At 35.9% G+C, this 115,343-nt stretch carries 113 protein-coding genes (1 of these 113 cut by a window edge); 48 read left to right on the top strand and 65 right to left on the bottom strand.

What is annotated here, in order from left to right; translation table 11 throughout:
- Positions 1–199: 199 nt before the first annotated feature.
- Entirely contained in the window at positions 200–1,927 is a 1,728-nt protein-coding gene (locus ACNSTQ_RS06645; protein WP_418199068.1) for a BCCT family transporter, read from the bottom strand.
- 493 nt (positions 1,928–2,420) lie between these two features.
- On the opposite strand from ACNSTQ_RS06645, the gene ACNSTQ_RS06640 reads away from it, so the two are divergent.
- Positions 2,421–3,077 carry a potassium channel family protein gene (locus tag ACNSTQ_RS06640; RefSeq protein ID WP_418199067.1) on the top strand — a complete coding sequence of 219 codons (657 nt, stop codon included), beginning with the start codon at positions 2,421–2,423 and terminating at the stop codon, positions 3,075–3,077.
- Between the two features lie 74 nt (positions 3,078–3,151).
- Here ACNSTQ_RS06640 and ACNSTQ_RS06635 read toward each other — a convergent pair whose 3' ends face one another.
- Positions 3,152–3,280 (bottom strand): hypothetical protein, encoded by a 129-nt coding sequence (locus ACNSTQ_RS06635; RefSeq protein ID WP_418199066.1) that lies wholly within the window; start codon positions 3,278–3,280, stop codon positions 3,152–3,154.
- A gap of 184 nt (positions 3,281–3,464) precedes the next feature.
- Between ACNSTQ_RS06635 and msrB the strand changes: the two genes are divergently transcribed.
- Both msrB and ACNSTQ_RS06625 read left to right on the top strand, forming a co-directional pair.
- Complete coding sequence (gene msrB, locus ACNSTQ_RS06630; protein ID WP_418199065.1) at positions 3,465–4,424, top strand: peptide-methionine (R)-S-oxide reductase MsrB; 960 nt, start codon at positions 3,465–3,467, stop codon at positions 4,422–4,424.
- Between the two features lie 210 nt (positions 4,425–4,634).
- Complete coding sequence (locus ACNSTQ_RS06625; RefSeq protein WP_418199064.1) at positions 4,635–6,542, top strand: flagellar assembly protein A; 1,908 nt, start codon at positions 4,635–4,637, stop codon at positions 6,540–6,542.
- 100 nt (positions 6,543–6,642) lie between these two features.
- Here the strand turns inward: ACNSTQ_RS06625 and ACNSTQ_RS06620 are convergent, their stop codons facing one another.
- From ACNSTQ_RS06620 to ACNSTQ_RS06605, 4 genes are all read right to left on the bottom strand, one after another.
- Positions 6,643–7,656 (bottom strand): hypothetical protein, encoded by a 1,014-nt coding sequence (locus ACNSTQ_RS06620; RefSeq protein ID WP_418199063.1) that lies wholly within the window; start codon positions 7,654–7,656, stop codon positions 6,643–6,645.
- A complete protein-coding gene (locus ACNSTQ_RS06615) occupies positions 7,646–8,524 on the bottom strand; it encodes an ABC transporter ATP-binding protein (RefSeq protein ID WP_418199062.1) in 879 nt (292 codons plus the stop codon). Before ACNSTQ_RS06615 ends, ACNSTQ_RS06620 begins: the two co-directional genes overlap by 11 nt.
- Entirely contained in the window at positions 8,511–8,909 is a 399-nt protein-coding gene (locus ACNSTQ_RS06610) for a GntR family transcriptional regulator (protein WP_418199061.1), read from the bottom strand. Before ACNSTQ_RS06610 ends, ACNSTQ_RS06615 begins: the two co-directional genes overlap by 14 nt.
- Positions 8,910–9,105: 196 nt before the next feature.
- Complete coding sequence (locus ACNSTQ_RS06605) at positions 9,106–10,320, bottom strand: NupC/NupG family nucleoside CNT transporter (protein ID WP_418199060.1); 1,215 nt, start codon at positions 10,318–10,320, stop codon at positions 9,106–9,108.
- A 212-nt stretch (positions 10,321–10,532) separates the two neighbouring features.
- Between ACNSTQ_RS06605 and fumC the strand changes: the two genes are divergently transcribed.
- The gene (gene fumC / locus ACNSTQ_RS06600; RefSeq protein ID WP_418199059.1) at positions 10,533–11,918 is read left to right on the top strand and encodes a class II fumarate hydratase; all 1,386 of its coding nucleotides are present in this window, start codon (positions 10,533–10,535) and stop codon (positions 11,916–11,918) included.
- Between the two features lie 112 nt (positions 11,919–12,030).
- On the opposite strand, the gene ACNSTQ_RS06595 is transcribed toward fumC, so the two are convergent.
- The gene (locus ACNSTQ_RS06595; protein WP_418199058.1) at positions 12,031–12,225 is read right to left on the bottom strand and encodes a hypothetical protein; all 195 of its coding nucleotides are present in this window, start codon (positions 12,223–12,225) and stop codon (positions 12,031–12,033) included.
- Between the two features lie 144 nt (positions 12,226–12,369).
- Complete coding sequence (locus ACNSTQ_RS06590) at positions 12,370–12,921, bottom strand: phosphatidylglycerophosphatase A (protein WP_418199057.1); 552 nt, start codon at positions 12,919–12,921, stop codon at positions 12,370–12,372.
- A 286-nt stretch (positions 12,922–13,207) separates the two neighbouring features.
- Between ACNSTQ_RS06590 and ACNSTQ_RS06585 the strand changes: the two genes are divergently transcribed.
- From ACNSTQ_RS06585 to mscL, 4 genes are all read left to right on the top strand, one after another.
- Complete coding sequence (locus ACNSTQ_RS06585; RefSeq protein WP_418199056.1) at positions 13,208–13,936, top strand: alpha/beta hydrolase; 729 nt, start codon at positions 13,208–13,210, stop codon at positions 13,934–13,936.
- A gap of 24 nt (positions 13,937–13,960) precedes the next feature.
- Positions 13,961–14,476: a YjcG family protein gene (locus ACNSTQ_RS06580; protein WP_418199055.1), complete on the top strand. Its 516-nt coding sequence runs from the start codon at positions 13,961–13,963 to the stop codon at positions 14,474–14,476.
- 2 nt (positions 14,477–14,478) lie between these two features.
- The gene (locus ACNSTQ_RS06575) at positions 14,479–14,898 is read left to right on the top strand and encodes a GNAT family N-acetyltransferase (RefSeq protein WP_418199054.1); all 420 of its coding nucleotides are present in this window, start codon (positions 14,479–14,481) and stop codon (positions 14,896–14,898) included.
- Positions 14,899–15,115: 217 nt separating this feature from the next.
- Positions 15,116–15,619 carry a large conductance mechanosensitive channel protein MscL gene (gene mscL / locus ACNSTQ_RS06570; protein WP_418199053.1) on the top strand — a complete coding sequence of 168 codons (504 nt, stop codon included), beginning with the start codon at positions 15,116–15,118 and terminating at the stop codon, positions 15,617–15,619.
- Here mscL and ACNSTQ_RS06565 read toward each other — a convergent pair.
- The 4 genes from ACNSTQ_RS06565 to ACNSTQ_RS06550 form a co-directional block, all read right to left on the bottom strand.
- Positions 15,616–15,909, bottom strand: coding sequence for an HNH endonuclease signature motif containing protein (locus ACNSTQ_RS06565; protein ID WP_275117333.1), 294 nt, complete (start codon positions 15,907–15,909; stop codon positions 15,616–15,618). The genes mscL and ACNSTQ_RS06565 overlap by 4 nt on opposite strands.
- A gap of 9 nt (positions 15,910–15,918) precedes the next feature.
- Positions 15,919–16,812, bottom strand: coding sequence for an MBL fold metallo-hydrolase (locus ACNSTQ_RS06560; RefSeq protein ID WP_418199052.1), 894 nt, complete (start codon positions 16,810–16,812; stop codon positions 15,919–15,921).
- A gap of 4 nt (positions 16,813–16,816) precedes the next feature.
- Entirely contained in the window at positions 16,817–16,990 is a 174-nt protein-coding gene (locus ACNSTQ_RS06555) for a hypothetical protein (protein ID WP_418199051.1), read from the bottom strand.
- 81 nt (positions 16,991–17,071) lie between these two features.
- Entirely contained in the window at positions 17,072–17,308 is a 237-nt protein-coding gene (locus ACNSTQ_RS06550; RefSeq protein ID WP_418199050.1) for a hypothetical protein, read from the bottom strand.
- Between the two features lie 220 nt (positions 17,309–17,528).
- Here ACNSTQ_RS06550 and ACNSTQ_RS06545 point away from each other — a divergent pair, with 220 nt between their 5' ends.
- On the top strand, positions 17,529–19,826 hold the full coding sequence (locus tag ACNSTQ_RS06545; protein ID WP_418199049.1) for an ATP-dependent helicase: 2,298 nt from the start codon (positions 17,529–17,531) through the stop codon (positions 19,824–19,826).
- 102 nt (positions 19,827–19,928) lie between these two features.
- On the opposite strand, the gene ACNSTQ_RS06540 is transcribed toward ACNSTQ_RS06545, so the two are convergent.
- The 3 genes from ACNSTQ_RS06540 to ACNSTQ_RS06530 form a co-directional block, all read right to left on the bottom strand.
- Entirely contained in the window at positions 19,929–20,465 is a 537-nt protein-coding gene (locus ACNSTQ_RS06540; RefSeq protein WP_418199048.1) for a hypothetical protein, read from the bottom strand.
- 161 nt (positions 20,466–20,626) lie between these two features.
- Complete coding sequence (locus ACNSTQ_RS06535) at positions 20,627–22,429, bottom strand: glycosyltransferase family 4 protein (RefSeq protein ID WP_418199047.1); 1,803 nt, start codon at positions 22,427–22,429, stop codon at positions 20,627–20,629.
- A gap of 162 nt (positions 22,430–22,591) precedes the next feature.
- Positions 22,592–23,401 (bottom strand): UTP--glucose-1-phosphate uridylyltransferase, encoded by an 810-nt coding sequence (locus ACNSTQ_RS06530; protein ID WP_418199046.1) that lies wholly within the window; start codon positions 23,399–23,401, stop codon positions 22,592–22,594.
- Between the two features lie 202 nt (positions 23,402–23,603).
- Here ACNSTQ_RS06530 and ACNSTQ_RS06525 point away from each other — a divergent pair, with 202 nt between their 5' ends.
- On the top strand, positions 23,604–23,912 hold the full coding sequence (locus tag ACNSTQ_RS06525) for a hypothetical protein (RefSeq protein WP_418199045.1): 309 nt from the start codon (positions 23,604–23,606) through the stop codon (positions 23,910–23,912).
- An 83-nt stretch (positions 23,913–23,995) separates the two neighbouring features.
- Here the strand turns inward: ACNSTQ_RS06525 and ACNSTQ_RS06520 are convergent, their stop codons facing one another.
- The 4 genes from ACNSTQ_RS06520 to ACNSTQ_RS06505 all read right to left on the bottom strand — a co-directional run bounded on the left by ACNSTQ_RS06520 (position 23,996) and on the right by ACNSTQ_RS06505 (position 27,985).
- Complete coding sequence (locus ACNSTQ_RS06520; protein ID WP_418199044.1) at positions 23,996–24,760, bottom strand: CsxC family protein; 765 nt, start codon at positions 24,758–24,760, stop codon at positions 23,996–23,998.
- A gap of 271 nt (positions 24,761–25,031) precedes the next feature.
- The gene (locus tag ACNSTQ_RS06515) at positions 25,032–25,202 is read right to left on the bottom strand and encodes a hypothetical protein (RefSeq protein WP_418199043.1); all 171 of its coding nucleotides are present in this window, start codon (positions 25,200–25,202) and stop codon (positions 25,032–25,034) included.
- Positions 25,203–25,488: 286 nt separating this feature from the next.
- Entirely contained in the window at positions 25,489–25,908 is a 420-nt protein-coding gene (locus ACNSTQ_RS06510; protein WP_418199042.1) for a Mov34/MPN/PAD-1 family protein, read from the bottom strand.
- Entirely contained in the window at positions 25,895–27,985 is a 2,091-nt protein-coding gene (locus ACNSTQ_RS06505; protein ID WP_418199041.1) for a hypothetical protein, read from the bottom strand. Before ACNSTQ_RS06505 ends, ACNSTQ_RS06510 begins: the two co-directional genes overlap by 14 nt.
- A gap of 247 nt (positions 27,986–28,232) precedes the next feature.
- On the opposite strand from ACNSTQ_RS06505, the gene ACNSTQ_RS06500 reads away from it, so the two are divergent.
- Positions 28,233–28,976 carry a hypothetical protein gene (locus ACNSTQ_RS06500; protein WP_418199040.1) on the top strand — a complete coding sequence of 248 codons (744 nt, stop codon included), beginning with the start codon at positions 28,233–28,235 and terminating at the stop codon, positions 28,974–28,976.
- Between the two features lie 177 nt (positions 28,977–29,153).
- Here the strand turns inward: ACNSTQ_RS06500 and ACNSTQ_RS06495 are convergent, their stop codons facing one another.
- The gene (locus ACNSTQ_RS06495) at positions 29,154–29,609 is read right to left on the bottom strand and encodes a hypothetical protein (RefSeq protein ID WP_418199039.1); all 456 of its coding nucleotides are present in this window, start codon (positions 29,607–29,609) and stop codon (positions 29,154–29,156) included.
- A gap of 323 nt (positions 29,610–29,932) precedes the next feature.
- On the opposite strand from ACNSTQ_RS06495, the gene ACNSTQ_RS06490 reads away from it, so the two are divergent.
- The 4 genes from ACNSTQ_RS06490 to ACNSTQ_RS06475 all read left to right on the top strand — a co-directional run bounded on the left by ACNSTQ_RS06490 (position 29,933) and on the right by ACNSTQ_RS06475 (position 33,346).
- The gene (locus ACNSTQ_RS06490) at positions 29,933–30,643 is read left to right on the top strand and encodes a hypothetical protein (RefSeq protein ID WP_418199038.1); all 711 of its coding nucleotides are present in this window, start codon (positions 29,933–29,935) and stop codon (positions 30,641–30,643) included.
- Between the two features lie 196 nt (positions 30,644–30,839).
- Complete coding sequence (locus ACNSTQ_RS06485) at positions 30,840–31,568, top strand: hypothetical protein (RefSeq protein WP_418199037.1); 729 nt, start codon at positions 30,840–30,842, stop codon at positions 31,566–31,568.
- A gap of 239 nt (positions 31,569–31,807) precedes the next feature.
- Positions 31,808–32,296, top strand: coding sequence for a hypothetical protein (locus tag ACNSTQ_RS06480; protein WP_418199036.1), 489 nt, complete (start codon positions 31,808–31,810; stop codon positions 32,294–32,296).
- Positions 32,297–32,374: 78 nt separating this feature from the next.
- Complete coding sequence (locus ACNSTQ_RS06475) at positions 32,375–33,346, top strand: CgeB family protein (RefSeq protein WP_418199035.1); 972 nt, start codon at positions 32,375–32,377, stop codon at positions 33,344–33,346.
- A 97-nt stretch (positions 33,347–33,443) separates the two neighbouring features.
- On the opposite strand, the gene ACNSTQ_RS06470 is transcribed toward ACNSTQ_RS06475, so the two are convergent.
- The 13 genes from ACNSTQ_RS06470 to ACNSTQ_RS06410 all read right to left on the bottom strand — a co-directional run bounded on the left by ACNSTQ_RS06470 (position 33,444) and on the right by ACNSTQ_RS06410 (position 46,946).
- A complete protein-coding gene (locus ACNSTQ_RS06470; RefSeq protein ID WP_418199034.1) occupies positions 33,444–34,511 on the bottom strand; it encodes a YheC/YheD family protein in 1,068 nt (355 codons plus the stop codon).
- 69 nt (positions 34,512–34,580) lie between these two features.
- Positions 34,581–35,864 carry a glycosyltransferase family 2 protein gene (locus tag ACNSTQ_RS06465; protein ID WP_418199033.1) on the bottom strand — a complete coding sequence of 428 codons (1,284 nt, stop codon included), beginning with the start codon at positions 35,862–35,864 and terminating at the stop codon, positions 34,581–34,583.
- A 57-nt stretch (positions 35,865–35,921) separates the two neighbouring features.
- The gene (locus ACNSTQ_RS06460) at positions 35,922–37,046 is read right to left on the bottom strand and encodes a hypothetical protein (RefSeq protein WP_418199032.1); all 1,125 of its coding nucleotides are present in this window, start codon (positions 37,044–37,046) and stop codon (positions 35,922–35,924) included.
- Between the two features lie 20 nt (positions 37,047–37,066).
- Entirely contained in the window at positions 37,067–39,157 is a 2,091-nt protein-coding gene (locus tag ACNSTQ_RS06455) for a glycosyltransferase (protein ID WP_418199031.1), read from the bottom strand.
- A 141-nt stretch (positions 39,158–39,298) separates the two neighbouring features.
- Positions 39,299–40,228: a glycosyltransferase family 2 protein gene (locus tag ACNSTQ_RS06450; RefSeq protein WP_418199030.1), complete on the bottom strand. Its 930-nt coding sequence runs from the start codon at positions 40,226–40,228 to the stop codon at positions 39,299–39,301.
- A 515-nt stretch (positions 40,229–40,743) separates the two neighbouring features.
- On the bottom strand, positions 40,744–41,199 hold the full coding sequence (locus ACNSTQ_RS06445) for a dTDP-4-dehydrorhamnose 3,5-epimerase family protein (protein ID WP_418199029.1): 456 nt from the start codon (positions 41,197–41,199) through the stop codon (positions 40,744–40,746).
- Positions 41,192–42,040, bottom strand: a complete 849-nt coding sequence (gene rfbD, locus ACNSTQ_RS06440; protein ID WP_418199028.1) for a dTDP-4-dehydrorhamnose reductase — start codon at positions 42,038–42,040, stop codon at positions 41,192–41,194. The genes ACNSTQ_RS06445 and rfbD overlap by 8 nt, the downstream gene beginning before the upstream one ends.
- Before the next feature lie 7 nt (positions 42,041–42,047).
- Positions 42,048–43,010, bottom strand: coding sequence for a dTDP-glucose 4,6-dehydratase (gene rfbB, locus ACNSTQ_RS06435; RefSeq protein WP_418199027.1), 963 nt, complete (start codon positions 43,008–43,010; stop codon positions 42,048–42,050).
- Positions 43,007–43,759, bottom strand: a complete 753-nt coding sequence (locus tag ACNSTQ_RS06430; RefSeq protein ID WP_418199026.1) for a sugar phosphate nucleotidyltransferase — start codon at positions 43,757–43,759, stop codon at positions 43,007–43,009. Before ACNSTQ_RS06430 ends, rfbB begins: the two co-directional genes overlap by 4 nt.
- 128 nt (positions 43,760–43,887) lie before the next feature.
- Entirely contained in the window at positions 43,888–44,718 is an 831-nt protein-coding gene (locus tag ACNSTQ_RS06425) for an SP_1767 family glycosyltransferase (protein WP_418199025.1), read from the bottom strand.
- Positions 44,719–44,769: 51 nt separating this feature from the next.
- The gene (locus ACNSTQ_RS06420) at positions 44,770–45,453 is read right to left on the bottom strand and encodes a glycosyltransferase (RefSeq protein ID WP_418199024.1); all 684 of its coding nucleotides are present in this window, start codon (positions 45,451–45,453) and stop codon (positions 44,770–44,772) included.
- Between the two features lie 63 nt (positions 45,454–45,516).
- Entirely contained in the window at positions 45,517–46,209 is a 693-nt protein-coding gene (locus ACNSTQ_RS06415; protein WP_418199023.1) for a galactosyltransferase-related protein, read from the bottom strand.
- A gap of 62 nt (positions 46,210–46,271) precedes the next feature.
- On the bottom strand, positions 46,272–46,946 hold the full coding sequence (locus ACNSTQ_RS06410; RefSeq protein WP_418199022.1) for a glycosyltransferase family 2 protein: 675 nt from the start codon (positions 46,944–46,946) through the stop codon (positions 46,272–46,274).
- A 250-nt stretch (positions 46,947–47,196) separates the two neighbouring features.
- Between ACNSTQ_RS06410 and ACNSTQ_RS06405 the strand changes: the two genes are divergently transcribed.
- The 6 genes from ACNSTQ_RS06405 (at position 47,197) to sat (ending at position 54,425) form a co-directional block, all read left to right on the top strand.
- Positions 47,197–48,477 carry a UDP-glucose dehydrogenase family protein gene (locus tag ACNSTQ_RS06405; RefSeq protein WP_418199021.1) on the top strand — a complete coding sequence of 427 codons (1,281 nt, stop codon included), beginning with the start codon at positions 47,197–47,199 and terminating at the stop codon, positions 48,475–48,477.
- Positions 48,474–49,430, top strand: coding sequence for an NAD-dependent epimerase/dehydratase family protein (locus tag ACNSTQ_RS06400; RefSeq protein WP_418199020.1), 957 nt, complete (start codon positions 48,474–48,476; stop codon positions 49,428–49,430). The genes ACNSTQ_RS06405 and ACNSTQ_RS06400 overlap by 4 nt, the downstream gene beginning before the upstream one ends.
- The gene (locus ACNSTQ_RS06395) at positions 49,430–50,602 is read left to right on the top strand and encodes a glycosyltransferase family 4 protein (RefSeq protein WP_418199019.1); all 1,173 of its coding nucleotides are present in this window, start codon (positions 49,430–49,432) and stop codon (positions 50,600–50,602) included. Before ACNSTQ_RS06400 ends, ACNSTQ_RS06395 begins: the two co-directional genes overlap by 1 nt.
- Positions 50,603–50,854: 252 nt before the next feature.
- On the top strand, positions 50,855–52,624 hold the full coding sequence (locus ACNSTQ_RS06390) for an SLC13 family permease (RefSeq protein ID WP_418199018.1): 1,770 nt from the start codon (positions 50,855–50,857) through the stop codon (positions 52,622–52,624).
- Between the two features lie 35 nt (positions 52,625–52,659).
- Positions 52,660–53,283: an adenylyl-sulfate kinase gene (gene cysC, locus ACNSTQ_RS06385; protein ID WP_418199017.1), complete on the top strand. Its 624-nt coding sequence runs from the start codon at positions 52,660–52,662 to the stop codon at positions 53,281–53,283.
- A gap of 5 nt (positions 53,284–53,288) precedes the next feature.
- On the top strand, positions 53,289–54,425 hold the full coding sequence (gene sat / locus ACNSTQ_RS06380; RefSeq protein WP_418199016.1) for a sulfate adenylyltransferase: 1,137 nt from the start codon (positions 53,289–53,291) through the stop codon (positions 54,423–54,425).
- Between the two features lie 86 nt (positions 54,426–54,511).
- Here sat and ACNSTQ_RS06375 read toward each other — a convergent pair whose 3' ends face one another.
- Positions 54,512–56,407, bottom strand: coding sequence for a hypothetical protein (locus ACNSTQ_RS06375; RefSeq protein ID WP_418199015.1), 1,896 nt, complete (start codon positions 56,405–56,407; stop codon positions 54,512–54,514).
- A 186-nt stretch (positions 56,408–56,593) separates the two neighbouring features.
- Here ACNSTQ_RS06375 and ACNSTQ_RS06370 point away from each other — a divergent pair, with 186 nt between their 5' ends.
- Positions 56,594–56,974: a hypothetical protein gene (locus ACNSTQ_RS06370; RefSeq protein WP_418199014.1), complete on the top strand. Its 381-nt coding sequence runs from the start codon at positions 56,594–56,596 to the stop codon at positions 56,972–56,974.
- Positions 56,975–57,025: 51 nt separating this feature from the next.
- Here ACNSTQ_RS06370 and ACNSTQ_RS06365 read toward each other — a convergent pair whose 3' ends face one another.
- The 7 genes from ACNSTQ_RS06365 to ACNSTQ_RS06335 all read right to left on the bottom strand — a co-directional run bounded on the left by ACNSTQ_RS06365 (position 57,026) and on the right by ACNSTQ_RS06335 (position 65,418).
- Complete coding sequence (locus ACNSTQ_RS06365; RefSeq protein WP_418199013.1) at positions 57,026–58,909, bottom strand: glycosyltransferase family 4 protein; 1,884 nt, start codon at positions 58,907–58,909, stop codon at positions 57,026–57,028.
- Positions 58,906–60,018: a CotS family spore coat protein gene (locus ACNSTQ_RS06360; protein WP_418199012.1), complete on the bottom strand. Its 1,113-nt coding sequence runs from the start codon at positions 60,016–60,018 to the stop codon at positions 58,906–58,908. The genes ACNSTQ_RS06365 and ACNSTQ_RS06360 overlap by 4 nt, the downstream gene beginning before the upstream one ends.
- Positions 60,019–60,197: 179 nt before the next feature.
- Positions 60,198–61,157, bottom strand: coding sequence for a dTDP-glucose 4,6-dehydratase (locus tag ACNSTQ_RS06355; RefSeq protein ID WP_418199011.1), 960 nt, complete (start codon positions 61,155–61,157; stop codon positions 60,198–60,200).
- Positions 61,158–61,265: 108 nt separating this feature from the next.
- Entirely contained in the window at positions 61,266–61,619 is a 354-nt protein-coding gene (locus tag ACNSTQ_RS06350) for a DUF1360 domain-containing protein (RefSeq protein ID WP_418199010.1), read from the bottom strand.
- A 567-nt stretch (positions 61,620–62,186) separates the two neighbouring features.
- Positions 62,187–62,966 (bottom strand): enoyl-ACP reductase FabI, encoded by a 780-nt coding sequence (fabI, locus tag ACNSTQ_RS06345; RefSeq protein ID WP_418199009.1) that lies wholly within the window; start codon positions 62,964–62,966, stop codon positions 62,187–62,189.
- 155 nt (positions 62,967–63,121) lie between these two features.
- A complete protein-coding gene (locus ACNSTQ_RS06340) occupies positions 63,122–63,316 on the bottom strand; it encodes a hypothetical protein (RefSeq protein WP_418199128.1) in 195 nt (64 codons plus the stop codon).
- 32 nt (positions 63,317–63,348) lie between these two features.
- Entirely contained in the window at positions 63,349–65,418 is a 2,070-nt protein-coding gene (locus tag ACNSTQ_RS06335) for a cation:proton antiporter (RefSeq protein ID WP_418199008.1), read from the bottom strand.
- A gap of 175 nt (positions 65,419–65,593) precedes the next feature.
- On the opposite strand from ACNSTQ_RS06335, the gene prpE reads away from it, so the two are divergent.
- Positions 65,594–66,343, top strand: a complete 750-nt coding sequence (gene prpE, locus ACNSTQ_RS06330; protein WP_418199007.1) for a bis(5'-nucleosyl)-tetraphosphatase PrpE — start codon at positions 65,594–65,596, stop codon at positions 66,341–66,343.
- A gap of 18 nt (positions 66,344–66,361) precedes the next feature.
- A complete protein-coding gene (locus ACNSTQ_RS06325) occupies positions 66,362–66,805 on the top strand; it encodes a hypothetical protein (RefSeq protein ID WP_418199006.1) in 444 nt (147 codons plus the stop codon).
- A gap of 276 nt (positions 66,806–67,081) precedes the next feature.
- On the opposite strand, the gene ACNSTQ_RS06320 is transcribed toward ACNSTQ_RS06325, so the two are convergent.
- The 4 genes from ACNSTQ_RS06320 to ACNSTQ_RS06305 are packed head-to-tail and all read right to left on the bottom strand — an operon-like array spanning position 67,082 to position 69,867.
- Positions 67,082–67,972, bottom strand: a complete 891-nt coding sequence (locus ACNSTQ_RS06320; protein ID WP_418199005.1) for an RluA family pseudouridine synthase — start codon at positions 67,970–67,972, stop codon at positions 67,082–67,084.
- Positions 67,973–67,977: 5 nt separating this feature from the next.
- Positions 67,978–68,772, bottom strand: coding sequence for an NAD kinase (locus ACNSTQ_RS06315; RefSeq protein WP_418199004.1), 795 nt, complete (start codon positions 68,770–68,772; stop codon positions 67,978–67,980).
- Between the two features lie 32 nt (positions 68,773–68,804).
- A complete protein-coding gene (locus ACNSTQ_RS06310) occupies positions 68,805–69,434 on the bottom strand; it encodes a GTP pyrophosphokinase (protein ID WP_418199003.1) in 630 nt (209 codons plus the stop codon).
- A 52-nt stretch (positions 69,435–69,486) separates the two neighbouring features.
- The gene (locus ACNSTQ_RS06305) at positions 69,487–69,867 is read right to left on the bottom strand and encodes a hypothetical protein (protein ID WP_418199002.1); all 381 of its coding nucleotides are present in this window, start codon (positions 69,865–69,867) and stop codon (positions 69,487–69,489) included.
- Positions 69,868–70,086: 219 nt separating this feature from the next.
- Between ACNSTQ_RS06305 and ACNSTQ_RS06300 the strand changes: the two genes are divergently transcribed.
- The 5 genes from ACNSTQ_RS06300 to ACNSTQ_RS06280 all read left to right on the top strand — a co-directional run bounded on the left by ACNSTQ_RS06300 (position 70,087) and on the right by ACNSTQ_RS06280 (position 73,854).
- Complete coding sequence (locus ACNSTQ_RS06300) at positions 70,087–70,674, top strand: CYTH domain-containing protein (RefSeq protein WP_418199001.1); 588 nt, start codon at positions 70,087–70,089, stop codon at positions 70,672–70,674.
- Positions 70,675–70,765: 91 nt separating this feature from the next.
- On the top strand, positions 70,766–71,422 hold the full coding sequence (locus ACNSTQ_RS06295) for a lytic transglycosylase domain-containing protein (protein WP_418199000.1): 657 nt from the start codon (positions 70,766–70,768) through the stop codon (positions 71,420–71,422).
- 506 nt (positions 71,423–71,928) lie between these two features.
- A complete protein-coding gene (locus ACNSTQ_RS06290) occupies positions 71,929–72,318 on the top strand; it encodes a globin (protein ID WP_418198999.1) in 390 nt (129 codons plus the stop codon).
- 15 nt (positions 72,319–72,333) lie between these two features.
- Complete coding sequence (locus ACNSTQ_RS06285) at positions 72,334–73,266, top strand: ClpXP adapter SpxH family protein (protein ID WP_418198998.1); 933 nt, start codon at positions 72,334–72,336, stop codon at positions 73,264–73,266.
- Positions 73,267–73,677: 411 nt separating this feature from the next.
- Complete coding sequence (locus ACNSTQ_RS06280) at positions 73,678–73,854, top strand: hypothetical protein (protein ID WP_418198997.1); 177 nt, start codon at positions 73,678–73,680, stop codon at positions 73,852–73,854.
- Positions 73,855–73,879: 25 nt separating this feature from the next.
- Here ACNSTQ_RS06280 and ACNSTQ_RS06275 read toward each other — a convergent pair whose 3' ends face one another.
- The 3 genes from ACNSTQ_RS06275 to ACNSTQ_RS06265 all read right to left on the bottom strand — a co-directional run bounded on the left by ACNSTQ_RS06275 (position 73,880) and on the right by ACNSTQ_RS06265 (position 78,858).
- Positions 73,880–75,619 (bottom strand): ABC transporter ATP-binding protein, encoded by a 1,740-nt coding sequence (locus ACNSTQ_RS06275; protein ID WP_418198996.1) that lies wholly within the window; start codon positions 75,617–75,619, stop codon positions 73,880–73,882.
- A gap of 115 nt (positions 75,620–75,734) precedes the next feature.
- The gene (gene pepF, locus ACNSTQ_RS06270; RefSeq protein ID WP_418198995.1) at positions 75,735–77,549 is read right to left on the bottom strand and encodes an oligoendopeptidase F; all 1,815 of its coding nucleotides are present in this window, start codon (positions 77,547–77,549) and stop codon (positions 75,735–75,737) included.
- Between the two features lie 127 nt (positions 77,550–77,676).
- Positions 77,677–78,858: a competence protein CoiA gene (locus ACNSTQ_RS06265; RefSeq protein ID WP_418198994.1), complete on the bottom strand. Its 1,182-nt coding sequence runs from the start codon at positions 78,856–78,858 to the stop codon at positions 77,677–77,679.
- A gap of 440 nt (positions 78,859–79,298) precedes the next feature.
- On the opposite strand from ACNSTQ_RS06265, the gene ACNSTQ_RS06260 reads away from it, so the two are divergent.
- Complete coding sequence (locus tag ACNSTQ_RS06260; protein WP_418198993.1) at positions 79,299–79,541, top strand: hypothetical protein; 243 nt, start codon at positions 79,299–79,301, stop codon at positions 79,539–79,541.
- A gap of 46 nt (positions 79,542–79,587) precedes the next feature.
- Here ACNSTQ_RS06260 and cls read toward each other — a convergent pair whose 3' ends face one another.
- A complete protein-coding gene (gene cls, locus ACNSTQ_RS06255; RefSeq protein WP_418198992.1) occupies positions 79,588–81,099 on the bottom strand; it encodes a cardiolipin synthase in 1,512 nt (503 codons plus the stop codon).
- A 251-nt stretch (positions 81,100–81,350) separates the two neighbouring features.
- Entirely contained in the window at positions 81,351–82,046 is a 696-nt protein-coding gene (gene mecA, locus ACNSTQ_RS06250) for an adaptor protein MecA (protein WP_418198991.1), read from the bottom strand.
- Positions 82,047–82,416: 370 nt separating this feature from the next.
- Here mecA and ACNSTQ_RS06245 point away from each other — a divergent pair, with 370 nt between their 5' ends.
- Entirely contained in the window at positions 82,417–83,094 is a 678-nt protein-coding gene (locus ACNSTQ_RS06245) for a TerC family protein (protein ID WP_418198990.1), read from the top strand.
- 53 nt (positions 83,095–83,147) lie between these two features.
- On the opposite strand, the gene spxA is transcribed toward ACNSTQ_RS06245, so the two are convergent.
- On the bottom strand, positions 83,148–83,543 hold the full coding sequence (spxA, locus tag ACNSTQ_RS06240) for a transcriptional regulator SpxA (protein ID WP_418198989.1): 396 nt from the start codon (positions 83,541–83,543) through the stop codon (positions 83,148–83,150).
- A gap of 376 nt (positions 83,544–83,919) precedes the next feature.
- On the opposite strand from spxA, the gene ACNSTQ_RS06235 reads away from it, so the two are divergent.
- On the top strand, positions 83,920–85,146 hold the full coding sequence (locus ACNSTQ_RS06235) for an efflux RND transporter periplasmic adaptor subunit (protein WP_418198988.1): 1,227 nt from the start codon (positions 83,920–83,922) through the stop codon (positions 85,144–85,146).
- Positions 85,147–85,154: 8 nt separating this feature from the next.
- Complete coding sequence (locus tag ACNSTQ_RS06230; protein ID WP_418198987.1) at positions 85,155–88,223, top strand: efflux RND transporter permease subunit; 3,069 nt, start codon at positions 85,155–85,157, stop codon at positions 88,221–88,223.
- Between the two features lie 237 nt (positions 88,224–88,460).
- Here ACNSTQ_RS06230 and ACNSTQ_RS06225 read toward each other — a convergent pair whose 3' ends face one another.
- Entirely contained in the window at positions 88,461–88,589 is a 129-nt protein-coding gene (locus ACNSTQ_RS06225; protein WP_418198986.1) for a hypothetical protein, read from the bottom strand.
- A gap of 25 nt (positions 88,590–88,614) precedes the next feature.
- A complete protein-coding gene (locus tag ACNSTQ_RS06220) occupies positions 88,615–89,184 on the bottom strand; it encodes a GNAT family N-acetyltransferase (RefSeq protein ID WP_418198985.1) in 570 nt (189 codons plus the stop codon).
- 303 nt (positions 89,185–89,487) lie between these two features.
- On the opposite strand from ACNSTQ_RS06220, the gene ACNSTQ_RS06215 reads away from it, so the two are divergent.
- Positions 89,488–89,667, top strand: coding sequence for a hypothetical protein (locus ACNSTQ_RS06215; protein WP_418198984.1), 180 nt, complete (start codon positions 89,488–89,490; stop codon positions 89,665–89,667).
- A 328-nt stretch (positions 89,668–89,995) separates the two neighbouring features.
- On the opposite strand, the gene ACNSTQ_RS06210 is transcribed toward ACNSTQ_RS06215, so the two are convergent.
- Positions 89,996–91,207 (bottom strand): putative glycoside hydrolase, encoded by a 1,212-nt coding sequence (locus ACNSTQ_RS06210; protein WP_418198983.1) that lies wholly within the window; start codon positions 91,205–91,207, stop codon positions 89,996–89,998.
- A gap of 58 nt (positions 91,208–91,265) precedes the next feature.
- Positions 91,266–91,496: an excisionase family DNA-binding protein gene (locus ACNSTQ_RS06205; RefSeq protein WP_418198982.1), complete on the bottom strand. Its 231-nt coding sequence runs from the start codon at positions 91,494–91,496 to the stop codon at positions 91,266–91,268.
- Positions 91,497–91,709: 213 nt separating this feature from the next.
- On the opposite strand from ACNSTQ_RS06205, the gene ACNSTQ_RS06200 reads away from it, so the two are divergent.
- Together ACNSTQ_RS06200 and ACNSTQ_RS06195 are read left to right on the top strand one after the other, a co-directional pair.
- Positions 91,710–92,246, top strand: a complete 537-nt coding sequence (locus ACNSTQ_RS06200) for an HD domain-containing protein (protein ID WP_418198981.1) — start codon at positions 91,710–91,712, stop codon at positions 92,244–92,246.
- A gap of 274 nt (positions 92,247–92,520) precedes the next feature.
- Complete coding sequence (locus ACNSTQ_RS06195; RefSeq protein ID WP_418198980.1) at positions 92,521–93,516, top strand: sodium:calcium antiporter; 996 nt, start codon at positions 92,521–92,523, stop codon at positions 93,514–93,516.
- Between the two features lie 336 nt (positions 93,517–93,852).
- Here the strand turns inward: ACNSTQ_RS06195 and ACNSTQ_RS06190 are convergent, their stop codons facing one another.
- On the bottom strand, positions 93,853–94,410 hold the full coding sequence (locus tag ACNSTQ_RS06190; RefSeq protein ID WP_418198979.1) for a peroxiredoxin family protein: 558 nt from the start codon (positions 94,408–94,410) through the stop codon (positions 93,853–93,855).
- Positions 94,411–94,486: 76 nt separating this feature from the next.
- Here ACNSTQ_RS06190 and ACNSTQ_RS06185 point away from each other — a divergent pair, with 76 nt between their 5' ends.
- Complete coding sequence (locus ACNSTQ_RS06185) at positions 94,487–94,654, top strand: hypothetical protein (protein WP_418198978.1); 168 nt, start codon at positions 94,487–94,489, stop codon at positions 94,652–94,654.
- 5 nt (positions 94,655–94,659) lie between these two features.
- Here the strand turns inward: ACNSTQ_RS06185 and ACNSTQ_RS06180 are convergent, their stop codons facing one another.
- Complete coding sequence (locus tag ACNSTQ_RS06180; protein WP_418198977.1) at positions 94,660–95,787, bottom strand: MGDG synthase family glycosyltransferase; 1,128 nt, start codon at positions 95,785–95,787, stop codon at positions 94,660–94,662.
- 206 nt (positions 95,788–95,993) lie between these two features.
- Here ACNSTQ_RS06180 and trpS point away from each other — a divergent pair, with 206 nt between their 5' ends.
- Entirely contained in the window at positions 95,994–96,983 is a 990-nt protein-coding gene (gene trpS / locus ACNSTQ_RS06175) for a tryptophan--tRNA ligase (RefSeq protein WP_418198976.1), read from the top strand.
- 395 nt (positions 96,984–97,378) lie between these two features.
- Here the strand turns inward: trpS and ACNSTQ_RS06170 are convergent, their stop codons facing one another.
- From ACNSTQ_RS06170 to ACNSTQ_RS06160, 3 genes are all read right to left on the bottom strand, one after another.
- On the bottom strand, positions 97,379–98,125 hold the full coding sequence (locus ACNSTQ_RS06170; RefSeq protein ID WP_418198975.1) for a YjbA family protein: 747 nt from the start codon (positions 98,123–98,125) through the stop codon (positions 97,379–97,381).
- A 102-nt stretch (positions 98,126–98,227) separates the two neighbouring features.
- Positions 98,228–98,443 carry a hypothetical protein gene (locus tag ACNSTQ_RS06165; protein WP_418198974.1) on the bottom strand — a complete coding sequence of 72 codons (216 nt, stop codon included), beginning with the start codon at positions 98,441–98,443 and terminating at the stop codon, positions 98,228–98,230.
- A 105-nt stretch (positions 98,444–98,548) separates the two neighbouring features.
- Positions 98,549–99,382: a DUF2268 domain-containing protein gene (locus ACNSTQ_RS06160; protein ID WP_418198973.1), complete on the bottom strand. Its 834-nt coding sequence runs from the start codon at positions 99,380–99,382 to the stop codon at positions 98,549–98,551.
- A gap of 133 nt (positions 99,383–99,515) precedes the next feature.
- Between ACNSTQ_RS06160 and ACNSTQ_RS06155 the strand changes: the two genes are divergently transcribed.
- Entirely contained in the window at positions 99,516–99,791 is a 276-nt protein-coding gene (locus ACNSTQ_RS06155; protein WP_418198972.1) for a hypothetical protein, read from the top strand.
- Positions 99,792–99,810: 19 nt separating this feature from the next.
- Here the strand turns inward: ACNSTQ_RS06155 and ACNSTQ_RS06150 are convergent, their stop codons facing one another.
- Complete coding sequence (locus tag ACNSTQ_RS06150) at positions 99,811–100,695, bottom strand: diacylglycerol/lipid kinase family protein (protein WP_418198971.1); 885 nt, start codon at positions 100,693–100,695, stop codon at positions 99,811–99,813.
- Positions 100,696–101,230: 535 nt separating this feature from the next.
- Here ACNSTQ_RS06150 and ACNSTQ_RS06145 point away from each other — a divergent pair.
- The 3 genes from ACNSTQ_RS06145 to ACNSTQ_RS06135 all read left to right on the top strand — a co-directional run bounded on the left by ACNSTQ_RS06145 (position 101,231) and on the right by ACNSTQ_RS06135 (position 103,228).
- On the top strand, positions 101,231–101,599 hold the full coding sequence (locus ACNSTQ_RS06145) for a DUF2294 domain-containing protein (RefSeq protein ID WP_418198970.1): 369 nt from the start codon (positions 101,231–101,233) through the stop codon (positions 101,597–101,599).
- Between the two features lie 141 nt (positions 101,600–101,740).
- A complete protein-coding gene (locus tag ACNSTQ_RS06140; protein ID WP_418198969.1) occupies positions 101,741–102,751 on the top strand; it encodes a sodium-dependent bicarbonate transport family permease in 1,011 nt (336 codons plus the stop codon).
- Between the two features lie 30 nt (positions 102,752–102,781).
- Positions 102,782–103,228: a hypothetical protein gene (locus tag ACNSTQ_RS06135; protein ID WP_418198968.1), complete on the top strand. Its 447-nt coding sequence runs from the start codon at positions 102,782–102,784 to the stop codon at positions 103,226–103,228.
- A gap of 101 nt (positions 103,229–103,329) precedes the next feature.
- On the opposite strand, the gene ltrA is transcribed toward ACNSTQ_RS06135, so the two are convergent.
- A complete protein-coding gene (ltrA, locus tag ACNSTQ_RS06130; protein WP_418198967.1) occupies positions 103,330–104,580 on the bottom strand; it encodes a group II intron reverse transcriptase/maturase in 1,251 nt (416 codons plus the stop codon).
- 774 nt (positions 104,581–105,354) lie between these two features.
- Positions 105,355–106,425 carry a D-alanyl-D-alanine carboxypeptidase family protein gene (locus tag ACNSTQ_RS06125; RefSeq protein ID WP_418198966.1) on the bottom strand — a complete coding sequence of 357 codons (1,071 nt, stop codon included), beginning with the start codon at positions 106,423–106,425 and terminating at the stop codon, positions 105,355–105,357.
- 566 nt (positions 106,426–106,991) lie between these two features.
- On the opposite strand from ACNSTQ_RS06125, the gene ACNSTQ_RS06120 reads away from it, so the two are divergent.
- Positions 106,992–107,585: a cell wall hydrolase gene (locus ACNSTQ_RS06120; RefSeq protein ID WP_418198965.1), complete on the top strand. Its 594-nt coding sequence runs from the start codon at positions 106,992–106,994 to the stop codon at positions 107,583–107,585.
- Positions 107,586–107,637: 52 nt separating this feature from the next.
- Here ACNSTQ_RS06120 and ACNSTQ_RS06115 read toward each other — a convergent pair whose 3' ends face one another.
- Together ACNSTQ_RS06115 and ACNSTQ_RS06110 are read right to left on the bottom strand one after the other, a co-directional pair.
- Positions 107,638–109,236 carry an aspartate:alanine exchanger family transporter gene (locus tag ACNSTQ_RS06115; RefSeq protein ID WP_418198964.1) on the bottom strand — a complete coding sequence of 533 codons (1,599 nt, stop codon included), beginning with the start codon at positions 109,234–109,236 and terminating at the stop codon, positions 107,638–107,640.
- A 202-nt stretch (positions 109,237–109,438) separates the two neighbouring features.
- Positions 109,439–109,777, bottom strand: a complete 339-nt coding sequence (locus tag ACNSTQ_RS06110) for a DUF3221 domain-containing protein (RefSeq protein ID WP_418198963.1) — start codon at positions 109,775–109,777, stop codon at positions 109,439–109,441.
- Between the two features lie 151 nt (positions 109,778–109,928).
- On the opposite strand from ACNSTQ_RS06110, the gene ACNSTQ_RS06105 reads away from it, so the two are divergent.
- The 5 genes from ACNSTQ_RS06105 to sigY all read left to right on the top strand — a co-directional run.
- Complete coding sequence (locus ACNSTQ_RS06105) at positions 109,929–110,828, top strand: ABC transporter ATP-binding protein (protein ID WP_418198962.1); 900 nt, start codon at positions 109,929–109,931, stop codon at positions 110,826–110,828.
- Complete coding sequence (locus tag ACNSTQ_RS06100; RefSeq protein ID WP_418198961.1) at positions 110,821–111,651, top strand: ABC transporter permease subunit; 831 nt, start codon at positions 110,821–110,823, stop codon at positions 111,649–111,651. The genes ACNSTQ_RS06105 and ACNSTQ_RS06100 overlap by 8 nt, the downstream gene beginning before the upstream one ends.
- A 101-nt stretch (positions 111,652–111,752) precedes the next feature.
- Positions 111,753–112,400 carry a hypothetical protein gene (locus ACNSTQ_RS06095; RefSeq protein WP_418198960.1) on the top strand — a complete coding sequence of 216 codons (648 nt, stop codon included), beginning with the start codon at positions 111,753–111,755 and terminating at the stop codon, positions 112,398–112,400.
- 49 nt (positions 112,401–112,449) lie between these two features.
- Positions 112,450–115,032, top strand: a complete 2,583-nt coding sequence (locus ACNSTQ_RS06090) for a CBS domain-containing protein (protein WP_418198959.1) — start codon at positions 112,450–112,452, stop codon at positions 115,030–115,032.
- 67 nt (positions 115,033–115,099) lie between these two features.
- Positions 115,100–115,343, top strand: partial view of an RNA polymerase sigma factor SigY gene (gene sigY / locus ACNSTQ_RS06085; RefSeq protein WP_418198958.1) — the beginning only. Its footprint extends 287 nt past the window's final position; only the first 244 of its 531 coding nucleotides appear in the window; it begins with the start codon at positions 115,100–115,102; the stop codon falls past the right edge of the window.

Raw genomic sequence — 115,343 nt, 5'->3', positions numbered from 1 at the left:
ATGTAAGCGCATTCTATCCGATTTTATCCCCGGTTTCCTCACCTTTTCTTTAGGTATCTAACTTATTCATATAAAATTCATATTTACATGGTAAAGGTCACCAAAATGCTATAAATAGAACTCAATGACAAACGAACTTAACTAATCATTATAAGTCCAAAAGAAAAAGAGACTAACGGTATGTCAGCCTCTTAGCTCATTATTCTTTCTTAGAATTACCTTCATCTGTTTCAATTTCTTCTAGAATTTCCTCTTTCATTTCTTCATAAAGTTCTTCCTTAAACTCTTCCAATACCTCTTCTTTAATTTCATCTCGAACCTCTTCTAGCATCTCTTCTTTAAATTCTTCGTATATATCCTCTTTCATCTCTTCTCGAACTTCTTCTTTAATAGCTTCAATTTGTTTGGTGCGTTTCTTTTTCGTTATGGCTCGATAATCTTTACTGATCATTAAAAACATCGATACAGCCATGGTCAGCATAATGATGGCAAATGGTAAAGCGGCAATAATGGAAGCTGTTTGTAAGCCTTGTAAGCCTCCGCTTAATAAGAGAACACTTGCAGTTGCTGCAATTAATAAACCCCAGATCAACTTTACATACAATGCAGGCGCTAAGCTTCCTCTTGAAGTCATGGCTCCTAATACATATGAAGCTGAGTCTGCAGAAGTAATAAAGAAAATAATGATTAACAACACAGATAAAACACTCATAACAGCACCTAACGGTAACTCGGCAAGCGTTGCAAATAGCGCTACTTCTACATTATTCATGACGATTTCGGCTATGTTACTTTCAGTCGTTCGTTGGAGGTGCAATGCTGTTCCACCAAATGCAGTAAACCAAATTAACCCAAGAAGCGATGGTACAAATAAGACCCCAAAGACGAATTCACGTATCGTTCGTCCTCTTGAAATTCTAGCAATAAATAACCCCATAAAAGGAGCCCATGAAATATGCCAAGCCCAGAAGAAAATAGTATATGCCCCTAACCATACACTATCAGCAAATGGGGTCATCGTTAAACTCATTGGAATAATATTGGAAATATATCCCCCTAATGTCGTTACAACTCCTTCAGCAATAAAGAGTGTTGGACCAAAGGTGATCATAAATAATAAAAGAATAGCTGCAATCGTTAAGTTCGTAATACTTAATATTCGTATCCCTTTATTTAATCCAGTTCCAGCTGAAAACATAAATAATATAGTAACTACAAGAATAACAACGAGCTGTGTCGTCGTATTATTAGGAATTGGTGTTAAGTATGATAATCCCCCTGTAATTTGCATCGCACTTAATCCAAAGGTCGTTGCCACACCAGTAGAAGTCGCAAGGACTGCTAAAATATCAATACCACGTCCAAACCAACCGTTAATACGGTCACCTAAAATAGGATAAAACGCAGAACTAATAAGAGCTGGTTGATCTTTACGATATTGAACATAAGCTAATGTTAAAGCAACTAAACCAAAGATCGCCCACGGGTGTAACGCCCAATGATACACTGCATAACGCAAACCCATATTAGCTGCTTCCACCGTTTCTGGAGTAACCCCATATGGTGGGTCCATATAATAAAGAACCGGCTCAGCAACTCCCCAGAAAACAAAACCAACACCAATCCCAGCGGAGAAGAGCATTCCTATCCACGTATAGTAGGAATATTCTGGCTTGTCATCCGGCTTTCCTAGTTTCATTTTTCCGAAAGGACTAATTGCTAAAAATAAAACAAATGCAATAAAGATCGCTGTAACAATCATGTAAAACCAACCGAAGTTTTGGATGGTTGTCGCTAATAATTCACTTGCTGTTTCTTCTAACCCGCCAGGCGCAAAGACCCCCCATAATACAAATAAACTTACTAAAATAGCTGATATGACGAAAACACTGCCTGGCTTTTTCGTGTTGTACGTATACTTTTCCATGTTTCCCTTACGAATCAAGCCATACTTGAACGTAAGGTCCCTCCCTTCAATTTCAAAAACTTCATTTTTAATAACTGCTAATAACTTTCCGCAACTATAAATCGTTTTAAGAAGTTAGTAAACCCTAATAATTACCGTAAATGGTTATTTTTATCGGTTTCCCTTACGTTTCCTCACCTTTTTTTCATTTATACAAGATGAACTGCTTTCCCTTCTTCAAACCCTACAAGCACAAAGTAAGGAAAATAAATTATATCACTATATCAACACCGTTTAAAGAAATCGACATTCTTCTATCGAGTTTATAATGTTATAGAATGTCTTATTACAGGTGTTTCGACCTCTTTTTATTTCCCCATATATAAATTTTTTCAAACCACAATAATAAAATTTCGGGAAGGTGACACATACTAGCACTATTAAGGCTTGTACGGATATTATTTTACCTAGCTTAAATAAAACAGAAAAATTAAAGGAAGAGGAAACATCTAAAATGAGAAAACAATTTGCCGTAATTGGTCTCGGGCGATTTGGGAGTAGTGTATGTAAGGAACTTTATAAACTCGGGCACGACGTTTTAGCCATTGATAATAACGAGGAAAAAATCAATAACATGACTGAGCATTCAACTCATAGTGTCATTGCTAGCGGAACAGATGAAAATGCCTTACATTCACTTGGTATCCGGAATTTTGATTACGTTATTGTCGCAATCGGTGACAATATCCAATCTAGTATCCTTTGTACACTGATACTTAAAGAGTTGGGGGTGTCTAATGTTTGGGTGAAGGCTCAGAATTACTATCACCATCGTGTATTAGAGAAGATTGGCGCCGACCGAATCGTTCATCCAGAGCAAGATATGGGTATACGAATTGCCCAACATCTGGTCTCAGAAAAAATAGTCGACTATATTGAATTATCAGATGAATATAGTATCATCGAAGTAATTGCTACAGAGAAAGTTTCGAATAAGTCACTCGATCAATTAAACGTCCGAGCAAAGTTTGGCTGTACTATCCTTGCCATCAAACGAGGTAAAGATATAAATATATCACCTTTTCCTTCAGAAATAATCGAACTAAATGATATATTAATTGTCATCGGTCATAAAAATGATTTGAAAAGATTTGAAGAAGAAGGAATGTAATCTGTCTAAGCATCTTTAGTTAATGACTTGTTCACACTGTATGTAATTTGTAATACGAAAGAGTATTACCGTTTTTAGGACCAATGTTTAATGAGCCGTATAATCATTCTGGGTAGGTAGAAAAGAACTTCTAGAAAGATCTCAAATAAATAATACGACCATCCACTTTCAGATGTTTTCTTTTTCTTTTTATCTTTTGTCATTACCTTCACTCCTTGAATACTATTTATTCTTTATATACGGACAAAGAAACGTTTGGTTTCATCGAATTGGATGGTTGGTTTTCATTGGGTTTATGAACGTAACGCAGGCATTATCTTTGTTTTTCTTTTCATTTTGTTTGTATACTACATACATAAAAAGTTTTCTTTGAGGGAGGTATCACTATTGGTAAATAATACGTTCGAAGTCGCTACATTTGCGGGTGGGTGTTTCTGGTGCATGGTTACACCATTTGACGAATTACCTGGTATAGAAAAGATCGTCTCTGGTTATACAGGCGGGCATAAGGAAAATCCTACATATGAAGAAGTTTGTAGTGAAACAACGGGACATTATGAAGCTGTACAAATCACCTATGATCCGACCATTTTTCCATACGAAAAATTAGTAAGTATTTTTTGGCAACAAATTGACCCTACTGACCCAGGCGGACAATTTCATGATCGAGGTCATTCTTATAAAACGGTGATTTTTTACCATACCGATGAACAAAAAAAGATCGCTGAAGACTCTAAAAAAGCACTAGAAGAAAGCGGTCGTTTTTCAAAGCCGATTGTTACTCAAATTCAACCGGCTGTACCTTTTTATCCAGCAGAAGATTATCACCAAGATTTTTATAAAAAAAATCCGTTTAGATACATGACGTACAGAAAAGGCTCTGGTCGTGACCACTTTATTAAAGAGCATTGGTCGGTTAAAAAAGACCCCGAAACACTTAAGAAAACATTAACGCCGATGCAATACGAGGTAACCCAAAATAATGGCACAGAACCTCCTTTTCATAACGAATACTGGAATAATGAAGAAGAAGGTATTTATATAGACATCGTTTCAGGTGAACCATTATTTAGTTCATTTGATAAATTTGATGCCGGTTGTGGCTGGCCAAGTTTCTCAAAACCACTACATCAAAATAAACTAGCTGAAGAGATGGATACTAGTCATGGAATGAGGCGTATCGAAGTTAGAAGTAAAAATTCCGATTCCCACCTCGGTCATGTTTTCGAGGACGGACCAAAGCCTACTGGATTACGTTATTGCATAAATTCTGCAGCATTAAGATTTATTCATAAAGACGATCTAGAAAAAGAAGGTTACGGGGAATATAAAAGTTTATTTAAATAATGTACCATAACGAAGCTGACAACAATCCCTGTCAGCTTTTTTATGTTTTTCAGATCATTTCATAATATATATTGTTCCGATCATTGAAGTTGAGTTCAACTAATAAACTCTGATCCTAAATAAAATTGTGAAATCTTTTTCTATTTTCATGTAGTTTTGTAAGACTTTTATACTATATACTTAAGGTATTAATTTCTTAGGTGATGCAGAATGAACAAAAAACAAAATGACATAATAGAGTTAATTAGAGATATAGAGATTGAGGACTTTAACAAGTATGAAACGGTAGAGACAACTACTGAAAGCGAACGACCTGAACACCATATTCTAAAGGATGATGGTTTTGTTGAAGTAAGGGATCACCAGTTGTTTATTATTAATCCTAACGCAAATGGACGCCATCCTTTACTTGTTCCTAATGAAAACATTTACATTACCGTAAATGGCAAGGTCTTAAAAAAAGAGCTCCTTGTTTTTGAACAAGATACCATTGAGTGGACTATAAAAATAAAAAAACCTTATCAAATTACAATCAGTGAAGATAAATTAAAAGTTTACTTACAAGTTTTTCCTGAGCTTTATACAAAGTACCGCTTGAAAGATAAGAAACGGAGTTTACGTTTCAAACTTGAGGTCGAGCATTATCACAAACCTTGTCATGTTGAGGAAGTTAGCTCAAAAATACTTGAAGATATAACGAAGTATGGAGTGAAAATTGAAGTAAAAGCTTCTGCCATTATGCAGGAGTTAATGAAACCTACCTTTAATCGAATCCTAGTTGCTGAAGGACTCCCCCTCATTCCATCAAGAGATGGTTTTGTAGAGAAGTTTTTTAAAAACGAGGTAGAAGAAGTTATAGAAGAAGTTAACGGAAAAGTTGACTTTAAAAACCGTCTTAAAATTCCGATTGTAGAAGCTGGGGCTCTAATTGCCCAAGTTCATCCGCCGAAAGAAGGAAAAGAAGGTTTTAATGTTCTCGGGCAAACGTTATTCCCAAAAAAGGCAAAACGACTAGATGTCCGTGCTAAACCTACTGTAAAAATTACCGAGGACGGAAAAGTAATTGCTCTACAACCAGGACGCCCATCTGTAACCGGCCATTATGTGAAACATATTAACATACTAGAGACATACGAAATCAATGGGGATGTTGATATGTCAACAGGTAATATTTTTTTCAATGGTGATATTATTATTCGCGGCAATATTAAAGATCACATGAAAGTAGAGGGCTCTGGAAGCATATTCGTTTACGGAAATGTGTATCATGCTTCAGTAACGGCCTCTCAGCACGTTTTTATTCTCGGAAATGTAATGAATAGTAAAATAAACGCTGGACAATTTGGGTTATTTTATAGTCGTGTGTATAAAATTACACAAGACTTATCCCTGAAGCTCAAACAGTTGTGGGAAGCCTTGAAACAGCTACAACACGCAATGGAATTAAAAGGCATTTCAATGGACTTTGGGTATGTTCTTTCAACCCTTGTTGACTCTAAGTTTAAAAATATTCGCGATAAAGTATTTGAACTATACAAAACCATTCAGGAAATGGCTGAACATCAGATTTCCTTTCCACCTCAACTGAAAATTATCTTAAATGCGTTAGCCAAATTTAAGGACAATCAATCCATCTTATCCATAACATCTGAACAGTCTTTGCATAGTATTCAATATGCCATTAATGAATTGATGCAGCAGATGGAGTCGATTATTTTAGAAGAAAGTAATATTGATTTTTATTCCGCTACATCGTCTCAGATTAAAACAAATGGAAAGATCACTATCAAAAAAGAAGGTATTATTAACACAACGCTTTTTGCGGGTAAAGATATTGTATTCGATAGAACAACTTCTGTCATTCGCGGCGGAAAAGTTGAAGCCCTCCAAACCATTCAAGCAGGTATAGTTGGAACTGATATGGGACAACCTCCAGAACTTTATGCGGGCGAAAAGATATGGATTGAAAAGCTCCACCAAGCTAAAATCAGCTTTCCAAATCATAACTTATTCATTGAAGAACCCATTGAAGAAATTGAACTTATATATAACTCGAAAACAAATAAAGTTACAAGTACCAAAAGTTTTTATAACACAAATGAAAACCTACCATCTTAAGATGGTAGGTTCATATTTTCAATATATACGAAACAAAAAGCTAGGAAAAAAAGCAACACAATGTACAACCAAAAAACTCTCTTCATCTTTTCTCACCTTTTTATTTATTCTTAACTGTAACGTTCATTGTTAATAACCTTGTCGTTAATCTATCAGACAGGTAAGCAAATACGAGAAACCCTATCCAATAGAACACGATAGTCAGTATATTACCATTCGTGTATGGCGTCAAGCTAGAAATTAACATTCCGCCCAGTAAAGAAAAACAAACGATAATTCCCACCTTAAAAGTCGGCTGTAACCCCTTAAAGATTAGGAATTCACCATTATGTTCGGCTTTATTTACCATATACAACCGCGTTGCAATAATTGTGAAAATGATTGTTGCGACAACAGGAATAAGTAATGGTTTGTTAGAATAGGTGTCGATACTATAAATCGGCCATACAAGGTAAGTTAGTGCTTCTGGTTCTGGTAAATACCCATTCGTATGGACCATCCAAAACCCTTGTAGTAAGAAGTAAAAGCCAAACGGGAAGAACGTAAAAATGAATGTCAATGCCATTTGTGAAATCATTTCTCCAGCAATTGTTCCGATTAACATAGCAAAGCTAAACAACGTAATAAAACCTAAGAGTGGTGTAATAAAAAGTTGAACATGAGAAAACTGCTCTAAAAAGTGACTATAATTGGAAGTTGCTACTAAGAAATAAGCCGCAAAATAATTGATTGTATAAAAAGTTGTGATCGTCACAAATCCAATGAGCCATTTAGTTAAAAACATATCACTTCGTTTATATGGAAGAGCAAACGAAAAATCGTTTTTGCGAGTATTTCGTTCGGAGCCAATCATAATCCCAGCTAATAAGACGATTAGTATTAACCCTAAAAACGTTGCAAATCCTCCAAAAAACAATGAGCGAACCATGTAATCATTTACAATTGGGTGTCCATACATGTCTGGATTGATTGCAGCCTGTTCCTCTAAGGTTTTCCAACTTTCTAAGCTAAGTGAAACTCGGATAGGAAAATCAAAAAAGAAGAGTAAAAGTAACCCGAAAATCAATGCCTTTGTTTGCTTAAATTCTTTCATCCACAACGCTTTATTCAGCAAACTCCTCACCTCCAAGCTTCGCTACGAAAATATCCTCTAAAACAACAGACAGTTCTTCATATAACAATGGTTCATACTTTTTTATTTCGGCTTCTTTTTCCACTATATCTCCCTCAATTAACAGCGTGTATACTCTTCCCGTCTGATTGAGCACATTCACGTATTTCTTTAATTCATCAGGTAGGTACTCTTTAAATACAACTTGAACTTTTCGATAAGATTGTTTCAGTTCATCAAGATCATAGTTGGATTCAATCGTTCCATCTTTAATAACGATAATTTGATCCGCCATAAACTCCAGTTCATCTAAACGATGTGAAGAAATAATGACTGATACTTGTTGTTCGGCCACTTCTTCAATAATATAGCGAAGAATTTTCTTTTTAATAATGACATCAAGACCATCTGTAGGTTCATCTAGCAAAATATACTTGGCTCGCGTTGAAAAAGCTAAGACGAGTGCAAATAGTGCCTTCATTCCTTTGGAGTAATTTCCAACTCTTCTCGTCTTCGGTAAAGAAAAGCGATCTAATAATTCATAAAAATATGTTTCATCAAAATTCGGATATATTTGTTTATACAATTTCACAATTTCTTGGGTCGAATAACTTTTCAAAGCTTCAGGAGAGTCGGGAACAAACACAATTTCCCTTTTCACTTCTGGAAATTGATAAATACTTTTCCCATCAAGTAGTACATCCCCTCTTGAAGGTAAGAGAATTCCAACTAGGAGCCGTAAAAGAGTTGTTTTACCAGCACCATTTCGACCAATCAATCCTATGATATTTCCCGGTTTTAATTGAAAGTTAATATCGGATAAAACATGTTGATTATGAATTGATTTTGAAAGCTGCTTAATTTCCATCATCTGAATCACCACCTATATCTTTAAATAATTCTTCTATCCACTGCTGTAGCTCTTGTTTTGTTATCCCTAAATACACACTATCAATGACTAGTTGCTCTAGAGATTTTTTCATTTTCTCTCTCTCCTTTTCAGAAGCTTCTATTGCTTCTCCTTCTGCAATAAATGTTCCTTTTCCGCGGATCGTCACAATAATACCTTGTCTCTCAAGTTCCTTATAGGCCTTACTCACAGTGTTCGGATTAATAACGATCTGTGAACTTAATTCTCGAACGGATGGAAGTTTTTCATTCGCTTGAATGATCCCTTTCGCTCGAAGCTCTTTAATTTGCATTATGATTTGTTCGTACAATGGAACATTACTTTTTGGGTCAATTCGTAAAAGCATGCATTCACCACCTTATAGGTTGCATTAATTGTCTTATGTGTACTACTTAATATATTACACTTAATACAATATTAAATATTCCAGCATGTGTCAATAGATATATTGAAAGTGATTCAGTTTTTTACAACGTTAACGTTAAGCTAACAATCAAAAAAAGTCCTCTTCACCTGAAGAGGACCTTACCTATGTTATGCAATTAAAATAACATTCCTGCTACTGCACCGCTTAATAACGAGGCCAACATACCCGCAGCTACTGCACGTAAACCTAATTTTGCAATATCACTTCGCCTGTCAGGAGCTAAGTTACCGAGCCCGCCTAATAAAATCGCTAATGAAGAAAAGTTTGCAAAACCACAAAGCGCAAAGCTGACAACTGCCACTGTTTTTTCCGATAAGTTCTCAATTTGCGGTGCAAATGAAAGGTACGCCACAAATTCATTGACTACTAGCTTTTGCCCAATAAAGCCTCCAGCTGTAATCGCTTCATGCCACGGTACACCAATCGCAAATGCTAAAGGAGCAAAAAGAAATCCTAAAATTCCTTCCAAGGTAAGGGCTGTTACTCCGAAAAGCCCACCAATCGCACCAAGTATTCCATTAATTAGTGCAATTAAGGCAACAAAGGCTAGTAACATTGCGGCGATATTTAGAGCTAAAGTTAACCCAACACTTGCACCTCTAGCAGCAGCATCTATCACATTTGCAGACTCTTTATCTTTTTCCATCTTAAATTCACCTGTAATATCTTCTGGATTCGTCTCAGGCACAATCATTTTAGCCATCACTAGACCTGCAGGAGCTGCCATAAAACTAGCGGCCAACAAATAGTCAAGTGGAACACCGAGCAATGCATAACCGACGAGGACTGATCCAGCAACAGAAGCCAAACCACCTGTCATAACAGCAAATAACTCGGATTGTGTCATTTTTGATATGTAAGGTCGTATAACAAGTGGCGCTTCCGTTTGTCCAACAAAAATGTTAGCAGCTGCACTCATCGATTCAGATTTACTAGTACCTAACAGTTTCGATAAAGCACCACCTATTATTTTAATGACCCACTGCATAATATTTAAATAATATAGAACTGAAATGAGTGAAGAAAAGAAAATAATAACTGATAGGACGTTAATTGCAAACATAAAAATACCGTTTTCTTCAACAAACATTTCACCAAACACAAAGCCGATACCCGCATTAGCATAATCAATAATACTGCCAACTCCTTGCGTTAGCCAATTTAAAACTTCTTTCCCTACAGGAACTTTTAGTACGAGAATGGCCAATAAAAGCTGGATAGCAAATCCACCTAGAACCGTCCTTAAGTTGATTGCTTTTCGCTTCGCTGAGAGTAAAAAAGCGATAGTAAATATTACAATCACTCCAAATATTCCCCAAAGTATATTCATACCTTACACCTCATTTATTAGTCCCTAAATGAACCGCTTTTTACAATGAAGTTATTATTTGCAATGTTGGAAATATCATTCAATACTAGCCGGGAATAATTATTAAAAAAATGAAAATGAATACGGCTACATAATAAATAGCGGGAATTTAGGTATTTATTAACAGAAATTATATAAAGCTAAGACTATAAAGATGTTTGGAGGAATGAACAATGGAGTTTCGAATTGAAAAAGATACGTTAGGAGAAGTACGAGTACCAAATGATAAATCATGGGGAGCACAAACACAAAGAAGTTTAGAGAACTTCAAAATCGGTAATGAGAAAATGCCGCTTCAAGTGATGCACGCTTTTGCCATTCTAAAAAAATCTGCTGCAATCGTTAATCATGAAATCAATAATCTTGAGGCAGAAAAAAAAGAGGCAATTGTTGCTGTAGCTGATCAAATCATTGAAGGTAAATTTGATACACATTTTCCATTAGCCGTTTGGCAAACAGGAAGCGGAACACAATCTAATATGAACATAAACGAAGTAATTGCTCATGAAGCCAATCAATTATTAGCCCACAAAGGCAGTAAAGAACGGGTTCACCCCAATGATGATGTGAACAGGTCCCAAAGTTCCAATGATACTTTTCCAACAGCTATGCATATTGCCGCAGTTGAAGAAGTAAATAATTTATTACTCCCAGCAATTAAGAAGATGAAAGCAGCAACGGAAAGAAAAGTTAAGGATTTCAAGAACATTATTAAAATTGGACGTACGCATTTACAAGATGCAACTCCTTTAACACTCGGTCAAGAAGTAAGCGGATGGCTGCGAATGCTTGAGAAATCTGAGAAAATGATCATCGAAAGCTTAGAACATATGAAAGAATTAGCCATAGGTGGAACGGCTGTTGGTACGGGAATTAACGCTCACCCTGATTTTGGAGATAAAGTTGCAAAAGAAATTAGTAAGGTAACGAACATTTCATTTTCTTCTGCTGAAAATAAATTCCATGCCTTAACGAGCCATGACGAACTCGTTTATGCTCATGGTGCATTAAAGGCACTTGCTGCGGATTTGATGAAAATTGCAAATGATATCCGTTGGTTGGCAAGCGGCCCTCGGTCTGGAATTGGGGAGATTACCATTCCTGCGAATGAACCAGGGAGTTCTATTATGCCTGGGAAAGTAAATCCAACTCAAAGTGAAGCTTTAACGATGGTTGTTGCACAAGTGATGGGAAATGATGCCACTATTGGCTTTGCTGCTAGTCAAGGTAATTTTGAATTGAATGTATTTAAGCCTGTCATTATTTATAACTATTTACAATCTGTTAAACTGCTAGCCGATGCTATCCATTCGTTTAACGATAAATGTCTGGTTGGAATTGAAGCGAATACTGACGTTATTGAAAACCTGCTTTCTAGGTCGCTCATGCTCGTCACTGCACTGAATCCTCATATCGGCTATGAAAATGCGGCTAAGATTGCTAAAAAAGCGCATGAAGAAGGGTCTACTCTTCGTGAAGCTGCTATTGCAAGCGGTTTATTATCTGGGGAAAAATTTGATGAGATTGTCCGCCCTGAAAAAATGATTGGGAAAAAGTAAAAAGATATACTCTACAACTCATTAGACAGAAAATAGTTGATCAGCAACTATTTTTTTGTCTATGTATTTCTATAACTTTCTACACGTTATTCTCTAGGTGAAAAAAGAGATGTCAGGACCCTTCTGACATCTCATCATATGTGTATCGAACAACATACTTATTCGTTTTTAACTTTTTTATTTCCACACATGGTCCAATTTCATAGCCATTGTGCCAGTTATCTTCAAGCTTTGCTTTTAAACATCCTGCTTGAAATTTAGATTGAAATGTTTGTTTCCAATAAATCCACCGTGGACGTTTTCCCATACCATTCCCTTGCCTTTCACTGATTTACTTTTATTCTATCCAAAATTCAAATAAAAGTTTACTCTTTCATAAAAAAATGGGATTTTCTTCATTGTTTTTTATCTCGCCGGCAAAGGTCGTCAATATATTTTCTGTCTATTTTAGTTATCCAATTTTATCTTCCATATCTAGTTTTTCTATTTCCTGGCGGCTTCGATTTTCATCTCGGTCACGCAACCTATGAGCCAATCGCGCAGCTGCACTAGCGGCGATACTGGCAACTAAATCATCTAAAAAAGTATGAGTCTGTGCTTTAATCTCATCTAATTCTTTAATAATTCCCATTTTTGCTTTATCTAAATAGCCGAATGTTGTCACCGCAATACTGCCAAAACCGAATACAGAACCTAACGCAATTGTTTCATCTACACCGAAAAGTCCTTCATCTGACTTAATGATAGACAGTAAAGGTTCGGATAACTGACCTCTTTCTGCTAGCTCGTCTATTTCGATCCCGACAAGGATTGCATGTTGTATTTCTCGCTTATATAATACGGCATCAACACTTTCGAAGCATTCTTCCATTGTTAGACTACTATAAAATTTCACTTGGAGATCGTACACAATTTGTGCAATATCCTCTAACTCGACTCCTCGTTCTTTTAATTTTCTTCTTGCAGCTTGTTCAACAACGTTTGATGGAACTGGTACTTTCATTTTTGCTTCCCCCTAGTTACTGATGATCTAGCTATTTTAAACAAGCTAGTCCATCTGTTTTAATTGCAAAAGATCCTATTATTTTTTCAAACTACTGTAAATATTTTAACATAAAGATAAGAAAGTGAGCACTTGGTTGAGAATTATGACTTCGCTATCGATTTTGGTGTAAAAAACTACACGTTTCGTAAAATAGTTCGTTTTGAAACCGAATTTTCTGCATATATGTTAGAATAATAACATCAGCACGATGAAAATTTGGACAATGTGAAAGGTTGAAATAATAATGGGCAAACAATTCTTCGGAACAATTAAAGAAGATCACATTTACAGTAAATACTTAAAAAAAGAACTACCAATTATGATCTACTTACCACCTAACTACTCACCTTTATACAGCTATCACTTGCTCATAGCTCAGGATGGTAAAGATTACTTTCAACTCGGCAGAATAGCTCGCCAAGCCGAGGAACTTATTTCGAATAACGAAATTGAAGACGTTATCATTATCGGTATTCCATATGATAATGTACAGGAACGCAGAGAGATGTATCATCCAGATGGAGCGCAAGCGGATGCGTATATTCGTTTTTTAGCAGAAGAGCTTGTTCCTTATGCAGAAGAGCATTTTCAAACGTACTCACTCGCAGCAGGACGGACACTTATCGGTGACTCATTAGCTGGAACCATTTCTTTAATGACAGCTCTACATTACCCAAATACATTTGGTCAGGTCATTTTGCAATCTCCTTATGTCAATTCTACCGTTTTAGAAGAACTGTCTTCGGCAAAAGCACCCCATTTAAAAATTTATCACGTGATAGGCAATCAAGAAACTAACGTTGAAACAACCAACGGAAAACAAAAAGATTTTCTTACACCTAACCGCGAAATGAATAAATTACTAGTAAATATGGGAATGACTTATCATTATCATGAATTTGAAGGGGATCATCGTTGGACGTTTTGGCAGCCTGATATTAAATCTGCCCTACTCTATATGTTTCCTAAATAAACATTGAAATAGGAGGACGATTTTATGAAATATGGAATTGCGGTGTTTCCATCAAAAGCTTTACAGGACCAGGCCAATTCTTACCGAAAAAGGTATGATTCACATTATTCATTAATCCCTCCCCACATCACGATAAAAAATACGTTTGAAATCGTTGATGAAAAATTGGATAGCTGTATTCAATATATTAGAAGTGTTACATCAACAATTTCACCATTTACTATTCATGTTTATAAAATTGACTCGTTTTTTCCGAAAACGAACAAAATCTTTTTTAAAATTCGCTCTAATGCTTCATTAGAGCAGTTGCATCGGTTATTACATGAAGATGTCATTAAAGAAGAGGTCACTCAAAAATTTACCCCGCATGTAACGATTGCACAAAACTTAACAAATCAAGAGCATTTTGATGTGCTTGGACAACTAAAAATGCATTCGATTAACCATGAAGAAACCATTGATCGCGTCCAACTGCTTTATCAGTTGGAAAATGGATCATGGACCGTACATGAAACATTTCACTTAGGAAAGGATTGTTAAATTTGAAAGTTATCGTCGTTAACAATGAAGCCCAATTACAGGATGCCTATTCTGTACGAACTACAGTATTTGTTGAAGAACAAAAAGTACCCGAAGAAGAAGAAATCGATCAATTTGAAAAAGAAGCTTCTCATTTTGTCGTTTATGACGATAATAAGCCCGTCGGTGCCGGAAGATTAAGAGTCGTTGATGGGTATGGAAAAGTAGAAAGAATTTGTATTCTAGAGAGTTATCGAAGTAAAGGAATTGGTAAGTTATTAATGGAAGAGATTGAAGCCCTCGGACGTAATAATGGACTGACAAAGTTTAAGCTAAATGCACAAACGCAAGCAGAAAAATTTTATAAATCCCTCGGTTATGAAACGGTCACTGGTGAATTTCTCGATGCCGGGATCCCTCATGTAACGATGACAAAGTCTTAAACACTTTTAAAACAAAAACAACTATAAAAAGTAGCTGATATCAGAAAAATCAGCTGCTTTTTTCGTATCATCTCTATTAAGCCAGATGTCATCTTACCACAAGCCAATGATACATAACGATTACTTTTTATTTATATAAACAATTAATCTATCGGCATTCTTACAAAAATCATTGCATAACATCTCATAAAGACAACCTTCTGAGGTGGGAGCTTAAATGAAAATCTTTACTGAATTCAAAGAGTTTGCAATGAGAGGAAATGTAATTGATATGAGTGTTGGTGTCATTATTGGTACAACATTCGCAAAGATTGTTCAATCGTTTGTTGATGATGTGTTGATGCCGCCCTTTGGATTATTATTCGGGAAAGTGGACTTCTCAAATCTCTACATTAATCTTACATCCAACCATTACAGCACTCTTTCGGAAGCTAGAGAGGCCGGTGTGCCGACGATTAATTATGGAATGTTCTTGAACCATGCGATTCATTTTTTGATTGTTGCTTTCGTATTATTTTTGTTCGTCAGACAAGTCAATCGTATTCGACGTCCATCTGGTGACCCCCTAGATCATATGAAACAGAAAATTTGCCCTTTTTGTTTTTCTAATATTCCTTTTAAAGCAACGAAGTGTCCGAATTGTACATCTGAGCTAACAATTGATGAAAGTAGTGAGTCGCGGAAAACAGCCAAAATAACAATAAAAAAACGAACAGGCTAACGTCTCTTTCTCGTTTTGCGTACAGGTACAGATTTAGAAGCCGGTTGCTTCTTTATGTATTTTAAATATTTTTTTATTTCCTCATCGTCCTTTAACTTTTCAATCGTATTTAATCTAATCGCTAACTCTCGATTAGAATACATGACGTGAATTTGTCGATGGCAAGGAAGGCAAAGAAGTGCCGTTGGCAAGTTCACTCCCCCTTCCTCTCTTGGGGTTAAGTGATGCACAGTTCTTTCAACTGCTTCTCGTTCACATAATTCACACGTTCCTACAGTAGCTTTACCCATGTCTTCTCCTTACGTTCTTCTATACGATAGATAATTGTTTTCGAATATGATTTGCACTTGTCCTTCTTCTACTACTTTTTTTAGATAAGCACAGACACCTGTTCGAAACAACGCCCATGACGTCATATTCTCTATTTTCAACCCGCGAAGCTGACACAACTTAGCAATAACCGTATCTAAAGATGTCGACTTTTCTCGGGAAATAATCTTTAACAGGTCTTCTTCAACCTTTTGATGATACAAGATGTTTTTTTGAACTGTATCTTTAAAGCTCTCTTCATATTCCCCGTGTCCCGGAACCGCACCATTAACATCCATACTTAATAATTTGTGCAGCGAGCGAATGGTTTCTGTACCATCGACTATATACGGGATATTGTGTTTAACTAACGTCTTTTCATCAAAATAGCTATCTGCAGCATATAGAACATCATCCACTTGTACAGCTAACATATGATAACTATGACCAGAGACATTATGTAAGGTAACGTTAAGTGAACCAATGCTGTAAGGGCCTTCCGTACACGTTTCATCAACTGTGACCGGTTTTCCCTCAACAAATTTATTCCTCAATTCTTTAAAAGGGTAATTCCCATTTTGTAAATAAATAGGCTCTAAAATTGGAAAGGTGAGAATGGCTGACTCTAATTCAGGCGCAGAAATCTTGACTTCTTTTTTCTTTTTTAAGTAAGCTGCTCCTCCAAAATGATCAGCATGAGCATGTGTAATAAACAAATGAGTTAAGGGCCACCCTTTTTCATCTAATTGCTTGATTACTTTTTTTACAGCTGAGTCATCGAGACCAGCATCAATTAAAATACCGTCTTCTTCATTTTTTATATAGCCGATATTAACTGCTCCTTTAAAATAGAAGCATTGTTCATTAATTTGGTTCAGTTCCATCTTCTTATCTCCTCTTTAGTTGGTACATTCGTACAATCGCCATAAAAATAAAATTTATTCCAACAACTAAGCAAATAAAAGGGCCGAATAGAAATTGGTTTTCAACTGATAAACCTATGTAAAAAATAACACCTGATCCTATTGTAACAAGTATTCCAAGAATTAGAAAAGAGACCATACTCATTCCTCCCGTTCTGATGTTTCTATTTAGTGTTTGTAAAATCGATTTTCTTCACCCCCCAAAAAAACAGACCTATCTTTAGGCCTGTTGATCGAATAGTAAACCTTTTTGGAGGAATTGGTTTTCCATACGCCTCGAACTCGTATAGAGATTATAATGACCGCTCTCAAATTCCTTCTCTTTCTTATATTCCATTAAGTCTGGCAACTTTACCTTTTGTACCTTTTCCTTTCTTCTAATGGATGCTTGTCTAACTTTCATTCGATTCCCATAATGAACAGCAACAATATTATGATGTGGAGGTACATATCCCATAGCTTCTCCTCCTTTACATTTATACAGAATATTCTAAATATTATATGTAACTGTCACTACAAATATTCCAATTTTTTTGTTGATGTTGAAGTTTCTTTTGAATTTTTTTCCTTTGCTGATTTTGAGTTTATCAGTTCCTATTATGTAGTTTTCCTTTATAGTGTTTTGTGCTACAATGCTACTTTAGTTATTGTCCGTTCATTTTAAGGAGGAACCTGGAGTGGAAGTCGCATATTGGAATGAACGCCTTGTCCAGTTAGCAAATATAGATGCCAGTCAATATCAACAACTTTATCGCGATAGTAAACGCGGAAGATTAACATGTCCTCACTGTGGTGAGAAAATGTCTTTTTCAGTTAGCATTCAACACCCGCCTCACTTTGTTCATGTAGCCGACGATGAAGAATGTGAAACCGCGGTTACGTCTCTTTCAGATAAAAAGAAAGAAGAGTTAATCTCTAACAGCTCTAATAAAACAACAATTGGTTTCCGGTTACCTGATCGGCGAACAATTACAAGTCAATCTTCAACTAAGCCAGCCGAAATGAATTGGAAAAAGCCTGAAATTGTTTGCCGTATCTCTAATTTTCAGGCACAAAGTGATACCTCAATTGAAATTAGTCACACCTATTATCAGGAGTTGTCACAAGAAGGCTTCAGATTAGATCCATATCAATGGGAAGCTGTTACGACAACTGAAGGACCGCTACTCATTCTAGCTGGTGCAGGAAGTGGAAAAACAAGAGTACTAACCGCAAGAGCGGCTTATATGATAACCGAAAAACAAATTCCTTCTAATCGATTGCTGCTCGTTACATTTACTGCAAAAGCTGCGCGAGAAATGAAGGAAAGAATGCAGCAATACCCAAACCTTAAGCCATCAGATATGAGACAGCTTCTTGTCGGAACTTTTCACAGTATTTTCTATAAAATGCTCTTGCACCATGACCCTAACCGCTGGCACCAAGACCGTTTATTAAAATGGGAATGGCAGAAAGAAAGAATTGCAAAGCAAGTGGGGCGTGAACTAGGACTTGAAGAAAAAGAGTTTGCTTATGATCAAGCTCTCACACAAATCGGCTGGTGGAAAAACAACTTAATCATTCCTGATCAAGTTAAGCCGAAAGACATCTTTGAGGAGCGAACATTACATATATACAAGCATTACGAAGAAATAAAAGAAAAAGAACAATTATTTGATTTTGATGACATGCTCATTGGCTGTTATTATTTTTTATCAGAAAATCGTAATCTCCTAGAAAAGTATCAAGAACGGTTTTCCTATATTTCAGTCGATGAATTTCAAGATATTAATAAAGTTCAATACCAAATCGTCCAGTTGTTAGCTCAGCCGCAAAATAACTTATGTGTAGTCGGTGATGATGACCAATCGATTTATTCCTTTCGAGGAAGCAACCCGTCCTATATTTTAAATTTCAAAAAAGAGTATCCCGCAACTAAGACGGTTATTCTCGCTAAAAATTATCGCTCCGTTCATTCGATCGTAAGTTCAGCAAGCTATGTCATCTCCAAAAACAAACATCGCTACGATAAACAACTTTCAGCGCTATCTAACAGCGATTTCATGCCACTTGTTTTCTTTCCCTTTGATGAAGAACTAGAGGCGACAATCATTGTAGAAGACTTGAAAGAGCGAATAGCACAAGGCGCAAGCCCTTCCGATTTTGCTATTCTTTATCGAACGAACGTATCGACTCGTGCCTTATTCGAACGCCTCGTTCATACGAGCTTGCCATTTATCGTTGAACAAGAAGGAGATTCTTTCTATCAACGTAAAACTGTTAGAAAGATTTTAGCTTATATGCAATTATCGATTAATCCAAATCATACTGATGCGATGAGTGACTTGATCGGCGCTTTATTTTTAAAACAAGAGGTACTGCGGGATTTAAAAGCTTTAAGTATAATCGAGGATTGTTCTTTAGTGGAAGCTCTTACGAAATTAACACAGCTGCCGGCATTTCAATTAAAGAAACTAAAAACGATTGTTCCTCTATTTTCAAAAATTCCTTCGTTAAAACCTGTTGATGCTATTGATTTTATTGAAAAAGAAATGGGGTTAACCGATTACTTGAAAAAGCAAGGCAATGAGGGGAATGCGATGGATAAAGGCTCAGATGACGTAAGAGACTTACGAGTCGCAGCTCAATCCCATCAGTCTGTACCGGAATTTCTTGAGTACGTTGACCATATCATTCATAAGCATAAAGAAATAGTTTCTAATAAAAATTCAATGACCGGTGAAGCGATTCAATTAATGACGATCCATCGTTCCAAAGGATTGGAATTCAAACAGGTATATGTAATCGGTGCCGTTGATGGTGGACTTCCCCACGACTATGCACTTGATGCATGGCGTGACGGCAACGATGAACCGATGGAAGAAGAACGTAGACTGATGTACGTGGCAATGACCCGTGCCAAAGAAGCACTATATATTTCCGTCCCTTCCATGCGCCGCGGCAAAAAAGCCATCCGATCAAGATTTTTACGGTAGAAAAAAGCAAAAGAGAATGTAAAGAATAAAAAAAGAAATGAAAGAAAAGAAATATGGTGCCAGGCACCTTTAGTATACTAAAGGTACTTGGCACCACTTACATTAATCGTCGTCTTCATCGTCATCTTCGTCATCGTCATCATCTTCGTCGTCGTCATCATCTTCATCATCTTCATCATCTTCATCATCTTCATCATCATCATCGTCATCGTCGTCGTCATCTTCATCGTCGTCGTCATCGTCATCTTCATCGTCATCGTCATCGTCATCTTCGTCGTCTTCATCTTCATCGTCGTCTTCGTCTTCGTCCTCTTCTTCATTGCCTTCATTTTCGATTTTAAACTCTACTTCTGTACCATCTAAAAATGAGATCTCAACATCTAATTCGATAAAAGAATCATTACCTAAAGCTTTTAATATTTTCTTGATTAACTTTTCTTCTGACATATCGGATGAAATTGATAAATCGTCCATAAAGTTAGGATTAATAACTGATCCAGCGCTACTTACGACTTCCTCACCTGCATCTGTTTTTTTATGAATCGTTAACTCTCCAACTTCACCATCAAATTCTAGCTCATAGAATGTGTCCCCTTGAAGCTCAAGTTCAATCGTTAATTCATGTAATTCACTTTTCATATGAATCCTCCCTAAGTTAAATTAATTAGTTTTTAGTGCACTGATATACTGTATGGTTATTCCGCTGTATCGGTATAGGTATTTGAGTAGGTGTTTTAGATTTTTTTGAAAAAAATGAAGTTAACTCACTAAGTTAACTTCATTTAAATATATTCAAGAAGTTATGAGCTTTTTTTACGTCTCTTTTTGTTTCTTTTAAAATCCACTACGTTCATAAAAAGTTTTGCTGTTGTAATATCGTTGACTGCTTCTACTAAATTGGATGGCTTCTCTAATTTTTCCTCTTGTTCTTGAACTTCCTCCTGTTTTTGCTCGGATTGCTCTTCAACACCTGTTACTACACTTTTGATGATATTTTTCATCTCATTTTCACTACTATCTTTAGAGTTCTCAATTTTCTCTTCTGCTGCCGACATTAATGACTTAATGTATTGATTGCTCTTGGTTAGTTCAGAGAATAAGATTTCTCGTATTCTCTCTTTTTTCGATTTCGTCTTTTGTGATTTCGGTTCTACTTCAGCCTTAGTTCTTTCTTCTACTTCTTCCATTTCAGGGTTTTCCTCTAAAATTTCCACAGTACCGGCAGGATCTACCTTTGCACTTTCTCTTCCGTCTATCGACTCTTCGTTATCCCCATCTTCTTCTGTTTCTGTCGTTTCTGCAGTTTCCATACCTTCTTCTGTTTCCGTCGCTTCTGCACTCTCCATATCTTCCTCTATTTCCATCGGTTCTGCACTTTCCATATCTTCTTCTGGTTCTGTCATTTCTGTAGTACTTCCATCTTCTTCAAGAGCATTAACGGAAACATTGTTCTTTATCTTATTCTCAATCTCATTCCAAACAGAAAGAATATCGTCTGCTACACGTGACCACGTATAGTTCTTTTCTGCAAGACTACGTCCGTACTCCCCCATTTTCTTCGCTGAGTTAGGACTTGAGAGCAAGAATGAGATTTGATCAGCAAATTCTTGTGGGTCTTCTGGATTCTGGATAACAATACCGTTTTCTTTTTCCTCTATTACTTCTGGATTTCCACCACGAGCCGTTGTTACGATTGGACGCCCTGAAGCCATCGCTTCATAATGAACACGTGCAAGTGGTTCCTGCCATTGAGACGGACAAACGAAAATATCCGCTGCAGCAAACCAATATTGGATTTGATCAGGGGCAACAAAGCCCGTTGTTATAACTGGAATTGGTAATCGATTAGCAAGAGCTCGAACATACGCCACATAATCGGTAATATCATCTTGACTAAACCATTTACTTCCTACAATCACTAGAGCAATATCCGGATGCTTTTCCGCTAATTTCGGCATCGCTTTTACTAAAATATCTGCACCCTTATTCGCAGAAAGTCTGCCCGTAAATAATATAATTTTTTTATTTTCTAGATTATGTTCTTGGCGGATTTGTTTACGCATTTTTCGAGCTTGGTCTGAGTGAGGATGCGCAAAGCGTTCGATATCTACTCCTGAATAGATTGTTTTTAGCTTGGGTGCTGCTTGCGGGAAAGGTTCAGCTATCGTTTTCCCAATATAATCACTAACCGTTATTATTTTATCCAACTGTGCGATAGCCTTCTCTGCTTCGTCTGCATCTATTTTTTCAGCCTTAAACATATCATTGTGCATACTTAAAACGAGCCTGGCATTTGGAGCAACCTCCCTCACACTGGTTACTAAACGAGGCCGATTAAAAATGTGAATGACATCGAATGTATTTGTTTTTAAATAGTCAATCACACCTTCTTTATAAACTTCGAACAATCCTCCTGGAACACGAACATACTTTATATTTTTTACTGTCTCTTCATTAGGTAAGCTTGTGTCATCTCTTCCTAAGATCGTTAATTCATAATGAGACGATAATTTTGAAGAAACTCCTGCTATATATGTTTGAATTGCGCCACCTCTTACCGGGGGGACTGGGAGTTTTTCTGTACAGATCATTAAAACTTTCATTATCTCTTTTCCCCTTTCCAACAAAAAAGAATACGAAACTAACTAGCTAGTAGTTATCGTATTCTAAAAAAAGATTTAGGTATGGTTGATAGCCTTGAAAATAATCAGATTTATCATGATTAAGAACAAATTGGAAAACATAAAAAAAACAAAATGACAAAGCTAATCCACTTCAGTATTCATTTTCTTTAATAGTCTATAGTAATCTTTGTTAGATCCAATATCATAACGCTCTCCTGAAACTTCATATCCATAACATTTTCTTTGTTGTAACATATCTTTTAAAGCATCGGTTAATTGTATTTCCCCTCCAATTCCTAGTTCTACTTTCTTTAAAAACATAAAAATATCGGGATGTAAAACATACCGACCGACAACAGCTAGATTAGAAGGTGGTGATTTTTTTGGTTTTTCAACAATATCTATGATTTCATGCAGTCCGGGTGATATCTTTTTCTCCTTTATAACTCCATAATTCTTTAGTAATTCCATTTTTACTTGCTGAATTCCTATTACACTGCTGCTTGTTCTTTCATAAACATTTATTAATTGCTTTAGGCTTCGCTTGTTCTCAATAAAAATATCATCAGGTAAAAGAACGGCAAAAGGCTCACTGTTAATGAAAGAAGATCCCATTGCAATTGCATCGCCTAACCCCCTTGCGAAAGGCTGACGTACAAATTGTATGTGTACCTTGGGAACCGATAACTTATCTAATAAATGCTGTTTATTCATTTCCACTAGAAATGCTTCCAATTCAAGAGAACGGTCAAAATAGTCGATAATCATATTTTTATTTCTTGAAACAACTATTAATATTTCTTCAATTCCAGAGGCAACTGCTTCTTCAACGACATAATGAATAGCTGGCTTGTCATTAATAGGAAACATTTCTTTTGGTAGAACTTTAGTTATCGGGAGACTTCGCGTTCCATATCCTGCTGCTGGAATAATGGCTTTTCTTACTCTCATATCGCTCCCCCTTTAGAACTTGTTCCTTTTACTAAAATATTCGTCCACATAAGAAAAGAAAGTTGTCCTAAAAAAAAGGGCATAAGACATATGAAGCTTAACTGATGTAATTGCCTCTCTCTAGTTGAAATGCCTACACTTAATAGATAGTCATGCATAACGTATAGTAGGCAACCTTACTAAGTTAGAGGGAGGATTATTTATGAAATCAAACGATGCTTCTAATAGGAAATTAGTGGAGAAGTTTATTTCCACTGTATTAAAACAAAATAACATTGACCCAAAAAACCAACTGTCCAAAGCAGAAAAACAAGAAATAAAAAAAATAATCACAGATTTCCATAACCAAATGAATAGTTTTTTAGCGAAAAAAGGGCAGTTAGTTACAGAAAATTATAATCAACCCAGCTCAAAAAAAATTCGTCCATATAAACATAGAGTTATTGCTGCAAACGATATTAATACGCTGAAAATGTTTCAAGGATCCATTGTTAACACTTCAAGTCAGTAATATATATAAACTTCAATTAAAGAGAACTTTCTCCTAAAGCAAGGATGTTGACAGTAAGTCAACATCCTCCAGTACATCTATTATTATTTTGGTAACGGACCATTTTTATCGTCTTTAATTTCAACTTGTTGATGTTGTAAAACTTTTAAGCGCATTTCGACGATCATCTTTTCTCTAACTGTTCTGAATACATTACACCCTTTTTTCCAATCTTCAGCAATATCTAGTTCTGTTACTCCTGCCCATTCTAATTTACAGTAAGGCATATCATTGAAGTATTCGTAAGTGGCAAACCCTTGTACTTTTGGATCCATTCCCATCCCTTTTTTATCATTAAACACTAGTTCATAAATACCATTTTTAACACTTAGCTTAGTAGGATCAAAACCTTTAACATAAGGCTTTACGACACAGTGGAACGGTGTGTCTACTGTATGGTGTTCAACAGCACCAGAACAGCTTGGAACGTATTCTATATTTTTACGAACAAATCCTTCGATATATAGTTTATAGTTTCCTGGATAGAACGGTTCACAACCTTTACCATTGTTATACCCATTAGAATTTGCAGCTGCAGAATCAGGGTTGGAGAATTGTGATTGTACTAATTTACATTGTGTTAAGTGAACATTTTTTCGAATTCTTTTAATTTCTTTTGCTGGTTTCGGTAATCTTTCAACAGCCTCCACATCTACTTGGATCCATTCGTCGGCTACAACTACTGGTACATTCGCGTAACCAGTTGTTTCGTACCCGTATTTCTCACTGTCACAACGCAGTGTCTTTGAATAATCAGCTGTTTTACAGCTCTTATCATGATGATGCTTACCTTTTGAGTAAAAACCCATATACATCCACCTTTCCTTTTTTTGTTGTACAACGTTGTACAATATATAAAATGCAGAAGGTGAGTTTTTGGTAATAGGACAAGAAACCAATATTTACTTTGTCTTTAAAATTGATGAAATAACCCTTAAACATAATCCTAAGAGGTTTATTAGTAATTTGGAAAACCTTGATATAGGCTTTTTTAACAGAACGAAGAAAAAAAAGATGCAGTTGTTTAAATCAACTACATCTTTCCTAACTTTAGAAATTACAACTTTACTTTTAGGCCATTTATTTTTTATTGCCGCAGCCACATCCTCCACTATTAGGACGACCTTGATTATTGTTAGAAGAATAAATTTTATAGGGTGATTGGTCTTTATTAGCTTGCTTTTGACTCATATGAACATGGCCGCTACTGTGATATGTTCCTGGGAAAATTCGTTTCTTATTTGACTTCAACATGTTCCCTCCTCATTTTTATAGAACTATTCCTAAAGGAATGTTTTCTTTACGATATAAGGTACAAATTATACTAAAATAGATTTACGAACGAAAAATTATTCTCTCACTCCTAAAGTATTGTATGCCATGGTTATAAAAGGTGTTTCCACACTTATCCTAAAAGCTATGTTAAATAATACTGTTTAACAGCGCTATCCTAAAAAAAGAAGATAGCTTTGAAGCTACCTTCCCCCATTTTTAAGCTAACTCTTCTTAGAATAATGAGGAATCATGTGTAAATAAGTTATACCAATTTTAGGCTGAGCTTTGTCACTTCCCTATTCTTATGAATAAGGAAGCAATTAACAACGGGTTCCTTTTTTACTAAAGAAATAATAATATAGACGACGTTTGGATAAGTATGATTTTTAATATCGTAAAAAGAAGGATACGCTCTTGTCGTTGGGTGGGAGTGAAAAATACCTGTTAATCGTTCTCCTTTTTTCTTCATATTATTAAACGTATCTTTCAAGACATCTTCTGAAATAGCAAACCGAACTGAACTTTTTTCTTCATTAGGAACCGGCCAACAAGAAAGTCCCATTAGGTTTTTGCCAGAGATTAATCCACACGCCTCTAGCGGAATTTCGTTTTTACAATGTTCAACCATTTGCTTATACACTTCTTTTTTTAAACGGAAGATTATATTACTACTGTTTTTCATTCTCATTTTCAACTGGATCTGTTGAATTTTCTGAAGCGTTTTGGCTTGTTGGATGTTGTTGCTGTAATCGTTTATTAAATGTTAAAAAAGTATCGCCTGACTTCTTGTTGATTTGCGACTGTGGTTTAGCAGTTCCTTTGTTCTTCAATAAATTTTGATCTCTTAAATTTCTTAGAAACCAGGAGTTATTAGCTGTTTCATCAAACTGCCTTGCTTGTATTTCTTCGTTTGGTGTATTTGTTTTTGGAGCAACACTACTTGATTCTACCTTTTGTTTCGGGTTCAATTTAGTGTTATTGTTTTGACTTTGAAGCAGGTTAGCTAATAATTTTTTGTCTTCTAAATATTCATCACGCTGCTCTTTTATACGTACTAAATCTGCTGTTTGTTTTTCCAGTAGAGTTTCGAGTCTTTGGTATTCCTTTTGTATTTTCTTTAGATTTTTTTCAGACGCCATCACTAATTCTTTGTATTCGCTAAGCTCCTCTTCATGTTTGGACCGATTTTCTCTGGAGTCATTTAAACGCGTAATTTGTTGTTCTAATCGTGCCAGTTGATTAGACAAAGAGTGGTTTTCCTTGACTAGCCTCTCATTGTCCTTTACCGTTTCCCCACACTTCTCCTGTAACTCCTTTACTGTATTCGCTTGATCTTCATCTTTAGTCATTTTTTCTAATTGTTGCTCATAATCTTGTTGTAGTTGTGTTTTTTCGTTTTTTAACTTTTCAATTTCTTCATTAATATTCTCATGACTTGCTTGAAATTCTGTTAGCTTACTTTCAAGATCACTCAATTGCTGCAATAATGCTTCTTTCTCAAATAAATTTAGCTTTACCTGTTCACTTGCTTCCTCTTTTTGCTGTTTAATCACTTTCTTTTCAGCTTCTAATTGTTCGATATAAGTTGATTTTTCTTTAAGCACTTGCTGTAAATCACTGTATCGATTGGTTATATCCTTCATTTCACTGATAACTTTCTTCTGACCTTCACCTTCCTTCATTTTATACAAATTTATCTCTTCCTCACGTTTTTCAATTAATACTTCATAACTTTTAACTTGTTCCTCAAATTCCGCTCTCACATGATTTAATTCTTCAACTAAATTCTCATTTTTTTGCTGTAACTCGATAATAAATGTCTCACGTTCTTGAAGTTGATCCTTTACTTGTTCTATTTGTTCATTTAGTTCTGCTTGGTTTTGATCTGATACTTCGTGTAACTTTTGAATATTGATTTCCTGCTCTTTTATAGTCTCTTCGTATTTTGTAATATCTACTTTCAAGTCATATAATTGTTTTTCAAACGCTTCCTTTTCTAGATAGTAAGATTGCATATCCTCGTGTAGTTTTTCTTGACCAGCACTCTTTTCCTCAAGCTCCTGCTCCAATTGCTTTTTTTCTACTTTCAGCTGTTCGTATTCCTCGATGATGTCCACTTGATCATCATTCATCTTCTCTTTTAAAGTGGCTATTTCTCCGCGAAGTTGCTCGTTTGTTTCTGAAATACTATTAATCTCTTGTTCATAGGACTGTTGCAAACTCTCCATTTCCTCCAGCTGTTGGAACATTTTCTCATTTTCATCTACTAATACTTCTTTTTCTTGTATATAGTTCTGTTTTAACTCCTCAGCTTGATTAATTGTATCTGTCTTCTCCTCTAAAGCTTGTTGAAGTTCAGTATTTTCACTTTTGAGAAAAGCTATTTCTTCTAACAACGGTTGTTGTCCTTGATCTAAAAGTGCTTGTAATTCTTCTAACTGTTCAGCCAATTGTATTTTCTCAGTTTCATAATTTGAAATAGTTTGTTCGAGCTCAACTTTAACTTTTCCCAAATCCTCTAACCGAGATAATAGCGCTAATTTCTCACTATAAAATTCACGGCTTTCCTCTGTAATTTCGTTTAATTGAAGAATTTTATCATTAAGCGCTCGCTGTATTTCACTCTTTTCCTTTCTCATCTTCTCAACTGCTTGATTATACCGCTCCTCATTCATTTGATAGCGCGAAAGTTCCGACTTTAAGTGTATTAGCATTTGTTTTTGTTGTACGTTATTAAACTCACTTTTTTGACGGCTCAACACAATCTCTCCTTTCAATTAAAACTGAGTAACCATTTATTCTTTAAAGTAACCAACCCAAAAGTAGGCGAATATTATCCATCTGTATTATGTATATGGGCAAATGATTATTTGTTTCTTTTTTTCATCAAAAAAAATTAGATTTATACCAAGATGGCTGTGCATGTACCCATACAAAATAATCGGGCATACATACAATACAGTGTGGTAAAAACCTAATTATTTCTATTCTGAAAGGATGAGTGTATTGAAAGTAAATCCAATTCGCGGTGGCCAAGAAACACTATGTATCAAAGTTCCCAAAGTGTATGATTGGGTAACTCGCCAAGCAGATATTCATCGATCGTTTAATGGACTGATGGGTTTAGATGAGTTGAACTTCGAATGTAAAGACGGCTATATTCCTGATGCTGATCCATGCTTAATTTTAGATTGTCGTAAAGGTGATTCTAAGCTTGGAATAGATTGTCATACTTTGAATGTTGAATGTATTATTACAGATGCTGCAGGAAAGCCTGTTGATCCAGAAGCACCAGGGGGATTAATTTGTAAAGAAATAACTGACCCAAGAAACCGTGAAAGTTTTGAATTTACTTTACCTACTGGGGATACAGTGACTCTACAAAAAGTAAAAGTATTAAAGAAAGGTTTCTTTATCATTAAAGTATCGAATGGAAAAGGTGGAGTTTGTTATTCTGACCCCCAACCATTTGCAACCGTAGAAAAATTCTTCCTTTGTGCACCAACGGGAACTAAATTACAATGTGAAATCACCGATTTTCAATGTGAAGCTGTTCTATGTTGTAACGACGATGGTACATTTAATCAAGTAGAAGTCGCAATTAGTATGTGTCAGAACATTCAAATGGAAGCACTAGTGAAATTAGAAATCACCGCAGATTTCTGTCAACCTCGTCAAGAAATTCCATTCGAATGCCCACCACTTCCAGTACCTCCACAATGCCCAGACGTTTTCCCTGGTAATACTTAACTAGAGGAAAATATATCAAATCCATGCAAGTCGGTTCAGTCAACTGACTTACATGGATTTTTTGTTAGAGCAAACCACCAAAAATAGTATTATTTTTACTAAAAATGAGGGTAAAAAGAGAAGGAAGTGTCACCTAAAGATCTTTTAGGTAACACTTCCTTTTAATGTTTGATTGTATTACTTAACTGCACAGCATATACCACAAATTGGTTCAGGACCATGAGCTACTCCTGCACCGAACCAGCACATAGAAACCTCACATAATTCATAGATGAACCCTTCTGGTAAGAAGATTGTGTATATTGCACTATCTCCGTCTCCTTCTAGTCCATCTTCATCTAGATTCTTTACACCTCTACAGCCAGTAGTTGGATCGACATCCTCTACTTCATAAATAGTATCAGTCGTCATCCCATTTCTTGTTACTCGACCAGGTAAAGTTTCAGGAAATTCATCAAACGGACACAATGGTAAATCTACCGTAAAGTGACTAAATCCGCTTCCAGGACCAGTTCTAAAATTAGTTACTCGGTATTGAAGAATACCAGCTGCGATATCCTCTGGAGTCGATAAAAATTCAAATAGCACACCATCAATCTCCTGTGTTGGAGGGCAAATATTTTGGTTTACCATTTATCTCACCTCTCTTTCTACTAAGATAATTTATACTATGAAAACAATTCAATCCTGTAAAGGTCAATCATCCATTTTACTTTTATATTCAAAAAAAAGGCTGGAGCAACCCCGGTTAATTACATTAGTTACAAGAATAATATCCTCTCTTGTATCAGCTACAGTTACTATAAAACAAATGCACAATGGTTTTATGGCTTGAGCTTAATGATAAGTGTTCTAATACTAATTTTAAAAATTTCTCATCACCAAAAAAGGGCATTCACATAGTATAAAAGTGGGAAGGAACCCTATTACAATGCTCGAAAGGAGAAAAATATAATATGGAGATCAAACCAATTGAGGGACGCCAAGAAACCCTTTGTATTAAGGTACCAAAAGTGTATGATTGGGTAACTCGTCAAGTAGATGTACCGCTTCAAGCTTTCACAGGTGAGAAAGGATTGAAGCAGCTGAACTTTAATGGAAAAGAATTGGATCCTTGTGCTGAATTAGATGGTATGGGGGCATTATCGATCAAATGCATCGTTACAGATTCGGCGGGTCATCCTGTGGATCCGTTAAAACATGGTTCAATACTATGTACGGAAATTCCTCAAACACATGGCCGGCAAGAAGTGGAAATTACGCTTCCAGATGGTGAAGTAGTCACACTACAAAAAGTGAAGGTATTGAAAAAAGGTTATTTTATCGTTCAAGTGACAAATGCAGCAGGCACGGTTGTTTATACATCCAAACCTCAACATTTTGCTGTTGCTGAAAAATTCTTCTTATGTGCTCCTGAAGGAACATATTTACAATGTGAGATTACTGATTTTGAATGTGATGCTCATTTAATATGTGATAAAGATGATAAGGGAGATTCAGAGTTCCAACAAATCGATGTATCTATTAACATGTGCCAAAATATTCAAATGGAAGCTTTAGTAAAATTAGAAATTACTGCAGATTTCTGTCAACCTCGTCAGGAGCTGCCGTTTGAGTGTCCACCACACCATGTTCCACCACAATGTCCAGAAATCTTCCCATCTTAATGTAGTGAAAAAGAGGGCCGCCACCCTCTTTTTTTTATACAGGAAGCTTGTCGTTACCAATCGGTTTCCTATTAATTTATTAATCATACTTTTAATCTTCTACTTTTAAAAAAAGACTGGCACAGATTAATCTATAGTTCATACTATACATTAGACATTTTACCTAAATAAACAACAATTGAAAGGATTGATCATATTGTTTAAGTCCAAAAAAGATGAAAAAGAAACACTTTGCATCAAAGTACCAAAAGTGTATGATTGGGTAACTCGTCAAGCAGACGTTCCTCTACAATCATTCACAGGTCCTGGAGCATTAAAGACGTTAAAGTTCAAATGCAATGGGTATGATTGTGTAGATCCATGTGCGGAATTAGCCGAAATGGGGAAATTGTCTATTGAGTGTATTTTAACCGATGCCCACGGAAACCCAGTAAATCCATTAGCACCTGGTGCCATCATTTGTAAAGAAATAACACAACCTCATGGACGACAAGATGTAAATATTACTCTTCCAGATGGTGAAGTACTAACACTCCAAAGAGTTAAAGTGCTTAAAAAAGGTTATTATATTCTCCAAATTAGAAATGCCTCTGGAACTGTAGTGTGTACATCTGCTCCTCAATCATTCGCTGTCGCTGAAAAGTTTTTCTTATGTGCTCCAGAAGGGACATTCTTACAATGCGAAATTACTGACTTCGAATGTGATGTGAATTTAATTTGTGAGGAAGATGAAGAAGGAGACCCGACTTTCCAACAAATCGATGTTTCCATTAACATGTGCCAAAACATTCAAATGGAAGCAATCGTAAAGCTTGAAATCGAAGCGGAATTCTGTCAACCTCGATCTGAAGTACCTTTTACTTGTCCGCCACTTCAGTTTCCACCACAATGTCCAGAAATTTTTCCAGTGCCTGACGATTATTAACAAATAAGCCATTTTATGAGGAGATGCTCTCCTCTTTTTTTTATCTTCTTCTTCTCTCTATACTATATGTATATTCATTTACGAAAAATAGTACATGACATATGTCTAGGGCATATGTGGAATTTACATAATTATTTATATAGTCTCTCCCAACTGGCTACTTATTTTCAGCTATATAAATATATGCGGCTCTAATTACATACACATGAATTAGGTAATGGAAATAAGGAGGTATTTATATGACCGATGATGTTCAACAACAATTACAAAGCCAGGCATTTTTTAATTACTCTGTTGTTCTCCCTGAAATGGAAGAAGCAGAAAAAGAAGTACTTATTATAGGAAATTTTATTATAGAAAATATAGGTCAGGAAACATTGCAAACGCCAGTAATTTGTATTCGTCTTAAACCAGCTGAAAGTGGGAAGTTAGGTGGCAAAATCGAGGGAACTTCACGAAATGAAATGATTGTTGACGCTAGCAATTCGATGGAATGGCAACACCTTAACGCCGAAAGAAAAGAAAAAGTGAAGCAGTCAGGAGAATATTGGTTGAAACCAATTGAATGTGACGAATTAGCACCAGGAGAAAAGCTGTTTTTTTCAAACTTTGATTTTACACTAAAAAAACCTGCTGAAAAAAATTCAGCGATTATTGAAGGGTTTGTATATTTTAACGAACTACGCCAAGGGGTAGAGGCTCTTAATAAGGTGATTATTAATTTTTAACCATGTGATCCCAAAAAGGTGGTTATCCCCTCTTTGGGGTCTTCTTTACTTGGACTAACTAAAGGAGTGTATATAGTTATGAAAATACTCTATATTCCTACTGTCAATAATAGTCTCTATCATTACTTTGATCATGCCATCATTGATGGTTTACTTCAATTAAACCACCAAGTAAGAACGTGTTCTGATTACACCAACATTGATGCTCTTAATACACTCGTTTCTTCTTTTCAACCGGATATAATACTGACTATGGCACGATTTAATATTCGGGATGCATATCTTAACTGGATCAAACAACAGAAATGTACGACGGCTATATGGTTAACCGAAGACCCTTATTACACTGACAAAACCGTAAAAATAATCCATTACTTCAAATATATATTCACCATTGAATCTTCCTGTGTTCCACTGTACAAAAAATTCGGACATCATAATGTTTATTATCTGCCACTTGGAACAGATCCTGCTATATACTCCCCACCTCAAACGAACCATAAGTATAATTATGATATTAGCTTAGTGGGATTTCCTTACCCTGAGCGTATAAAAACTATAAAATTTTTACTCGACCACACCTCTTATTCGATTCTTACCGCAGGAAATACATGGCTTCAATCACTTGGAGACTACAAAACAACTCATAATTACAACGTCATTGATTATTGGATTGAGCCATGTACTGTAGCTTCTATTTATAATCAGTCTAAAATTATATTAAACACTCACCGCTCTTCTAAGTTTAAATATAATCGAAATAATCAAGGAGTTTACAATCAAAGTATAAATAACCGAACCTTTGATATAGCAGGTTGTGGAGCCTTTCAGCTTATTGATAAAAAACCTGATCTTGGGAGACATTTTGTTGAAAGAGATGAAATTATTGCATTTGAAAATTTTACAGACTTATTGCAAAAAATTGACTACTATCTTATAAACGAAGAAGAAAGAAAAAGAATTGCTGCAAATGCTAGAAACAGGGTAATAAAATGTGAAACATTTCTTCACCGCCTAAGTAGTATATTAGGGATTATTCAAAACCAATAATGACATAAGAAAAAAGTTAATACAAAAAAGACAAGGAATTATTTCCTCCATTCCAATACCTTCTTTCCTTTACTAAATTCTTTAGTGCATCCTTAGATTATTCTTTCTTTTTTGATAGATAATAAGCGTATTCCAATGGCAAAGTCAAAGATTTATCCTTTAACTTATGAAAAGGATTAGGAAGATTATTTACTTCAAAGATCCATAGCTTACCTTGGTTATCTATGCCTAAATCAATACCCAGATCACCCATATTGTATTTTGTGTTATCAAAAGTTTCACAAATACTGTACCCCAGATCTATAATTGATTTCTTTATTACCTCATGGCCTTTATCAGAAAATAATTGCTTTAAAAAATGGTCTATATAAATTAATACATTGTTTCCAGCGCCTGCAGAAACAAACACTTTATTTAGTGCAATTCTTCCAACTAAAAAACTCACTTCCCACTTTCCATTACCATTTTTGTTCATATTTAAACGGATATCAGTCGCTTTACCCCCTTTCCACTTTTTTGTAACTATCGCTTCCTGCAGAATATATTTATGTCGCTGAAAGTAGTGTTGAAACCAATTCTCTAATTCGGAACAGCTATCGAATATTTCCTTTTCTCTTTTACCAATACAACTAACTTTTCCATTCCCTAATATCTTTACATAAAAGATGCCTTTTCCACCATGTCCTCTAATTGGTTTAAGATAAAATTGATTATATTTCTTTGTATAGAAATGGAGGTCTTCTAAGTTCTCAAGTGAATTTGTTTCTGGTATATGTGGACGGAGATGTTTATTCTCAGATAAAATTTCTGTACATTCATGCTTAGTATAAAAATGGTTATTAAATACTTTTCCAGGTAACGCCTTTTCTAACTCTTGTAGTTCTTCGAAATGAAATTCACTTTGTACATAGATAACATCTGGTAAAGGATACGTTCCTGTTTCAACCATTAAATTTTGATTTGTCCATGAAAGACGTTCCCCAGTGACAGTTTTTCCCTCAAGGTCTAACTTTTCCATTGTGAAGATTATAGTATCTTTAAATCTATAATTACTTTGAGCTAACAGTCTTTTTTTAACCAAATTGTAAAAAGCTTTTCGCTTCTTATTTTCTTTCCGACCAACACAAATTCCTAATATTGGACTTCCTATTAATTCATCTCCCACAACAATCACGTCCTTTATATTAATCTATTAAATCAATTGATGTTCATGTTCTAAACAAGTCAACTATTTTTATTTATAATAACTCCACGAAAATGGTTTTCCTTGCTTAAAATAATCTAGTTCTCGTGGTGAGAGGCTAACACTATCTTTAATGGATAAACGTAACTTTTTAAAATATTTATGTTCGATCGGATATAAACAATTTTCCTCACTTATAAAGAACTTTTCACTGCATCTAAATAAGATACCATCTGGCAATAATGTATCAACTGAGATTGTTACCCTTAGTTGCGGTCCATCCTTTAGCTTTTTCAATACTTTTTCATCAAAACTAACGATATTTTTATATTTTAAGTTGTATCTTTCAAGTGCTAAAGGACTACGAATTAATCTTTTCTTGCTATTTTGAATAATGTAAATGCGAGGAGAATTGTGCCCTTTTACTAGAAGGCAATTAGGTAATTTACCAGTATTAAAAATAGTATGATCAATAGGGGGACCTAGAGGATATTTAAATACAAATGGATCGGGAACAATCACTATTTTGTCTTTGTTATACTTCAATCTTTGAAATAGTTCAGAAGTAACTCTTCGTCTTATATTTTTATCTAGTAAAAAAATATCATTAGAAATTCCTTTAATTAATGTTCCGTCAGGAATTCGATCAGGTAGGTTCTTATTTATCATTTGAAATGAGTGAGGGGTTTTATAGTTAATATCAAGTACTTTATCAATGGGATAAAATTTATAAAATTCATTTAACCTTGCCCAAGCTACAGCATCACCATTATGCCAATGACTTGGGTGATCATCCCAATAGCTATTGTATTTTTCCCCCACTTTCTCAATTGCCCTTCGCGTATGCATTACAGAACAGTGGTCAACAACATTGGCTGCTTTCTGCAATACCCCTCTAGTTTTCCTTGTTTTTTCGAATGTTACATTAAAATTTTCGTCTAGCTTACGTAGTTTTTGTCCTGAATAGACGATGTCGATTTCAGGATGCTTACTTAAATATTGTGTCATTATTTCTAGTCGTTGTGGCAAATATTCACTATCATCCGTTAAATATGAGATATATTTCCCTCTTGATAATGGGATAGCTCGATTAATTAAAGTAGCATATCGCGTTGTTTTATAGCGGTTATTACTTTCAATTTTACTGTTAAAATATTGAATTCTAGGATCATTAATATATGATTTAATTATCTTGGTTGTTTGAGATGTAGAAGCATCATTCATAATAAAAAGTTCCCAGTCTCGTAACGTTTGAGATAAAACACTTTCGATTGCCTTCCCTACGGTTTCTGGTTTATTATAACAAGTTAAAATAATCGAAACTTCTGGCCGCATAAAAGCGAACTCCTTCCTTTAGAGTCAAATGAATAAGAATTGGACAACTTTACGTTTTCAACTTATTTCACCTAATAACTTTAAAATTAATTTTTTACTTCGAGCATTACTATTTTTCTCTAACTGAATTTTTAAATATTCTTCTACTAATTTTTTTAGTGGAGGTGAAAGTTGATAATACGCTTTCTTAATGCTTAAAATAATTTCTTCAGTAAATTCATATTTCAAATTACTATCCTGAACTCCACTCAGATTTGAATAATCAATTCCGTAATTATCCCTTAACCAAATGGTATCCTCTTTTCTACTTTCAAAAATTTTTATCTTGTCACTAATAGGGATATCAAATTTAGATCCTTTTATATTCAAAAGCGGTACGTAGTCCCTCTGGGCTCTATTTTCATTTATTTTTCCATTATAAATCATCGGGATTCTTACGTTTATATATGAAAGGATATTTCCAGCAATTAATGATATGCTTTCATTAGCTTTTTGAATATGAAATTGGTTGATTTCACTTTCTTTAAAATTTAGAGATGATAAGAAATGACCAATTACTCCATACTGATGTGGAAGAGTCTCTTCAAAAGAATATAATTTAATATTTTGCTTTCCAAATACTTGTATAAATTTTTCAATTTTGTTTTTGAAGTTATTTTTATACGTAGTATTCATATGAGTTAACGCAGTTTCATAAAAACCTCCGCTTTTAATAATTTCCTGAATATTACTAATTGACCAACTTACAGGATTTCTTAAATACATCATAACCGTGACCTTCGTCTCCTCTTGAAATAGAGACATTATATACTTTTTAAATGCTTGCAAATTTTCATGAGGTAGAACTGAAATATCTTCACCTGATATAATGATCTTAGATTTCCCTCGATTCACAATCTCTTTTTCAAAGTTTCTTAAATACTCTTGATTTTTAGCTATAATATTTGCAGTTGTATATCCATTCCTAATGTTAATATGATATCTTTCTGGATGCTCAGAAAACACACTATAAATAGGAATGGAATGATTTGAAGGCCAACTCCTTGGATAAATATAACCTTTCTTTTCTAATATTTGATTATTTTCTTCATTGAATAATGTTCGCTGGATACTTGTTGTACCCGTTTTATGCAAACCAACATGTAAAATAATTTCACGTTTTTTAATCACTTTAATTTCCACCCCTTTAACTCCACTCTTATTTAAAGCGTTATATTAATACGGCCTTTTAAAGCATATGCTTTACTATCGAGGAGGATATAACATTTGATAATATTTCCCCCTTTCTGTAACCGCCTTTTAGGTAAACAAACCATCCAACCTGAACGTTGCATATCATCATTTTTTAAATGTTGAGCGACATCATTTCTTACTAACTCACATTTAGCAACTCCAATCACTTCTTCTTTTTGATTTAAAAAAATTACATTACTAGGTGGTTGGTCATTGAACGGGTTTCTCGCCCAACCAGTTACTATAATTTTACTCTCTTGAACATTTACTTCATCTATAAAGCCTGTTACATAATTGTGTTGATTAATAATACGATCAGGAATTATTTTAAAGTCCTCGCTTTCTCTTTCCTTTGAATATACAAAATCAGTATTTAATGAAAAGTTCGCATCTCTTTTGGTGAGGTTGATATTATAAAAAGGGTCACTTTGTAATAAACTACCCCATTTATTATTTAAACGTGCTTTTTCTTTATCAAACCTTTTCCGCTTTTCGGGTGTATCCTCATACCCTCGGCTTTTTGACTCAAAATGATAAAGTTCTATGTCTTGCAACACTACATTATATAAATTTTGCTCTAATAATTTTAAACAAAAATCAATGTCGCTTAAGGCAACTGGATAATTTTCATCAAACCCTCCCACTTTCTCAAAAATAGACCTTTTGACCATTAGGCAAGCTCCGGTAACTGCCGCAAAATTAGATGTCATTAATAATCGACAAAAGTAACCTGGGCTATTGTTTGAATAACCTTTAAACACATGTCCAGCAACTTCATTAATGCCTAGAACAACTCCAGCATGCTGAATTGTATTATTTGCAAAAAGAAGCTTAGGTCCGACAGCCCCAATACTTGGACGATTTGCATAACTTGCCATCTCTTCTAACCAATTAGGTTTATTTACTTTGATATCATTATTTAAAAATAAAAGTAGATCACCTTTAGCTTCATGCCTAACAGTTTTATTATTGAGCCTAGACCAATTAAAAGGAATTTCTAACGGAAATACTCTGAGTTTTTCTTTGTAGAGCATTTGCCATTTCGAAAATAAACGGAATGTACTATTTTGAACGCTTCCATTGTCAACAATAATTACTTCAAAATTCTGATAACTCGTGTGTTGAAAAATTGATTTTATACACGTTTCTAATAGTTCTGGTTTATCCTTTGTTGGTATGATGATTGATATTAATGGTTGGTTCCTAAGTGGGTAATGAACCCTAAATTGGCCCGGATAATTTCGAAGCGGTTTAACTATTCCCCCTTCACCTCTTCGATCGAGAGCCTCTTGAATACATTTCTGTGCCGATACATATGCATAATTTTTTGCTTTTGGTCCGGAAGCGGTTGAGGTAGGTAAAGTTCTCCAATGATATAGTACTTTAGGAATATGATATATTTTATTAGTCTTCTCTGTTAATCTCAATACCAGGTCCCAATCCTGACTCCCCTCATAACCAATCCGAAATCCACCTATTTCACGAACTAGCTCTGTTCGATACACACCCAGGTGACAAGTGTACATTTGTGATAAAAACGTATCTGGCGACCAATCTGGTTTAAAATAAGGTGCAAACCTTTTTCCATTACTATCTATTTTATCTTCATCACTATAAATCATATCTGCATCTTTGTGTTGATTTAAAAGTTTAGCATTTTCAAATAAAGCATTAGATGCCAGTTCATCATCTTGATCTAATAAAGCAATAAATTCTCCCTTCGCTATGTCTAAAGCTGAATTAGAAGCTGCAGAAATATGTCCATTATTATCTCTATAAATGACTTTAATTCGTTTATCCTTTTCTTCATATTCGGCTAATGTACGTTTTGTATTTATATTGTTAGAACCATCATCAGCAATACACAATTCCCAATATGGATAAAGTTGATTCCGTACAGATTCAATACACTTTCTTAGCCACTTTTCATCAATGTTATACACTGGAAGTATAACTGAGAACAAAGGTTTATATTTTAATTTATTAATTTGTTGAAGAATTCCTTTCTTATCACCTTCTGTAAACTCATTGTATTTAACCCAAAGGTCATAGTTATCCATTTAAATCCTCCTTCTCCTACAATCTTCTAAGTTGAACTACATACAAATCCATGAACTTATGGGATTGTTTTGTGATTATTTATATTAGGAATGACTAGGTTGATAAAATTGTCGATACTTATGTTGGCTTTGATTTGGAACTTATCTCTCATGACCCTTTTGATTTAATAATTTATTTCTTAAATCAGCCTGATCTAAGGCTAATAATTCACAATAATTTAGTAAGTTTTTCATAAAACAAACTTCATTTTTCTTAGAGTATTTCATTTTTATTTCATTACAAAATGAAAGATTTATAGGTTTCCTTGTAAACTGTTTATTTGCAAATAATTCAGCAAAAGTGATATCAGGGTTTGCTCTAACTTTATTAAACCAATGTTTCCAAGGAAGAGAGTCCTTCTCTTTTCGATCATGCCTAGATAAATTAGCAATCCAGCCTATAATTACCTTTGATTTAAAATGCTCAATAGAACGAAAAGGAAAGTGTGCAATTTTTAAATTATTTAATGTTTCTCTTTTTACACTTTTATTTCCAGGTAATAAGCCATGGTTTCCTTGACCGATATTAATCTTAAAGTTTTTTAAAATCTTCCTTGTAAAAATAACTTTTCTGGAAATCGTATCATCACTCTTATGAATGATACGCTTCGGCACAAATTGCTCACTCATATTATCGGAAGAATGTGGCAAGTAATTTTCTCTGTTAATGTAGTACACCTTATCTTGGATGAGTTGATCGATGTATTCTCTCGGATGAACATTCGATCCTACACTTGTGAGAAATTCGTCAGCATCTAATAAAAAAATAACGTCAGGGTTATGTTTTTGCAACGTATCATATACAAGCTTCGTTGTTTTTTTCCCTTTAATAAATTCTAGGCTCTCATCTTTTATGATCGTTAGGGGTATTCCTTCATGCTTTAACTGCTCAAGAATATGACATGTATTATCTGTACTTTTATTATCTAAAATGATTATTTGATCAAAAATACATAGATGATACCTAACAAAGGATTCAATAATATCTGCCTCGTTTTTTACCATACTTACTAAAATATACTTCTTTTTCATTTGTTTATTTTCATCACCTTTCTACAACTAACATCAGAAAACTTTGTAGCTTTGTAAAACTAAAAAAAGAACAATGCATTTACGTATTTATGCTTGTGACAAGTGTTGTTTAATTATTAGTATTCTTAATAACATTGCGATCTCGGGAATATTTCGTATCACTTCATTTTTTGAGTAAGTTATACGTACTTATGGTTAAAATTACTTTTACATACACTTTATGTAAATTTTAAAGATATGATTGTATTAATAACTAGTTCCAGTAAGTGAAAAGTAAATCAAAGAGGAACTTTATTCAAGGACGGAAATATTTAAGCTATTTTCGTTACTATATTTATAAAAAATGTACTTAATATAGCCAATTTAATATTGTTATATTTAGTAGTTTTTTATACCTATTTAACAGTGGAAAATAAATAAACGCTCAGGTTTTAATCAGAGCGTTTACTTTTGTACAAGTTTGCCTATTTACTTCTGTTAATATCTTGTGCTTATAATTTGAGACTTTTTAAATTTCAGCGGTACTTTGTTTCCCAATTAAATCCAATGGTTGGATCATCATAAGGAATTCGTTTTTCATCTGGATTTTTAGATTTATAGGACTTCGTAGTAAAGTAAATGATTGTAGCTGGCTTTTGCCCTAATACTCGATAACCATGTGCCACCCCCTTTGGTATGAGTAAAACGATAGGGTTTTCTTCACCCATGTATATCACATCTGTTTCACCAACTGTATTGGAGTCCTTTCGAAGGTCATGAAGAACGACTTGAGCGTTTCCAGCAGGAAAGAACCATACATCATCTTGTTCTTCATGATAATGGAATGCTTTTATAACCCCAGGATAACTCATAGACCAGGACGCTTGCCCAAAACGTTCTAACAAATCCTCGTCATCTCTCACTAGTTCAGCAAAAAAACCGCGATCATCACAGTGTTTCAGAAGTTTTTTTACCTTGACACCTTCAATCACGATTTAACTCCTCCCTTATGAATTCATTAACAGCCTCTTGCCATCCCCTAGGGTCAGGAATACCTTCACGTTGTAGTGATTCGTGACCCAAAGCGGAATAGGCTGGTCTAGTTGCTCTCGCCCCATACTCTTGAGTCGTTGTTGGTTGAATAAGACCTGGATCATAACCTGCTTGTTTTAAAATATGTTTTGCAAACATATACCACGTACAACACCCCATGTTACTAACATGATAAATACCAAATTTTTTATAAATTAACTGCATAATGACACCAGCTAAATCTTTTGTATATGTTGGTGACCCAACTTGGTCATTAACTACTTTAATCTCTTTATTTTGCTTCGCTAGTTTGAGGATCGTTTTCACAAAATTCTCGCCACCACTCCCAAATAACCAAGACGTTCTAACAATATGAAATTTACTCGTTGACGATTGAATCAGCTGTTCTCCGAGCCATTTGCTCATACCATATATATTCTTCGGATTTGGTTCGTCTCTTTCAATATAAGGCGTCGTCTTCTCACCACTGAAAATGTAATCGCTACTAAGATAGACGATACTTGCTCCCACTTGATCCGCTGCTTTAGTTACATTTAGCGTACCTAAACTATTAACCTCAAATGCTTTCTTTTTTTCATTCTCACAATTGTCTACAGCTGTATATGCCGCTGAGTGAACGATGATATCTGGTTTAATATTGTTTACTATTTCTTTTACTTCTGAAACATTAGTTATATCAAGCTTCTCTTTTCCTACTGCTGTAACTTCTGATACTTGTTTTGCCTCTCGTGTTAACTCTTTTCCTAGCTGGCCATTAGCACCCGTAATTAAAATCCGCACTAATTAGTCACCTACTTTGTTGAGTTAATTTATTTCTATGCCATTCAATCGTAGTTGTTAAACCTTCTATAAACGAGATTTCAGGCTTCCACCCTAATTCCTTATGAATTTTTTCCCAATTTATTGAATATCTTCTGTCATGTCCCTTACGATCTTTTACATACTTAATTAAGCTTTTATCTTTGCCTAAATAATCGAGGATAAAAGAAATGACTTCTTCATTCGTTCGTTGATTCTCTCCACCAATATTATATATTTCACCTATTTCACCATGTTCTAAGACTTTGTGAATAGCGCGACAATGATCCTCAACAAATAACCAATCTCTAACATGTTGCCCATCACCATACAACGGAATGTTTTGATCATTTAGAGCATTTGTGATCACTTTAGGAATAAACTTTTCAATATGCTGTTTTGGTCCATAATTATTGCTACACCTAGTAATAATTAGTGGTAGTTGATGAGTTTGATAAAAGGATCGAACCAATAAATCAGCGCTTGCTTTGCTAGCTGAATAAGGATTATTGGGATTAAGGGAAGATTTTTCTGTAAAGGGGAGATTGTTTTCTTCTAGAGATCCGTACACTTCATCTGTAGATATTTGTATCATCTTTTTGGCTTTTCCACTTAGCACAAAGTTAAGCACGTTTAAAGTCCCATAAATATTTGTTGTTAGGAAGGGTTGTGCATTTTCAATACTTCGATCAACATGGGATTCTGCAGCAAAATTTATTATACAATCGTAACTATAATCAAAGACTTGCTTTAATTGATTGTTATTACTAATATCACATTGAATAAAACGGTAATTAGGATAACATTGAAAACCGAGCGTATTATCTAAATCTCCTGCATATGTTAGGACATCTATATTCGTAATTGCATAATCTGAATTCTTTAACATATATTCAATGAAATTTGATCCGATAAACCCAGCACCACCAGTAATTAGAAGGTGTTTTCTCACATTCCCCCCCCCTTTATCAGCGAATTACCTTCCAAGTTTTGAAGCACTAATGTATTTGCTTTATATAGTGATTCATGTGTACCTGCATCAATCCACCAGCCATTTAGAATATCATACTGTAGTTGTTTTTCTTTTATATACAAATTATTTACATCTGTAATCTCTAGCTCCCCTCGGCTTGAAGGATGAATTGTATCAATGTATTTAAATACTTGGTTATCGAACATATATATACCTGTTACACAATATTTGGAAATTGATTTCGCTGGTTTTTCTATGATCGATTGTATAGAGTTGTTTTCTTCATTTAATAGGGCTACTCCGTATTGAGATGGGTTAAGCACCTTTTTTAATATAACTCTCGCCCCACTTGTTTGCTTCTTAAAACGGTTAATATATGGCGATAGTGAATCTTCAAAGATATTATCACCAAGTAAAGTTACAAATTTCTCATCTTTTACAAATGACCTTGCATATGAAATACCATCTGCTATTCCATCGGCTGCTCTTTGAACTTTGTAACTTAAATTCACTTGTAATTCCTGTCCTTGATCAAATAATGTTTCAAAAGACCTTAAGTGTTCTTCATTGGTTACTATTAATATATCTGTTATTCCTATCTCTTTTAGCTTCTGGATTGACCAATAAACCATCGGATATGGACCAATTGGAAGAAGATGCTTATTAATAATTTTTGTAAAAGGCTTTAGTCGAGTACCTCTACCTCCAGCTAGAATAACTCCTTTCATTTTTTCACACCCTTTATGACTAGAGAAATTTCACTATGGTAGTACTCTATTCTTGTAGAAATGAGAAAGAAAGTTGTCCTACCGAAAATAGGGGTGATTTGGGAACTTTAAAATCTCTAGATGATTTCTTATTCATCAATTCTTTTTACAATCTGTTCCTCATATTCTATATCCCTTGTAAAATCGACCCGTCTTCCCCCTTTTACTTCATTAACATATTTATTCTTTATAGGTATTTTGTCGTTAGTACCTTGCAAAAACCATTCATATTCAATATCAATGTGACCAATATCTATTGCTTGGAACCCACTTTTCGCCAAATCATAAGCTAATACTGTAGCGGCAGGTCCAAGTGAAATTAATATTAAATCCTCTCTACTTTGTTTTTTTACTTCTGTAACAATATCCTGATATTTAGAAAATGCACTTTCCGCAGGACAAATTATTCTTTTTATTGACCTACTATTCTCTAATAAATTATTTCCCCTACCGAACCTAGTTTTTGAACCTTCAACAATTACAATATTTTTTCCGTCCCATATTTTTTTAAATTTTTTAAATCGCTCCAATGATTTACTTTTATCTAAATGATCGATATAAACTCTTGTCACTAGGGAGTCATAGTATTCGTTATTAGAGTTAAGAAGAGTTTTTATATCATTATATTTTGCACCCATGTATTTTCTCCAATAGTTCATTGATTTGGGTGTAAGACCTCTCATACTTTTAAATACATACGGAATGCAAACAATGTGGTTAGAACGTTGACTATTAATTATTTCAAATAGTCTATCCCTGAGAACTCCTGAATATTTTTGGAAATTTATACCACGACCAAGCATAACATTAAATTCTCCATCTCCGAACCTACTTACTGAACAATTTGATTTCAAAATTTTGTCTAACGTTTCATCACTATTTTTAATTATCAACTCATTATTTTTATAACTCGGTGTCATATATATCACACCTTTCTTTTCTACTTAAAGATAATAAATGGTAGAGGACAGTTATAGGTCCTTTTCAACAAAATTCTGATAATTATTTGTCTTTGTGACAATCTTACTTTGCTTTAAAAATTCACTCTCATCTATTTTCCAAGTGTGACCTTGGATGTCTTTTCTTATAAGCACGAAATTGTAATGGCTCGTCGCATAGATTTTAAAACCCTTTTTTCTACAATCCTTTTGAAACAGTTGGTCTTCACCTAATGTTACATTTCTAAATTTTATATCTTTTGTTATATTCTTTTTGAAAACTAATGTTGGGCCAGCAACTGCACCAACAAATTTATTTTGTCCTTTAAACCGGATCACTAAGGATTTTGTCCTTTCGATATATGCAAAAAAAGCATGCTTTCCTACAATGTCTGCGTTTGTTTCTTTAAGAGCTCCTAATGCTTCTTTTAGATAATAAGGGGCATAGTAGTCATCATCATCAAACTTGGCAATGTAATCATACCTTGACTTTTCTATTCCAAAATTTAAACATTCTCCTAACTGAACACCACTTGGTAGTTTGAAAACAGACACATTCTTATACTGTTTCGCTTTTTGCTGCCACTCGTTTATATCCATTTCGTCTCTATTAAGTATAATTATTAGTTCCTTTTCTTTTAAAATTTGTCGATCATAGTTCTCAAACACAAGATTAATATTTTCTTGCCTAATTGTACAAGTGATAATTGATATCACAAAAAAAACTCCCTTCATTAAATTAGGAATACCTTCTCCATCTATACATGCACTAATGACGATTTATCGACTATTAATTAAAGCCTGCATTCTCTTTACTTTTCCATTACATCGAACGTATTGTCTATATAGTTGTTGATTATAAGAAAAATGTGGATTACCCTTCATTCCCACTTTGGGATGCCATAAATGGTATATATACTCATCTTCAATTCTTTTATAGGGTCCACATAACGTATTCATGGCATTTTTAAATGCGTCATCCTCTCTACCCCAACCTTTAAATCGCTCATCAAATCCTTTAACTATATTAAAGTCTTTACGTAACAGGATATTCATACCTCCTACTGACTTATAAGCGTTTTTGTTAAAACGTTCTTTATACTCTATTTCTATGGGCAAAGGCCATTGAGGACGCGAATTTAATAGTTTTTCAGTACTCCTTGCAGTAATATCTAAACACCTATTAAAAGGAATTACCCACGCATGACTCTCAAGTAATTGAACAGATTTCTTTATTATTTGTGGATTATATACAATATCGGAATCGACTACTACAAAAATATTTTTTGTTGCTTTTGCGGCGGCTGTATTAATTGCTTTTGATTTATTAAAGGGTTCTTCATCATTCTCCCCTATACATATCTCTACATCTTGTAATACATTTTCATAGTAACTTAATACCCACTCAAAAAGTTTACTTCTAATGCCACTACTTGGTTTAAAAGGAATTAACACCGAAACTTCATCTAACACGTTTACCCCTCTCTTTTTCTCAAAGTTTCATATCATTTTCAATTTTTACTCGGTTAACAACATCAAAAATCTTTTTTTACATAATCCTCATAATCCTCTGTATAAGTCACTAATTCTGAAATTCTTAAAAATTCTTCATCGTTGATTTTCCACGTATGTCCTTTAGGGTCTATCCTTATCAATGTAAAATTGTACTGACTTGTTGAGTTGAGTTTAAACCCATTCTTTAGACATTCTCTTTGGAATTTCTGATCAGAACCTGCTTTAATCTTGTTAGAAAATTTTACTTTATTAAATATACTTTTTTTAAATACTAAAGTAGGACCAGCAAGGGTTTGTTGTCCCATCGTATGGAGCACAAGCGCTTTTTTATTTTTCATGTATGCATAAAAGGTTTTTTTCCCCACCATATCAGAATTAGTTTCATAAATTGCCTTAAGTGCCTCTGTTAAATAATGAGGCGCATAGTAATCATCATCATCAAATTTTGCAATGCATTCATAATTTGATTTCTCTATTGCATAATTCAAACAAGCCCCTAACCTCATAGATGCTGGGAGTTGAAAGATAAATACGTTTGAATAATGTTTCGCTTTTTCCTGCCATTTTTTTATATCTATTTCATCATAATTCAGCACGATAATTAATTCTTTTTCCTCTACCACTTGTCGACCATAATTTTCGAATATATCATTTATTCTCTCTGGCCTTTTTGTACAAGTAATAATTGAAACCATGTAACTTATCACCTCCAATTCAAAGTGTTAATTATAGATTTGTATATGTTATGAGACAAACTTCATTAATGTTTAAACCAATTAATTAGTTCATTGAAATTTGTTTTTTTAAAACATAACTAACGCAGCTAGGGCAATACCTATTTTTAATGAATTGGATAGGAGATCGTCACGCATTCCCCTGTTCCAGTAATACGATATATAAGCCTTAGATTAGAATGTCGTATTTGCAATTGGAAGGAGATATGGAATGAATATTTGTGTAGTTGGAGCAGGATATGTTGGGTTAACAACTGCAGCTGTTTTGTCAGACTGTGGCCATCATGTGGATTGTGTTGATATAAACGAAGTAAGAATTGAAAGGTTAAAAAGTGGAAATGTCCCTATTTTTGAACCCGGCTTAGAAGAACTAATTGTCAAAAATCTAGATAATAACCATTTAACTTTTTCTACTAAAGTAGAAGAAAAAATTTCCAAAAACCCAATAATTTTCATTACAGTTGGCACCCCCTCTTTAAAAGATGGCAGCCCTGACCTCTCCTATGTTGAATCAGTAATTGATAACATAGTAACGTCAATAACTTCCCATAAAACAATCATTATAAAAAGTACGGTACCACCTGGAACAAATGAAAAAATTCATCACCTGTTATTAGAAAAAAACGTGGATCCCTCTCTATTTGATGTCGTTTCAAATCCTGAGTTTCTTCGGGAAGGGACAGCAGTAAAAGATATGTTCGAACCAGATAAGATAGTGATTGGAGTAAAAAAACCGGAACCACTTCAAGTAATGCAAAAAATCTATAAAGGGGTAAATGCACCTTATATTGTGACAAGTTTATCGGGTGCAGAGATGATTAAATATGCTTCTAATGCGTTTTTAGCTACAAAGATTTCGTTTATCAATGAAATGGCCCGAATTTGTGATGCATATGAAGTGAATGTATCAGATGTTGCTTTAGGTCTTGGGACTGATCCAAGGATTGGCCCACTTTTCCTAAGATCTGGATTAGGTTACGGTGGATCATGTTTTCCAAAGGACTTACAAGGGCTTGTATATGCAGCAAAAAAGAAAGACATTCATCCCGAATTAATGACCTCTGTACAAAAGGTTAATGACACGCAAATTGATATCTATGTTAACAAATTAAAAACGGTGGTACCTGACCTTTCTTGTAAAAAAATTACCGTTTGGGGACTCTCTTTTAAACCTAATACCGATGATATTCGCTATTCAGCTTCAATTCGCTTAATAGAAAAATTACTAGAAGAAGGTGCAACCATTCAAGCTTACGATCCTGTTGTTAAGTTAGAACATCCTGAAATTATCTGTCATTCGAACGCTTATGATTCTGTTAAACAATCAGATATTCTAATCGTTGCCACTGAATGGAATGAATTTAAGTCAGCAGACTGGTCAAAGGTCCAAAAAGAAATGAAAGGAAACGTCGTTCTAGACGGCCGTAATGTCATTGATCCAAAGACGGTTAGACATGTTGATCTTCACTATCTAGGGGTGGGGCAATTATGAAAATCTTAGTAACTGGGGCAGCCGGATTTATCGGTTCACACCTCTGTGAATATCTTTTATCTGATAAAACAAATGATGTCATTGGTGTCGATGGTTTTTTAGGATTTACAAACCATTCTATAAAACTGCGTAATCTAACGAACCTCATAAACCACCCACGCTTCCAATTTGTAAAAGAAGATTTACTCTATATTAATTGGAGTGATTATTTAAACGATGTCGATGTTGTTTATCATTTAGCTGGAATGCCTGGGGTAAGATCAAGCTGGGGTGAAGACTTCAAAACCTATGTTGACTATAATATCAATGTGACTCAGCGGTTGTTAGAGGCATGTCGTACATTACCCATTAAGAAATTCATTTATGCTTCCACTTCCTCTGCTTACGGTGATAAAACAGGAAAGGTAACAGAAGATTCAAGCTGTGCCCCCTTATCACCCTATGGTGTAACGAAACTAACAGGAGAGTACTTGTGTAAAGTTTACCAAGAAAATGATAGTATTCCGATTGTTATTTTAAGGTATTTTACTGTCTATGGACCACGGCAACGACCTGATATGGCCTTTCACCGCTTTATTAAAAGGATGCTGTTAAACGAACCTATTCAAGTTTACGGGGATGGAAAACAAACGCGGGACTTTACATTTATTTCTGATTGTGTAAAGGGAACAGCAGCCGTACTCTATACGAAAAATACAGTTATTGGTGAAACGATTAACATTGGTGGTACAGAACGAGCTTCAGTGTTAGACACTATTTCAATTCTTGAAGAACTTCTACAAAAAAAAGCTAACATACAAATAACCGGTACTACACGTGGGGAACCGAAACATACATGGGCTGATATTTCTAAAGCGCAAGAAATTCTCCATTACGAACCTAAAACTACATTAAAAGCAGGGTTGCAAAAAGAAATTGATGATCTCAAACTACTATACGGGGAGGTGGATTGATGAAAATTGCTTTTATATGTTCTGAAAATCTTCCTTCTCCTGCAATAAAAGGTGGAGCCATTCAAGTGTTAGTTGATGGAATTGTGCCATTGTTAAGTAAAAATAATGAAATAACCATATTTTCAGTATCTGATACTACTTTACCAACTTTTGAAACAAAGAATAGTATTCACTTTATTCGAGTACAGTATAAATATTATATACGGGAAGTAAAAAGATATTTAGCCAAATCACAATTTGATATTATTCAAGTATTCAATCGCCCAAAAGCCATTCTCCATTATAAAGAAGTTGCTTCTAAAAGTAAGTTTATTCTTAGCCTCCATAACGATGTAATGCGTGAAGAAAAAATTTCTATGGATTTAGGAAATAAAGTAATCAAAGCATGCGACCATATCTTTACAATCAGTGATTTCATTAAGGGAAAAGTGATAAAAAGGTTTCCTGAAGCTCAAGGAAAGACAACCGTTGCATACTCTGGTGTAAACTTAGATGAATTTTCACCGATATGGGCTTCTCATATTCACCCCATCCGGCAACACTATCGTCAAAAATATGGGGTTGAAAACAAAAAAGTCATTTTATTTGCGGGGCGACTTTGTAAATCGAAGGGACCACATCTCCTCATTCAATCAATGAAAACTCTACTAAAAAAACATCCTGATGCCGTTTTGGTCATTGCTGGTGGAAAATGGTTTAGTGACAATTCACTAAATCATTATGTTCAATACCTCCATCAACTAGCAAAGCCTCTCAAAGATAAGGTAATATTTACAAGATTTATTCCTGCGCAGGAAATTTCAAAGTTTTTCCTTATAGCAGATCTATTTGTATGTAGTTCACAATGGGAGGAACCGCTAGCAAGAGTTCATTATGAAGCGATGGCCGCTGGGCTTCCAATTATTACAACAAACCGAGGTGGTAATACAGAAGTTATTAGCCACTTAAAAAATGGATACGTTATTGACGATTACAATCATTCAGAGGCGTTTTCAGATGCGATCGATTACTATTTATCCAATCCTAGACATGCTTCAAAGCTTGCCGTGAATGGTAGATTACTCGTCGAAGAAAACTTTCAATACAAACACACTGTTAAACGGATAGAAGCAGTTTATCAAACATTTAAGGACACCAATCCGGAATTAACCCAATCATCTAAAACTCAATAAGGTTTAGGTTTTCACTTCCTAAACCTTTTTAGCTTAAATAAAAGCTGTTTTAAAAATCATATTGTTTATTTACGTTGTTTTATGCTCGCCATGAATTGTTAATTTACTAGAAAATTTTTCAATCACTGTTTTGTAAACTTTGAAAGTAGCAAAAACCATTTTATTTTATCTATATAGGCACCAGACGGGACAAATACACCAACTGTTACATACTAAATAAACTATATGTATAAATGAATGTGGAGTGTTATTATGTCCTTTGCTGCAATTACAGTCAGTATTGTCTTATTTTTAATGTTTCTAAGCTTAATCAAAGAGTGGTTTACACCCGAACTAACTGTTTTTACAGCTTTCTCTTTACTTATTGTATTAGGAGTACTCTCTATCGATGAGGCATTTCAAGGTTTTGCGAACCCAGCCGTCCATACTATTGCCCTATTAATGGTTATTGCCTTCGCTGTACAAAAATGCGGTATTGTTCCTAAGCTCTTAACACGTATCTTAGGGAAAAATAAAAAGCTTTCAATCGTCCTCATTAAAATCATGTTTCCGGTATCTTTCCTATCAGCTTTTATGAACAATACACCGATTGTAGCTATGCTAACTCCTATCGTTCATAAATGGGGAATTCAACACAAAATATCACCTTCTAAGCTTTTAATTCCACTCTCTTATGCCGCAATCATTGGAGGAACCGTTACATTAATTGGAACTTCAACAAATTTACTCATTCATGGACTGCTACAGCAAAATGGACATCCAGGATTTTCAATGTTTCAATTCTCACTAATTGGTATCCCATTATTTATAGTCAGCTTATTCTATATGATTTTTTATGGTCAAAAAAAACTACCTAATAACAAAGACTTGATCGAAGCTTATCAATCAATACGAAAAGATTACACAGTCGAAGTTAAAGTAATCAGTAATTCGTTATGGATTGGAAAAGCAGTAAAGGACGTAAATTTAAGAGCATTACATGATATTTTTTTAGTACAAATCATTCGTAACAATAGTACAATTACACCAGTTTCTAATTATGAAATGATCCAAGAAAATGACTCACTTATTTTTTCTGGGAATGTAGAAAGCATCTTAAAATTGCTTAACTTAAAAGGATTAGAACTCCCCACTGTAAAGGAAGGAACAAGCAGTATGGCGCAACACAACAAGTCTAATCTAGTTGAAGTTGTAGTTTCTCACTCTTCTCCGTTAGTTAGTAAAAAGATAAAGAATTCAAATTTTAGAGCACAGTATAACTCTGCTATTGTTGCTATTCGAAGAAATAATCAGCATATTACTTCCGGAATTGGAAATATGACTATTAGACCGGGTGATACACTTCTGCTTTTAGCGGGACAGGATTTTATTAAAACTTGGTCAAATTCTCGTGATTTTTACCTTGTATCTGGGGTCGAAACCGAGGAACCAATTAGCAGTGGTAAATCCAAGATCATTATTCCAACCGTAATCTTTGTCATTGCTTTAGCTGCTTTTCAAATCGTTTCTATCCTTCAAGCAGCCTTACTCGGAATAATTATTTTAACAATAACCAAATCGATAACAACGTCAGAAGCAAAAAAAGCGATAGATTGGGGAATTTTAGTTCTTATCGCTTCAGCCATTGGAATTGCAAAGGCGGTAGAAAACGCTGGTTTACCGACTTTTTTAACGAGCTTATTAAGCTTTGAAAATCCAATAAATCTGATGATCCTTTGCTTTTTACTATACTTTTCAACCTTAGTGCTAACAGAAATTATTAGCAATATTGCTGCCGCCGCTCTCATTTTTCCAATTGGATACTCATTAGCTATTCAACTAGGGTATAACCCTGAACTATTTTCAATGATAATCGCTATTGCTGCCTCCTGTAGTTTTATTACCCCGATAGGCTATCAAACCAATTTATTAGTTTACGGACCTGGTGGATACCGATTTACTGACTTTTTTAGAGTAGGCTTTCCACTAAGTCTTCTTTGCATGATTACTACTGTTCTTCTATCTGTATTTATATGGGGATAAACAGGAAGTTATTTAAGAAGAAGGGAGCTTTAAAAATGGAAGACAACAAAAATGAAACTTCAAATATTGTATGGCATCAGTCTGATATAACTAAAGAAGATCGGCAAAAACTACATGGCCATAAAAGCTTAATGATCTGGTTCACAGGACTATCTGGTTCTGGAAAGTCAACTATCGCTAACGCACTTCAACACGAATTGTATAAAGACGGTAGCAGTGTATATTTATTAGATGGTGACAACCTCCGGCATGGAATCAATCGGAACCTTACATTTACTGAAGAAGATCGAAAAGAAAATGTAAGACGCACAGCTGAAGTTGGCAAATTGTTTGTTGATGCTGGTGTAGTCGTGCTTGCTGCACTCATATCACCTTATGCAGCTGATCGCGAGCAGGCCAGGAAACTTTTCGAACCTGAAGAATTTGTTGAAGTTTACGTAAAATGTTCACTGCAGGAATGTGAAAAACGTGATCCTAAAGGGTTATATAAAAGAGCACGCCTTGGAGAAATTAAACAGTTTACTGGAATCAGCCAACCATATGAAGAACCACAAAATCCAGAGATTACGATTGATACAACAGTTATGTCTGTAAAAGAATCTGTACAAGAAATTCAATCATATCTTAAAAATAAAATACACTTGAGAGAAGAGGTGTGACAGTTTTGACACTTAGTATTCCCCACGGTGGACTTCTTGTTAATAAGATAGATTTAAACTATGACCATTCATCACTTACAAGTGAAATTGAAATTGATATTATGGCGTTGTCTGATATGGAGTTAATTGCGAATGGGGCATTTAGTCCATTAACTGGTTTTCTTGGCAAAGAAGATTATAAATCTATTTTATATAATATGAAACTAAAAAATGGCTTCGTTTGGAGTATCCCTGTTACTTTACCTGTGCATGAAAATGTAGCAAAACATTTAAATTTAGGAGAGAATATTAAATTAACCTATAAGAATACAGTTTACGGGGTACTAAAAGTGCAAGAAATATACGTTCCAGACAAATTATTAGAAGCTAAACTCGTTTATCAAACAACTGATACGAAACATCCAGGCGTAAAGAAATTATTGGATCGACCTAATGTTTATGTAGCTGGACCTATCACCTTAACCAAACTTCCACCAAAAAATAATAGTTTCTCGTCTTACTTCAATTCTCCTATGGAAACGAGGAAAGCATTTGATCAGAAAGGATGGAAAACCGTTGTCGGATTCCAGACGAGAAACCCCGTTCATAGAGCACATGAATATATTCAAAAATGCGCTCTTGAAACAGTCGATGGACTATTTCTCAATCCGCTTGTAGGAGAAACGAAATCAGATGATATTGCAGCTGACGTTAGAATGGAAAGCTATGAAGTTCTATTAAAAAATTATTATCCAGACGAACGAGTATTTTTATCGGTATTCCCAGCTGCGATGCGATATGCTGGACCGAAAGAAGCGATCTTTCATGCCCTTGTTAGAAAAAATTACGGATGTACTCATTTTATCGTTGGACGCGACCATGCAGGGGTTGGAGATTATTATGGAACGTATGATGCCCAAGAAATTTTTAAGCAATTTAAGCCTAAAGACATCGGCATTAACATCTTATGTTTTGAACATAGTTTTTATTGTACAACATGCGGAAACATGGCTTCTAGCAAAACATGTCCACATCCAAAAGAAGACCACCTTCACTTATCGGGAACAAAAGTACGAGAAATGTTACGAAACGGTGTTACCCCCCCACCACAATTTAGTCGACCTGAAGTAATTCAAGTATTAATTAAGGGAATGAAAAAATAAATTGTTAATAGGGATTGACTATGAAACATGCTTCATGTCAATCCCTTTGCTTTATATTTATTAGCCACCTTAATTGTTACACTCCGTCAAATCGTATCCCCTAATCTTTCCTCAAGCCTCTTCAGTTTTTCTTTCCTGCCTTTTTGATCTTCTTTTGTTGGGTAAGAAGCATGGAATTCTTGCAGCACTTGCCTGACTCTTTCCTCGTTACGATTTGACTGTGCTTGATTGAATTCATTTGTACCAACTGGTTCACAAGTCGTAATATGCAATTCCCAGCCACCCGCCATAACTCCAGTATCACCAAAGAATTGATCGTTAATAAAGAGTTCCCAAGTTCCATTTGGATTTGTTCCATTATAAACGCTTAATGAAGCATTAGAAGATGGATTTGGTGCAGGAGGAGGGAAAGGAGAAAATACTCCATTGTTCGTCGGTTGGTACGTTCCTGAAACGATAGGAGCAGGTACTAGTTCCTCTGCAGCATCATCAAATGTTAGCGTAACATCCTCAATCTCCTCTCCACCTCCTGCAGTTGCCATTAAGATCGTATCCTGACCTCTTGGTCCAACCAACATAGCTGCGATATCAGCTGGGAAGGTATGCGATAGATTGTTAAACGTGACGGTCACTCTTATTATTGGTCCTGCTAGACCAGAAACGACAATTGGTGAAGGGTACGGTGCCGCTGGTCCCCCTGTACCTGTTTCAGGAATGAATATAGGAGTTGTGTTAGTGAAGGTTGTTGTCCTTTCTATACACGTTCTGGCTGTTCTTAATAAGGATTGTAAAACAATTTCCTTTTTTGTAACCAATCTTATGCATCTTTCTATATCGCCGCCAGCATTGACACAAGCCCTTAATGCAACTGCTAATGATTCTTCCATGGAGACGACCGATGCCCTAACAGCTGGAGAAATTGATGGGTCTCGCAATGTTTCCATCAGAAATTGTAAAACAGTTTCTTTTTTTGTAATTAACGTGATGCATCTTTCTATATCTCCTCCTTCTGCTATACAAGCTCTTAAAGAAGCTGCTAACGCTCGTTCAACTTCAGAAGCGGCTAAGATGAAAGCTGGAGGAATGGCTATATCTCTAGAAGTTTCAATAAAAGACTGTAAAACGATTTCTTTATTAGTTATTGCCAACAAACATTCTTCAATATTGAAAGCAGGTGGTTTTGTACAAGCATTTAACGCCTCAGATAATGCCTGTTCCATGTCGGCCACTGCTTCATCAACAGCTATTCCCGCTTCACACCCTTCAATCCTAACATTATCAATAAAGGCAGCACTATCAACGACACAGTCTCCAACATCAGAAACTCGAAAAGTGACTGTAATCGATTGGCCTGCGAAAGAAGACAGGTCAAAATTAGCAGTTTGAATAGTTGGTGTAATACTGCTATAACAAACATCATCTGGGGTAGGCGGAGCCAAAACTGCGTTATTCACCGTAATTGGAAAGTTATTAATTGAAGTACCATTAACGAGGACATCAAAGTAGTCATTGAAAAAAGTTGGTGGAGATTCTCCAGTAGCGAATTTCCAATTAAAAGTTAAATTCCCTGGGTTTTGTGGAAGATTAAACGTTAAATTTAATGAAACAGTATCAAATTCTTCAGGACCGAATTCCTCGTCAAAACAGGTGCTACAGAAATTTTCACTTTCACTAGCTTCAGCCGCTATTCCACTGCTTAATACAGCAAAAGCATCCCCATTAGTCGGAAACCCTTGGAGGGGGAAAGTAAAAACCTCAGCTTGCAGCGGGCTAACAGCATCTAAAGTAGCATCTGTTAAACAGGTTAAAGTTGATGGAGAAACAATAGCATTTGCTAATTCAAGCGGTGTAGCTTGTTGGGGGCTAATGTCTACGGCACGAACTTGATTAGCTGCTTTATGCTTTCTTTGCCTTTCTTCTTTTAATCTTTGTAATTTCTTTTTGATCCAAAATGAACATACCTCCTTCAAACTATAAATCATAGTATTGTATGCTCGTCTAGTAGAAAGGGTATAAACGGATATCTTTAATTAATATAGATGAACTACTAATTTTGTAAGTGATTACTTAGCTTAGTAGAAAATCCATATTAGCCTTCAACAATTACCTATACTTCTCAAATCCTTTTGTAATACTGTATATTATATTGGTCAAAGGAGTGGTTAGCCGTGAGTCTATACAGCACTACATGTTTTGTATCGAATTTCCATACAAAGAAAAAAAGGACATATAAGAAACCTGCCAATAAACGTTTCGTACCTTTTCAGAAATCACCTCATCAGCCAGATTTCCCTCATCAACCAGCATCTCCTCAAGTATCTAATGATAGTCTAGTTGAATTAATCGACTCAGTTGCGAATATTGAAAATGCACTGGCAAATGCGATAAATGCTGTATGCTTTAGTATTAATCAAGACAACCTTGCCAGCGAAGAAAGTTTACAATTGGTCAAGAAGCTAGAAGAAATATTAAATTTAACCATTAATCTCAATATTATCTTGGATTTTTTAATAGAAGATGCAAATTCATTAGATAAATTAAGAGATTGACTATGATGATGATCAAAGCCAACCTCTTTAGTTACTCAGTATCTTATTAACTCACCTTACTATTATCCACGGTGGAGGTGGTGGATTTTGATGATAACCAGAAATCTCTTTATCCCGTTTATCTCCATTCTCATCAATTAGTTGATTAATTTCTTTTATTCTTTCTAATTCGGAGATCAGTTCGTTTACTCTAGCTCCCAGCTTTTCTCCAGCCATATCTTTTTCAGTGACTTCAACTTCTTGAATGTTAACGACCTCTCCTGTTTCTGTTTCTGCTTCTGCTCCTTCGGTTTCAACTACTTCTTCTTTACCTTCTACACCCCAAACTTCTGAAGCTTCTGCAACCCCTTCTATCTCTTCTGTTATTTCTGTTTCTTGAAGTACTGCCACACCCTCTTGCTTTTCAGAACCTTCAGTATCCTTGGTTTTGACAATCTCATCTATTTCATCAACTACCGGTTCCACAGCCACATTGGCTTTAACCAGTTCTGCTATTTGTAATTTTTCCACCGGCTCTTTTTCTTTCTCTCCTCCAGCTCCTTGAAGTTCTGCCACTTTATTAGTCTTTCCATCCAATAGAGCCCCTCTTAGTTCGTCTTTTTTAACGTTTCCCTGTATCTCTTCTTTTTCTATCTCTATTATTTTTCCTTTTCCCTTTCCTTTTGTGATACGAACAACAAGACGTTTCCTATCTAAATTGGATCTGACGTCTACTTCAGCTTTTTCTTGATGAACTTCATCCATTATTGGTTTTTCTTCCAGATTCAATGTTCCATTGACAGAACCCCCTGTCTCAACCTCACTCCAAACCTCGAGGATGTCTGTCACGACACGGTTCCAGCTGTATTTTTCTTCTGCTAGCTTACGTCCGTATTTCCCCATTTCTTTACACTTTTCTGGATGAGACAGTAGATCTGATAAATGGTCAGCAAATTGTTCTGGATCACGTGGTTTTTCAACTATAAGCCCGTTTTTATTCACCTCAATGACTTCTGGGTTGCCTCCTCTTGCTGTTGTTACTATCGGTAATCCTGCGGCCATCGCTTCATAGTGAACTCTCGCTAGTGGTTCTTGCCACTGCGAAGGACAGACGAAGATGTCTGCTGCTGCAAACCATTCATGAATTTTATCGGGTGTTACAAATCCTGTTGTAATAACAGGAACAGGAGAGCGCTCTGCTAACGTACGGACAAACGCAATATAGTCTGTGATTCTATTATCGCTAAACCACTTGCTTCCCATGAGAACAAGTGCAATATTGGAGTGTTTTTTTGCCAGGGTATTCATTGCTTTAATCAGTACATCAGCACCTTTGTTAGCCGATAATCTGCCTGCGAATAAAATGACTTTTTTATCTTTTAACTTGTATTGGTTTCGTATTTTCTTTCTAATCTTTTTAGCATTTGTTGAGTATATAGGGACAAATTGCTCTAAGTCGACCCCAGAATATATTGTTTTTAATTTCGACTCAGCGTGAGGAAATATTCTAGTAATCTCTTGCCCAATATAATTACTTATTGTGATGATCTTATCGACTTCTGTTATAGCAAGTGCTCCTTCTTCAGGGTCAATCTTTTGTGGTTTAAACATATCATTGTGCATGCTTAATATTATGCGTGCATTCGGTACACATTCACGGACTGAGGCAACAAGACGCGGCCGATTAAAAATGTGGATTAAGTCAAACTTGGAGTTAGTCTTTAAATAGTCAACAACGCCTTGCCTATAGGTTTCTAGGAGTCCACCTGGTACTCGAACATAATCTATACCCTCTATCGTCTCTTTATCAGGTAATAACTCATCTTTTGTTCCGAGAATTGTAATTTTATGTTTTTTACTCAAAAAAGGAACTGCACCAGCGATATACGTTTGAATTGCCCCGCCACGGACAGGAGGAACTGGTAATTTTTCAGTACATATGATTAAAACTCTCACTTACTTTTTCCCCCAAGCCAGCTGTTATCTGCTAATTCATCTAAGACAGTCCATTTTGTTTTATCAATATCTACAATTCTTTGCACTAAATTCTTAAGTTCCTCATCCATAAATACAGTTGGTTCATAGACCATTTCTTTTACATTTTTATAAAACAGATTTGGTAGTGACAGATCAATCATTAGAATTTCATAAAGTTGGTCAGCTATTGGATTCGCTGCATGATAGGCGGAAATCATCTCCTTAACCCAATGTGCATCCCAACCACCTAGATCATCCATCGTTCCTGTTATTAATTTTTGTAAATCACGAATCGGTAAGTCATACGCCACACCGTCAAGGTCAATGATCCACATACCACCTTCACCTTTTTGACCGTTAGACCATCCGTAATCTTGGTGAACAAGTCCCCATTCTTTATTTCCTTTTTTGACTAAATCGTAATAGGCTGAATTCTCCAACCTTTCAAAAGCTTTAACGGCTTGATCTTCAAACATATCAATAACAGATAGTACTGTTGCGCTTGCTGGCATTTCATCATAAACCGTTGCTATATCTCTTAACCAAGTCATTTTTTTAACAATTTTGTTATAGGTCTTTGGCCAACGATAAAGTCTTGAGGCATTTTCCGCTCCATGCGGGGGTGTATACCCTTTTGATAATTTATGAAACTCTCCAATGGCATAACAAAGTTCTTTAGCACCTTCTAAGTCTTTGCTTACTTGGAACAGTGACTCAATCCACTCTGCAACAAACCAAAACTTCCCACCCATTTCAACGTAAAGTTTATCGTCCTTTGTCGGTATGATTTGCGGTACTCTGGCCTTTTTTTCTTTTACTAAATATTCTTGAGCACCGAGACTAAATAAACTTCTCGTTGGTCTACGATGTAATATTTTTAAACTTCTCGGGCCTTTATCGGTATCTATTTTCCAGATAAGCCCACCTTTATCTGCCTTTGTTGTAATAACTTCCATGTGGCTGACCTTCATATCGTAGTGCTTAATGACTTCATACGCCATATTAACAATATATTCTGGTACATAGAATGTATCTTGTCGTTCAGCTTCTTCTAAATCCCAGGGGGTAATTAGCTGTTCATTTCCCATTTATTTACCTCCTAATAGTCTAATATAATAATTAATGTATTCCTAAGCGAGATTTTAGAAATGGACAATTACCTACAAAAACAAAAAAAGCGAAAAAACTCAGGTGGTAACTATAAATTACCTTGAGCTCTTTCACTTTTCTATCTCTAATAATAGGTATCTGTCTACTTGTAATATCATTAAGTTTGCTGTAGTTGTTTTGATGTGTACCACTCGATGGTCTCGATTAAACCATTATAAAAAGATGTTTCTGGTTTCCAGCCTAATGTAAAGTTTACCTTCTCCCAATTCAAGGCATAACGCCTACCACCTTCTTCACGATCCGCCACGTGTCGTATCAAATGATGACTTTTATTCATATAATCGAGAATTAGCTTTACGACATTCAAAGTAGAACGCTCCCGTCCGCCGCTGATGTTGTAGACTTCCCCAAATTTTCCATGCTCTAGAACTGTATGAATGGCTCTGCAATGATCCTTTACAAATACCCAATCTCGAACGTGTTGACCATCACCATAAACAGGAATGGGTTTATCATCTAGTGCATTTAAAATAGCTGTAGGGATTAATTTTTCTTTTTGTTGGTATGGTCCATAATTATTACTGCAACGTGTGATAATCGCGGGTACCTGGAAAGCATTTATAAATGAACGTACAATCATTTCACCGCTCACTTTGCTTTCTACGTATCTATTATTAGGTTGGATAACAGCATCTTCTTTACTAGGCCGTTCTATATCTTCTAAACCACCGTAAACTTTCCCCGTTGAAACATAGACGAACTTCCGAGCATAACCCTGCCTTACCTTCTCTAATAAGTTCAACGTTCCCATAACATTCACATCATAAAAATCGATAGACGAATGCTTTTTTTCGTTTACATCTGTTAGGGCTGCAAAGTGAATGATTGCGTCATATTGACGATCAAAAATTTCATTTAATTGATCTTGATTACGAAGGTCTACTTGAAAAAAACGATAAAATGGTGATCTTGAAAATTCAATAAGGGCTTCTGGATTGGCTGAATGTGTGAGAGAGTCAATATTCATTATGTGGTAGGATGTATGGTCAAGAAGGTATTGTATGAAGTTAGCCCCTATAAAACCTGCACCACCAGTTACTAATACTTCCTTTCTCACATCCATTCCCTCCATGGACTCTGACGTTTTAAGCTTTCTTCGATAACCTCAGTATCTATCGATTGTTGATACTAATTTTAATTGTAGTTACGCTCAGCGGGAGTATAACTATGAATGAATCACCTTTTGTACTATTGCTTCAATAACAGAACCAGCCCCAGCGATCGCAAAGATGATAACGACTGGAACAAAAACAATCGGATAAAAGAAAAATCCTAAATATAGTAGTGCAGCTGTCCAAATCCCTGTGCACCAATAACAAGCGATTAATTCACCGATAAATTTTCTTATCCCGCTACCTTTTACTTCTAGAAAAGATGCTGTCGTTCCATCTGATAAGGTTTCTGTTGTAATTTTGTGAAATGGCTTTCTGAAAGGGGACATTATTTCATCTAATACAATTAAATGCGCTAAGCGAAAAGATGCTAGCAATAGCAAAATGAATTCAAAAGGACTTATCATTTTCATCCATCCTTGTAGTTAATCTGCTAACAAAATATGTTCTAGATCTAAATATGTGCCTAGCCACATTGTGTTTTTGTATGAAAATCTTCGTAACTCACGCGATGACCAAGGTTTCTTTTCAGCTCGTTAGGAGATATATACACACTTTCCCTTAACTTCCATCACATGTGGAGCAAAGGGAAAAATTAATCCAGAGGATATTAAGCCAATATTAGAAATGGCTTCTCCCCCTAAGAAGAGGCTATTTCTAATTGTATTTGCACATCATTCTACGCTTTTTGTTCACACATTCTCCTAGTTTTTCCTCTTCCGCTCACCATTCTGCGCTTTTTGTTCACGCTTTCTCCTAGTTTTTTCCTCTTCCGCTCACCATTCCGCGCTTTTCGTTTCTGCTTTCTCCTAGTTTTTCCCTCTAACGAACACTATATGTCAAATTACAAAAGGCTGACTCGAACCGGTCACTTCATGTAACCTTACGAGTCAGCCTCTAAAAAAGTGCATAACAACAAACTTACAGAAAACAAAATGAGAAGAGGAACTCCAAACTAAGTTCCTCTCCTTCCTTTATGATAACGCCAGGATATTATATCCGCAGTCTACGTGGATCATCTCACCTGTAATTCCACGTGACAAGTCACTCATTAAGAAAAGTGCGGTATCGCCCACTTCTTCTTGTGTTGTTGTACGGCGCAGTGGGGCGCGTTCTTCGATCTCTTTTAAAACATCATTAAAACCAGAAATCCCTTTTGCTGCTAGTGTACGAATTGGACCTGCTGAAATGGAGTTGACGCGGATTCCATCTTTCCCTAAATCATTTGCTAAATATTTGACACTTGCATCCAATGACGCTTTGGCCACGCCCATAACATTATAGTTCTTCACGACACGTTCTCCACCTAAATAAGTGAGAGTTACAATACTTCCACCTTCTGTCATTAATGGACGTGCAGCTTTTGCAACAGCTGTTAGAGAATAAGAGCTAATATTTTGCGCAAGTAAGAATCCATCCCGAGTTGTATTTAGATATTCGCCGTCTAACTCCTCTTTATTTGCAAATCCAATACAATGAGCTAATCCATGGATGACTCCTACTTGTTCTTTTATGCTAGCAAACGTTTTATCAATTTCCTCATCATTTGTTACATCACAAGGAAGAACTAAATAATCATCGCGTTCTAATGTTTCCGCTAAATCACGAACGTTTTTTTCTAAGCGTTCTCCAGCGTATGTAAAAATTAAACGTGCTCCAGCTTTTGATAACGATTGAGAAATCCCCCAAGCGATGCTTCGTTTGTTCGCAACCCCCATAATGACATATGTACGACCCTGTAATGATAAATTCATACTTTCAATCCCCTCCTACTATATTAGAAACTATTTAATAATAACTCCATCAAGAATACACACTTACTACTAGTACTAGGTACCAATAGTATGAGTATAGCATGTTTTTCAGTTGTTGGTACGGTATCCCTGATAATATTCTTCATTTATTGGTATTAACCTTTTTTTGTCACAATATTCCGTTTAATAAAGTGACAGTTTTCACATTCAAATATGACATTTTGATTCGATTGAGCTGTTAATAAGTGGTTTAGTGGCTTTTCATGTTTACATTTAGGACAAATGACGGTTGGTTCCATCTCCATTCGATCTTCCCTCTTTCTACAAATGTTTGGTATTATTATCCCCAACAAAAAACCTCCTAATAATAGGAGGTTTAAAATTAATCATCAAATTCTCTTCTTGGAAGCAGTGTTCTCGGTACATCTGTTCCTCTTGAACCACGTAAATCTACTTTATCTCGTTCTGGCGGGAATAAAATAATAAAGCTTTCAGGGATGGACTTCGCCAGGATCCTTGGGAGTTCCTCTAACTTTGGATGCCACGCTATCGTTCCTCTTCTAGCACTTAATACAACGACTAAGTCATCTTTTTTTAGCATTAATAGATAATTGTTTATCAATTCATTCCAAGTCTCTACATTTGCAAATTTCATAGAAACATCCGGTTTCATTTGTTCAAATGAATTCTTGTAATACTTACTATCATCCTTAATGATAAGAACTGATAATTTTGCCCCAATGTTATTGGCCATTTCTTTAATTGTCTTTACACCCTCATAATAGCCTGATTTATGATCGACACCCGAAGGTAGAATAAGAACAATTCGTTTCGTCGTATTTAATGGATGGCCAAGCATAGATACTAAAATCATCTCATTTGTTCGATTGAGCAGTTGATCGAGGACCCCTCCAAAGATTTTTTGTGGGGTTGATAACTTACCATTCCACCCGATAACAATTTTCGTAATTCTCGTTTCTTCAATCGCTCGAAGAATTCCTGAAGATACGTTTGGATCAACACGTGTTAATAAATGTACGGGAATATTGGCTCCCGACGCATAAGTAAGTGCTTTTCCTAACATTTTTTCAGCTTCAGCTACTTTTTCTGCCGATCGACCATTTTGTTCCCTAGCGACCGTTAACGGATAAATCGGTTCTGTACTATTCCCTCGTAAACTAAATGATAAATTCAATAAATTTTCTACTGAATTTGGATTCGCTAATGGAACTAAAATACGATCTGGTGCATTATTGGGCTCATACGGTTGTTGTTCTTCTAGCAACGCAATTTTCCGTCCATACTTTTCAACGGTATAAGGACCTACCATACAAGTCACAAGAATCATAACAATGACACCATTTACTGTCGCCTGATCAAATAAGCCTAAATCGAAGCCAACTAGTGTTGCTGCAAGCGTTGCTGCCGCTTGTGGGACAGATAACCCGAACATAAGTCGTATTTCATCTTTTGAATATTTGTAGAGTTTTCCACTTACCCATGCCGCTAAAAACTTACCAAGTTGTACAAACAAAACAATGGCTGCTGCTAAGATCCAAGCATTAGGTTCACTTAATAGTACTCTTATATCCATTAGCATTCCGACAGATAATAAGAAGAAAGGAATAAAGATCGCGTTACCAACGAACTTAATTCGGTTCATTAACGGACTATGCTCTAATATAAAACGATTTAAAGCTAAACCAGCTAGGAAGGCACCAATAATTGGCTCTAACCCAGCTATCGTTGCAAAAAAAGCAGTAACAAACAAAACCGCCATGACAAATATATAATCCAATGTACCTTCACTACTCATTGAACGGAAAAAGTATCGTGCCAGCGCTGGAATAACAAGGAGCACAATCCCTACATAAAGGGCTAAGGATAAAAGCATCGTAAACCAGAAGGCTAGATTTAAATCACCTTCCACCGATGCTGCTATGATTGCAAGAATCAGTAACGCTGACGTATCGGTCATAATTGTTCCACCGACAGTCGTTGTGACACTTTTATTTTTCGAGATCCCTAAGCGACTTGCAATCGGGTATGCGAGTAAGGTGTGCGACCCTAACAAAGATCCTAATAAAATTGCTGCAGGAACTGAGTATTGAAGAAGCAACCCTAGAGACGTTCCAAAAATAAATGGTATAGTGAACGAGAGTGAGCCAAACACAATACTACGTTGACGATATTTTTTAAAGCCTTCTAAATCAATTTCTAGTCCTGCGATAAAAATAATATATAAAAGTCCAACAGTTCCTAATAATATAATTGTCGGGTCACGATCGAGAATACCTAAACCTTTTGGTCCAATAATGACACCTGCAAAGATTAACCCAATAATACCAGGTACTTTTATTCTCGCCATTATTATGGGAGCTAACAGGAATACTACCATAGCAATTGCAAAAATTAAGACTGGATTTGATATTGGATTTTCTAAAATATTCATGGCTCCCTCCTTTTTAATCGATTGTTTTCATATGTAATGTTCCATGTTCAATCAATGGTACAAAAACCAACTAATATAGGACACCATATTCCCCTCATTTTATGGGGATTTGGCTTGTACTATGCAGAAGAACAAGTTTTTATAATACTATACTTTTACATTGGAGGAAACTATTATGTCTATAGATATTATTGGTGATATTCATGGTTGTTATGATGAATTCGTCCAAATAACTGAAAAGCTTGGCTATGAGTGGCAAGAGGGCATTCCGCTTCATCCAAACGGGAGAAAACTTGCTTTTGTTGGCGATTTAACAGATCGAGGGCCTTATTCTATTAAAGTCATTGAAGTCGTTTATGAGCTCGTCAACCGGCAGCTTGCCCATTATGTACCTGGAAACCACTGTGATAAACTTTACCGGTATTTTCTCGGTCGAAAAGTTCAAACGACTCACGGTTTAGAAACGACAGTCGCAGAACTTGAACAGTTATCCCGCAAAGATTATAATTCAATAAGCTCGAAGTTTCGGAAACTCGTCGAAAACTCTGACCTTTATGGTGTCTTAGATGATGGAAAGCTCGTTATTGCACATGCTGGTATTAGACAAGATTACATAGGCCGGCACGATAAGAAAGTAAAAACGTTCGTCCTATATGGAGATATTACAGGCGAAAAACATCCGGACGGATCACCAGTGAGAAGAGATTGGGCAAAAAAATACTCCGGTGATGCTTGGGTCGTCTACGGTCACACGCCAGTCGAAGAACCACGTTTTATTCATCATACTGTAAATATTGATACAGGTTGTGTTTTCGGTGGAAAACTTACTGCCCTGCGCTATCCTGAATTAGAAACCATTTCTGTTCCATCAACGATGCCTTACGTTGGAGAGAAATTCCGAAAATTTGACGATACCATTGAGTAATTTATAAGAAGGTGAAATATGATGCATTTTATAAAACTAATCCTCCTTTTTTCAACACTTTTTGTACTTGCAAGTTGTGGTCCCCAATTGGAAATTCAAGGGGATATGGAACAAAGCAGAATCATTTTAGATGAGGAAAGAAACTTGCTGACTTTCTACATCCGCCTTGAAAATACGAGTAACTTATCCTCTCCTAATTTATTTGCGAAGTTTGAATTACTAAACGAAGAATTAGTTGAAGAATTTGGACAAGAAACACTTGTCTTTGCTAATGAAAGTCAAATTCCAGAAGCCTTTAAGATTGGAGCAAACAGCGGGTTTTTTATTGGGGAATCATTTGAAGTCGAGCAAACCTTTGCTGAAGAAGTGTTAACAGATGCCGTCGAAGTTGTTATTTTTGATGAAGCCGGAGATGATATCACTAGGTTTCCAATCACAAATGTCGAACTAGAAACCAATTGATTTTAGTGAGTGTTCAAAAAGGAAGACAAAAAGATCCGAGAAGTTCGAGGAAGCACAGTCCCTCTGAGTACTGGAGCGTATGGTATTAATACGTGAAGCGCGGAAGAACAAGCTGACAAGCTACCACAGGATGTGGTGACTTCGACGTTCCCACAGGAAGTGGGGCTCTTAGTCGAAGGTCTTCTACCGACAGAGATTTTTCCCGGACTTTTTGAACATCCTCTTTTAAAAAAGCGGCCTCACCTTCTCATATTCATGAGGAAGGTGGGCTTTTTTTTATACAATCCAATTCTTCATATCAGACGGTATTGGCGCTTCTAAATTAATTTCTTCCAATGTGAGAGGATGTAAAAACGAACAGTAAAAGCTATGCAACGCTTGTCTTCCGATCTTTGTTCGTTCTCCGCCGTATAAATCATCCCCAATTAATGGGTGTCCTAGGTAGGAAAAGTGAACGCGTATTTGATGAGTTCTCCCTGTTTCAAGTTTAACTCGGACTACTGTTTCTTCAGCAGTTTGCGAAAGAACTTTATAATGAGTAATAGCCGTTTGTCCATCTGAACGTACTTCACGTTCAATAATACTATCCGTTTTTCTACCGATCGGTCCGGTAATCGTTCCTTTTTTGGACGTGATGACCCCATGCGTTATGGCAATGTATTCTCTATGCATCCCGCCTGCTTGTTGTGCTTTTGCCATTAAGTCATGAGCAAAGCGGTGTTTAGCAATGACAACGATCCCTGAAGTATCTTTATCGAGTCGATTGACCGCATGGAACGTTGACGAAATGCCATGGTCATCATAATAATGTAAGACCGCATTTGCTAATGTCCCACTTAAATGATCTCTTGAAGGAATCGTTGGCATTCCAGCTGGCTTATTTACGACAAGAAGATGAGTATCTTCAAATACGATATCGAGACCTATCTTCTCTGGAACAATACTGTCACTTCTCACTTCAGGAGGAAAAATAATTTCTACTTCATCATTCATTTGCAATATTTTTCGAACGGTAGCAAATTCTCCATTTACAAAAATGGAGCCTCCAGCAAATTTAATATCCGCTAAGGCTCGTTTGGACAATCTTTTTTCTTCTTTCAAAAACGCTCGTAACAGTTTCCCATCCCAATCGTCTCCTACGATCCATTTCATTTGTAATCCAGTCATTGCTTTTAGTCTCCAATGAATGATTCCCTTACACGCTTCCAAAACGGGAACGGACGGAACCTTGCAAACTTTATTTTTTCTTCTGCAACCCGGCATTGTATCGACTTCACCTTTTGATGACTCCACGAGAAATGGTCGATTGAAATTTGCAATTTCACATCATTCTGAGGTTTTAGTAAACACGTATGGTGCTGTGGTAAAACGAGCGGTGATCCGACTGTTCGGTAAATTCTATTATTAATAGATGCCATTTCAGCTAATTGGATTGAAGCGAGTGAAGGATGCAAAATCGCTCCACCAAGTGCCTTATTATAAGCAGTACTACCAGATGGGGTTGAAATACATAACCCATCTCCGCGAAACGTTTCAAACTTTTCCCCTTTGATTTCGACGTTACAAACAAGCGACTCTTCTGGACTTTTCACAGTACATTCATTAAGCGCAAGTAAACGTTCTGATTTATTCTCTCCATAGTGCCTTAAAACAACTTCTAACAGAGGGTACTCCACAATTTGAAAAGGGGTTTTCGCTATATGGATAACTAATTTTTCTACTTCTTCTGGCATCCAATCCGCATAAAAACCTAAGTGCCCCGTATGAATTCCAACAAATGATGTTTCTTCTAAACGATGTTTATATGTATGGAAGGCGTGAAGTAAAGTACCGTCACCACCGACCGTAATGACAATCTCGGGCTTCTCATCATCATAGGTTAATCCAAACTCTACTAAGTAAGTTTTAATTCTTTGCTGAAGCGCATTAGATACGTTATCGCCTCTAGAAGTCACGGTAAATTTCATAACATCAGACTCCATCTTTAGTTATTTATTTATTAATTATTTATTCGATCATGTTTATGAGAAATAATTCGTTGTGCTTCTTGTACTTCCTCACGAATCTGAGACATTTCTTCATCTAACTGAAAAGCAGCTTCAGCCGCACGTTGTAATCTTTGTTTGAAGTATTCTGGAATTTCTCCACTATATTTATAATTTAAAGAGTGTTCAATCGTAGCCCAGAAGTTCATCGCAAGTGTCCTGATTTGTAATTCCACATATATTTGTTTTTTTCCTGCGATCGTTTCGACCGGATACTTTAATACAATATGATAGGACCTATAGCCACTATCTTTTTTTTGATTAATGTAATCACGTTCTTCTACGATTTCAAAATCTGTCCGTCGTCGGATAAATTCAATAATAGTATTAATATCTTCAACAAACTGACAAACAATACGAATTCCAGCTAAGTCTTGCATGTCTTCTTCAATCCGTGTAAGGGGTATATTTTTACGTTTTGCTTTATCAATAATACTTGCAACAGGCTTAACCCTACCAGTTACAAATTCAATCGGTGTATGTTTAGAAGATCTTTGATATTGTTCACGAATCCCTTTAAATTTTATCTTTAATTCTTCAACGGCTTGCTTATATGGGATCAAAAACGTACCCCAATTGTACATGCAACCACCAACCTATCTTCAAATAATCGACTACTTATTAAAGCTATGTTGATTATTTTGCAATAATTCTCCCAACAGCTTCCACCATTTTATCACCATAATTACTGTTGTCTTGAATATTTTCCAACAGGTAAAGAATTTCATCTTTAAAGGAAGTGCAGTGAACCTCCTCGTTAGGAAGTAATTCAATATACACGTTATCTTTGTTCTTAAGTTCTGAGTACAAATCAGACCATAAAAATTCTGGAATACTTACATGACGATACCGTTCATCATCTTCTAAAAGGTAAATGAATGACAATTGGTCCGAATCTGCTAACATTCTTCCCGCAGCCTGTAGTGATGATGCTTCGTCTTTTGATAAAGGTTGTGAGTTATGTAAAATTATTTTATCCTCTTTTGTTGAAATTTTGTTGATTTCTATATGTTTCATGCTTTGGTCCTCCTATTACCACTTATTGTTACGTAACCATCTTACCATAATTTACACGTAGACAAGAATACAAATCCATTATATAACTCATTGTTCGTTATTATCATATATGACATAATGAGGGGAAAGGCAATTCACTTTGTTTAACTAAGTAAATATCATTTTATTTTATTCTGCAATCCTAACCATAAAAACATTAATGTTAAGGAGTACATATAGATGACCCGTGAAATAGAAATTGAAGCAAAAAACTTGTTAACTAAAGACGAACTTTATCGTTTACAACACTACCTTTCAATTGAAGACAATCAGTTTGTTACCCAAACCAATCATTACTTTGAAACAAGTAATTTCGACTTAAAAGAAAAAAAATCTGCTCTTCGTATCCGCGAAAAAAATGGTCAATATGTTATCACATTAAAGCAACCAAATGAAGTAGGATTGATGGAAACCAATCAAATAGTTTCGAAAGAAGAGGCCGAACAAATGATCGAAACAGGGAAGCTTCCTGATGGTGAAGTGAAAGTAGATGTCAAAGCGTTGAGTGTACCCCTTAATCAATTTACTTGTTTAGGTTCGCTCACTACTTCTCGAGCTGAAGTCACTTATAAAAACCAATTAGTTGTTCTAGACATTAGTCAATATTTTGATATTGTCGACTATGAACTTGAAATTGAAGGAACTAGTATAGAAGAAGTCAATTCGTTGTTTGAAGATATACTGCAACAACACAATATACCGAAGAGGCCAACGATGAATAAAATCGTTCGTTTTTTCGAACGAAAACAGCAGCTACAAAGCTTCTAATTTATATAATATCCATAAATCGGATATTGTCTATTTATGTAGTGTACTATAAACTAGATTATAGTATTCTATTCAGTCCGAGGTGCCGTAAATGAACAATATGATGTTCCAACAAATATCAGAAATGAATGCAATTAGACAATTTAGAGCACCAAGTACCACAACTGGTAATTCCCCATTTCAATCCTTATTTTCAGACTTTATCCAAGAAGAAATGGGTAAAATGAATGTAAAATTAAATCCACACCAACGGAATATGGATTTGTTTTTACATCCGATAGCCAAACTAGAGATTGATAAACTTGAACAGCTTCAATCCGTAACAAGTGGAACCGTTAAACCGTTAAAGGAAACGGGAAATTCTCGTGTTGACACGTATAAACAATGGATTAACGACGCAGCCCAAAAGTATAATTTAGATCCAAAGCTTATCGTTGCTGTAATTAAGCATGAGTCTAATTTTAATCCAAGTGCAACAAGTCGTGCTGGAGCTGGTGGACTAATGCAACTTATGCCTGCAACAGCAAGGTCTTTAGGTGTTACCAATGTTTATGATCCGCAGCAAAATATTGAAGGCGGTGCTAAATATTTACGTCAAATGCTGAACCGCTACAATGGAGATACTCGCCTTGCTTTAGCCGCTTATAATGCTGGTCCCGGAAACGTAGATAAATACGGGGGGATTCCTCCATTTAGAGAAACACAAAATTATGTACCAAAAGTGATGAATACATTCTTAAATGCATAAAAGAATAAGTAAGGAATTTGAAATGCTTGGAAGATGACTCTCCAGGCATTTTTTTATTTGGTCTTTTCTCAAAGCTCTTTTCTAAAAGAATGTTGCTTTTAGCTATTGGACCGTAACCAAGCGAAAGCTTGGTTCTTCACGCTTTAGCGTGAAGCTTTTGAATATAAATCAGCCAGATGGATAAATGAATTTATCCATTAGGGCTGATTTATATTCAAAAAACGGTCCAATAGCAACAAAGTTTACGAAAACAACCTTTCTCAAAGTATGTTGCTTTTTTGCTTTTCGACCGCAAGCCAACCGTATGCTTGGCTCTTCAGCACAGCGTGAAGGGAAAACAGTCCAAAAGCAACAAAGTATACGGTAACAGGCTTTTATTCATTATTTCTGCGATATGTTTGCAACTTAATAGCATCTCAAATCAGATTATTTGATGTTCGAAGACACCATTGCTAAAATGGGTTTAAGTAATAAGTTACTAAAACAGCCTCTTAAAGGAGATAACTATGTCAGAACATCAAACACCATATGACGCAATAGGTGGAGCTGAGCTTTTAAGCAAATTAGTGGATACCTTTTATGATAAAGTAAGCCGACACCCAGTGCTTGCACCGATTTTTCCAGATGATTTAACAGAAACGGCAAGAAAACAAAAGCAATTTCTAACACAATTTCTTGGAGGGCCCACGTTATACTCAGAAGAACACGGTCACCCTATGTTAAGAGCAAGACATATGCCTTTTAAAATTACTCCAACCGGTGCTTCCGCTTGGTTAGCTTGCATGAAGGAAGCTATGGACGAAGTTGGTCTACAAGGACCTTTGCGAGACCAAATCTTTAGTCGTCTAACCTTTACGGCACATCATATGGTTAATCATCCGCACGATACGGAATAGGAAGGAGGACTCTCAATGACTCCAAAAGAAAATCAGACTAGCTGTGATAATATTCGAGGCTTTTGTGGTCCTATTGAAGAACCATCCGTATCCCAAAAAACGAATCCTTGCAAGAAAAAACCGTTGGAAATCTATATATTTATTGATCCGTTATGCCCTCAATGCTGGGCTTTTGAACCGCTATTAAAAAAGATGCAAGTTGAATATGGAAACTACTTTAAAATACGGTACTTTGTTGCTGGATCACTTGAACTTTGGAATAAGACACAATCCAAAATAGAGGAAACAAAAAAATTAGAGGAAATTGCAAGTATTTGGGAAAAAACAGCTAGCCGAACAGGAATGAGTTGTGATGGAGATGTGTGGTTTGAAGATCCAATCACTTCCCCGTACACTGCTTCCATTGCGATTAAAGCTGCTGAAATGCAAGGCCAATTTGCAGGACTGAAATTCTTAAGAAAATTAAGAGAATTTCTATTCTTAACTAAACGAAACATCACTAAAGAAGAGGTCTTAATAGAATGCGCTCAATTGGCTGGATTAGATGTTGATGAGTTTATTCGTGATCTACACTCAGAAGGAGCAGTTAAGGCACTTCAATGTGATGTAAAAATGACGAAAGAGCTTGGGGTAGATTACTCCCCCACCTTTGTCTTTTTCAATGACAACATAGAGGAAGAAGGATTGAAAGTAACTGGGTTTTATCCATATGAAGTCTATGTTGAAATTATTCAACAGCTGCTCGGATTTTCACCAGAACCTTCAACATCGACAACACTAGAAGAGTTCTTATCTTGCTATAACTTTGTAGCGACTAAAGAAGTAGCCGTTGTCTTTAATATTTCCATTCAGGAAGCTGAAAAGCAGTTAAAACGATTAATGTTAAAACAACAAGTCGAACGGGTGCCTGTGAAGTATGGTACTTTCTGGAGATACATCGCGAATTAGATATTTCAAGCGATATTGACTAATCGTGAGGAAGGTAGCAAAGTTAGCAAATGAATGTTAATGAGCTGATGTTGACTTATCGCAATGAGGTGAGCGAAGTCTCGCTAGTTGCTAGGCGCTGGAGCTAGACATCTCCGAATTTCTTCCTTATCTCAAAATAAAGAGGCTGACATCAAATGTCAGCCTCTTTTTTAATAGGGGGAGAAAATGTTTAACACTAATTATTTTACAATAATAAATTTAACATATTAAGCAACTGAATAAAACCCTTTGATCCATCGTTCGAAACATCGTCACATTTTTTCTAATATTTGTTTACTGTTCTTTATCAAGTTTCATATTAATAGCATGTCTAACAGAACGATCACATACTATCTTATAGGAAGGTTGATAACAGTAGAGGTGAGTTTCATGAGAAAAATCTTGCTTACGATTGGTGTTCTCTTAATTTTTGTTAGTTTTTATTTAATGGTTTTAAGTTTGATGAATGTGTTTCCGCTGTTCATTGCGGCACCAGCTTTATTTATTTCGGTTGTATTTTCAGTATCTGTTTATAATGAACGAAATCGTTTTCGCGGATTTCGTTAACTGTAAAAACCTTGGATCGTTTGTGTTAATTTGCGATAAATTGTTGCTCTACTAATTTTTTATATAACGGGTGACTCTCCATTAATTCGTCATGAGTACCCGTTCCTGTCACTTTTCCGTGCTCAAGAAAAACAATTTGATCTGCCTTTACCACCGTTGAAAGTCGATGTGCAATCACGATCGTTGTCCTTCCATTCATTACATACTTTAATGCTTTCTGCACTTCAAATTCTGAATTGCTATCTAAGCTAGATGTTGCTTCATCCAACATTAAAATGGGAGCCTTCCTTAAAAGCGCTCGGGCTATAGCTATCCTTTGACGTTGTCCACCTGACAATTTAATCCCGCGTTCTCCCACTTCTGTATCCATTCCTTCTGGTAACTCCATGATAAACTCCTTAGAATTCGCAAGTTCTAATGCATCAATCAATTCTTCCTCTGCTACTTCTTGTTCAATTCCTAACATCAAGTTCTCTTTGATCGTTCCTGGCATAAGCGGACTTTCTTGAGAAACATAAGCTAATTGTCTTCTCCAGTCACTCAATGAGATCGACTCAATATCCTCATCTGCAAATGATATCGTACCCTGACTCGGCTTATAGAACCGTTCGATCATGGAAAAGATTGTCGTCTTTCCACTGCCGCTTGGACCAACAATAGCTGTGACCTTTCCTGGAGCGATCGTCAAGGAAACACCTTTTAATACACCCTCTTTATTCTCATACGAAAAATGGACGTCCTCAAAAGTAATGGCTTTCTCTCCCGTTTGAAGGTCCTTCCCTTTATATAAATCCTCACCTTCGTATTGTAAAATTCCTTGAATTCTTTCAGTGGCTCCCATCGCTTTTTGTAATTCAGCGAAAAAACTAGCAAACTGACTTACTGGAATGATGATTAAAAATAAGTACAGAATAAATGCAACTAAATCACCTGCCGATAATGCACCACTCGCGACTCTTACACCGCCATATCCAATAATCAATACAAGCATTCCCATTAAAGCTAACATGATTAAAGGACTTAGAAGTGCTTGTATTTTAGCTTCTTTAATTCCGAACTGAAAAAGACCTTTTATCCGTTCTTCTCCTTTTCTCTCCTCCCCTTCTTCCGCACGGTATGCTTTAATTAAACGAGTATCTGCCACAACTTCAGAAAGGACATTTGTGAAGTTCGCCATTTCTTTTTGAGTTCCTTTTGCAATCTTATACATCTTATTCCCAATCGGAATAATAACGAGGAGCATTACTGGAACAGCTGACAACATCACAACTGTCATTCTCCAATCTAGTAATAATAAGATAATGACCGCCCCAATAATTGAAATAAAGCCAGAAATAGCTGTAACGACATGTCTTGTGATTAAGGTCATGACTACATTTGTATCATTCGTTATTCTACTAATGGTTTCGCCTGTTCGATTGTTGTCATAGTACGGAATAGGTAGGTGAAGCATATGTCTCCATAGCCGACGTCGTAAATTAGCGACAATCGTTTGTCCCGAATATGCTAATAAATAGTAAGATACACCACCAGCAATCGCTTGCAAAAAGAAGGCCCCCACTAATAGTGAGATCATCGTACCTTCGAGATTTCCCGCTGAAAATTGATTAACAAATTCTCGAGTCAATAACGGAACGATTAGACTTGCTGCCGTTTCAATAAGACTAATGAAGATTGCAAACGACAACAGAAGAATAGGTGGATTACTTTTTTTTAGTAGATTATAAAATGATGCGAGTTCTAACTTCGATTCTCTTTTTTTCATATGTACCTGCCTTCTTAATCGGTTGTTTGTTTTTACAGTGATCTGACTTTTACAACAAGCATTCACACCAAAGAAAGGGAAAGCTGACTAAATAAAATCAGCTTCCCCCATTTTATTATTCGTTTTCTAGCAGTTTTTCCATTTCAATTAATGTTTGTTCGAAAACTGCACAAGCTTGTTTGATGGGCTCTGCAGATGTCATATCTACTCCTGCTTTTTGTAAAACTTGGATTGGATAATCCGAACTCCCCGCTTTCAGGAATTCTAAATAGCGGTCTACAGCTGGCTGTCCTTCTTCTAAAATCTGTTTAGATAACGCAGTTGCTGCACTATAACCCGTTGCATATTGGTATACATAGAAATTGTAGTAGAAGTGCGGGATACGTGCCCACTCTAAACCAATCTCTTCGTCAATTATAATCTCTTTTCCAAAGTACTTAACATTTAAATCATAGTATGTCTTCGTTAATAATTCAGGAGTTAACGCCTCACCTGCCGCCGATTTCTCGTGAATTAATTGCTCAAACTCTGCGAACATCGTTTGTCTAAACACGGTACCTCTGAAGCCTTCTAAGAAATGATTTAACAGATAAAGTTTTTTCTTCTTATCATCTGTCGTTTTTAATAAATAATCATTTAATAACGCTTCATTTAATGTAGAAGCTACTTCCGCAACAAATATCGTATAGTCTCCATAAGGATATGGTTGATTTTCTCTCGTGTAGTAGCTATGACAAGAATGTCCGATTTCGTGTGCTAATGTAAATAAATTGTTTACATTATCTTGCCAGTTCATTAAAATATATGGCATCGTTCCGTACGCGCCAGAAGAATAGGCACCGCTGCGCTTACCAACATTCTCTTCTACGTCAATCCAGCGCTTCTCGTAGCCTTCCTTAATGATGTTTACGTATTCTTCTCCAAGAGGAGCAACACCTTTTAGAACTAACTCTTTTGCTTCTTCGTAAGGCACTTCCATCTTTACATCTTTAACGAGTGGAGTATACAAGTCATACATATGAAGCTCCTCTACACCTAACACCTTTTTACGTAATGCTACGTATCGATGAAGTAAATGTAAGTGATCATTGATCGTTGACACTAACTGATCATACACGATTTCAGGAATATGGTTTTTATTAAGTGCCGCTTGTCTGGCAGACTCATATTTACGTACGTTTGCATAAAAAATATCTCTCTTTACTTGACCGCTTAACGTACTTGCAAATGTATTTTTAAAATTATCATATGTTTCATATACAGCTTTAAAAGCATCTCTTCTAACTCTTTGATCAGGTGACTCTAAAAAGCGGATAAAGCGTCCATGAGTTACTTCAATTTCTTCTCCGAATTCATCCGTCACTGTTGGGAATTTAAGGTCTGCATTGTTCAAGCTTCCAAATGTAGAACTTGGTGTTTTAAGTGCTTCTGCTGCTTGAGCCAGGATAGCTTCTTCTGCCTCTGTTAATACGTGCGGACGGCTTTTATTTAATTCTTCTAATGCTTGCTTATATAATCTTAATCCTTCATGTTCTTCTACAAATTGATTAAGTGTCTCTTCTGGAATAGACATAATTTCTGGCGTCATAAATGATGCGGTTTGACCTGTTTTTGCAGCTAATCCTTGCGCACGATCATTTAATCCTTGATAAAATGAGTTCGTCGTATCTTGGTCATAACGCATATGTGCATATGTATATAGTTGATGCAATCTCATTGAAATTTCATCTTGTTGTTGCAATGCCTGATACAACTGCTCCGCTGATTCACCTAATTTACCTTTAAACTGGGCTAATTTAGGTAGTTCATTGTTTACATTTGCAAATTCAGTTTCCCAATCTCCATCTGTTGCAAAAATGGCTTCTAAATCCCAGGTTAATTCTTTTGCAATTTCCTCACGTTTCGGCAGTGATTTTGTAGCTTTTGCCATAATCGTATACCTCCAATATCTCTCTATTTCCTTTTTTATAGTGTATACCCACTATAAAGGATATTTACATTCTACTTAATATACGTTCTATATAGATAATAACATTCCTTTATTTACACATTAATATTTAACTTATTTTATGACGGTCGGCAAATGCTTCATCTCTAACGATCGCTTCATCGATTGATTGCGGATATTGTATGTCTTTCACTCTAAAAAATTGTTTCTTGTTTGTTCTTCTAATAACACCACTCTGACTTAATAATTGCATATAAGACATAATTGCATACGAATAATGCCCTTCGTAAAAGGGTAGTGTTCGTGTACTGCATACTCCTCTTTCTATTAACTCTTTTAAAAAGCAATAAACATCCTTAAACGTAAAATGGGTTTCAATCGGATAAGTGGAAAGGTGAATGAGGATCAGTGTCTGCCAAATATGGGGGGATGTCTCAATCCATTGATGATTATTTGTGGGCCAGCCGGCTTCAACTGGGTATAAAAAAGGAGAAATTTTGCGCTGTAAACAATACTCGTTAAAAAACTTCTGAGACCTAGTCGGATAAGGTGTAACGCTATAGCGCCATTTCTTTTTTATCGTTAGCCATATTTCGTTTATGTGTTGTTCTAGTGAGAAGTCGCCTTTAATTATCTTTTGAAAAGGAACTTCTCGTATTTTACTTGTAACTAGATGAGATAACGCAGATTGCGATGACAGTGACTTACTGTTCATTAAGGAAAAAAATTGCTTCGTATGGGGACAATAATAATGCAAAAAGTTATTGAACTGAGCTTGTGGCTGTAAGGCTGCCCATTCAATCGGAGAGAAGGAAAAGAGTGATGAGGATTTGCGTGTCATTCGGTTACCGCCAAAGATCCAGATAGGAAGAATGTCTTGTTGTAAGTAGCCTTTTGTTCTTTTTTCAAAGACTTGCAATGGGAGCGGTGAACACTGGTATTCGATCGCATAGTATCGTCCTTCGTAATGAATAAATATATCGGGCCTTTGATTAATAGACGATAAATATGGCTCAAGCAAAGCTTGAATGTTCTGAGATGTAATCCAGTTATAAATGTGTTCTTTACCCAATAAATGATAGTCAGATTCAGCTTCTAAATCAAGAGAACACTTCACTTCTCCAGAATGAGCAAAATGCCATCTTCGTTTTGTACCTAGCTTCAGTATCACTGCTTTCTTGCAGACCGGACAGATAAAACGGTGAATGGTACGAAGTTTTTCTAATTGTTCTTTTTTCCAGCCTTGAGCTAAACTAATTCGGTTTCGGTCTTCTGTGTATGCGACGAGCAATGGCTTTCCCCCTCTAAATTAAAATTCAGTTTTACTTTCTACTGTTCAAGCTAAATCCCTCCTGCCTTCATAAAACTTTACAAATAAAAAAGATTCTCTTAACAAAGTAAGGGGTTCAGTTTTGGGAGAGAAAATGACAAATAACATTAGAAATAGCGTACAAATTCACAATGATTTTGTACGTTTGTTTTTATAGGTATATCTAGATTGATTAGAATTGAACCTATAATTAGCAGTTGTTTTAGCATACCTTAGGCGAGAGTTCATAAACTTATGTTCCCCTTCTATTTCATATGCTAAACGTTGTGATGATTACTGTGTTAGTTTAAGGTTACATTTTTTTCAAAGAGATTATGGGATTTAATGTTAAAATAACTGTAAGGAAATTGCTTATTCAACGACCGGCAAGATTATTGAATAATAAAGAGGGGGTGTATGTAATGCAAAGTATAGTAACAACGTTAAAAAAACCTAATGTACTGTTTCCAATTCTATTTGTGTATTTAATTTTGCCAGAATTCATTGAATCAGATTTATTTAAAGGAATTTTAAATATTTTATTTGGATTATATTTCTTGGTCCTTGGATATGCATTGTCAGATGGTAATAAAAAGTATATCTTAGCTTCTTGTTGTCTTGCTATTCTTTTAATATTTTTTGGAATTTCAAGGTTATTAAGCTAAGGTGACGATAGCATAATAATAAAGGACATAAAATATGTTATGTCCTTTATAACAGCGGGCTTAACAAGCGACTCGTCGATTCCAACAATCGATGAATAACCGATCGTCTTCTAAATAACTCTAAGTCCATTTGATTTGAATGTTCTAAATCAAAAATATAATCACTTACAAGAGTCGTTACACTTTTGGTACGATATAGAAATGCATTAACTTCAAAATTCAGATGGAAACTTCGCATATCCATATTAGCTGTTCCAATCGAAGCAATTTCATTATCAACAATTATTAACTTACTATGCATAAAGCCGCGATTATACTCATAGATTTTTACTCCTGCTTCTAGTAGCTCAGGAAAGTAGGAACGAGATGCGTAAAAAACAATACGTTTATCAGGTCGATTTGGTACTAAAATTCTGACATCGACACCACTTAAAGCTGCAATTTTTAACGCACTTAATATATCATCATCTGGTATAAAGTAGGGTGAAGCAATCCAAATCGATTTTTTAGCGGAAGATATCATCGAGAAGAACAATTTTTTTATAACTTCCCAGCGCGTATCAGGCCCGCTAGCAATCATTTGTACGCCACCTTCATCATTTCGTTCAACAAGGACAGGTGAGAAATATTCCGGATCAAGAACAGCTTCTTTGGTTACATAATACCAATCTTTTAAAAAGATAAGCTGTAGTGTTCGAACTGCTTCTCCTCTAACATATAAATGCGTATCTCGCCAATACCCAAAATACTGATCTCTTCCTAAATATTCATCACCGATGTTCAGTCCTCCTACAAAGCCAACATGGCCATCAATGACAACGATTTTACGATGGTTGCGGTAATTAATTTTATGAGTGAAGTATGGTAACTTAACTGGAGCAAAAGGTCTCATTTCTACCCCAGCTTCCCTCAACTCCTCGATATAATTTTTTGAAAGCTTCCAACTTCCAACTGCATCATATAAAAAGCGAACCTTAACCCCTTCTTTCGCTTTTGCAATTAATATTTCCTTTATTTCTTGCCCAACCTCATCGTGACGTACAATATAGTAAACGAGATGAATGTGCTGTTTAGCCATTTTCAATGTTTGCAAAATATGTGCGAAGGTTTCTTTACCATCTGTTAATACTTTTGTTTCAGTTGAGAATGAAATCGGATTATTTCCTAACCTATGGGCTAGACGAAATAACAGTTGTTGATGCCCACCCATTTTTTCAAGTCGGACTTCATCAATTTGACGATTTCCTTCTATATTTTCAAATGCTTGTTCATCTTGAAGTGCCTTTTGTATAAAGGAGCGTTTTTTACGATAATTCTGGCCAAATATAAGATAAAAGAAAAAACCGACGACCGGGAATACCCCTAGCACCATTAACCAAGTGAGCGTCTTTGTTGGATGACGATTTTCAAAAAAGATAACAATTGCAATAAATAATACCGAAAGAGAAAATAAAATACTAAATGCCCCGACGATCCAACCTTCCCAGTAATCTCTAAACAAATATAGAACACCGATCAGTAACAATAAAAAAGCAATAACATTTAACCTAGTTTTCATAGTATTCTCCTTTAATGAGATCGGCATTTTGGAGAGACACACATCAAGGCTTAAAACTCAACATCTTGACGTTGTCGTGAACAAATAACCGATAATCAATAAGTACGAAAAACCTCGATGATAAAAAAGAGGCAGACTCTATATTAAGTATCACACTAACCACATGCCATATATAGAAAGAAACTCCTATAGTATGATATGCGAGAAGGGAAGACACTTATGAGTCGGCCTCACTAAACTCTAAACTACGATCACTCTTTAGTTTGGGAGTGGTTTAAATTAAAGTAGTTACGTACAGTTGTTAATGCATCGTCTTTCATAACTAACTTGCCGTATTCTTGAATACGATAAATCGTAATTTCAGATTCATAGCCAAATTCTAAAATTTGACTTAACATGTCGTCTTGCTCATCCTCATCATAACGTTCGTCGTTAAACACGACATGAAGGTAATATTTCCCATCATAATGATAAAGCTCATTTTCCATTCCTTCAGGAACAAAACTATGACTTAAAGCAATTAAGTCTTCGAAGTCTGCAAAACCAATAACAAGTTCTAACAGCTCATTATAGTCTTCTTCTAAACCTTCCTCAGACTCTCCATTACCAAACTGAGCATCCAACATTTCAACTATGTTTTGATCGACTGGCATATCACCCATTTTCTCATTTGAGAAAGGAATTTCTAATTTCACATGACCATCCGATATTTGTCCTCTTGTTACAACGATTTCTAACCCTTTATCTAAAGCTTGTACTTGGATCCATAACGGTCCCTCAAGCTCAAATTCTTCTCGATCATGTGCCTCGCTCATCATTTCAAAAAAGAGCTCTTCTCCTCTTTCTCTGTTATACCAAATTTCATCCCGGTCGAAACCACGGGACTCGATATCCTTATACGTAATATAAAACTTAATAGTCGATTCATTTACTCTTTCGATTTCCATAACTCTCTCCCTCCAGACATTATCAATAGAAGAGTTTCTTCTAATTGATATTCATAGCAACCAAACGACGTAATACTAATTAAATTTCAACTACTCATTGAGGGTGTATTGTAAGTTAGAGTTTATCTATATTACTTCTATTGTATGACAAAATCAACGGAATTGGAAATTAAAAACGGGACAATTTTATTTTTTTTTAGAATTGTACGTCAGCCCGTTTAGATTTAAGTTCTGAACTGCAACTATGACGTATAGACTAGCAATAAGACAACCTTCTAACCTTACTATCAGGCTATGCTTATTATTAACTATTTATTATGAGTGATTACGGTTTGTTTTGTCAATGAAACAGATAAGGATGATTATTTAAATGGATATTGATTTTTTAATTTCTCTCTTAACTATCATTGGTATCGATATTATTTTAGGTGGAGATAATGCCATCGTTGTTGCTCTAGCTTGTAGAAACCTTCCAAAAGAGCAGCGGAACAAAGCCATTGTATTAGGGATAGGACTTGCTTTAGTTATTCGTATCGCATTGACCTTAGTAGCTGTTCAACTTCTTGAAATTCCATTGTTACTTGCTATCGGTGGAGCTTTGTTAATTTATATTGCATACGATCTTATTTCACAAATGAATAACGAACATAATGTACATAGCGGGACGAGTATATTAAGTGCCATAAAAGCAATCATTATTGCTGATTTTATCATGGGCGTAGATAATGTAATTGCTGTTGCTGGTGCTGCACATGGCTATCCCTCTCTTGTCATTCTTGGATTGATCATTTCAGTACCGATTATTATTCTAGGAAGTAAGCTCATCCTGTTAATTTTTGAACGGTTTCCTTTTGTGATCTATATCGGTGCAGGAATCCTAGCATTTACTGCGGGTAGAATGATTACCCACGAGGAAAAACTGGCTCCATTATTTGAAAGTCACCCTATCGTTACTTTTATTTTTCAATTAGCTGTTATTATTGGTGTACTTCTCGCTGGTTATTTTAAACGACATGGTTTTATTACCAATTTCTCAACGAAATACTAGCTCTAAAGTGAATACAAAAAGAGGCTGATGAATTGTTCAGCCTCTTTTTACATTTAGTTGACCATCTTTTGAGCTTCCATTAAATGGAAGGTTCTTACTTTTCTTGGTAAGAAGCGACGGATTTCTGCCTCGTTATACCCAACTTGTAATCGCTTATCATCAAAGATAATTGGACGACGAAGTAATCCTGGGTTATCACTGATTAACTTAAATAAAGTTTGTAATGGTAATGCCTCTAGCTCAACATCAAGATCTTGAAAAACTTTAGAGCGGGTAGAGATGATTTCATCTGTGCCATCTTCAGTCATTCTAACGATCTCTTTTACTTCATCCACCGTTAACGGTGCAGCAAAAATATTTCTTTCCTGGAACGGAATATTATATTCTTCTAACCAAGCTTTCGCTTTTCTACAAGATGTACAACTCGGTGATGTTAATAGGGTTACCATAAATGGACATCTCCCTTCAACAATGTATATCAACATCATTACAATAAATTTTTCCTTACATAAAGCATTATACAATAATAATTCTAATTTGAATACCCCTATTGCAAATATTATGTACACAAATTATACAACACGCTCATGTTAGAAACTTACCTCATTATAAAAGTCTTTTCCCTCCTGTCTTCAAGAATAAACTTCCCTTTTTTTAACCAAGCTTCCTTCTTTTATAGAAAAATGACATGAAAATAACATAGTTGTCACACGATTGTCACATCATATTAATGTATTCTTGTTTGTTCAGTTTAACAATATATAGTAATTTGAATTATATAAATACGTTTAAATTGTTGAGATCTAGTATTAGGAGTGACTGTCTGTGTACAAAACTAATCATTTGAAATTCGCCTTTATTTTTTTTCTTTTACTTTCATTTACAGGTTGTGCAACAGATGATATTACGAGTGATAGTGCTGAAAGACAATCATTATTAGTATCTGTTGAACAAGCGAAGCAATCAAAAATACGTCAGTCTCTAGAATTAAATGGACAAATGTTACCAAAAGAACAAGTCCCACTATTCACAGTTGCACCTCTTGAGGTAAAAGAAGTACATAAAAAAGTTGGTGAAGAAGTTAACAAAGGGGATTTATTAATTACTCTAGATGCAGAATTAGCAAGTGAACAGGTGAATCAAGCTAAAAAAGCAGTAACTGAACTTGAAAAAGCTCTAAATCAAGCTAATGAGTTGAATCGTACTGCGCAAAACGAAGTACAAAGACTTCAAACACTTCAACAAGAACTTGAACAATCTTTAAACGCTACGCGAAGTGTGATTGAAAACTTAGATGAAGAAAATGCCGATGTAGCCTTACTTGAATTTATTCGAAATTCACTTGAACTAAGCCTTAAACAAGCTGAACTTTCTCAAGCTGCTGGCTCAATACATCAAGTGCCTCGAATTAATACGACCGAATTAGAAATACAATTAGAGACAGCTAAACAAAATGTAAGACAAGCTGAACAAGGTGTACAAGCTACACAACTTAAAGCACCAATCTCTGGCGTAATTGCACAAATGGATGTAACAGTTGGTCAAATGGCAGTACCTAATGCTCCACTTGCCGTCATTGTTAATTTAGATCCGGTTGTGGCTACTTTTTCTGCAAATAGCTTCCAAATTTCAAAGATCCAGACGGGTATGGACGTATCCATAACGATTAATGGGATCAACCAAACATATGAAAATTCAATTACAACCGTTTCTCCTGTTGTTAACCCACAAACCAACACATTTACTGTAGAAGCTGAAATAGACAACACTGACCGAATAATTAAAGGTGGCATGCGTGCGACAGCAGTCGTTGATTTAGGAACAATTGATGAAGCGATCGTCATTCCGATAGATAGTGTTTTGTATGAGGATAATGAAGCCTTTGTATATAAAGTTAATGATACTACTGTTGTCAGACAATCTGTTGAATTAGGTTCAAGGGAAGGCAATCTTATTGAAGTACTTGAAGGAATTAAAGTGAGTGATACCGTTGTAACGACTGGAAAAGAGCGTCTAACTGAAGGTGCACAAATTACGATACGAAACGAGTGAAACACAAAATGAAGATTGCGAAACTATCTGTTCTTAGACCCGTTGCGATGGGGATGGTTATTTGCCTAGTTCTCATACTAGGCATCGTTTCATTACGGGATTTATCTGTTGATTTATTTCCTGAGTTAAGTTTTCCTATCGTTGCCGTAACAGCCTCCTATGAAGGAGCTGGTCCTGAAGAAATTGAACAATTAATTACACAACCAATTGAAGAAATGATGTCTAGCTTGCCTAGCGTTGAGTCCGTTTCTTCTACATCAAGAACGGGTGGAGCTCTAATTCTTGTCGCCTTCGATTGGGGTACGGATATGGATTTTGCTACTCTCAATATGCGTGAACGAATTGATATGATCCGAGAAGGCTTGCCAAATGAAGTCCCAACACCACAAGTACTTAGATTTGACCCTAGCCTCCTCCCTATTGTGCAACTAGCTGTAAGTACACCTGATGGAAATATTATTGAAGCTAGAAAATTAGCAGAAAATGATATTAGACCGCTCCTTGACTCAGTGGATGGAGTGGCTTCGGTTCAAGTTGAAGGTGGTGCTGAACAAGAAATTCAACTTCATGTTGACCCTAATCGCTTAACGGCTTACGGATTAACTTTAACTGAACTGCAACAAATCATTGCTAGTGAAAATTTAAACCTTCCTGGTGGGCAGCTTCAAGATTTCAACTTGAATTTACCTATTCGAGTAACTGGCCAGTTTACTTCGATCTACGATATAAAGTCGCTACCGATCCCAACAAGAGAAGGGATCTTACCATTATCCGACATCGTTCATGTTGTTGAGACATTGAAGCCAACGACTCAAGCAAGTTATTTAAATGGCCAACCAAGTGTCGGTCTCTCCGTTCTCAAAGCTTCAGGAACCAACACGGTTGCTGTTGCTCGTAATATCAATCGTCAATTAGAAGAATTAGAAGAACTTCTACCAGATGGTGTAGAAATTCGATCGATATTTGATCAAAGTCGTTTTATTGAACAATCGATCCGGGCTGTTGCTTGGAATATCGTGCTCGGAAGTATATTAGCTGGTACAGTACTTTATCTATTTTTACGGAATTTTCGAAGTACAATGATTATCGGCTTTTCTATTCCAATATCAATAATTACCACGTTCTTATTTATGTATTTCAGCGGTCAAACCTTAAATGTTCTAACACTCGGTGGACTCGCACTCGGAGTAGGGATGATGGTCGACAATGCAATCGTTATCTTGGAAAACATCTATCGGCTCCGTCAAAAAGGAATGTCAATAAAAGAATCTGCAATAGAAGGTACAACTGAAATTGGTGGAGCAATCATTGCCTCAACACTCACTACCATTGTCGTCTTTTTACCGATTATTTTTGTTGATGGTCTAGCAGCCCAGTTATTTAAACCACTCGCTTTAACGGTGGCCTTTTCCCTGTTTGCATCTTTATTTACTGCTCTAATCATTGTTCCATTACTATCCTCTACTTTTATGAAGGTCAATGAAGATGCGTCTTTCTTTCAGCAAGGGTTTCAAAGGCTATCCGCATTTTATAAAAGAATTTTAACGAAGTCTCTTAAGCGTCCCAAAACCGTCATCATCGGTACTTTTGCTTTATTCGCTATATCCCTCGCAGGTATTCCTTTTATAGGAACGGAATTTCTTCCTGCTCAAGATCAAAGTTTTATAAGTATCGATACGCGACTACCTGCTGGGAGCTCACTTGATAGTACTCAAGAAGTAGCCATCGAAATTGAAGAACGAATCAAGGATCTACCAGAAATTGATTTAGTCTATGTCACTGTTGGAGGGACTGATAATTTTACCATTGGTGCAGGTACACAAACGAATCGGGCCTCGTATAGTATTTTATTAAAAGAGCCCAACAAACGAGCTAAAAGTGATTTAATTGTCGCTGAGGACATTCGAAATCTGCTTCAAGATATCCCTGGTGCTGAAATTTCTGTATCAGCAAGTGATACAGGATTTACTGAAAACCCAATCTCCATTACGGTAAAGGGTCGTGATTTACAAACATTAAACCAGTTATCAAACGAAGTCATTCGATTAATTTCTACTGTTGAAGGTGTCAGAGAACCTTCTTCCAACTTTACTGTTGGTAGTCCTGAAATCACCGTTACTGTTGATAGAGAACGAGCCGCTAACTACGGCGTTGGCAGTGCACAAGTTGCTAGTGCGGTAAATAATGCTACGAGGGGGATGGTAGCCACACGCTTAGCAAGAGGTGGAGATGAACTAGATGTAAGGCTCGTTGTCGATGAACGATATACGGCTTCTGTTGAAGAATTAAGTCAACTGCTGATTGATACTCCAACAGGTGAACGGATCCCGCTTGAAGCGGTAGCTACCATTGTCAGAGATCAGGGACCAAGCACCATTCGACGTGCAGACCGCCTTCGTGAAGTAACGGTAACAGCGTCTATACTTAACAGGGATTTAGGTAGTGTCGTTAGTGATATACAAGAAGTGTTAAAAGAAGAGCTTGCTCCTTTATTACCTACAGGCTATCGAATCAGCTTCGGCGGACAAAACGAGCAAATGAATGATGCTTTCTTTAAGTTAGCTGGTGCGATTGCTCTAGCTGTCATTTTAGTGTACATGGTAATGGCTGCTCGCTTTGAGTCACTTTTCTATCCTTTTATTATTATGTTTAGCGTACCGGTTACACTTATTGGAATTGTATTTGGCCTATTAGTAACCTTTCAGCCATTTGGTGTAGGTTCGTTAGTTGGGATTTTGATCTTAACAGGGATTGTTGTTAATAACGCGATCGTATTAATTGATTACATTAATACTTTGAAGCAAAAAGGGCTTTCAAGTTTTGATGCCATCGTTGAAGCAGGTCCTACCCGTTTACGCCCTATATTAATGACTGCCTTAACAACCATACTCGGTCTCATCCCGCTGACTTTAGGCTTTGGAGAAGGAACGGAAATACAGCAACCAATGGCTACCGTCATCGTATTCGGATTAAGCTTTTCTACGTTTATAACGTTAATTCTAATTCCTGTGATTTATTATGCCTTTGACTTACGGAAAGAAAAAAAGCTGTTAAAAAAGCAAGAAATGCAAACTTAATCGAAGAATTTAGGTAGGTTTGCTTTCAAGCAACAACTGTCATTAAGATCGATTGTTAATATTTAAAGCTAAGCTTTGTCCTTCATTCTACAAATGAAGGACATTTCCCTTTTTATCTTCAAACTCTGGAATGCCTTGTAAATCAATTGTTCATTCAATGGTTCTCGCTCTCATCCATACGAGTTTTAAAAAAAAGCAGATCTCAATAAAATGTATGAGTCTGCTTTATATACTTTACTATGCAATTGTTTTCGTATTGGTGGTGGGTCTACGCTTTGGAGCTTCTTTTAAGTTCCTTAATTTCTTTCGGAGCATTTCTTTTATTAGTTCACGCTTTCTTCGTTTGCTCTTTTCTCTCCCCTTCATCGTTCTCACCACCTTACATAGTAAATTAGATTTGTTCTTGTTGTTCAACAACCTCTTCATCAAAAGTTAAAACATCATCGACCGGACTATAAGACTGACCATACAACTGCTTATCTTTGTAAGTGTGAATGGTTTCGTACGTTTTCTTCATTTTTTCATAAATACTTTCTTCTGACTCATCCGTTGGCGACCAATATAAGATTTCGAGCTCGTTAATTTCGTTTGTCGCAAGTGAACGTCTACGATAACCAATGGATTCAGCATGTTTAAAACCTTCTCTTGAATAGAACCGCTGTCTTTTTTGTGTATCTGTATCTTCATAATCAATTGGTTCTACTTCAAGAATAATTGGTTTTCCTTTCTTTTTCAATCTATCAATTAATTTTTTTCCTGTACCTTTACCTCTCGCGTCTTTAGACACGAATAAGTAGTCGATAAAAACAAAATCTTCCATTTCAACATACATAAGAACGTGCTCTTTACTTTCATCTTTAAAATAAATATCCGACTTTTCGGCAAGTAATAACTCCATGTGTTCCTTTGATTTCATTTCTTCAATTGGAAAGTACTGATTTAGTTTTTCGTACCAATTCACTTGACTATGACCTCCATTTGTCTTTAGTCTCTTTATTATATGCAAGAATGTTGCTATGATAAACGGCACTAACAGGGGGTTATTGCCAACATTTTATAATATTTTCTCTTTATCCGATATCTCTTCTCTTTCTTATATAAATCCCTTCTTTTCCTCACATATGTTAGCAATCTTTCCCTTTTTGTTACTACGGTAAAGAACTGAACGATTAAAGCACTCTTCTTTCGTTGAAATCCCTTTCATTTTTGGCTTACCTTCTGTACAATAAATGGTAAGATGCAATCATCAATAGGAGGATCTAAGATGGGTAACTTAGTTATCGACTTTATTTTACTTGCACTTTGTATCATCGGTTTTACAGCATTAATGGGTACAGTTACAAACGTATTTGGAATGAAAGTATTTGGACGAGGAAATGTCAACAAATTCAAAACAAAATCCACAAGCATCCAAACCGGCTGGAAAAAAGTTGGCGGGAAATAGAAAAGTGGAAACGCCCGTTTAGCGACGTATGGACTGGAGCCCCTCCGTATGAGATAAAGGATACACGGTGACGCAAGGAGCCGATGGTGACTTATCGTAAGGAGGAGAGCGAAGTCCACTAGGCGTTGGGCGTTGGAACTAGACAAGAAAAGCGGAAGGGGCCTGCTTATCGGCGAGAAGCGCTGGGGGCCAACGATAAGTGTCTTGGGTTTGGACACGTTTGATGGACCGAAGCGACCTCGTAGCCAATGGCCCCTGGAGCTAGACAATATGAAAAGGGCACACACGTTTAAAAGGGTGACTGATTTATTTCAGTCACCCTTTTTCATTATGGTGTATAATTAACACCCGACGTATAACGATTACTTGCATTCCACAGTAGATATTCATTTATCCCATTGTCTTTCAATGCTTTAATCTGGGCTTCAACTTCCTCTTTACCGTATCTTTTATAATTACCAGCTCCCAACCAGCTAGCCGTGAAATCTTGGATCCATGGCCTTGAAACAGGAGGCGTATCTAATTGTGCTAATAATTCATTTTCTACTTTGGCATAAGCGTCAACGAGTTCATATGGATATAGGTCAGGCTTATCAATTCCAAAGTACGACGTCCAGTGACTTGGATAAATCATGGAAGAGATAACATCGACATTTTCAGATATCTTCGAAAAGTTCTGTCCAATGCCTGGAGCTTCAGGGATTGTCGCTGCGTAGCCAAAGATATCAACAGACACGTCTACATCATATGGTGCTAATTGTTCCCTTGCATAGGCCACAAAATCTGAGACCGCAGTTACTCGCTTTTGTACGTTATCTCCGTCTCCTCCTTCATACTCCCCAACGCTATACTTTAACTCCTCATCTCGTCGCTCGAACCCTTCTGGAAAGCGGACATAATCAAATTGAATTTCTTTGAAGCCCATTTTTGCTGCTTTTTCTGCGATGGCTATATTATAGTCCCATACTTCTTGTAAAAACGGATTAACAAACGCTTCACCGCGACGATTTTTCCAAACTTTTCCGTCAGCAGTTTTAAAAGATAGTTCAGGTTTCTTTTCTGCTAATACAGTATCCTTAAAAACAACAATTCGAGCGATTGGATATACTTGATTTTCTTCCAATGTTTTCATTAGTTCTTCTGTGTTTTTAATATAATTTTGTGAAATGTCATAAAACGGAGAGTCTTCTTCAGGTTTATACGTTAAATACCCATGGTCATCTTTTATATCGATAACCATCGCATTGAGCTCGGTAGAATTAATCAATTCCAATAAACTGTTCATCCTCTCGCCACCAGCTGAATTTCCAGTTACATAAATTCCTCTAACAGCGTCAGGGTATTCAAACGTATAACCTGAATCAAAGACAAAGCGCGCCATACGGTTTGGAAATTCCAAGTCTTTTTTTACGATTTCCTTTACCGAATGATATTGAACCGATTTACCCTCGTTCCCTTCAGCGTGTACCTCTTGTACAGTTACAAAAAATGAAAAAACAACCATTTTGATAAAAAGGAGCTTAATTATTTTTTTCCCCATCATCTCACGCCTTTCATGCCTTTACAGTTAGGATTTGTCCTTTTTTAATATGTATGTCTTAATCCTCGTCTTTAACATCAATATCTTCTGGGATATCTTCCAATGCTTCTCTTCTAAGCTCTTCTAACTTTAAGTCCAGCTGATGTTTGTGCCATTCGAATTGGTTTTTATTAACTAGATACTGTTGTCCGTCATAGATCGCTTTTACATTTCCTTTTCGAATTTGGTCGAATAAATACTCTTCGGGTAAACTTAAATACTCTGCGAGTTCTTTTACTGAAATATACATAAATATCTCCTCCAAGGAAATTATATCGTTAATCGTACACCCTGACCATTGCAAAAAGAACTACCATAAATGAACTAATGATGTATTTTGTGGTATATCCTGTTTTTTTGTCCAATAAACATTTAATGGTTGCAAAACAAGTCCTTCCTCAATATAATAGAAAAAATACCCTGAAAACGTAAGAGAAGATCTAACATGAGGAGGGAAAGGAAAATGAGAAATGTTACATTATTGGAAATTTATAGTCACCCCATTACTCAAAAGTATGTAAAACGTTCTGGTTTAGCACATGCAATTGCGACTGCATATAATGCTCTCAAGCTTTCAGTAAAATATGATGTTAATCCGGACTTAGCAACGAAAGCTGCCTTTCTTCATGATATCGGACACTACACTTGGTATAAAAATGGTGAATGGGATTTTGAACTATATAAAGAAAATGATATTCACGCCATTAAAGGAGCAGAGCGTGCTCATAAATTGTTAGTTCGACTCGGTGAAGATCCGCGAAAAGCCAAACAGATTGCTTTAGCAGTACTACTTCATACGGACTCTTATCTGCCAAATGGGCAACTCGAACTAAATAATTTACAAAAAGTAGTAGCAATTGCTGACGAAATAGATGAGGAACCAAATGGAGAACATCATTATCGTAAAATTAGTAATGAAGTTGCCTTACAGCAAATTAGGCATTTAGATACTTTAGTTGATGAACAAATTTCTGAGCATCTATATAGGAAGTCTGTCTGAAAAATCTTTGGTGGATTAGCCAAAGATTTTTTTATTGACGGTGAAATGAATCGTGTGATAAATTGAACTTAATCACATACGCCCTAAAAAGGGGAGTAGCGACCTTTCAAGGTTAATGAGTCGTCATTACGGTGGTCTTCCACTCGGTTCATTAAGCTTTGTTTTGAATGACTTGAACAAAGTACGCAAGACCTTTTTATGAGTGTTTATTTTTTGGGTAAACTCTCATAAAAGGGTCTTTTTTGTGTGGAAATAGAGAGAGGGGAAACGATTTATGGTATTTTTTATTTTTTTCTTATGTGCAGTTATCACAGTGATCTGTGCCATTAAACTTTCCACATATGCTGATGCCTTAAGTGAAAAAACAGCATTAGGCGGTATGTTAGTTGGTACAATTTTTCTAGCAGGAGCTACTTCACTACCAGAAGTAACAACAAGTATTTCTGCCATCGTCCTTGATAACCCAGATATTGCGATCGGGAATGTTCTTGGAAGTAATATGTTTAACTTGTTAATTCTAGCTAGCTTTGATCTATATTATCGAAAAAAACGAATTTTTAAAGGGGCTTCTGGAGAACATTTTTACACTGCAAGTATAGGATTGTTATTAGCTGTAACAACGCTGTTAGCCTTAACATTAAGACTAAATATTACTTTTCTTGGAGTAGGACTTGATACACTCCTAATAGTAACAATATATGCTGCTGGTATGTATGTGCTCACCAATCGATCGAAAAAAGAGACATTAGATTATGAAGAGCCTGAGGTCGAAGAGGAGAATAAACTAAATACATCAGCTATCTCATTGAAAAGAGCCATCTATGGTTTTATTATTGCTGCTTTTGTTATTTTAGTCGCTGGATCCTTTTTAACCATTACTGGTGACCGTATTGCAGTAATTACAGGGCTTGGATCTAGCTTTGTTGGAAGCTTTCTCATTGCTGCGACGACATCTTTGCCTGAAGCGGTTGCTGTATTAATTGCTATTCAGTTACGAAATTATAATTTAGCGATCGGTTCGATCCTCGGTAGTAATCTCTTTAACATACTGATCTTAGTAGGAACTGATGTGCTCTATCAGAAAGGCAGCGTTCTATTTTTTGTTTCACCTGTAAACCAAATCACTGCTGCAGCGGTTGCCGTTCTTTCTGTCATCGTCCTTTATTCATTGTTAAGGAAGAACGATTATTCAGCGACATCGTATGCATTTCCATCGGTCCTGTTAATCATTATCTACTTTGTTTCGTCCTATCTTATTTTTGTTCATTAAAGAGTTTGGGGAGATCCAATAACGTGGAGAAAATTTAAATAACAGGTTAAAAAAATCAGGATGAATTAGTAACATAAATAATAATAATAATAATAATATAATTAGCACACAAAAAAGGTTGGGTTTTTGTTAAATTTACCCCAACCTTTTTGTATTTATCTTATTGTAATTATTAATTAAATCACCAATCTATTCGTCATTGTGAGGACACTTCACTCGAAGTTCTGCCTCGCTTTGTCCTTCATCTGCTTTATAAGGGTCATTTTGTCTTTGTTAGTTAAAGTACTAATGAAAAATAGCATACTAATTACTATGTTAGAACTATATGGTGTTAATTTATTCTTTCCCAAGCAAAAGAGGAATATGATTCGGTGTAACTATCCCATTGATTCTTTTTTCAATTATACCTTTTTCATTCACCATAAAGGTTGTAGGAATACCAATAATATGATAATTCTTCATGACTTTGCCGTCTACATCAAATACAACATCATATTCAGCATTGTATTGTGATAAAAATGGTCGAACATCGTTTGAGTTTCTCTCTTGACTCGTCATATTTACACCAAGCATGACGATATTTTTATCCTTTAACTCCTCATCTAAATGGACTAATAGAGGCATCTCTTCCTGACATGGCGGACACCATGTCGCAAAGAAATTTAGAATTACCTTGCGACCACGATAATCTTCTAAGGAAACCTTTTTTCCTTCTAAGTTTAATAATTCGAAGTTTGGGGCTACTTCATTTTCGAATGCTCCAACTTTAGAAGTGGCAGCTACTGCTTCATCTACCTGTCTAAATATGTGATGAGACCCTTCATATAAATAGGCAACACCAAATAACAGAAAAAATAAAAGACAACTATATATAGCATTTTTTCGATGTTGCATCATTTCACTCCTTTTTTACGTTCCAATTTGTGTCTGTTATACTAATATATATGTCTAATGAAAACGAGGTTGTTTTATGAATATGCTTCAACTTGCAGCACTTACTATGACTATCTTCTTAGGATTGTATGTTATTATTGCAAACCAATTAAATTACACGAATGATTTATTATTTTTAGTCTTACTTCTAATTACGATAGGTATTTTTTCAACCCACCTATGGAAAAAGAAACAAAAACGTTAATTTCGTTACCTTACCGCTTGTTGCTTTTGCTCAAGTGCTAAAATCATCTCCTCCACTATCTCTTCAGCAGCTGTAGGCCTCTTAATCTTTCTAGCCGAATATCGCATCTCCTCACTCAGCTTCTTTTGAAATAAGACTCGCTTAATAATTAGCGGTAATTCTTCATCACCCTGTATTTTTACTGCTGCCCCTTTTTCAACTAAGTATTGCGCATTATGTTCCTCATGGCCTGGAACAGGTTTATAGATAATAATTGGTGTTTCACAGATAAGCGCTTCTGACATTGTTAAGCCACCTGACTTTGAAATTACTACATCACTAGCGCGTAAATAATCTAAGAAACGATCGGTAAATGGAAGTACTTTTAGACAATGCTTACTTTTATAACTTTCTATTTTTCTCGCCGCTTTCGTATTAGTCCCTGTCATACAAATAATCATTAATTCTTCACTACACTTTTCTAGCGCTCGAATAACCTTTACATACTTAGCAAGGCCAAATCCACCGCCAGCAATTAATACAATTTTTTTATTCTCGTCCAATCCTAACTGTTCACGACTTTTTGATTTCGTTGATGAAAATGCGGGATGGCCTGGTACGGGAATTCCCGTTAAACAAAAGCGATCAACAGGATAATTGTTCTTTTTAGCAAAATGAAAAGATGTTGGGTCTGCTGTAAAATATCGATCAACACCTTCTCTTAAATACGCTGGATGCATTAAAAAGTCAGTGATAACATAATAAATAGGGATATTTATCTTCCTTTTCTTCTTTACAGTTGTCAGAAATGGTGTAACAAACGGGTGTGTTGAAATTATAAATGGGACATTCTCTTCTTCTGCAATCAGTTTATGAAGCCGTTCGGTAAATAATGTGCTAAATCGATCGATATACAGGAAATATGATTGCTTTTCAGCATTAAAATAAATCTTTCTCCAAACTGCAGGGCCTAGTTTTAATAAGTTTAAATAACTTTTTACAATACAATGATGTAACAGTGGACTCAGGGTATAAAAAGTATCAATGATTTTGGGGTAATACCCTTTTTTTTCAAGCTCCGTACACAGAGCTTTAGCAGCTTGTTGATGACCTTGTCCAATTGAAGCTGAAAAAATTAATGGTCTGGCCTTCATCCTGTTTTCCCTCTTTCCCTTAAACTAAAATAGTCGATAATCTTCTCTTTTCAACAACCTTTATTTAAATATTATTCGTAAAAGAAGAGAAAACATACCCTATTACAATTTCTTGATAATATCTTAATATGAGTAATGTTATTTACTCTTACACCATAATTCGATAAGATGATGTATACATACGTTTTTTGGAAAGGAAGAGATCAATGAAGACAGTTTTCTCTGGTATTCAACCGAGTGGAACGTTAACTTTAGGAAATTACTTAGGAGCAATGAAACATTTTGTTGATTTGCAAGACGATCACAATTGCTTTTTTTGTATCGTAGATCAACATGCAATTACAGTTCCACAAGATAAAACAGAACTACGAAAAAATATAAAGAGTTTAGCTGCACTTTATATTGCTGCAGGGATTGACCCTGAAAAATCAACATTATTCATTCAATCTGAAGTTCCTGCCCATGCACAATTAGGTTGGATTATGCAATGTGTATCCTACATAGGTGAACTGGAACGAATGACACAGTTCAAAGATAAATCCGATGGTAAAGAAGCCGTATCTGCAGCGTTACTCACATACCCTCCATTAATGGCAGCTGATATCCTTCTTTATCAAACCGATATCGTACCTGTTGGTGAGGACCAAAAGCAACATTTAGAATTAACTAGAGATTTAGCCGAACGTTTTAACAGAAAATATAACGATATCTTTACGATTCCTGAAGTTCAAATTCCTAAAGTTGGGGCTCGTATTATGTCCTTAAATGACCCTTCTAAGAAAATGAGTAAATCGAATCCGAATGCAAAAAGCTATATTTCAATGCTCGATGATGAGAAAACCATCATAAAGAAAATGAAAAGTGCAGTAACAGACTCAGATAACTCGGTTCATTATGATAAGGAAAATAAACCAGCCATTGCAAACTTAATGGCCATCTATTCGCTATGTTCCGGTAAATCGTATGAGGATATTACTTCGATGTATGAAGGAAGTGGATATGGAGAATTTAAGGATGATTTAGCAAATGTCGTCGCAGAGACGTTAAATCCAATCCGCGAGCGATACGAAGAATTAATTCATTCAACTGAATTAGATGACATTTTAGATCATGGAGCAGAAAAGGCAAACCGTGTAGCTACAAAAATGCTTGCTAAAACAGAACGTGCGATGGGATTAGGAAGAAAAAGACGTTAAAAAAACAAGGAGTAGAGGGTCTCTACTCCTTGTTTTCTTATAATGTATGATTGCATTAATATCCTTTTTGCTTCTTCCAAATCGCACCGACTAAGAAAGAAACCCCCAATGTTCCAACTACTACTACAACTGTAAGAAGTTGCATTAGAAAGTGTACAAATCCATCCACGACTATCCCTCCTAAAAAAGATTTAGAACATCCATACACAGTTCTATAGAGATCTACTATTTTATTATAGAGAACAAAGACTATCGTGTAAATGTCTGAAAGAACGTTTCCAAAAATGCTCACATTTAGAGAGTACTTTTAGGTTCATTAATAAAACTGAGCTCTATAGATACTTATAACCCAAGAAAAAGGAGAACGAAGTGTCCTCCTTTCTACTTTATGTAATTTACTTTACGCTTTCACCATGCTCAAGCTCCCAAAGTTTTTCAAAGAAGGGTTGTCCCTTTACAATAGCTTCACAAAGGTGATAATGTCTCTTTGACCAACCATTTTTCACTTCCTCAAAAAGACCTTCCCAAACTTCTTCGAAACTCATCGCTTGAATTTCCATGTATTTTGCAGGTTCCCACTCCGTATACCAGTACCTAATCTCAGCTGCATTTCCAGTGGAATAGAGTTGATCAAGTGCCATAAAAAGCAATTGCTTTAATTGACGTTCCTTCCTCGTCAATCCCCTCATCTCTTCAGGACTAGGAGATAGTATATGGTACTCTTTTTGGAATTCAACTACATCAAGATCATATACTTCCATAGTTTCTGATTCGATTAATTCTAAGACAATTTGCTCTTGTCTAGGTGTAAGTCTACTTTTACGAATCGGTGTTTTGTATCCGATCGTATCGACTGCGATAATTCGCTCTCCATCAGTTGCTATAAAACAATAATCAAGTTGAATACGCGACATATTTTTTCTTAGATAACTTTTTCGATGTACATCTTCTAACAATTGTTCTGGTAAGTCTGCAAGATTATTTTCGATGTAACTATACAGTTGTCGAGATACCTTGACTACAATCGCTTGATCTAATACTTCGATCCTGTCATCGGTTCTCCATTCATAAAAATCACACACATTGTAACCATTTTCTTCACCTTCGAACCAATTAATCCAAACATCCCGAATGTGGACCAACAAAATCGCCCCCCTCACGTAAATGTGCTTGTACCATCAGTATAGTCAGAGGTAAGGCAATTTATTCCACAAGTACTATATTCATTCCAAATAAAAATTATGCTACTTTTTTCGATGGGTTGGCCAATATATAGATAATGTAATAATAATTGCACCGACGATTACCATATAAAGTTCAATCCTTGTTGAGATAAAGCGGAGATACGTTACGAAATCATATCCCGCGGTTAATAAATTTAAATAAGCAAGTAAACTAACTCCACCAGCTACAGCTAATCCAAAGCCGACTAATAAAGAAAACACTCTAAAAATTCGCATCTCCTCCCTTCTTTAGTAGGTGCTCGTCCGTATCTAACTGTTCTCTTTTTTAATAATTGGCTGTTCATACGAAAAACCCTCTTTACAAACTAAAAAGAGGGCAACTTAATCTTCAAAAACGGATTGCTTTAAAATTATTTCTGAATTCAATGAAAGTAACTGTTGTATACTATGCGATTTCTTTTCCATCATCGAGCGGACAATTTCAAATCCCATGGCATACCCCGACCATAAAGGGATACCTAAAGATTCGCTTCCGAATAAAAATGGGCGATGATAATGCTTACCTTTCACTAAGATTCTTTCTTTATAGAAGTGGTCCCATAAAGACTGCAGCTTTTCTTTGGTGAATTGATTATGCCATTTTCCGAGTGCTCGTTCCCCGCATTTTTCTTTGACTGCATATTCAGCCATTCCTTCAATAATGAGAGAATCAAGTAATGTTAAGTCAGGTTCTCTTTTATCTAAGTGCATTAATCGACAACTATGGTTATATTCATGTGTTAAAAGGGTTCTAAGGTCAAAGTGATTCGTTTTGGTTGTCACAAACAATATCACTTTATCTTGAAATCCGATGCCCATTTTTCCGCCTAAATCGTCCATAATAATTTCATTAGCTTCATTTCCAGGTAATAGAATGACTTTGACGGGTGGCCCTTCCCATTCTTGTTTAAGTTCAAGATAAATATGTTGTACATATGCCCACATTTTTAGTTTTTTCATGTGCATATAAATTGAATTTACTTCTTGATCTGGTGTAAATAGTCCTTGTTCAAGTAATGAACGGTGAAGAATGTGAAGAGGCAGGTGATAAAAATGACGTGAAACTGGTTCAATGATCGCTTTCATTTGAACATTCCAGTTATTGTATCTAAAAGAAGCTTTACTTGATTCTTCCATAAAACCTTTAATCCATCGATCCGTAGCAACTGTTCCCATATGAACTCTTCCTTTCTTCACATTACCATTGTATGCATTCACGTATGTTTTGCGAAGGTGTTTGCCCTGAAACTATTGACATCATCTACATCTTATGTAAAAAAAGAAAGTAAGTGAAAGGAGATGACGTCCAATGAAAACTGAGCGAGAAAAACAATTCGAGGCTTACTATAAACAAATAGAAAAGGTTGAAGAAAGTATAAAAAACTTAAACGAGCAAGCTACGCATCTAGGAATTGAAACCCGCTTTATAAATTTAAAACTATTTAAAGAACAAGTTGAACAACTTGAAGAGATCCAAGCCTATTTTAATGAAGTAAAAATGGCCCCAGACCAAAATACGTCTGAAGCCATCCTTACAATTGCTTTAAAGCAATTTCATCAATTTATTCAAGGTATAAAATCTTAATTCGCTATACTCTATATATTTATACGATGTCTAGAACATCTTTTTTCACAGTAACTTCAATAGGGGTTTCCCCAATTATTTCACCATCCCCATGAATAATAACAGGAATATCAGAAATGACCTTTATATTTTTCCCTTTTAAAACAGTGACCGCGGGGTGATTAATATGCTGCCCTTGAAAAACTTTAGGAAAGATTTGCAGGATCTTAAACTTTGAAACGTTATTCACTATACATACATCAAAAGCTCCATCATCACTTATCGCATGTGGACAAATGTACATCCCGCCACCATAATAAGGTAAATTTGCCACAGCAATCAACCAGACTTTTTCAAATTTATATGTGACATCATCAAGCTCTATTGTTACTTCCGTTGGTTTATATTTAAATAATAATTGTAATACGATAATTAAGTAGGTAAATTTTCCAAGTCCGAGACTATTCAATATTTTTTTTGATTTTGACTCATTGGCTAACTGTGCGACCTTCCCATCAAAGCCAATGCCAATGACCGTCATACAAATTCGTTCTCCAATATGTAATATATCAATTTTTTTCTTCTCACCAGATAAAATCCGCTCGAGTGCAAGGTCATGGTTCTTAGGAATAGACATGGAACGAGCATAGTCATTACCCGTTCCAGCTGGAATGATTCCTAATGGTATTTTCATGTGTTGTATGGAGTTCACTACACCGTGTACCGTTCCATCTCCACCAACAACAACAACTGCTGTTACTGTTTCAGGGTTTAATGATTTCACAATCTCGGCTACATGGGCTTTATCTCTGGTCAGGTGGGCCTTGAATTTTGTCTTTTTATTAATTAATGTGTTTTCAATCGACTTCCAAACGACTTCCCCTCTTCCGTTTCCAGAAATAGGGTTAACAATAAATACATACATGACGTCACGCTCCCGACATTCCCAAACTAAACAAACTCTAAAAACGTTCAACCTTTTTACATAATACTGATTTTACTTCCATTTTTTCCGTATAAATCTTATTTATTCTAAACTTTACAGTATATACGTATAAACTTTGTATTATAAATAAAAGAGCCTTGCTAATAAATTGTACCTTATTAAAAATTCACTATATATTCAATCGCAATATTAAAAACAACCTATTATAAAGATACCATAAAGTTTTATAATTTCACTGCAAATTTTGGCATAAAAAGTTTTTATTGACACTTTTTCGTCATTGACTTTATAATGAAATTAACTGAAAATTTTTTACCGAATTGTTTATAATACTTGCTTATTTTACATAAAAGGGTTAGCAGTGCATCGCTGTGACTATATCGCAGAGGTGAAATGAGAACCTACAAGTAAAAAATAAGTAATGGTTTGAAATAATCGGTATATTTCTTTTATGAAGAAGTATACCGTTTTTTTACGCAATTTTTGCTATACTTAAGAGATGGAGGTGGGTGCTATGAATAAGAAGAAAGGACTTCTTGAATCTGAGATTAGCAAAACATTAACGCAATGGGAAAAAGAATATTTGGGTAGAGGTTCTGTTCAAGTTAAGACCGACATTCTAAGAAATCTACTAATCATTCAACTAAAAGGTATTCTAACACCTGCTGAACAAGCGTTAACAAGATCTGAAACTGGTATGCTAGCTGTCAAACGCAATCGATCAGAACTGATCGAAACAGGCAGTGCGGACCTAAAAAAGCTCATTCACGAAATGACGGGTGTAGAGGCAAGGTGCTTCCATACCGATATAAGCACTAGAAGTGGCGAGAGGGTCATTGTCTTTACTTTGGCTGAAGACTTAGAAGCCAAATTAGAAAATTAATTAAATATATTGGGAGATTTATTTCAATATCTATTGATACGGAAATAATAGACCAGCCTGTATGATGATTTCTACATGGCTGGTCTTTTTCTGTTTAAATGGTTGCCCTAAATCATGAAACAGTAAGGAGTGGAGAACATAATGTTACAAATGGTTATAGAGAATTTACTAAACCCGGCTGTACTCTTTTTTGTCCTCGGTATGGTAGCGGTTGCCCTTGGCTCCAATTTCACATTTCCTAAAGCACTTGGGGAAACATTAAGCTTATACTTATTAATTGCGATTGGTTTAAAAGGCGGAATTGAACTTTCACAGTTTTCAATTACAGAAGTTACTAAGCCAATACTAGGTACTATATTTTTAGGTACTCTTACTCCGATCCTTACTCTTATCTACTTAAGAAAAATTGTTAAGCTTGATACAAAAAATGCAATCGCTTTAGCCGCGACTTATGGATCTGTAAGTATCGTCACCTATGGTGCAGCTGCAGCTTTCTTAGAAAACCGAGCAATCAATTATGAAGCGTTTATGAATGCGATGGTTGTATTAATGGAAATACCTGCAATTTTAATAGCACTTGTCTTACTTGAATTCTTAAAGGGTCGAAACACTGAAGAGACATCGGTTCGTAGAGTTGGAATTGTTGCACCTGCCTTTTCGTTTAAGTTAAGTAAAGAGCAACTACGTGAATGTTTCTTAGGTAAAAGTATTTTGTTGCTAGCTGGAAGTTTAGTCATTGGAATGATCATTGGATTAGATGGTAAACCGTTAATTCAACCACTATTTATTGATTTGTATCCAAGTATGCTGACATTGTTCCTATTGAATATGGGTCTTATCGCTGGGCAGCGGTTAGCCGTTGTTCGTAAACATGGCTTAAAATTACTTTCTTTTGCTCTAATCATGCCGATCGTTTATGGAGTGTTAGGTGTATTTGTTGGTATGGCTTGCGGATTATCAGTTGGAGGAGCAACACTAATGGGTGTATTGGCAGCTAGTGCCTCGTATATTGCAGCACCAGCAGCTATGAGCGCATCGGTACCAGATGCAAATCCTTCGATTTATTTAGGGTTAGCACTCGGGATTACATTCCCATTTAACTTAACTTTAGGTATCCCTATCTTTTACTCAATTGCACAGTGGTTATACTAAACTTAGAACATTGTAATGGAGGCGAACCTTATGAAGAACACTTTAATCATTAGTAATTGTAATGAGTCTATACCTCATATTATAAATGCACTAGAAAAAAAAGAAGACGAAGTTTCAATCATTAGCGGGTACCAACCGTATATCGTTCACCCTTATGACTCTTTACTTCGAACCATCGTAATGGCTACTCATAAACATGAAACAAAAGAAGTAATATTTGTTAGCGCTAAAAAACAGCGTGCCAATTACAATGAGTCTGAATGGACAGAATTAAACCTTGAACAGCAAGCTATTGACTTGATTAACTATACGTTAAACCATCATAATACTGACTTTGGTCACTGGCTTAGTGAGCAAGATGAAGTTGAAATGTTGCGTAAAAGTATTAATTACTTGAAAAAACATCCTTTATTGCCTGCAAGCGTTGAAGTGAAGGGAATAATTTGGGAAGGTGAAACCATCCAAGAAACCGCATAGGCTGCTGAATTTCTTTACCAAAATAGAGTAGGCGCATGAATATATTCATGCGCCTCTCACAGATCCGTACGTGCGGGTCATCGCATACGGCTCCTCCACGATTATCCCCTTTGGAGGTGATGTTCATTGTATATTTTCACAAGTGAGACAAGTTGGATTTCTTGAAACCTTTCATTCGGAATTGCGACATGTACAGCTGGCGATAGTGAACTTCGCCATCTATTCATGCGAAAACGAGGTAGCTCGCCTTTCCAGTTTCTCCTTCGGAGTTCCCTGTGGAGTTTCTTGATGGTTCGCCAACTTCTTAATTGAACCGCTCGTAGCCTTCTTCGTATCCAACTATCTATTCTAGTGAATAGTCTCTTCACATGAAAGTGACCAAAATAATTTCCCCATCCCCTTAGATAAGGGTTAAGTTTGTCTTTAACCAGCTTCTCAATATTGATTGTCTGATTTCTTTTGGTTATGTCCTTTACCTTAGTCTTGAACTTCTTTAATGCTTTCGCAGATGGAGTAACCCAGTATCCAGCTTTAAATTCATGTCCAAGGAATTGGAATGATTCCTCAAGGTTATTGACAATTTTAGTTTTGTTAGGGTGAATAGATAGACCAAGTTCTTGTTCAAGTAACCTTGTCACTGACTTCAGGACCCTTTCGGCTCCTTTTTGTGATTTACAACATATGACAAAGTCATCCGCATACCTAGAAATTCGATGTCCCCGTTCGGTCATAATTTCATCAAGTGGGTGTAAATAGATGTTCGCAAGTATTGGACTAATGACACCACCTTGTGGAGTTCCCTTTTCATTGATTTGAAAACTACCTCCATCCATTATACCCGCTTGAAGAAAACTTTCGATTAAACGAATGACGCTTCCGTCTACTACTTCTTCTCTGACTAATGAGATTAACCTTTCGTGTGGGATCGTGTCAAAATAAGCTTGTAAATCCGCATCAATGACATATACATAACCGTCTAGTAGATCTCTTCGTATTTTCTCTAATGCCATATGCGCGCTTCGGTTTGGACGAAATCCGAAGCTACAATCAAGAAATTTAGCCTCATAAATTGGTTCTAGAATTCTGCGTAAAGCTGATTGTACAACTCTGTCTCTTACGGTAGGTATGCCAAGAGGTCTTTGAGAACCATCGGGTTTTGGAATGTAAACACGCTTGACAGGTCTTGGTGTGTATTTCTTTTCTTTCAATTCCTTGTGAAGGATTTGTACATTATCCTCCAATTCTATCTCGAATGTTTTAATAGAAACTCCATCAATTCCAGCACTGCCCCGATTTTTCTTTACCTCTTTAAATGCTTCCTCCAAGTTTGATATAGCCCATACTTTATCCATTAGGCTGTACCACTTTTTCTTTTGTGAAGTTCCTACTCCCTCACGAAAGCTTCTCTTATTTGTCTTCTCGCTCATGCTCGTGTTCCTTCCCTTAGTTCCGTTCGGATGACTAGCACTTGGCATTTTCCGAACTTCCCTTAAAGTACTCCGCCCCAAACGGTCTACTTCCTATTCGACCCTGGTTCTACGGCTGTAACCTCCCCAGCTTCTGTTTGGACATTGCGGGATTAAACAGATAGATATACTTTTCTTCCATGGACAGACAGGCTTCGCATCAAGTCCCTTCCTTTTGGGTAAGGGCTTGTCTTAACAACATATGTTAAGTCACTCGCCCTTGCGACTTTTCAGACGAGCTTTTTCACTACTATCCCCTGCTCTGACTTCTCACCACCCATAGTTTCAACTTACCCATCGCGAGCTTGTTTGAAATTTACCAAAGGTTGGGGATGATGAGATCTCCTTGGGTCACGTCATCGAACTTTCTCTCGAAGCCAGTCCTCCTAACTTGCAGAACCCGTTTGTGGTTTTGGACTTTCCCACCTTTTGCAGGGTTATCCGATTCTGCCAGCGAACATGGTTTAGTCGCCTGTTCCGAGATTTGCCTTCAAGTCCTCCGCACATTACTTCACAGCCATGCACTACCTGTCAGCTATACACTTTCGCCACTTCGACGTGTTAGGGACTTTCACCCATTAGCTCGAGCGCTGCCAAGCGCACAAAAGACTTGAGATTTTGTACCTCAAGTCTTTTTGCGCTCTTCAAGATTTTTAGAACTCACCAGCGATCGATACTTGCTAAAAACCGGGGAGATCTTTTCGCATATTGTTCTTCCATTCTTTGCAACCCACGAATCCCAACTAATTGATTATTTTTTCCTACCACTTTTAAATATCCATAAATACTCACATCTAAAAAGAGTGCCTCGTCTTTTTTCGTCGTGACGTACAAATCATCAGCTAACATATATTTACTTCCAAAAGGATCTTCAAACACTTGATTTTTCACAATATGCTTAGTTTCAAAGTTGTCAAATCCATAATCAAATAAACGGTACATATCACGATACGCATGTTTAGATGATGGTGCATTCAACGTCACTGCGATTAATTCAGTTTCTCCTTGCTGAACAGAAGTAACTAACGTGTAACCGGATTTTTGAACATAACCATTTTTAATACCAGTAGCTCCTTCGTAGTTCCATAGCATTCGGTTATGGTTATAAATCGTTGTTTCCCATCCCTCACCGATCCACGACAACTCTTTCGTGCTGACAATTTCTCGGAACATATCATTGTTCATCGCATATTTTGCAATCTTCGCCATATCATATGCCGTCGTGTAATGCTCTTCATCGAATAAGCCATGCGGGTTAGTGAAATTCGTGTTTTCCACTCCGACCTTATTACGCACAAATTGATTCATTTTTCGAGCAAAATTCTTTTCATCTTCTGAAATGTGTTCAGCTATGGCTAACCCCGCATCATTTCCTGAACTGATTAAAAGTCCTTGAACGAGCTTTTTTAGCTCAACTTCTTCTCCTTCTAAAAGGTATACACGGGTACCAATCACTTCACGTGCATTTTTACTTACAGTAACGGTATCAGATAAATTAGCTTCCTCTATGGCTAGGATGCCTGTAATAATTTTTGTAATGCTAGCAGGATACATTCGCTGCTCACTGTTTTTTTCATAAAGTACTTTTCCAGATTTTCCATCTATTAATATAACAGCTTCACTAAAAAGATCTTCCGAAAAATCAACTTTTACAGAAGCGTTAACTGTTCCATTTCCAATTAAGTATAAAGATAAATATAAGATCAACACACCACCAATTTTCCTTAACATGCTTTCCCTCCTTTTACCTAAATTATAGTATAGTAAAAAAATAGTGATTTTTGTGTTAATTTATGATGACACTTTGATTACAACAGAAAGAAGACTGACCTATAATTGTCAGCCTTCTAAACTATTTTACTAACTACTATAATTACCCCTTAAACATTTGCACGAAGTATTTACCTTTAAAGCAGGCAAACCAACTCTAGCACGTTCTTCATTTACTAAGTTGACCATTTGTTGTTCCACGACTACTTCAATGTAGCATAAAAAAGAGTGAAATCGATGTAACATCTTTCCATTTTTACGATTTTCACAATATCTCACAATCTGATCGAGCTCTTTAAATAAAAGAATTTATTGTACTTTTAATGTTTTCGTTTCTCTTTTTTTTCTGAAATCTTAGAGACTATTACACAATTAGTAATAGATTCGTAATATACCTCTCAAACACTTGTCCCATAAAGGTTTTTTGAACCTTCTCTATTAATTGGAAAACATCTCCTAAGGTAATCAACTCTAAATCTTGTTAGCCTAGGTTGAGAGCTTGCTAGAACAAGAGGAGGAATTACAACATGAAAAAGAAAATTTGGTTATCTAGTTTTATCGTTACTGTAACTTTGTTAGTATTTGGGTTTACATCAACTGCAGATGCAAATTCAACTCATACCGTACGATCTGGAGAAAGTTTATGGACCATTGGAAACCATTATGGTGTTCCTATAGCATCTATTAAAAGAGCAAACAATAAAACATCAAATATGATTTTTGCTGGGGAAAGGTTATCGATCCCTGCTAGTGTATCAGCTAGTGATAGAGATTTAATGGCACGTTTAGTTCGTGCTGAGGCTGAAGGTGAGCCGTATGCGGGGAAAGTTGCAGTTGCAACTGTTGTACTAAACCGTGTAGATCATAAAGAATTCCCTAATACTGTTCGTGGTGTAATTAACGAAGTATCCAATGGACATTACGCATTTTCACCGGTACAAAACGGTCGAATTAATCGAGCCGCTGACGCTCAATCTATTCGTGCGGTTAATGAAGCTTTAGCATTCAGAGGACAAGGTTCTGGTTCACTTTTCTTCTATAACCCACGTATCGCAACAAACCATTGGATCGCTACTCGTCAGCATACAATTACAATTGGTAATCACGTATTTGCAAGATAAGCGATCTTAAAGGCGCATTGGATTAATTTCTTCTCCAATGCGCCTTTACATATTATAAGAAAAAGATAATTAACTGAGATGCAATCGCTACGAATATTAGTGCAAAAGGATAGGCTGCTGCATAAGCTATCGCAGGGTCATTAGAGTCAATGAGTTGATTTACAGCACCTAATCCAGGGGTACTTGTCATTCCCCCGCAAAGTGCACCTAATGAATGAATAACACTTAGCTTAAATAAACTTCTCGCAATAAAATAGCCTAAAATGATCGGGGTTAATGTAATCACTGTTCCCCCTAATACAAGTCTTAGTCCTTCGGTTTGAATGACTTCTACAAGGCCTTGTCCCGCTGTTGTTCCAGCCCCCGCTAAAAACAGGACGAGCCCGAGATCCCGTATGACGGCATTAGCAGGTTCATAATATCGTGCTTGTATTGGTCCTAACTTGCCAAAGTGGCCGATAATCAACGCAACAAATAGCGGACCACCCGCAACACCTAGTGTAATCGTACCTAGACCAGGCAGATAAAATGGTACCATCCCAACTAAAATACCGAGGATTAAAATAATACTTAGAGAAAAGATATGTACGTTTGTAACTGTTAATTTTCTTCTAGTGAATAGCTTCTCGACATTATCTAATCGATCTTCACTACTTACGATTGTTAATACGTCTCCGCGTTCTAAACGCATTCTTGGACTTTGGTTAAGCTCAATCCCGTTTCGCTCAACACGAGTAACAGTGATTCCATAATCTCTACGTAAGCGTAATTCCCTAAAACTTTTCCCAATCATCTCATCCGAAGCGACTATTACTTTCCGAAGTTTTATGTTATCCGCATTATTAAGATCTACATCTACTTTTTTACCTACGTGTTGACAGAACTTCTCAAGGTCTGTTTTTTTTCCTACCGTAACGAGTTTATCTCCTATTAATAAAACTGTATCATTTAGCGCAATAATTGTTCGTTGGTTACGAATCACACGACTAATCACAACAGAACTAACTTTTGGAAACTTCAATTCACTTAATGTTTTTTTGTTAATTTGTGAATTAGTGACTTCTATTGTCATGACTTCTGGTGATTCATTATTACGAACTGGATTATTAGCCTCATTTAAATCTTGAACGAGATCAATTTTGCTTAATCTAGGTAATAACTGAACAAATAATACGACAGCTAAAACACCAAAAGGATAGGCAATCCCGTACCCAACTGAAGCAAGTGGGTCATTCGTTGCTTGAAGAGCAGCTGCCAGTCCCGGGGTACTTGTTAAAGCACCTGTCATTAGCCCGACACTAAGTGCTGGTGACAGATTAAATACTTTTGATACGATAATTGTCGTTACAACAGAAACGAAGACAACCAGTAAAGCGATTATACCGAATACCAAGCCATTTGTACGCATCATTCTAAAAAAACGTGGTCCTGCTTGCAGACCTACAGCAACAATAAATAAACTAAGCCCAAAACTTTGGACAACCTGTGACACCTCATATCCAAAGTGACCAAATACCATCGCTACAAGAAGCACTCCTGCTGTTCCTAATCGCAAACCTTTTATACTTAACTGTCCGAACCATGATCCTAAAAATAATATGACAAACAATAATAGTAGTGGTTCTTGAAGCAATGCAGCGACGAATGTCATTTTGATTTCCTCCAAATATGATCATAAAGCTAAACCAACTCTTAATCATACTCTGTCCTAAAAGAATGAATTTTTCATGAAGTTGTTCGAACCACATAAAAAAGTTTTAGTGGTAACTGGAGAATTGCAATTCCTATTTAGGGATAAAAAAGAAACGAAAATCGATAAGATTAACGCCTCCATTTTTTGCGGTTTCTCTTTATTATTTGTCTACTTTTGAAATACTAATCGCTTTAGATTGTCCGGGGTATGATTCTAAAACAATATCATATTCTACCAACACTTTATCTCCCACATGAAGGTTGTTCAACAACCCTTGTTCCTCAACTTCAAACCAAATCGCTCCATATCCTTCATTAAGAACCTCATCTAAATCAAGTGGATCTAATTGATCTTTCGTCATATTTTCAATGACCAGTATTTGACTCTCTTGTTTTTCTGCAATTAATCCTGTCATCTCTGAAAGTTTAGTCTCTTCCCCCAGGCCACAGCCGACGAATAGAAAGACGAAAACGAGAAATAATGCTCCTAACTTTTTCATGGAAAACACTCCTTCAGTGGATTTCTTTAATACATTTGACGTATTCGCTCATACAAAGTTACAAGTTAATGAAAAAATTTTACCTTTCGTGAACGTTTTTTACTTTGTGATCGTCATAGTTTTAAATAAAACACAGGTGGTGAACAATCTAATGATTGTAGTTAAACAAATTAATAAATCATTTGGAACTCACAAGGTAATAGAAGATATAAGCTTTTACATTAAGAAGGGACAAATTGTTGGTCTGATTGGTCCAAATGGTTCTGGAAAGACAACATTGATCCGCTTAATGAACGGTATTATTGGTACGAATGGTGGAGTGATACAAATTAACGGCTTCTCGCCAAATGAAAATGGTGATGACGTCCGGTCCTTTTGTGGGACAATGACAGAAAATGCCGGTTTGTATGAAGAGATGACCGGTCGTGATAACTTAAATTTTTTTGCTTCCCTCTATCTAAATGTAGATCTAGAAAGGATAGAAAAATTAATTCACCTTTTTCATTTAGAACCTTTTATTGATCGTAAAGTTGGAACGTATAGTACAGGAATGAAAAAACGGATCGGTTTAGCAAAAGTTTTACTTCACCATCCAAAAGTTTTATTTCTAGATGAGCCTACAAACGGATTAGATCCTGACGGTATTCGTCTCGTTCTTTCCTATTTAAAACAATTAAACCAAGAGGAAAATACGACCATTGTCATTTGCTCTCACGTCCTTGAGCAGCTGGAAACCGTATGTGACCGCTATATTTTTATTGAAGAAGGTAAAAAAATTGAAGAAGGTACAAAACAGGAATTAGAGGAAAAGTATCTACATGAAATTCAGTTAAAGATTACCGGTGATTTCCCGCTTTCTTTGCTAACAGACTTACACATTAGTATTACTAAAGAAGTCGATGGGATTAAACTTTCCCTTCCAGACCTTGACACTGTTTCTAACGTCTTAAAACAAATTACAGATCGCGGAAAACTGTATTCTGCAGAAATTTTAAACAATAATTTAGAAGCACTATACTTTACAATTAGAAGGAGTAATCACCATGAATAAAAAAGCGATGTGGTCCATTGCCGTTAAAGATATGAGAGCTATTACGTCAAACATTCAAATTTGGTTACCGATGCTCATTGTTCCACTCATTTTGGGCGTTGTCCTTCCTAGCGCCTTACTGATCACGGCTAGATTTTTTGATTTATCCATGGTTGGAAACACAGATATGATTGTAAACGTTATTCAGGACCTTCCTGAAGGTGGATTGAAAGAGTCAATAGAGGTCCTCCCTACTCTTAACCATCAACTTATATATTTTTTCATGCTCTATGGGTTTACACCCATGTTTATGCTTATCCCAGTAATGGCTTCAAGTGTGATTTCTGCAAATAGTTTTGTCGGTGAAAAAGAACGAAAGACGTTAGAAAGTTTGCTTTTTGCTCCAATCTCCATGAAGACTATTTTTGTTGGAAAAATACTATCAGCCTTTATTCCTGCTGTTACTATTACTTTTTTTACATCCATCTTATATGGGATCGTTACAAATATCATTGCTTATCCTTTGTTTGACCAAATGATTTTCCCTACGTGGGGATGGGTTATTCTAATCATTTGGATTACACCATTGCTAAGTTTACTAGTCATTTTGTTTAATATTATTATTTCAGCTAAAGTAAAAGGATATCAAGAAGCATATCAGCTTGGCAGTATCATTGTTCTTCCGATTGTTGCACTAGTCGTCAGTCAATTAACGGGGTTACTGTTTTTGAGTAATATTATGTTGATAATAATTGGTTTCGTGCTACTCTTCATGAACATCGTCTTTTTACAATTTGCTGCCAAATGGAATGATCGATTTCGTTTATCGGAACAACAAATTTAAGGAGCTGTCTCTCGCAGCTCCTTAAGTTTTCTCATTTTTTTCTTTTTTGCTTCAACGATTGCCCCAATATTTCGATAAAATGAATAGAGGGGGAGAGAATTATGAACCGAATTACAAGAGTTTCTTCTTTACGTGCGAATCGAATTCGTGCAAACTACGTCAATCGAATGAGTGCACAACATGTTAGTAAGATAGAACCGTTAGCTCCGGTGGAAAAAGGGAAAAATAACAGTGAACAACCTTCTGAGAATTATTTAGATTCCTATGACCGTTACTATGAAAAGCTCAATGACTTAAAAAAAGAGTTTAAGACTTTTTATCATCGTGAACAAGAATTACTTACTGCCATAAATGATCTAGACATACATGAGCAAAAAATTGTTAAACATACTGATAATTTAATTACAAAGTATAATCAAGCACTCCAAGCCCTCTATTCTTTCGATCAAGCGGTTAGCGGTCAGCACGTTATAAACGTCCGACAAACGTTACAAACGTTTCAATCCGAAATGAAGCAGTTGGGAATTCATGAAAATGAATTAGGTTATTTATCTTTTGAGCCTAAAAGTTTTGTAAACTTTATTCGAAACGATGAGTCTAATTTTGAAGAATTACTTATTCAATTCAGACAGTTGATTATCGAAAGCTATAAATCATTGACAAAAATTCGCATATCCAATGCACAGATTAACCCTTACGAACCGAAACCATTTGAATATAAAGGTCTTATTATTGAAGAAGAAACATAATATGCCCATCCTAAAAGCATAGATTTCCATTATCGGGGAGGATAAACCAGTGCAAATCATTATTTCACACGTGAATACAGATTTTGATGCATTAGCATCCATGCTAGCCGCGAAGAAGCTTTACCCTAATGCAAAACTAGTCGTTTCTGATAAACAAAATGCGGCCGTCAATCAATTTTTAGCAATATACCGCGATAGTATCGACTTGATCCTAGACCACCTCATCGACTGGTCCGAAGTTACAGAGCTCATTTTAGTAGACGTGGCTTCACTTGAGAGAACAGGGAATTACGCAAAAGAGATCAACACAAAAGATGTCAAAATCACAATCTATGATCACCACCCACCGCAAAATGGCGATGTAAAAAGTAAAAACGCTTCAATTGAAATGGTGGGCGCTACCGTAACTTTATTAATTGAAGAAATTAGAAAACGCTCGTTACCTGTCTCCTCCTTTGAAGCGACTGTTTTTGGTTTAGGTATTTATACAGACACCGGATCGTTTACTTATTCCAACACAACTTCAAGAGACCTAGTGGCAGCAAGTTTCTTAATGGATCAAGGAATGAATTTAGAAATCATTCAACGCTTTTCGGATCAAATGTTATTTCAACAACAGCAAGAGATATTTAACCAACTTCTTCTGCAGTCAACGGAATTTGAAATGGACGGCTTAAACATTATAGTTAGTTCCTATCGACAGAAAAAGTTTCAAGGCGGCTTATCAACATTAACGAGAAAATTATTAGAAACTACAGGTGCTGACGCTGTTCTAATAATTGTAGAAATGCAAAAACGGGTTTATATTGTCGGAAGAGCTAGCTCTGACCGAATAAACTTTCTGCCACTCGTTACGGATTGGGGTGGCGGCGGACATGAAAAAGCAGCATCTGCAACACTAAAGAAAGTAGATTTAGAAGCTGTCGTTCCACAAGTCATCAACAAATTGGAACAAATACTTAAGCCAGCTATTACAGCTCGAGTGATCATGGCAAGCCCTGTTAAATCAATTCCTCCAGAAATGACGATCGAAGAGGCTGCGATCTTGATGTACCGTTATGGACATACAGGTTTCCCGATTGTAAAAGACGACGAATTAGTCGGCATTATTTCTCGTCGTGACTTAGATAAAGCAACACATCACGGACTAGGGCATGCACCTGTAAAAGCTTATATGAGTTCTAAAGTGATCTCTATTCGTCCTGATACTTCTTTAGAAGAAATTCAGACGACCATGATAAAGTATGACATCGGTCGATTACCTGTTGTCGACCAAGGAAAACTAGTTGGAATCTTATCACGTACAAACGTCATCGAAATTTTACATAATCAAGCGTTAAAAGAAGACTTACAGCAATCTGCTATGAATGAATTGCATAACAACTTGCGGGCTAGAATGAAAAATCAATTACCAGAAGATGTATTTGTATTATTAAAAGAAATTGGGACGACAGCTACCAATTCGAATACTTCCGTTTTTTTAATTGGCGGGATCGTTCGAGATATTATTTTAGGGCGTCCAAACGACGATATAGATATTGTTGTAGAAGGAGACGGTATCGATTTTTCTAAACGATTAGTTGAAGACTACGGTGGTGAAGTCAAAACACATGAAGACTTCGGGACTGCAACTTGGACTCACCCAACAGGACTCAAAATCGATATTACTTCTTCAAGACTTGAATATTATGACCATCCAGCTGCCTTACCTGACGTTGAACATTCAACATTAAAGGAAGATTTATACCGTCGTGACTTTACAATTAATGCCATGGCCATCTGTTTAGATCAAAAAACGTTTGGTCAACTAGTAGATCCGTTTCAAGGCAAGACACACCTTGAAGATAAAACGATTAAAGTTTTATATAATTTAAGTTTTATTGAAGACCCGACTCGAATTTTACGAGCTGTGCGTTTTGAAACGCGTTTTCAATTTTTAATGGATGATCATACGAAAGAGTTGGCACTCATTTCAATTGATAAAATGAAGGCTTTATCAGCAACTAGAATTAACCATGAGTTGGAAAAACTTTTTTCTGAGGATCACCCTTCACAAGCTCTTAAACGACTATTTGAGCTTGAGTTTTGGCAGCAATTTGGCATTGATCGATCTCAATCATTACAGTGCTTTACACATGCTAAGCACCTTGAACAATTTTATAAAAAAAAGGATTCTTATAAAAATTTGAACCAGAAGCCCAGTTGGTTTATGTACTTCTTAATCCCGTTTTATAATGAAAACGACCTTCAAGCTGCTCAACGGTTTGCTTTAACGAAAAAAGACAATAAATTATTGAAAGAGGTTTCCGATCTAAAATCCCATAATTCTTGGCAATACCTTTCTGATATAGGTAAACTGCACCGACTACTAAAACCATATTCGGAGGAGTCTATTGTATTTTTTATTACAAATGAACTTCCATACCGAGAACTTGTCATGAACTATTTACAAATACGTGAAAGCCTTCCAACTTACTTAACAGGCGAAGATTTGAAAAACTCAGGTCTTAAACCAGGTCCCTTATTTTCTTCTGTATTATTAGACCTTGAAATTGCCGTTTTAAACAACGAAGTCCAAAATAAGGCACAAGCATTTGAGTGGCTTAAAGAAAAAATAAATGAACGAAACTAACTTAGTATTCGTATAAAAAGTAAAGCAACTTGATCTCTTTCCGATTTCAAAAAAAGGAGTATCTTTCATGGGTGAAGACCAATTAATTAAGGAAGCAAAGAAAGGAAATAAGAAGGCTCTAGCCATGCTTTTACAGCAACATTATTCTTTTTTAAAGCATTATCTCATCAAAGTGACCTTGCAACCGTCTCTCGCTGAAGACCTCACCCAAGAAACAATGATAAAATGCATTGAAAAAATTAATCAATATAATGGAAAAGCAAAATTTTCAACTTGGCTCATCCAAATTGGAACCAATCTATTTATTGATT

This window comes from Alkalihalobacterium sp. APHAB7 (assembly GCF_048323755.1).
Classification (GTDB): domain Bacteria; phylum Bacillota; class Bacilli; order Bacillales; family Bacillaceae_F; genus Alkalihalobacterium.
The sequence above is the reverse complement of the archived record's forward strand: the minus strand, read 5'-3'. Positions and strand labels throughout refer to the sequence as shown.

What these genes read in the sequence shown, in the direction of transcription:
- mscL (WP_418199053.1), top strand. Translation starts at nt 15,116, where the DNA reads ATGAAAATCTTTACTGAATTCAAAGAGTTTGCAATGAGAGGAAATGTA.
- ACNSTQ_RS06465 (WP_418199033.1), bottom strand. Translation starts at nt 35,864, where the DNA reads ATGCGGCCAGAAGTTTCGATTATTTTAACTTGTTATAATAAACCAGAA.
- ACNSTQ_RS06550 (WP_418199050.1), bottom strand. Translation starts at nt 17,308, where the DNA reads ATGGGATATGTACCTCCACATCATAATATTGTTGCTGTTCATTATGGG.
- ACNSTQ_RS06140 (WP_418198969.1), top strand. Translation starts at nt 101,741, where the DNA reads ATGTTACAAATGGTTATAGAGAATTTACTAAACCCGGCTGTACTCTTT.
- ACNSTQ_RS06510 (WP_418199042.1), bottom strand. Translation starts at nt 25,908, where the DNA reads ATGAAAAACAGTAGTAATATAATCTTCCGTTTAAAAAAAGAAGTGTAT.
- pepF (WP_418198995.1), bottom strand. Translation starts at nt 77,549, where the DNA reads ATGGCAAAAGCTACAAAATCACTGCCGAAACGTGAGGAAATTGCAAAA.
- ACNSTQ_RS06125 (WP_418198966.1), bottom strand. Translation starts at nt 106,425, where the DNA reads ATGTTAAGGAAAATTGGTGGTGTGTTGATCTTATATTTATCTTTATAC.
- ACNSTQ_RS06400 (WP_418199020.1), top strand. Translation starts at nt 48,474, where the DNA reads ATGAAAATCTTAGTAACTGGGGCAGCCGGATTTATCGGTTCACACCTC.
- ACNSTQ_RS06480 (WP_418199036.1), top strand. Translation starts at nt 31,808, where the DNA reads ATGACCGATGATGTTCAACAACAATTACAAAGCCAGGCATTTTTTAAT.
- ACNSTQ_RS06225 (WP_418198986.1), bottom strand. Translation starts at nt 88,589, where the DNA reads ATGAAGGGGAGAGAAAAGAGCAAACGAAGAAAGCGTGAACTAATAAAA.
- spxA (WP_418198989.1), bottom strand. Translation starts at nt 83,543, where the DNA reads ATGGTAACCCTATTAACATCACCGAGTTGTACATCTTGTAGAAAAGCG.
- ACNSTQ_RS06540 (WP_418199048.1), bottom strand. Translation starts at nt 20,465, where the DNA reads ATGAAAAGTGAATTACATGAATTAACGATTGAACTTGAGCTTCAAGGG.
- ACNSTQ_RS06535 (WP_418199047.1), bottom strand. Translation starts at nt 22,429, where the DNA reads ATGAAAGTTTTAATGATCTGTACAGAAAAACTCCCAGTCCCCCCGGTA.
- ACNSTQ_RS06195 (WP_418198980.1), top strand. Translation starts at nt 92,521, where the DNA reads ATGGTATTTTTTATTTTTTTCTTATGTGCAGTTATCACAGTGATCTGT.
- ACNSTQ_RS06135 (WP_418198968.1), top strand. Translation starts at nt 102,782, where the DNA reads ATGAAGAACACTTTAATCATTAGTAATTGTAATGAGTCTATACCTCAT.
- ACNSTQ_RS06520 (WP_418199044.1), bottom strand. Translation starts at nt 24,760, where the DNA reads ATGGGTTTTTACTCAAAAGGTAAGCATCATCATGATAAGAGCTGTAAA.
- ACNSTQ_RS06635 (WP_418199066.1), bottom strand. Translation starts at nt 3,280, where the DNA reads ATGACAAAAGATAAAAAGAAAAAGAAAACATCTGAAAGTGGATGGTCG.
- ACNSTQ_RS06430 (WP_418199026.1), bottom strand. Translation starts at nt 43,759, where the DNA reads ATGAAAGGAGTTATTCTAGCTGGAGGTAGAGGTACTCGACTAAAGCCT.
- ACNSTQ_RS06615 (WP_418199062.1), bottom strand. Translation starts at nt 8,524, where the DNA reads ATGATGGAAATTAAGCAGCTTTCAAAATCAATTCATAATCAACATGTT.
- ACNSTQ_RS06120 (WP_418198965.1), top strand. Translation starts at nt 106,992, where the DNA reads ATGAAAAAGAAAATTTGGTTATCTAGTTTTATCGTTACTGTAACTTTG.
- ACNSTQ_RS06395 (WP_418199019.1), top strand. Translation starts at nt 49,430, where the DNA reads ATGAAAATTGCTTTTATATGTTCTGAAAATCTTCCTTCTCCTGCAATA.
- ACNSTQ_RS06410 (WP_418199022.1), bottom strand. Translation starts at nt 46,946, where the DNA reads ATGGTTTCAATTATTACTTGTACAAAAAGGCCAGAGAGAATAAATGAT.
- ACNSTQ_RS06595 (WP_418199058.1), bottom strand. Translation starts at nt 12,225, where the DNA reads ATGGGAAAACGTCCACGGTGGATTTATTGGAAACAAACATTTCAATCT.
- ACNSTQ_RS06490 (WP_418199038.1), top strand. Translation starts at nt 29,933, where the DNA reads ATGGAGATCAAACCAATTGAGGGACGCCAAGAAACCCTTTGTATTAAG.
- ACNSTQ_RS06210 (WP_418198983.1), bottom strand. Translation starts at nt 91,207, where the DNA reads ATGGGGAAAAAAATAATTAAGCTCCTTTTTATCAAAATGGTTGTTTTT.
- ACNSTQ_RS06190 (WP_418198979.1), bottom strand. Translation starts at nt 94,410, where the DNA reads ATGCAACATCGAAAAAATGCTATATATAGTTGTCTTTTATTTTTTCTG.
- ACNSTQ_RS06285 (WP_418198998.1), top strand. Translation starts at nt 72,334, where the DNA reads ATGACTCCAAAAGAAAATCAGACTAGCTGTGATAATATTCGAGGCTTT.
- ACNSTQ_RS06315 (WP_418199004.1), bottom strand. Translation starts at nt 68,772, where the DNA reads ATGAAATTTACCGTGACTTCTAGAGGCGATAACGTATCTAATGCGCTT.
- ACNSTQ_RS06160 (WP_418198973.1), bottom strand. Translation starts at nt 99,382, where the DNA reads ATGGGAACAGTTGCTACGGATCGATGGATTAAAGGTTTTATGGAAGAA.
- ACNSTQ_RS06455 (WP_418199031.1), bottom strand. Translation starts at nt 39,157, where the DNA reads ATGGATAACTATGACCTTTGGGTTAAATACAATGAGTTTACAGAAGGT.
- ACNSTQ_RS06105 (WP_418198962.1), top strand. Translation starts at nt 109,929, where the DNA reads ATGATTGTAGTTAAACAAATTAATAAATCATTTGGAACTCACAAGGTA.
- ACNSTQ_RS06425 (WP_418199025.1), bottom strand. Translation starts at nt 44,718, where the DNA reads ATGACACCGAGTTATAAAAATAATGAGTTGATAATTAAAAATAGTGAT.
- cls (WP_418198992.1), bottom strand. Translation starts at nt 81,099, where the DNA reads ATGAAAACTAGGTTAAATGTTATTGCTTTTTTATTGTTACTGATCGGT.
- ACNSTQ_RS06605 (WP_418199060.1), bottom strand. Translation starts at nt 10,320, where the DNA reads ATGAATATACTTTGGGGAATATTTGGAGTGATTGTAATATTTACTATC.
- trpS (WP_418198976.1), top strand. Translation starts at nt 95,994, where the DNA reads ATGAAGACAGTTTTCTCTGGTATTCAACCGAGTGGAACGTTAACTTTA.
- ACNSTQ_RS06585 (WP_418199056.1), top strand. Translation starts at nt 13,208, where the DNA reads ATGGGCAAACAATTCTTCGGAACAATTAAAGAAGATCACATTTACAGT.
- ACNSTQ_RS06335 (WP_418199008.1), bottom strand. Translation starts at nt 65,418, where the DNA reads ATGAATATTTTAGAAAATCCAATATCAAATCCAGTCTTAATTTTTGCA.
- ACNSTQ_RS06580 (WP_418199055.1), top strand. Translation starts at nt 13,961, where the DNA reads ATGAAATATGGAATTGCGGTGTTTCCATCAAAAGCTTTACAGGACCAG.
- ACNSTQ_RS06565 (WP_275117333.1), bottom strand. Translation starts at nt 15,909, where the DNA reads ATGGGTAAAGCTACTGTAGGAACGTGTGAATTATGTGAACGAGAAGCA.
- fabI (WP_418199009.1), bottom strand. Translation starts at nt 62,966, where the DNA reads ATGAATTTATCATTACAGGGTCGTACATATGTCATTATGGGGGTTGCG.
- ACNSTQ_RS06145 (WP_418198970.1), top strand. Translation starts at nt 101,231, where the DNA reads ATGAATAAGAAGAAAGGACTTCTTGAATCTGAGATTAGCAAAACATTA.
- ACNSTQ_RS06280 (WP_418198997.1), top strand. Translation starts at nt 73,678, where the DNA reads ATGAGAAAAATCTTGCTTACGATTGGTGTTCTCTTAATTTTTGTTAGT.
- ACNSTQ_RS06350 (WP_418199010.1), bottom strand. Translation starts at nt 61,619, where the DNA reads ATGATAAGTCCTTTTGAATTCATTTTGCTATTGCTAGCATCTTTTCGC.
- cysC (WP_418199017.1), top strand. Translation starts at nt 52,660, where the DNA reads ATGGAAGACAACAAAAATGAAACTTCAAATATTGTATGGCATCAGTCT.
- ACNSTQ_RS06095 (WP_418198960.1), top strand. Translation starts at nt 111,753, where the DNA reads ATGAACCGAATTACAAGAGTTTCTTCTTTACGTGCGAATCGAATTCGT.
- ACNSTQ_RS06325 (WP_418199006.1), top strand. Translation starts at nt 66,362, where the DNA reads ATGATGCATTTTATAAAACTAATCCTCCTTTTTTCAACACTTTTTGTA.
- ACNSTQ_RS06530 (WP_418199046.1), bottom strand. Translation starts at nt 23,401, where the DNA reads ATGAGAGTAAGAAAAGCCATTATTCCAGCAGCAGGATATGGAACGCGA.
- prpE (WP_418199007.1), top strand. Translation starts at nt 65,594, where the DNA reads ATGTCTATAGATATTATTGGTGATATTCATGGTTGTTATGATGAATTC.
- ACNSTQ_RS06205 (WP_418198982.1), bottom strand. Translation starts at nt 91,496, where the DNA reads ATGTATATTTCAGTAAAAGAACTCGCAGAGTATTTAAGTTTACCCGAA.
- ltrA (WP_418198967.1), bottom strand. Translation starts at nt 104,580, where the DNA reads ATGGATAAAGTATGGGCTATATCAAACTTGGAGGAAGCATTTAAAGAG.
- ACNSTQ_RS06185 (WP_418198978.1), top strand. Translation starts at nt 94,487, where the DNA reads ATGAATATGCTTCAACTTGCAGCACTTACTATGACTATCTTCTTAGGA.
- ACNSTQ_RS06320 (WP_418199005.1), bottom strand. Translation starts at nt 67,972, where the DNA reads ATGACTGGATTACAAATGAAATGGATCGTAGGAGACGATTGGGATGGG.
- ACNSTQ_RS06200 (WP_418198981.1), top strand. Translation starts at nt 91,710, where the DNA reads ATGAGAAATGTTACATTATTGGAAATTTATAGTCACCCCATTACTCAA.
- ACNSTQ_RS06610 (WP_418199061.1), bottom strand. Translation starts at nt 8,909, where the DNA reads ATGCTTTTACGAATTGACCCAAAAAGTAATGTTCCATTGTACGAACAA.
- ACNSTQ_RS06405 (WP_418199021.1), top strand. Translation starts at nt 47,197, where the DNA reads ATGAATATTTGTGTAGTTGGAGCAGGATATGTTGGGTTAACAACTGCA.
- ACNSTQ_RS06180 (WP_418198977.1), bottom strand. Translation starts at nt 95,787, where the DNA reads ATGAAGGCCAGACCATTAATTTTTTCAGCTTCAATTGGACAAGGTCAT.
- ACNSTQ_RS06155 (WP_418198972.1), top strand. Translation starts at nt 99,516, where the DNA reads ATGAAAACTGAGCGAGAAAAACAATTCGAGGCTTACTATAAACAAATA.
- ACNSTQ_RS06525 (WP_418199045.1), top strand. Translation starts at nt 23,604, where the DNA reads ATGAAATCAAACGATGCTTCTAATAGGAAATTAGTGGAGAAGTTTATT.
- ACNSTQ_RS06625 (WP_418199064.1), top strand. Translation starts at nt 4,635, where the DNA reads ATGAACAAAAAACAAAATGACATAATAGAGTTAATTAGAGATATAGAG.
- ACNSTQ_RS06245 (WP_418198990.1), top strand. Translation starts at nt 82,417, where the DNA reads ATGGATATTGATTTTTTAATTTCTCTCTTAACTATCATTGGTATCGAT.
- ACNSTQ_RS06475 (WP_418199035.1), top strand. Translation starts at nt 32,375, where the DNA reads ATGAAAATACTCTATATTCCTACTGTCAATAATAGTCTCTATCATTAC.
- ACNSTQ_RS06590 (WP_418199057.1), bottom strand. Translation starts at nt 12,921, where the DNA reads ATGAAAGTACCAGTTCCATCAAACGTTGTTGAACAAGCTGCAAGAAGA.
- fumC (WP_418199059.1), top strand. Translation starts at nt 10,533, where the DNA reads ATGGAGTTTCGAATTGAAAAAGATACGTTAGGAGAAGTACGAGTACCA.
- ACNSTQ_RS06230 (WP_418198987.1), top strand. Translation starts at nt 85,155, where the DNA reads ATGAAGATTGCGAAACTATCTGTTCTTAGACCCGTTGCGATGGGGATG.
- ACNSTQ_RS06640 (WP_418199067.1), top strand. Translation starts at nt 2,421, where the DNA reads ATGAGAAAACAATTTGCCGTAATTGGTCTCGGGCGATTTGGGAGTAGT.
- ACNSTQ_RS06310 (WP_418199003.1), bottom strand. Translation starts at nt 69,434, where the DNA reads ATGTACAATTGGGGTACGTTTTTGATCCCATATAAGCAAGCCGTTGAA.
- ACNSTQ_RS06100 (WP_418198961.1), top strand. Translation starts at nt 110,821, where the DNA reads ATGAATAAAAAAGCGATGTGGTCCATTGCCGTTAAAGATATGAGAGCT.
- ACNSTQ_RS06300 (WP_418199001.1), top strand. Translation starts at nt 70,087, where the DNA reads ATGACCCGTGAAATAGAAATTGAAGCAAAAAACTTGTTAACTAAAGAC.
- ACNSTQ_RS06215 (WP_418198984.1), top strand. Translation starts at nt 89,488, where the DNA reads ATGGGTAACTTAGTTATCGACTTTATTTTACTTGCACTTTGTATCATC.
- mecA (WP_418198991.1), bottom strand. Translation starts at nt 82,046, where the DNA reads ATGGAAATCGAAAGAGTAAATGAATCGACTATTAAGTTTTATATTACG.
- ACNSTQ_RS06375 (WP_418199015.1), bottom strand. Translation starts at nt 56,407, where the DNA reads ATGATTTATAGTTTGAAGGAGGTATGTTCATTTTGGATCAAAAAGAAA.
- ACNSTQ_RS06360 (WP_418199012.1), bottom strand. Translation starts at nt 60,018, where the DNA reads ATGGGAAATGAACAGCTAATTACCCCCTGGGATTTAGAAGAAGCTGAA.
- ACNSTQ_RS06165 (WP_418198974.1), bottom strand. Translation starts at nt 98,443, where the DNA reads ATGCGAATTTTTAGAGTGTTTTCTTTATTAGTCGGCTTTGGATTAGCT.
- ACNSTQ_RS06555 (WP_418199051.1), bottom strand. Translation starts at nt 16,990, where the DNA reads ATGGTCTCTTTTCTAATTCTTGGAATACTTGTTACAATAGGATCAGGT.
- ACNSTQ_RS06495 (WP_418199039.1), bottom strand. Translation starts at nt 29,609, where the DNA reads ATGGTAAACCAAAATATTTGCCCTCCAACACAGGAGATTGATGGTGTG.
- ACNSTQ_RS06260 (WP_418198993.1), top strand. Translation starts at nt 79,299, where the DNA reads ATGCAAAGTATAGTAACAACGTTAAAAAAACCTAATGTACTGTTTCCA.
- ACNSTQ_RS06450 (WP_418199030.1), bottom strand. Translation starts at nt 40,228, where the DNA reads ATGAAAAAGAAGTATATTTTAGTAAGTATGGTAAAAAACGAGGCAGAT.
- ACNSTQ_RS06305 (WP_418199002.1), bottom strand. Translation starts at nt 69,867, where the DNA reads ATGAAACATATAGAAATCAACAAAATTTCAACAAAAGAGGATAAAATA.
- ACNSTQ_RS06115 (WP_418198964.1), bottom strand. Translation starts at nt 109,236, where the DNA reads ATGACATTCGTCGCTGCATTGCTTCAAGAACCACTACTATTATTGTTT.
- ACNSTQ_RS06645 (WP_418199068.1), bottom strand. Translation starts at nt 1,927, where the DNA reads ATGGAAAAGTATACGTACAACACGAAAAAGCCAGGCAGTGTTTTCGTC.
- ACNSTQ_RS06295 (WP_418199000.1), top strand. Translation starts at nt 70,766, where the DNA reads ATGAACAATATGATGTTCCAACAAATATCAGAAATGAATGCAATTAGA.
- ACNSTQ_RS06390 (WP_418199018.1), top strand. Translation starts at nt 50,855, where the DNA reads ATGTCCTTTGCTGCAATTACAGTCAGTATTGTCTTATTTTTAATGTTT.
- ACNSTQ_RS06150 (WP_418198971.1), bottom strand. Translation starts at nt 100,695, where the DNA reads ATGTATGTATTTATTGTTAACCCTATTTCTGGAAACGGAAGAGGGGAA.
- ACNSTQ_RS06290 (WP_418198999.1), top strand. Translation starts at nt 71,929, where the DNA reads ATGTCAGAACATCAAACACCATATGACGCAATAGGTGGAGCTGAGCTT.
- ACNSTQ_RS06275 (WP_418198996.1), bottom strand. Translation starts at nt 75,619, where the DNA reads ATGAAAAAAAGAGAATCGAAGTTAGAACTCGCATCATTTTATAATCTA.
- ACNSTQ_RS06560 (WP_418199052.1), bottom strand. Translation starts at nt 16,812, where the DNA reads ATGGAACTGAACCAAATTAATGAACAATGCTTCTATTTTAAAGGAGCA.
- ACNSTQ_RS06110 (WP_418198963.1), bottom strand. Translation starts at nt 109,777, where the DNA reads ATGAAAAAGTTAGGAGCATTATTTCTCGTTTTCGTCTTTCTATTCGTC.